85 protein-coding genes and 1 other RNA gene are annotated in these 96459 nt (G+C 66.8%); 39 read left to right on the forward strand and 47 right to left on the reverse strand.

All coding sequences use genetic code 11. From position 1 onward, the window contains the following. Nucleotides 1-263: 263 nt before the first annotated feature. The 5 genes from ACILR9_RS23965 to ACILR9_RS23985 all read left to right on the forward strand — a co-directional run bounded on the left by ACILR9_RS23965 (nucleotide 264) and on the right by ACILR9_RS23985 (nucleotide 6831). Nucleotides 264-1577, forward strand: coding sequence for an ABC transporter substrate-binding protein (locus ACILR9_RS23965; protein WP_395712485.1), 1314 nt, complete (start codon nucleotides 264-266; stop codon nucleotides 1575-1577). Between the two features lie 189 nt (nucleotides 1578-1766). Beyond that, nucleotides 1767-3473 carry an ABC transporter permease gene (locus tag ACILR9_RS23970; protein WP_395712486.1) on the forward strand — a complete coding sequence of 569 codons (1707 nt, stop codon included), beginning with the start codon at nucleotides 1767-1769 and terminating at the stop codon, nucleotides 3471-3473. Further along, on the forward strand, nucleotides 3470-4525 hold the full coding sequence (locus tag ACILR9_RS23975; protein ID WP_395712487.1) for an ABC transporter ATP-binding protein: 1056 nt from the start codon (nucleotides 3470-3472) through the stop codon (nucleotides 4523-4525). The genes ACILR9_RS23970 and ACILR9_RS23975 overlap by 4 nt, the downstream gene beginning before the upstream one ends. A gap of 17 nt (nucleotides 4526-4542) precedes the next feature. Further along, nucleotides 4543-5436, forward strand: coding sequence for a 50S ribosomal protein L11 methyltransferase (locus tag ACILR9_RS23980; protein WP_395712488.1), 894 nt, complete (start codon nucleotides 4543-4545; stop codon nucleotides 5434-5436). Between the two features lie 303 nt (nucleotides 5437-5739). Continuing rightward, the gene (locus tag ACILR9_RS23985; protein ID WP_395712489.1) at nucleotides 5740-6831 is read left to right on the forward strand and encodes a Zn-dependent alcohol dehydrogenase; all 1092 of its coding nucleotides are present in this window, start codon (nucleotides 5740-5742) and stop codon (nucleotides 6829-6831) included. A gap of 100 nt (nucleotides 6832-6931) precedes the next feature. Here ACILR9_RS23985 and ACILR9_RS23990 read toward each other — a convergent pair whose 3' ends face one another. Beyond that, on the reverse strand, nucleotides 6932-7333 hold the full coding sequence (locus tag ACILR9_RS23990; protein ID WP_395712490.1) for a DUF1127 domain-containing protein: 402 nt from the start codon (nucleotides 7331-7333) through the stop codon (nucleotides 6932-6934). 211 nt (nucleotides 7334-7544) lie between these two features. Here ACILR9_RS23990 and ACILR9_RS23995 point away from each other — a divergent pair, with 211 nt between their 5' ends. After that, nucleotides 7545-9554 (forward strand): aminopeptidase P family protein, encoded by a 2010-nt coding sequence (locus ACILR9_RS23995; RefSeq protein ID WP_395712491.1) that lies wholly within the window; start codon nucleotides 7545-7547, stop codon nucleotides 9552-9554. 8 nt (nucleotides 9555-9562) lie between these two features. On the opposite strand, the gene ACILR9_RS24000 is transcribed toward ACILR9_RS23995, so the two are convergent. Next, nucleotides 9563-10597, reverse strand: coding sequence for a D-cysteine desulfhydrase (locus ACILR9_RS24000; protein ID WP_395712492.1), 1035 nt, complete (start codon nucleotides 10595-10597; stop codon nucleotides 9563-9565). A 499-nt stretch (nucleotides 10598-11096) separates the two neighbouring features. On the opposite strand from ACILR9_RS24000, the gene ACILR9_RS24005 reads away from it, so the two are divergent. Beyond that, nucleotides 11097-12047, forward strand: coding sequence for an OmpA family protein (locus tag ACILR9_RS24005; protein ID WP_395712493.1), 951 nt, complete (start codon nucleotides 11097-11099; stop codon nucleotides 12045-12047). Nucleotides 12048-12299: 252 nt separating this feature from the next. On the opposite strand, the gene ligA is transcribed toward ACILR9_RS24005, so the two are convergent. The 23 genes from ligA to ACILR9_RS24120 all read right to left on the reverse strand — a co-directional run bounded on the left by ligA (nucleotide 12300) and on the right by ACILR9_RS24120 (nucleotide 39098). Beyond that, on the reverse strand, nucleotides 12300-14459 hold the full coding sequence (gene ligA, locus ACILR9_RS24010; RefSeq protein WP_395712494.1) for an NAD-dependent DNA ligase LigA: 2160 nt from the start codon (nucleotides 14457-14459) through the stop codon (nucleotides 12300-12302). Between the two features lie 9 nt (nucleotides 14460-14468). Beyond that, on the reverse strand, nucleotides 14469-16148 hold the full coding sequence (gene recN / locus ACILR9_RS24015) for a DNA repair protein RecN (RefSeq protein WP_395712495.1): 1680 nt from the start codon (nucleotides 16146-16148) through the stop codon (nucleotides 14469-14471). Nucleotides 16149-16158: 10 nt separating this feature from the next. After that, a complete protein-coding gene (locus tag ACILR9_RS24020; RefSeq protein WP_395712496.1) occupies nucleotides 16159-16938 on the reverse strand; it encodes an outer membrane protein assembly factor BamD in 780 nt (259 codons plus the stop codon). Between the two features lie 164 nt (nucleotides 16939-17102). Beyond that, the gene (gene ftsZ / locus ACILR9_RS24025) at nucleotides 17103-18842 is read right to left on the reverse strand and encodes a cell division protein FtsZ (RefSeq protein WP_395712497.1); all 1740 of its coding nucleotides are present in this window, start codon (nucleotides 18840-18842) and stop codon (nucleotides 17103-17105) included. A gap of 153 nt (nucleotides 18843-18995) precedes the next feature. Beyond that, nucleotides 18996-20231, reverse strand: coding sequence for a cell division protein FtsA (gene ftsA, locus ACILR9_RS24030; protein ID WP_395712498.1), 1236 nt, complete (start codon nucleotides 20229-20231; stop codon nucleotides 18996-18998). A gap of 44 nt (nucleotides 20232-20275) precedes the next feature. After that, the gene (locus tag ACILR9_RS24035; RefSeq protein ID WP_395712499.1) at nucleotides 20276-21145 is read right to left on the reverse strand and encodes a cell division protein FtsQ/DivIB; all 870 of its coding nucleotides are present in this window, start codon (nucleotides 21143-21145) and stop codon (nucleotides 20276-20278) included. Next, nucleotides 21142-22074: a D-alanine--D-alanine ligase gene (locus ACILR9_RS24040; RefSeq protein WP_395712500.1), complete on the reverse strand. Its 933-nt coding sequence runs from the start codon at nucleotides 22072-22074 to the stop codon at nucleotides 21142-21144. Before ACILR9_RS24040 ends, ACILR9_RS24035 begins: the two co-directional genes overlap by 4 nt. Then, nucleotides 22071-23012, reverse strand: a complete 942-nt coding sequence (murB, locus tag ACILR9_RS24045) for a UDP-N-acetylmuramate dehydrogenase (RefSeq protein WP_395712501.1) — start codon at nucleotides 23010-23012, stop codon at nucleotides 22071-22073. The genes ACILR9_RS24040 and murB overlap by 4 nt, the downstream gene beginning before the upstream one ends. Continuing rightward, complete coding sequence (gene murC, locus ACILR9_RS24050; protein ID WP_395712502.1) at nucleotides 23009-24472, reverse strand: UDP-N-acetylmuramate--L-alanine ligase; 1464 nt, start codon at nucleotides 24470-24472, stop codon at nucleotides 23009-23011. Before murC ends, murB begins: the two co-directional genes overlap by 4 nt. Beyond that, nucleotides 24469-25593 (reverse strand): undecaprenyldiphospho-muramoylpentapeptide beta-N-acetylglucosaminyltransferase, encoded by a 1125-nt coding sequence (gene murG / locus ACILR9_RS24055; RefSeq protein WP_395712503.1) that lies wholly within the window; start codon nucleotides 25591-25593, stop codon nucleotides 24469-24471. Before murG ends, murC begins: the two co-directional genes overlap by 4 nt. Continuing rightward, nucleotides 25593-26720 carry an FtsW/RodA/SpoVE family cell cycle protein gene (locus tag ACILR9_RS24060; protein ID WP_395712504.1) on the reverse strand — a complete coding sequence of 376 codons (1128 nt, stop codon included), beginning with the start codon at nucleotides 26718-26720 and terminating at the stop codon, nucleotides 25593-25595. Before ACILR9_RS24060 ends, murG begins: the two co-directional genes overlap by 1 nt. Beyond that, on the reverse strand, nucleotides 26717-28114 hold the full coding sequence (gene murD, locus ACILR9_RS24065) for a UDP-N-acetylmuramoyl-L-alanine--D-glutamate ligase (protein WP_395712505.1): 1398 nt from the start codon (nucleotides 28112-28114) through the stop codon (nucleotides 26717-26719). Before murD ends, ACILR9_RS24060 begins: the two co-directional genes overlap by 4 nt. Nucleotides 28115-28118: 4 nt before the next feature. Then, nucleotides 28119-29210, reverse strand: a complete 1092-nt coding sequence (gene mraY / locus ACILR9_RS24070; protein WP_395712506.1) for a phospho-N-acetylmuramoyl-pentapeptide-transferase — start codon at nucleotides 29208-29210, stop codon at nucleotides 28119-28121. Further along, nucleotides 29200-30618: a UDP-N-acetylmuramoyl-tripeptide--D-alanyl-D-alanine ligase gene (gene murF, locus ACILR9_RS24075; protein WP_395712507.1), complete on the reverse strand. Its 1419-nt coding sequence runs from the start codon at nucleotides 30616-30618 to the stop codon at nucleotides 29200-29202. The genes mraY and murF overlap by 11 nt, the downstream gene beginning before the upstream one ends. After that, nucleotides 30615-32096 carry a UDP-N-acetylmuramoyl-L-alanyl-D-glutamate--2,6-diaminopimelate ligase gene (locus ACILR9_RS24080; RefSeq protein ID WP_395712508.1) on the reverse strand — a complete coding sequence of 494 codons (1482 nt, stop codon included), beginning with the start codon at nucleotides 32094-32096 and terminating at the stop codon, nucleotides 30615-30617. Before ACILR9_RS24080 ends, murF begins: the two co-directional genes overlap by 4 nt. A 4-nt stretch (nucleotides 32097-32100) precedes the next feature. Further along, nucleotides 32101-33966, reverse strand: a complete 1866-nt coding sequence (locus ACILR9_RS24085; protein WP_395712509.1) for a peptidoglycan D,D-transpeptidase FtsI family protein — start codon at nucleotides 33964-33966, stop codon at nucleotides 32101-32103. Next, nucleotides 33963-34511 (reverse strand): hypothetical protein, encoded by a 549-nt coding sequence (locus ACILR9_RS24090; protein WP_395712510.1) that lies wholly within the window; start codon nucleotides 34509-34511, stop codon nucleotides 33963-33965. The genes ACILR9_RS24085 and ACILR9_RS24090 overlap by 4 nt, the downstream gene beginning before the upstream one ends. Continuing rightward, the gene (gene rsmH / locus ACILR9_RS24095; protein WP_395712511.1) at nucleotides 34508-35479 is read right to left on the reverse strand and encodes a 16S rRNA (cytosine(1402)-N(4))-methyltransferase RsmH; all 972 of its coding nucleotides are present in this window, start codon (nucleotides 35477-35479) and stop codon (nucleotides 34508-34510) included. The genes ACILR9_RS24090 and rsmH overlap by 4 nt, the downstream gene beginning before the upstream one ends. After that, nucleotides 35476-35970: a division/cell wall cluster transcriptional repressor MraZ gene (locus tag ACILR9_RS24100; RefSeq protein WP_395712512.1), complete on the reverse strand. Its 495-nt coding sequence runs from the start codon at nucleotides 35968-35970 to the stop codon at nucleotides 35476-35478. Before ACILR9_RS24100 ends, rsmH begins: the two co-directional genes overlap by 4 nt. A 300-nt stretch (nucleotides 35971-36270) precedes the next feature. Continuing rightward, nucleotides 36271-36656, reverse strand: an RNA gene (gene rnpB, locus ACILR9_RS24105) — RNase P RNA component class A. A gap of 270 nt (nucleotides 36657-36926) precedes the next feature. Then, entirely contained in the window at nucleotides 36927-37622 is a 696-nt protein-coding gene (locus ACILR9_RS24110) for an N-acetylmuramoyl-L-alanine amidase (RefSeq protein ID WP_395712513.1), read from the reverse strand. A gap of 18 nt (nucleotides 37623-37640) precedes the next feature. Next, a complete protein-coding gene (locus tag ACILR9_RS24115; protein ID WP_395712514.1) occupies nucleotides 37641-38351 on the reverse strand; it encodes a TerB family tellurite resistance protein in 711 nt (236 codons plus the stop codon). Nucleotides 38352-38375: 24 nt separating this feature from the next. Beyond that, the gene (locus ACILR9_RS24120) at nucleotides 38376-39098 is read right to left on the reverse strand and encodes a sulfite exporter TauE/SafE family protein (protein ID WP_395712568.1); all 723 of its coding nucleotides are present in this window, start codon (nucleotides 39096-39098) and stop codon (nucleotides 38376-38378) included. Here ACILR9_RS24120 and uvrB point away from each other — a divergent pair. Together uvrB and ACILR9_RS24130 are read left to right on the forward strand one after the other, a co-directional pair. Then, nucleotides 38982-41354, forward strand: a complete 2373-nt coding sequence (uvrB, locus tag ACILR9_RS24125; RefSeq protein WP_395712515.1) for an excinuclease ABC subunit UvrB — start codon at nucleotides 38982-38984, stop codon at nucleotides 41352-41354. The two genes, ACILR9_RS24120 and uvrB, sit on opposite strands and share 117 nt — an antisense overlap. A 60-nt stretch (nucleotides 41355-41414) precedes the next feature. Then, nucleotides 41415-41621: a hypothetical protein gene (locus ACILR9_RS24130; RefSeq protein WP_395712516.1), complete on the forward strand. Its 207-nt coding sequence runs from the start codon at nucleotides 41415-41417 to the stop codon at nucleotides 41619-41621. A 90-nt stretch (nucleotides 41622-41711) separates the two neighbouring features. On the opposite strand, the gene ACILR9_RS24135 is transcribed toward ACILR9_RS24130, so the two are convergent. Both ACILR9_RS24135 and ACILR9_RS24140 read right to left on the reverse strand, forming a co-directional pair. Further along, a complete protein-coding gene (locus ACILR9_RS24135; protein ID WP_395712517.1) occupies nucleotides 41712-42581 on the reverse strand; it encodes a dioxygenase in 870 nt (289 codons plus the stop codon). 17 nt (nucleotides 42582-42598) lie between these two features. Beyond that, nucleotides 42599-43207: a GNAT family N-acetyltransferase gene (locus ACILR9_RS24140; protein ID WP_395712518.1), complete on the reverse strand. Its 609-nt coding sequence runs from the start codon at nucleotides 43205-43207 to the stop codon at nucleotides 42599-42601. A gap of 162 nt (nucleotides 43208-43369) precedes the next feature. Between ACILR9_RS24140 and ACILR9_RS24145 the strand changes: the two genes are divergently transcribed. Together ACILR9_RS24145 and ACILR9_RS24150 are read left to right on the forward strand one after the other, a co-directional pair. Continuing rightward, on the forward strand, nucleotides 43370-44176 hold the full coding sequence (locus ACILR9_RS24145; protein ID WP_395712519.1) for an aspartyl/asparaginyl beta-hydroxylase domain-containing protein: 807 nt from the start codon (nucleotides 43370-43372) through the stop codon (nucleotides 44174-44176). 193 nt (nucleotides 44177-44369) lie between these two features. Continuing rightward, nucleotides 44370-45029 (forward strand): DUF1028 domain-containing protein, encoded by a 660-nt coding sequence (locus ACILR9_RS24150; protein ID WP_395712520.1) that lies wholly within the window; start codon nucleotides 44370-44372, stop codon nucleotides 45027-45029. Nucleotides 45030-45073: 44 nt separating this feature from the next. Here the strand turns inward: ACILR9_RS24150 and ACILR9_RS24155 are convergent, their stop codons facing one another. From ACILR9_RS24155 to coxB, 12 genes are all read right to left on the reverse strand, one after another. After that, on the reverse strand, nucleotides 45074-46342 hold the full coding sequence (locus ACILR9_RS24155; protein ID WP_395712521.1) for a M16 family metallopeptidase: 1269 nt from the start codon (nucleotides 46340-46342) through the stop codon (nucleotides 45074-45076). Continuing rightward, entirely contained in the window at nucleotides 46339-47799 is a 1461-nt protein-coding gene (thrC, locus tag ACILR9_RS24160; RefSeq protein WP_395712522.1) for a threonine synthase, read from the reverse strand. Before thrC ends, ACILR9_RS24155 begins: the two co-directional genes overlap by 4 nt. A 26-nt stretch (nucleotides 47800-47825) precedes the next feature. Further along, a complete protein-coding gene (locus ACILR9_RS24165; protein ID WP_395712523.1) occupies nucleotides 47826-48077 on the reverse strand; it encodes a DUF1272 domain-containing protein in 252 nt (83 codons plus the stop codon). Between the two features lie 10 nt (nucleotides 48078-48087). Then, a complete protein-coding gene (locus tag ACILR9_RS24170; protein ID WP_395712524.1) occupies nucleotides 48088-49590 on the reverse strand; it encodes a carboxypeptidase M32 in 1503 nt (500 codons plus the stop codon). Then, nucleotides 49587-50351 carry an SURF1 family protein gene (locus tag ACILR9_RS24175; RefSeq protein WP_395712525.1) on the reverse strand — a complete coding sequence of 255 codons (765 nt, stop codon included), beginning with the start codon at nucleotides 50349-50351 and terminating at the stop codon, nucleotides 49587-49589. Before ACILR9_RS24175 ends, ACILR9_RS24170 begins: the two co-directional genes overlap by 4 nt. Then, nucleotides 50344-50706 (reverse strand): DUF983 domain-containing protein, encoded by a 363-nt coding sequence (locus ACILR9_RS24180; RefSeq protein WP_395712526.1) that lies wholly within the window; start codon nucleotides 50704-50706, stop codon nucleotides 50344-50346. The genes ACILR9_RS24175 and ACILR9_RS24180 overlap by 8 nt, the downstream gene beginning before the upstream one ends. A 156-nt stretch (nucleotides 50707-50862) precedes the next feature. After that, nucleotides 50863-51735 (reverse strand): cytochrome c oxidase subunit 3, encoded by an 873-nt coding sequence (locus ACILR9_RS24185; protein ID WP_395712569.1) that lies wholly within the window; start codon nucleotides 51733-51735, stop codon nucleotides 50863-50865. 2 nt (nucleotides 51736-51737) lie between these two features. Continuing rightward, a complete protein-coding gene (locus ACILR9_RS24190) occupies nucleotides 51738-52343 on the reverse strand; it encodes a cytochrome c oxidase assembly protein (RefSeq protein ID WP_395712527.1) in 606 nt (201 codons plus the stop codon). Beyond that, entirely contained in the window at nucleotides 52340-52480 is a 141-nt protein-coding gene (locus ACILR9_RS24195; protein WP_395712528.1) for a hypothetical protein, read from the reverse strand. The genes ACILR9_RS24190 and ACILR9_RS24195 overlap by 4 nt, the downstream gene beginning before the upstream one ends. A gap of 8 nt (nucleotides 52481-52488) precedes the next feature. Then, nucleotides 52489-53409, reverse strand: a complete 921-nt coding sequence (locus tag ACILR9_RS24200) for a heme o synthase (RefSeq protein ID WP_395712529.1) — start codon at nucleotides 53407-53409, stop codon at nucleotides 52489-52491. Between the two features lie 47 nt (nucleotides 53410-53456). Further along, on the reverse strand, nucleotides 53457-55094 hold the full coding sequence (gene ctaD, locus ACILR9_RS24205) for a cytochrome c oxidase subunit I (RefSeq protein ID WP_395712530.1): 1638 nt from the start codon (nucleotides 55092-55094) through the stop codon (nucleotides 53457-53459). 24 nt (nucleotides 55095-55118) lie between these two features. Further along, nucleotides 55119-55982, reverse strand: a complete 864-nt coding sequence (coxB, locus tag ACILR9_RS24210) for a cytochrome c oxidase subunit II (RefSeq protein ID WP_395712531.1) — start codon at nucleotides 55980-55982, stop codon at nucleotides 55119-55121. 321 nt (nucleotides 55983-56303) lie between these two features. On the opposite strand from coxB, the gene ACILR9_RS24215 reads away from it, so the two are divergent. Beyond that, nucleotides 56304-56849 carry a peptidylprolyl isomerase gene (locus tag ACILR9_RS24215; protein ID WP_395712532.1) on the forward strand — a complete coding sequence of 182 codons (546 nt, stop codon included), beginning with the start codon at nucleotides 56304-56306 and terminating at the stop codon, nucleotides 56847-56849. A 146-nt stretch (nucleotides 56850-56995) separates the two neighbouring features. Here ACILR9_RS24215 and ACILR9_RS24220 read toward each other — a convergent pair whose 3' ends face one another. Both ACILR9_RS24220 and ACILR9_RS24225 read right to left on the reverse strand, forming a co-directional pair. Further along, nucleotides 56996-57376 carry a nuclear transport factor 2 family protein gene (locus ACILR9_RS24220; protein ID WP_395712533.1) on the reverse strand — a complete coding sequence of 127 codons (381 nt, stop codon included), beginning with the start codon at nucleotides 57374-57376 and terminating at the stop codon, nucleotides 56996-56998. A 16-nt stretch (nucleotides 57377-57392) separates the two neighbouring features. Beyond that, complete coding sequence (locus ACILR9_RS24225) at nucleotides 57393-58382, reverse strand: zinc-dependent alcohol dehydrogenase family protein (RefSeq protein WP_395712534.1); 990 nt, start codon at nucleotides 58380-58382, stop codon at nucleotides 57393-57395. Between the two features lie 85 nt (nucleotides 58383-58467). On the opposite strand from ACILR9_RS24225, the gene ACILR9_RS24230 reads away from it, so the two are divergent. The 21 genes from ACILR9_RS24230 to ACILR9_RS24330 all read left to right on the forward strand — a co-directional run bounded on the left by ACILR9_RS24230 (nucleotide 58468) and on the right by ACILR9_RS24330 (nucleotide 80003). Continuing rightward, a complete protein-coding gene (locus tag ACILR9_RS24230; protein WP_395712535.1) occupies nucleotides 58468-59904 on the forward strand; it encodes a circularly permuted type 2 ATP-grasp protein in 1437 nt (478 codons plus the stop codon). 4 nt (nucleotides 59905-59908) lie between these two features. After that, complete coding sequence (locus ACILR9_RS24235) at nucleotides 59909-60844, forward strand: alpha-E domain-containing protein (protein WP_395712536.1); 936 nt, start codon at nucleotides 59909-59911, stop codon at nucleotides 60842-60844. 10 nt (nucleotides 60845-60854) lie between these two features. Further along, on the forward strand, nucleotides 60855-61673 hold the full coding sequence (locus ACILR9_RS24240; protein ID WP_395712537.1) for a transglutaminase domain-containing protein: 819 nt from the start codon (nucleotides 60855-60857) through the stop codon (nucleotides 61671-61673). Between the two features lie 128 nt (nucleotides 61674-61801). Next, nucleotides 61802-63004, forward strand: coding sequence for a pyridoxal phosphate-dependent aminotransferase (locus tag ACILR9_RS24245; RefSeq protein WP_395712538.1), 1203 nt, complete (start codon nucleotides 61802-61804; stop codon nucleotides 63002-63004). 158 nt (nucleotides 63005-63162) lie between these two features. After that, nucleotides 63163-63966 (forward strand): ABC transporter ATP-binding protein, encoded by an 804-nt coding sequence (locus ACILR9_RS24250; RefSeq protein ID WP_395712539.1) that lies wholly within the window; start codon nucleotides 63163-63165, stop codon nucleotides 63964-63966. Beyond that, a complete protein-coding gene (locus ACILR9_RS24255) occupies nucleotides 63963-64820 on the forward strand; it encodes an ABC transporter permease (protein ID WP_395712540.1) in 858 nt (285 codons plus the stop codon). The genes ACILR9_RS24250 and ACILR9_RS24255 overlap by 4 nt, the downstream gene beginning before the upstream one ends. A gap of 255 nt (nucleotides 64821-65075) precedes the next feature. Beyond that, nucleotides 65076-66056 carry an ABC transporter substrate-binding protein gene (locus tag ACILR9_RS24260; protein WP_395712541.1) on the forward strand — a complete coding sequence of 327 codons (981 nt, stop codon included), beginning with the start codon at nucleotides 65076-65078 and terminating at the stop codon, nucleotides 66054-66056. 11 nt (nucleotides 66057-66067) lie between these two features. Then, complete coding sequence (locus ACILR9_RS24265) at nucleotides 66068-67720, forward strand: phytoene desaturase family protein (protein WP_395712542.1); 1653 nt, start codon at nucleotides 66068-66070, stop codon at nucleotides 67718-67720. Between the two features lie 2 nt (nucleotides 67721-67722). After that, nucleotides 67723-68730, forward strand: coding sequence for a LacI family DNA-binding transcriptional regulator (locus ACILR9_RS24270; RefSeq protein ID WP_395712543.1), 1008 nt, complete (start codon nucleotides 67723-67725; stop codon nucleotides 68728-68730). 22 nt (nucleotides 68731-68752) lie between these two features. Beyond that, on the forward strand, nucleotides 68753-69805 hold the full coding sequence (locus tag ACILR9_RS24275; RefSeq protein WP_395712544.1) for a dipeptidase: 1053 nt from the start codon (nucleotides 68753-68755) through the stop codon (nucleotides 69803-69805). Continuing rightward, entirely contained in the window at nucleotides 69802-70797 is a 996-nt protein-coding gene (locus tag ACILR9_RS24280) for an amidohydrolase family protein (protein WP_395712545.1), read from the forward strand. The genes ACILR9_RS24275 and ACILR9_RS24280 overlap by 4 nt, the downstream gene beginning before the upstream one ends. Before the next feature lie 274 nt (nucleotides 70798-71071). Then, nucleotides 71072-73147, forward strand: a complete 2076-nt coding sequence (locus ACILR9_RS24285) for an elongation factor G (protein WP_395712546.1) — start codon at nucleotides 71072-71074, stop codon at nucleotides 73145-73147. A gap of 98 nt (nucleotides 73148-73245) precedes the next feature. After that, the gene (locus tag ACILR9_RS24290; RefSeq protein WP_395712547.1) at nucleotides 73246-73368 is read left to right on the forward strand and encodes a hypothetical protein; all 123 of its coding nucleotides are present in this window, start codon (nucleotides 73246-73248) and stop codon (nucleotides 73366-73368) included. A gap of 108 nt (nucleotides 73369-73476) precedes the next feature. Continuing rightward, nucleotides 73477-73680: a hypothetical protein gene (locus ACILR9_RS24295; RefSeq protein ID WP_395712548.1), complete on the forward strand. Its 204-nt coding sequence runs from the start codon at nucleotides 73477-73479 to the stop codon at nucleotides 73678-73680. 222 nt (nucleotides 73681-73902) lie between these two features. Then, nucleotides 73903-74418: a DUF962 domain-containing protein gene (locus tag ACILR9_RS24300; protein WP_395712549.1), complete on the forward strand. Its 516-nt coding sequence runs from the start codon at nucleotides 73903-73905 to the stop codon at nucleotides 74416-74418. Nucleotides 74419-74489: 71 nt separating this feature from the next. Beyond that, entirely contained in the window at nucleotides 74490-75446 is a 957-nt protein-coding gene (msrP, locus tag ACILR9_RS24305) for a protein-methionine-sulfoxide reductase catalytic subunit MsrP (RefSeq protein ID WP_395712550.1), read from the forward strand. Between the two features lie 154 nt (nucleotides 75447-75600). Further along, nucleotides 75601-76578, forward strand: a complete 978-nt coding sequence (locus ACILR9_RS24310; RefSeq protein WP_395712551.1) for a Bug family tripartite tricarboxylate transporter substrate binding protein — start codon at nucleotides 75601-75603, stop codon at nucleotides 76576-76578. Between the two features lie 16 nt (nucleotides 76579-76594). Beyond that, nucleotides 76595-77356 (forward strand): enoyl-CoA hydratase/isomerase family protein, encoded by a 762-nt coding sequence (locus ACILR9_RS24315; protein ID WP_395712552.1) that lies wholly within the window; start codon nucleotides 76595-76597, stop codon nucleotides 77354-77356. Nucleotide 77357: 1 nt separating this feature from the next. Further along, complete coding sequence (locus tag ACILR9_RS24320) at nucleotides 77358-77696, forward strand: hypothetical protein (protein ID WP_395712553.1); 339 nt, start codon at nucleotides 77358-77360, stop codon at nucleotides 77694-77696. A gap of 10 nt (nucleotides 77697-77706) precedes the next feature. Then, nucleotides 77707-78873 (forward strand): acyl-CoA dehydrogenase family protein, encoded by a 1167-nt coding sequence (locus tag ACILR9_RS24325; RefSeq protein WP_395712554.1) that lies wholly within the window; start codon nucleotides 77707-77709, stop codon nucleotides 78871-78873. After that, nucleotides 78870-80003 carry a CaiB/BaiF CoA transferase family protein gene (locus tag ACILR9_RS24330; RefSeq protein ID WP_395712555.1) on the forward strand — a complete coding sequence of 378 codons (1134 nt, stop codon included), beginning with the start codon at nucleotides 78870-78872 and terminating at the stop codon, nucleotides 80001-80003. The genes ACILR9_RS24325 and ACILR9_RS24330 overlap by 4 nt, the downstream gene beginning before the upstream one ends. A gap of 198 nt (nucleotides 80004-80201) precedes the next feature. Here ACILR9_RS24330 and ACILR9_RS24335 read toward each other — a convergent pair whose 3' ends face one another. Continuing rightward, nucleotides 80202-81080, reverse strand: coding sequence for a DUF6492 family protein (locus tag ACILR9_RS24335; RefSeq protein ID WP_395712556.1), 879 nt, complete (start codon nucleotides 81078-81080; stop codon nucleotides 80202-80204). A 420-nt stretch (nucleotides 81081-81500) separates the two neighbouring features. On the opposite strand from ACILR9_RS24335, the gene ACILR9_RS24340 reads away from it, so the two are divergent. Continuing rightward, nucleotides 81501-82613 (forward strand): PLP-dependent cysteine synthase family protein, encoded by a 1113-nt coding sequence (locus ACILR9_RS24340; RefSeq protein ID WP_395712557.1) that lies wholly within the window; start codon nucleotides 81501-81503, stop codon nucleotides 82611-82613. 282 nt (nucleotides 82614-82895) lie between these two features. Here ACILR9_RS24340 and ACILR9_RS24345 read toward each other — a convergent pair whose 3' ends face one another. Together ACILR9_RS24345 and trxB are read right to left on the reverse strand one after the other, a co-directional pair. After that, the gene (locus tag ACILR9_RS24345; protein WP_395712558.1) at nucleotides 82896-83786 is read right to left on the reverse strand and encodes a LysR family transcriptional regulator; all 891 of its coding nucleotides are present in this window, start codon (nucleotides 83784-83786) and stop codon (nucleotides 82896-82898) included. 26 nt (nucleotides 83787-83812) lie between these two features. Next, the gene (trxB, locus tag ACILR9_RS24350; protein WP_395712559.1) at nucleotides 83813-84784 is read right to left on the reverse strand and encodes a thioredoxin-disulfide reductase; all 972 of its coding nucleotides are present in this window, start codon (nucleotides 84782-84784) and stop codon (nucleotides 83813-83815) included. A gap of 178 nt (nucleotides 84785-84962) precedes the next feature. On the opposite strand from trxB, the gene ACILR9_RS24355 reads away from it, so the two are divergent. Continuing rightward, nucleotides 84963-85439, forward strand: coding sequence for an Lrp/AsnC family transcriptional regulator (locus ACILR9_RS24355; RefSeq protein WP_395712560.1), 477 nt, complete (start codon nucleotides 84963-84965; stop codon nucleotides 85437-85439). Between the two features lie 204 nt (nucleotides 85440-85643). Further along, nucleotides 85644-86231: an inner membrane-spanning protein YciB gene (locus ACILR9_RS24360; protein ID WP_395712561.1), complete on the forward strand. Its 588-nt coding sequence runs from the start codon at nucleotides 85644-85646 to the stop codon at nucleotides 86229-86231. Nucleotides 86232-86296: 65 nt separating this feature from the next. On the opposite strand, the gene greA is transcribed toward ACILR9_RS24360, so the two are convergent. The 3 genes from greA to carA form a co-directional block, all read right to left on the reverse strand. After that, nucleotides 86297-86770, reverse strand: a complete 474-nt coding sequence (greA, locus tag ACILR9_RS24365) for a transcription elongation factor GreA (RefSeq protein ID WP_395712562.1) — start codon at nucleotides 86768-86770, stop codon at nucleotides 86297-86299. An 81-nt stretch (nucleotides 86771-86851) separates the two neighbouring features. Further along, nucleotides 86852-90097 carry a carbamoyl-phosphate synthase large subunit gene (gene carB / locus ACILR9_RS24370; protein WP_395712563.1) on the reverse strand — a complete coding sequence of 1082 codons (3246 nt, stop codon included), beginning with the start codon at nucleotides 90095-90097 and terminating at the stop codon, nucleotides 86852-86854. A 9-nt stretch (nucleotides 90098-90106) separates the two neighbouring features. Beyond that, nucleotides 90107-91291: a glutamine-hydrolyzing carbamoyl-phosphate synthase small subunit gene (carA, locus tag ACILR9_RS24375; protein WP_395712564.1), complete on the reverse strand. Its 1185-nt coding sequence runs from the start codon at nucleotides 91289-91291 to the stop codon at nucleotides 90107-90109. 203 nt (nucleotides 91292-91494) lie between these two features. On the opposite strand from carA, the gene ACILR9_RS24380 reads away from it, so the two are divergent. The 3 genes from ACILR9_RS24380 (at nucleotide 91495) to rpoD (ending at nucleotide 96241) form a co-directional block, all read left to right on the forward strand. Continuing rightward, nucleotides 91495-91953 (forward strand): GatB/YqeY domain-containing protein, encoded by a 459-nt coding sequence (locus tag ACILR9_RS24380; RefSeq protein WP_395712565.1) that lies wholly within the window; start codon nucleotides 91495-91497, stop codon nucleotides 91951-91953. 209 nt (nucleotides 91954-92162) lie between these two features. After that, entirely contained in the window at nucleotides 92163-94052 is a 1890-nt protein-coding gene (gene dnaG, locus ACILR9_RS24385; protein WP_395712566.1) for a DNA primase, read from the forward strand. A 167-nt stretch (nucleotides 94053-94219) separates the two neighbouring features. Further along, entirely contained in the window at nucleotides 94220-96241 is a 2022-nt protein-coding gene (gene rpoD, locus ACILR9_RS24390) for an RNA polymerase sigma factor RpoD (RefSeq protein WP_395712567.1), read from the forward strand. The last annotated feature ends 218 nt before the right edge of the window (nucleotides 96242-96459 follow it).

The raw sequence follows: 96459 nt of genomic DNA on the forward strand, positions 1-96459 counted from the left end.
AAGACATCGGCCCTGTCCCTCGCTCCGTCACAGGATATGCCTTTGGGGTCTACGGGCTCAGGGTCGACGACGGGCGGCTGCGTCAACAGCCGCCCGTTCGCACATCATGGCAAATTTCCCGCACACAAGGGGTCATGAGCAGCGGGACTGAAGCTCATGACCCCTCCGCCCCGTATGACGGGGCACCTCCCCAGCGAAGCTGGGGAGGAGAGTGGAAAGGCTCGCTCCTTTCCTTGCTTCACCGACTACCGGTAGTACCCACCATGCTTCGTATCATCGTCTTCACGCTCGCTCTCACCTTCGCGGCCACGGCCGCCATCGCCCAGACCGGCAAGATCACGGTCGTCACGTCGTTCTCGAAGGACGTGACCGATCCGATCAAGAAGGCGTTCGAGAAGGCGACCCCCGGCGCGACCCTGGAAGTGCAGAACCGCAACACGGTCGCCGGCGTGAAATACCTCGAGGAGACCAAGGGCAATAACCAGGTCGATCTATTCTGGGCATCGGCACCCGATGCGTTCGAAGTGCTGAAGGCCAGGAAGCTGCTTGCGCCCTACAAGCCCAAGGCGACGGGCATCGCCGAGAAGGTCGGCTCCTATCCAGTGAACGACAAGGACGGCTTCTATGTCGGCTTTGCCGCGTCGGGCTACGGCATCATGTGGAACGAACGCTACGTGAAGGCCAAGAAGCTGCCGACGCCCAAGGACTGGCAGGACCTCGCCCGGGCGCCCTATTACGACCACGTCTCGATCTCGGCGCCGTCGCGCTCCGGCACCACCCATCTCACGGTGGAGACCATCCTGCAGGGCGAAGGCTGGGACAAAGGCTGGCGCACCCTGAAGGAGATCGGCGGCAACCTGCACCAGGTCACCGACCGCTCGTTCGGCGTGCCCGAGGCGGTGAACTCCGGCCAGGTCGGCTACGGCATCGTCATCGACTTCTTCGCGTTCTCGTCGCAGGGCAGCGGCTTCCCGGTGAAGTTCGTCTATCCCACGGTGACCACGCTGGTGCCGGCCAATATCGGCATTGTCGCCAATGCACCCAACAAGGCCGGTGCCGAGGCCTTCGTCGAGTTCCTGCTGTCGCCCGCCGGGCAGGAGACCCTGCTGGAACCCGCCATCCGCCGCCTGCCGGTGCGGCCCGCGACCTACGACAAGGCGCCGCCTGACTATCCCAATCCCTTCAAGGACAAAGCCCTGCAGGGCCTGCTCACCTTCGATGCCGAGCTGTCGGAGAAGCGCACCGAAACCGTGGATGTGCTGTTCGACCAGTTGATCACGTTCCAGCTCGAGCCGCTCAAGGCCGCAACCAAGACGCTGCACGAGGTCGAGGCCGGGCTCGCCCGCAAGGACAATGCGCAGGCGCGCGCCCTGGCCAAGGAAGCGCGCGACCTGATCGCCGCCATGCCGATCACGGCCGAGCAGGCGGCCTCGCCCGAGACGCGCGCCGCGTTCAGCGGCGGCAAGCAGAAAACGGCCCGCCAAGCCGAGCTCGAGCAGCAATGGTCGGCCTTCGCCAAGGAGAAATACGCACAGGCCAAGGCCAAGGCGGACGCGGCGTTGAAGCTTGTCCGCTGATGGCGCTGGACCACGTACCGTCCGCCGGCTCCTACCTCGCCATTTGCAGATGCCATTTTGCTCCGTCATCCCGAGCGAAGTCGCCCGAAGGGCGACACAGTCGAGGGACCTCCCTTGTCGACGCCGCAACAAGGAAGGTCCCTCCACTACGCCTCGCTCCGCCCGGCTCCGGTCGGGATGACGGTGTTCTTGCAGAGTGCCAATGCGGTGCGCCTCGCCGGGGTGCGCTCACCAGGCCAGATCGCGCTGGCGCTGGCGATCGCCCTTTTCCTCCTGGCCTTCCTGGTCGTGCCGGTGGCGACGGTGGTCTACGTCGCCTTCACCGAGAAGGGCTCCAGTGCGCTCACCCTGGTCAACTTCCTGGACTTTGTCCGCACCGACCTGTTCGTGCGCTCGTTCTGGAACTCGGTCTACGTCTCGGCGATGTCCGTCGTGGGTGCGTCGCTGCTCGCCCTGCCGCTCGCCTATCTGACGACGCGCTTCGAGTTCCGCGGCGCTGCACTTGTGCAGACGCTGGGCTTCCTGCCGCTGATCATGCCGCCGTTCGTCGGCGCCGTCGCCATGCAGCTCCTGTTTGGCCGCAACGGCTCGGTGAACCTGCTGCTCGACGAATGGTTCGATATCAGGATCGGCCTCATGGAGGGCCTGAACGGCGTCGTCTTCCTGCAGGCCATTCACTACTTCCCATTCATCCTGGTCAATCTCTCGGCAGCGCTGCGCAACATCGACCGCGCCATGGAGGAGGCGGCGCAGAATCTCGGCTCGCACGGCTTTCGCCTGTTCCGCCGCATCGCCTTCCCGCTCGCGTTGCCCGGCTACGTCGCCGGCGCCAGCCTGGTATTCGTCAAGGTATTCGACGACGTGGCCAGCCCGCTGCTGCTCAACGTCAAGGAGATGCTGGCGCCGCAGGCCTATCTGCGCATCACCTCGATCGGCATCGACGATCCGATGGGCTACGTCATCTCGGTGGTCCTGATCGCCATCGCAGTGCTCACCATGTGGGCGTCGGCGCAGGCGCTGAAGGGCAAGGACTACGCCACGACCCAGCGCGGCGGCGGCGGCCTGGCGCGGCGCCGGCTGACCGGCGGCCGATTGCTGCTGGCCTATGCCATGGTGCTCGGCGTGCTGGCCCTGGTGCTGGCGCCGCATGTCGGCCTGGTGCTGCTGTCGTTCGCCACGGTGTGGTCGTTCAGCCCATTGCCCGACGGCTACACGCTGGCCCACTACGCGCGCGTCCTGGGCGACAGCTCGGCCTACATCGAGAACACGCTGCTCTACGCGGGACTCGCCGCGGCGCTCGACGTGGCGATCGGCGGTGCCATCGCCTACCTCGTGCTGCGCAGCCGCCTGCCCGGCCGTCAGCTGCTCGACTGGACGGCAGGTGCCGCCCTGGCGGTTCCTGGCGTCGTGCTGGGCATCGGCTATCTGCGCGCCTTCTATGGCGTCACCCTGCCGGGCGGCGTGCCGCTCGCCACCTTGTGGATCGTGATCGTGCTGGCCATCGCCATCCGCCGCCTGCCCTACGCGCTGCGCGCCGCCTACGCCGCCCTGCAGCAGATCTCGGTGTCGCTCGAGGAGGCAGCGGAGAATCTCGGCGCCACCAAGGCGCGCACCGCCCGACGGATCATCGTGCCGCTGATGACGGGCGGCCTGCTCGCCGGTTTCGTCACCAGCTTTGCCACTGCAGCGGTCGAGCTGTCCGCGGTGCTGATGCTGGTGCAGAGCAATTCCGATGCACCGCTCGCCTACGGCATTTACGTGCTGATGCAGACTCCTGCCGGCCGCGGCGCCGGCGCGGCGCTGGGCGTCATCGCCGTGCTCATCGTCGCGCTCTGCATGGGCTTGTCGCAGCTCGCCGTCGGGCGCTCGCAACGGGCGCGCGGGCTTGACCTGTGAACGTCGCAACCTCCCGGGCAGTCGCGATCGACATCAGCGGCGTCAACCTGTCCTACGGCGCGACGCGAGTCCTGAAGAACATCGATCTGTCGATCCGCCCCGGCGAGCTGTTCGCTTTCCTTGGTCCCTCCGGTTGCGGCAAGACCACGCTCCTGCGGCTGATCGCGGGCTTCGCCCAGGCCGAGACCGGACAGGTCCGGCTCGACGGCCAGGACGTCGCCGCCTTGCCGCCGTGGAAGCGCGATGTCGGCATGGTGTTCCAGAGCTACGCCCTGTGGCCGCACATGACGGTCGCCAGGAATGTCGCCTTCGGACTGGAGGAACGCCGCCTGCCGCGCCGCGAGATCGACCGCAAGGTTGCCGAGGCGCTGGCGCTGGTCGGCCTCGCGGACTATGCCGATCGCCGTCCGGCGCAATTGTCGGGCGGCCAGCAGCAGCGCGTCGCCGTGGCCCGCACCATCGCCATCGAGCCCAAGGTCCTGCTGCTCGACGAGCCGCTGTCCAACCTCGATGCCAGGATGCGGGTCGGCGTGCGGCGCGAGCTGCGCGCCCTGCAGCAGCGGCTGGGGCTCACCACGATCTTCGTCACCCACGATCAGGAAGAGGCCAACACGATCTGCGACCGCATCGCCGTCATGGAAGCCGGCACGATCCGCCAGGTCGGCACGCCGATGGAGCTCTACGAGCGACCCGACAACCTGTTCGTCGCGGGCTTTCTCGGCTCGGCCAACGTGCTGGACGGCGCGAGATCGGGCGATGTCTTCGAGGTCGTCGGCGGCCCGCGGCTGCGCTTGCCGCCTGGCCTGCACCTGCCGGCCGGGGCCAAGCTGGTGTTCCGGCCGCAGCATGCCGTCCTGGCGGATGCCGGCATCTTCCGCGGCCCGGTCACGCAGCGCGAATTCCTCGGCGCCACCGTGCGCTACGGCGTGCGTGTCGGCGACACCGAGATCCTGGTCGACGTGCCGTTCCAGTCGGGTCAGGACCTGCACGATATCGGTAAGCTCGTCGGTGTCGACCTGCCCATCGAACGGGCGCTTTTTCTCGCCACCTGAGTCAGGAACGCCAATCCATGAGCATCGGCCAGGCAAGCTTCGTGTCCCCGGCGCATCTGCGCGCCGCCTGGGAGGATGCGCTCGAGGAACGGCTGGTCGAGGCAGGCTTCGTCGTCTGCAGCCGTGAGATGTCGCGCGACGGACCATGGATGATCGAGATCGTCGGCGAGGAGCCCTATGCCAAGATCGCCGCCGCGATCGAGGACGCGGCGCAGGCCCTCGGACTTGAGGAACCGACCTGGCAATGGCAGGCCCTGCCCGACCGGGACTGGGTGGCGGAGAACCAGCGATCGTTCCAGCCCTTCGCGGTCGGGCCTTTCTGGGTCCATCCCTCGCATGCGAGCGAACCGCCGCCGCCCGGCTCGCTTCCGCTGCGCATCGATGCCGGGCTGGCTTTCGGCACCGGCACGCACGCCACGACGCGCGGATGCCTGGAACTGCTGGCCACGCTCGACCCGGCAACCACGGCGAACGTGGTCGACGTCGGCTGCGGCAGCGGCATTCTCGCGATCGCCATGGCCAAGCTGTGGCAGCGCCCGGTGCTGGGCGGCGACAACGATGCGCAGGCGGTCGAGGTGGCGAAGGAGAACGCGACGCTGAACGGCGTCGGCGGGCTCTGCCATTTCGTTCATTCCGTCGGGCTCGGCGCCGCCGGCCTCGCGGGCCGCGCCCGCTACGATCTGATCGTGGCCAACATCCTGGCCGGCCCCCTCACCGAGCTCTCGGAATCGTTTGCCTCAGCCGTCCGGCCGGGCGGCCGGGTGCTGCTGAGCGGCCTGCTGGTCGAGCAGGCCGGCCATCTGCTCGCCGTCTACGGCCGCCGCGGGTTCGCCTTCGAACGTCGCATCGACCTGGAATCGCACGGCGCCTGGTGGCGCACCTTGCTCTTGCAGCGGGGCGAGGCCCGATAGCGCTCTCTCATTTTCCTCCCCAACTCTGTTGGGGAGGTGTCGGCGTAATCGCCGACGGAGGGGTCATGAGCAGCGGGACTGAGACTCATGACCCCTCCGCCCCGTATGACGGGGCACCTCCCCAGCGAAGCTGGGGAGGAGAGTGAAAGACGCGCCCATATGCGCTCGCCGTCGTTCGTCCTTCTGCCCGGCGAGACGTGGCGCAGCCGTTTCCGCCGCGCATCTTGCCGCCCCGCTATCGCCTCCCCTACCCTTCGCCTTCGACGGCCTCGCGCCGTCCATCGCCGGGAGAGGAACGCATCCATGAAAGCCGCCGTCCTGCACGAAGCCAACAAGCCGCTGGTGATTGAAGACGTGGGCGTGCGCAAGCCGGGCTCGCGCGAGGTGCTGATCCGCACGGCGTGCGCCGGCCTCTGCCACTCCGACCTGCACTTCATGGAGGGGCTGTTCCCGCATCCCCTGCCGGCGGTGCTGGGCCACGAATCGGCCGGCATCGTCGAGGAGGTCGGCTCCGACGTCACCTACGTGAAGAAGGGCGACCACGTCGTCACCTGCCTGTCGGTGTTCTGCGGCACCTGCGAGCAATGCACGTCGGGGCGGCCGGCGATCTGCACCAACACCGACGTCAAGCTGCTGCCCGGCGTGTCCACCCGCATGACCTGGAACAAGACCGGGCCGATCCACCAGTTCCTCAACATGTCGTCGTTCGCCGAGCAGATGCTGGTGCACGAGAATGCGATCGTGAAGATTCGCGAGGACATGCCGCTCGACCGTGCGGCGCTGATCGGCTGCGGCGTCGTCACCGGCACCGGTGCCATCTTCAACACCGCCAAGGTGGCGCCCGGCGAGACCGTCGTCGTGCTGGGCTGCGGCGGCATCGGCATGGCCGCGATCAACGGCGCGGCGATCGCCGGCGCCGGCCGCGTCATCGCCGTCGATACCAACCCGACCAAGCTGCAGCTCGCCACCAAGCTCGGCGCCACCGACATCGTCGACGTGCGCAACGGCGACCCGGTGGCCCAGGTCAAGGAACTGACCAAGGGCCAGGTGCATCACGCGATCGAGGCGGTCGGCGCCAAGATCACCGCCGAGCAGGCGTTCCAGATGCTCGGTCCGGGCGGCGTGGCAACGATCATCGGCATGATCCCGTTTGGCACCAAGATCGAGCTGCACGGTATCGAGTTCCTGCGCGGCGAGAAGAAGATCCAGGGCTCGTCGATGGGCTCCAACCGGTTTCGCGTCGACATGCCCCGGCTGATCGAGCACTACATGAAGGGCCGCCTGCAGCTCGACGACTGGATCTCCGCCCGCATCAAGCTGTCGGAGATCAATGAGGGCTTCGCCAACATGAAGTCGGGCAAGGTCCTGCGCTCGGTCATCATGTTCGACGCGTAGATCGATCTTCCTGCCCAGCGAAGCTGGGGAGGAGCATGAACCGGCAAAGAAAAAGGGCCGGCTTTCGCCGGCCCCTACGCTTACGCTACGCTACGCGGAATTATGCTGCGCGACGCCAATTCTCGTTTACCGACGTCACCGGGTCGGCGACGTCGAACTGCGGCCTGAAGCCCTGGGTCTCGCGGACCGCAAAGGCGATGTCGGCCCGGCAAAGGCCAAGGTCCGAGAGTTCGCGATCAGTCATGCGAAAAAGTTGGGTCTCGGCGGCTCGAAGCTTGTGGTTCTCCTTGATCCCGGCAGTGAGCCGGCCAAACACCCGGCGAAGCCACAGGATCATATCTCCGAATGCATTCGCCAGAACCTCGGCGCGCGCATACCGGGCACGCAGATCGAGCAGGCGACGCTCTTCGTAGGTCAGGCTGAACTTGGCAATGTCGTTTCCCCTCGCCGGCGAAGTTTCGCTGCTCAGATTGTTCACGGTCCGAATCGGCTGGGTCATCATGGTGCTACTCCTTTGATTGTGCATCGCGGCAAGATGATGCTGCGCTGCACGAAGCAAATATAGGCCCTTGAGTTACATGAATAAGTGAGCGGTTTCGAATGCCGATATGCATGGAACGCATGACGACTAATATTTTGGCATTTCGCAATCGCGAAAGAACAATCGTTGCCCAGTTTGCCTCCCTTCGAGGCCGCGCGTAGGGTTTCGCGACATGAGTTCCGCCCCCGACGACGCCCTTCGCCTGCTCAGCCAACGCGGCCGGCCGACCGATCCCGAGGCTCTTTCTTCTCTGATGCAAGGAATTGCCGCCGCCCCGGAGAGCCTGTCCGGTCCCGAATGGGTCGAGTTGGTCGATCCGGCGGCAGACGCTGCCCTCACCCGGGCGCTTACGACGTGGCGGGCCGAGCTCGGCAAGGCCGCCTCCGGCCTCGACGAATCGCCCGCCCCGATCACCCGGCTGGCGGCCTTGCGCGCCGAGTTGCAGTGCCGCGGCCTCGACGGCTTCGTCATCCCGCGCGCCGATGAGCATCAGGGCGAATACGTGCCGCGCCGGGCGCAGCGCCTGGCTTGGCTCACCGGCTTTCGCGGCTCGGCCGGCCTCGCCATCGTGCTGGCCGATCGCGCGGCCATCTTCGTCGACGGCCGCTACACCCTGGCGGTGCGCAGCCAGGTCGATACGGCAGCCTTCGTGCCCCACCAGATCCCCGAGCAGTCGCCCGAGACCTGGATCGCCGAGAACCTGCCCAAGGGCAGCAAGCTCGGCTTCGATCCATGGTTGCAGACCCTCGATGGCCACGAACGCTTCGCCCGCGCCTGCCGGCGCGCCGGCGGTAAGTTCGTGCCCGTCGATTCCAATCCGCTCGACGCTGTCTGGACCGATCGGCCGGCGGCGCCCCTCGCCCCGGTGCTGCCCCATCCCGACGAGTTCGCTGGCGAAAGCAGCGCCGCCAAGCGCAACCGCATCGCCGCCATCGTCAAGGGCAAGGGTGCCGACGTCGCCCTGCTCACCGCGCCCGATTCGATCGCCTGGCTGCTGAACGTGCGCGGCGGCGACGTGCCGCGCACGCCGTTCGCGCTGGGCTTCGCCCTGCTGCATGGCGACGGCCATGTCGACCTCTACATGGATCGCCGCAAGGTACCGGCCCGAACCATCGCGTGGCTCGGCAACGGCGTTACCCTGGCCCCGCCGGACGACCTCGCCGCCGCGCTCGGCATGCTGGGCAAGGCCGGCAAGCGCGTGCTGCTCGAGAGCGCGACCGCGCCGATGTGGGCGGCGACCCGGCTGCAGGCGGCCGGCGTCGAGATTGTGCGCGACGCCGATCCGGTGGCGTTGCCCAAGGCCTGCAAGAACGAAATCGAGCTGGCTGGCATCCGCGCCGCCCATCGCCGCGACGGCGCCGCCGTCAGCCGTTTCCTGGGCTGGCTGACGCACGAATCGCTCGGCGGCACGCTCAGCGAGATCGAGGTCTCGGACCGCCTGCAGGCGCTGCGCCAGGAGACTGGCGCCTTGCGCGACCTGAGCTTCGACACGATCTCGGGCGCCGGCCCCAACGGCGCCGTCGTGCATTATCACGCCACGCCGGCGAGCGAGCGCCGGCTCGAGACGGGCAGTCTCTACCTGGTCGATTCGGGTGGCCAGTATCGCGACGGCACGACCGACATCACGCGCACGCTGGCCATCGGCACGCCGACCGCGGAGATGCGTGATCGCTTCACGCGCGTCCTCAAGGGCCACATCGCGCTCGCGATGGCGCGCTTTCCGGCCGGCACGACCGGTTCTCAGCTCGATGCGCTGGCGCGCTATGCGCTGTGGCAGGTCGGGCTCGACTATGATCACGGCACCGGCCACGGCGTCGGCGCCTATCTGTCGGTGCATGAGGGGCCGCATCGCATCTCGAAGGTCGCGAACAATGTCGCCCTGCAGCCCGGCATGATCGTCAGCAACGAACCCGGCTACTACAAGGCCGGCGCCTACGGCATACGCATCGAGAACCTGGTCGCGGTGCGCGAGGCGGAGATCGACGGCGCCGACCGCCGCTATCTCGAGTTCGAAACCCTGACCCTGGCGCCGATCGACTTGGCCTGCATCGAGCCTGGCCTGTTGACCGACGTCGAACGGCGATGGCTTAACGACTATCACCGACGCGTGCGCGAAACCGTGGCGCTGCAGGTCGACGACGCCACACGCACCTGGCTCGCCGAGGCAACGCGGGCGATTTAGCGCGGGATCTAGTCCGCCAAGACCGTTCGGCCGAGCACGACGTCCTCGTAGACATGCAGCGACGGCAGGCCGCCGGTGTGCATGAAGAGCACCTTGGCGTTGGGCTTGAAATGGCCCTGGCGTGCGAGGCCGATCAGTCCCGCCATGATCTTTCCAGTATAGACCGGATCGAGCAGGATGCCTTCGGTGCGCGCCAGCATCTGGACGGCTTCCACCATTCCTACGTTGGGCACGGAGTATTTCGGTTGCCAGTAGCCGCCGACGCTTTTCACCGCATCGCGCGGCACCTTGCCGATGCCGAGCAGGTCGGCCACCGCCTGCGCCTCCTTGTAGACCAGAGGCTCCTGGTCGGCGGGATCACGGCTGACGCCAATGCCGATCAGCGGAATCTTGATGCTGTTGCCGAAGAAGCCCGCCACCATGCCGCCGTGAGTGCCCGAGCTGCCCGAGCCGACCACGACCGCATCGAGCGCCAACCCCATGTCCAGCCATTGCTGCTGCATTTCCTGCACGCACGCGACATAGCCCAAGCCTCCAATCGCGTTCGAGCCGCCCCCCGGGATGACGTAGCCTTTGCGACCGAGCGAGGCGATTTCCTGCGCGACCTTCGACATGGCCGCGCCCATGTCCGAGCCTCCAGGCACGACGGTGATGGCTTCCACGCCCATCAACTCGAACATGAAATTGTTGCCGCCAGCCTCCTTGCGATAGCTGCCGGCAACGCGCTCCTCGATCACGAAACGGCATTTCAGCCCTTCCTTGATCGCGGCGGAGAGCGTGATGCGGCAATGATTGGACTGCGGGGCACCGCAGGTGATCAGCGTATCGGCACCCTGTGCCAGGGCGTCGGCAGCCAGGAACTCGAGCTTGCGGGTCTTGTTGCCACCAGGAAACAGGCCGAGGAGGTCATCGCGCTTGATCCAGATCTCGGGACCGGCGCCACCCGGGCAGAGCGCCGCCAGGGCCTTGGTGAAGTGTGGGAGAAGCTCGATCGGCGTGGGGGCATGCGTGTAGCGGCGACGCGGAAAACGGGCCAAATCCATTCGATCGAACTCCAGCGAGAGACTGCACCTGTGCGCCGCCGCAAGTGCATGCGACCGCAAGCAGAAACGGCGCATGCTCTACCATCCTGCCCGCGCGGAAGCCATCAGCGGCCGACAGACGAGCAAGGCAGCCAGCGAAGTGCTGACGGCAGACGTTCTGCCTGGTTCCCAGGGAGTCGGCGTAAGCATCAACCGAGGGCACCGCAGGGTTCGGGCCGCCCATTCTTGGCGCCATACTGCTGCTCCCCGCTCGCAATGTGGTACTGGAAGGCCTTGAATCTTGCTGATTTTGGCAATGAATCTGCACTATTAATGTAAATATAGACGCGCTCTTGAGGTACCTGTTACCTCAAAATCACACTAGGGCGGCAATGCGTCTGCGGAAGCTCCAAATTGTGGCGACTCCCGGCGTGGCCGCGTACTATTCCACCGCTAACCCAATCATACCGGTCGACAGTTATACGACCCGCGAAAATATCTGCGACGAGGGAGATCAAGAATGAGGAAGTTGCTAGTGACGGCGGTGTTGGCAGCAGCAGGCATGCCGGCCGTCGCTCAAGCCCAAGGTGCCCCGGCACAGCCCGGAATCTACCTCGGCATCGAGGGTGGCTTGAACTGGATGTTCGGGACCCAGATCCGCGAACGGTACGTGTCGCCGTATACCGGCTGGGGTGCGGGCGGCACCATCGGCTACGATTTCGTCGGCCCCCGTGTCGAGGTCGAAGGCCTCTTCCGCCAGAACACCAGCTCGACCTATTTCCGCCCCGGGGCGGCGATCAACAATCAGATCAGCCAAGTCTCGGTGATGGCCAACGTGCTGTATGATTTCCGCAGCTTCGGGTCGTTCATCCCCTATGTCGGCGCCGGCGCCGGCGTCGCCTTCGTCGACGCCTACTATCAGCTTCACAGCACGGTCTTCGCCTTCCAGGGCATCCTCGGCGTCGGCTACGAGTTCGCGCCCGGCTTCCGGCTCAACATTGACGGCCGCTACTACGGCACGACCAATCCGTATTACCTCGGCAGCGCCTGGAGCAACAACAACATCAGCTTGATGGCGACCGTCCAGGTCAAGTTCGGTGCATCGGCTCCGCCGCCGCCGCCGCCGCCGCCTGCAGTCGCCCCGCCGTCGTTCATGGTGTTCTTCGATTGGGACCGCTCGAACCTGTCGCAGCAGGCCCTGGCCACGATCGGCCAGGCGGCTGCCGCTTTCAAGGCCAAGGGCAATGCCCGGATCACGGCAACCGGCCACACCGACACGTCGGGCCCGGCAGCCTACAACATGGCGCTGTCACTGCGTCGCGCGAACGCGGTCAAGGACGCCTTGGTGCGTAACGGCGTGCCGGCCAACGTGATCACGGTCATCGGCCGTGGCGAGGAGGGCCTGCTCGTCCAGACCGGCGACGGCGTGCGCGAGCCGCAGAACCGCCGCGTCGAGATCGTCATCCAGTAAGACGATCCGCAGCACTGATCTTCGGGAACGGCCGGGCTTAGCCCGGCCGTTTCTTTTTGCGGCGGCCAGGGAGTGGACGCATCTCTTTTTCATCCCTCGCGTAATCGGCAGGCAGGTGCCCCCGCAGGGGGCGTAGGGGAAAGCCACGCCCCCCGACGCGGCCTCCTCAGGATGAAGACTTTGTTGGGCCTCGACCAAATTTAACCCCCATCGGGCACCTCCCCCGATTACGCGGGGACACGAATAGAGGCTTCACCCCGCCGAGAACGCCAGCCACTCGGCCTCGGTCATGGTCTGAATGCCGAGCTCGGCCGCCTTGCGGGCCTTGGAGCCGGCATTCCCGCCCACAACCACCAGGCTGGTTTTCTTCGACACCGAATCGGTAACCTTGGCACCGAGCTCCTCGGCACGCGCCTTGGCGGCATCCCGGGTCATTGACGACAGCTCGCCGGTGAACACCACGATCTTGTCGCGGAGCTTGGCGTCGGCGGCGACGGAGCGCCGCTCGACTGGCTGCACCGTGAGCTGCCGCAGCAGATCGCGGATGATCTCGACCGTGTGGCCTTCGCTGAAGAAGGCGCACATCGCGTCAGCCGTGGTGACGCCGATCTGCTCGACATTGCACAGCCGGCCGTAGCTCGGCCCGACCTCGGCGACCGCCTTCTCCTTTTTCACAGCGTCCGGCGCCTTGGTGCGCTCGGCTGCCGCCTGCAGCATCTCGGACAGCCAGCTCTCGGCGGCGCCGTATTCCTGCGCCAGGATCTTGGCCGTTGCCTCGCCGATCAACGGAATGCCGATGGCATTGATGAACCGGTCGAGAGTGATGGTGCGCCGAGCCTCGATGGCGGCGACCAGGTTTCGCACCGACAGATCGCCCCAGCCCTCGCGCTTGCGGATGTCGGCCATACGCTCGGGCAGGCGAAAGATGTCGCCGGGAATCTTCAGCAGGCCGTCGCGCCAGAAATTCTCGATATGCGTGCCGCCCAGCCCCTCGATGTCGAAGCAGTTGCGCGACACGAAGTGGCGCAGCCGCTCGACCTGCTGGAACGGGCACTCGAGCCCTCCCGTGCAACGGCGCACGACGCCGCCCTCCTCGCTGCGCACCTCGGTGCGCAGCGGACACGGGCAATGGGTCGGGAAATGGAACTTGTGCGTCCTCTTGGGGCGCTCCTCCGGCACGAAGCCCAGCACCTGCGGGATGACGTCGCCGGCGCGCTGCACGATCACCATGTCGCCGGCTCGGACGTCGAGCCGCTCGATCTCGTCGGCATTGTGCAGGGTGGCACGCGCCACCATGACTCCGCCGACATTGACTGGTTCGAGGTCGGCAACCGGCGTCAACGCCCCAGTCCGCCCGACCTGGATCAGGATGCCGTTCAGCCGGGTGCGCGCCTGCTCGGCCGGGAATTTGTGGGCGATCGCCCAGCGCGGCGCACGGCTGACGAAGCCCAGCCGCTCCTGCCAGTCGATGCGATCGACCTTGTAGACGACGCCGTCGATGTCGTAGGGCAGCGACGGCCGCTCGACGGCAATCGTGCGATAGAAATCGCGCACCTCGTCGGCGGTATAGCAGAGCCGCGACAGCGGATTGACCTTGAAGCCCCATGCCCTCAGCAAGGCGAGATACTCGCTGTGCGTCTTCCACGACCGCGGCTCGGCCTCGCCCCAGGCATAGGCGAAGAAACGCAACGGCCGGCTCGCTGTGATCCCGGCGTCGAGCTGGCGCAGCGACCCTGCCGCGGCGTTGCGCGGGTTGGCGAAGGTCTTCTCGCCGGCCGCCTCCTGGCGCTCGTTCATCTGCTGGAACGCCTTGCGCTCCATGTAGATCTCACCCCGCACGTCGAACGCACGCGGCGCCTTGCCATGCAGGCGGTGCGGGATGTCCCTGACGGTGCGCAGGTTGGCCGTGACGTCCTCGCCGGTCGTGCCGTCGCCGCGCGTCGCGCCGACGACGAATTCGCCATCCTCGTAGCGCAGGCTGATCGACAGGCCGTCGATCTTGGGCTCGCAGGCGAAGGCGATCTCGGCATCGGGCGCCAGATCGGTCTCCTGCTCAAGTCCACGCCGCACACGATCAAGAAATGCCTGCAGCTCATCGTCCGTAAAGACGTTCTGCAACGACAGCATAGGACGAAGGTGCCGGACTTCGGTGAACGCCGCACTGGGAGGCGGTGCTACTCGCTGACTTGGGCTGAAGCTGTCTACGAGCTGAGGGAACCTCGCTTCGATGGCATTCAACCGCTGCCGCAATCGATCATAGTCCGCGTCCGAGATCTCCGGCGCGTCCTGCACGTGATAGAGCTTGTCGTGATGCTCGATCTCCGCTGCCAGACGCTTATGCTCGGCGCGCGCCTGACGTTCGGTGAGATCGCCGACCGCGACCGACGCGACGACCTTGGCGGCTCGCGACATCCGTTCCTCCTAACCTGCCGCGGCCAGCAACCGGTCGGCCGCGGCGCGCGCCTCGGCCGTAACCTCGGCGCCCGACAGCATGCGCGCGATCTCCTCGCGCCGGCCCACAGCATCGAGCGCCAGAACATCGGTGCTGGCGGCATTTCGGGTGGTCGTCTTGCGGATCAGCCATTGGCGATCGGCCAAGGCGGCGACTTGCGGCGAATGGGTGACCACCAGGACCTGCACGTCCTTCGCCAGCCGCCGCAGCCGCTCGCCGACCGCTGCGGCGGTAGCACCACCTATTCCCGAATCGACCTCGTCGAACACGATCGTCGCCGCATCGCCGACGCGCGCCAGACAAACCTTGAGCGCCAGCAGGAAACGCGACAGCTCGCCGCCCGAGGCGACGCGCGCGATCGGCGCCGGTGGCGTGCCGGGATTGGTTGCCACCATGAACTGGATGCGCTCCGTGCCGTGCTCGGACCATTCGGCCTCGGGCAGGGTCGAGACAGCGGTCACGAACTTCGCCTTCTCGAGCCTGAGCGGCGCGAGTTCGGCAGCCACCGCCTTGTCGAGCCTGGCGGCACCCTTGCGGCGGGCCGCCGCAAGGGTCGCCGCTGCGTCGACATAGGCGGCGCGCGCAGCGCCGGCTTCGGCGGCAAGTCGTTTCAGGAGGGCCTCGCCGTCGTCGAGCGCGGCGAGCTGGCTGGCGAACCTTCCGGCCAATGCCGCGAGGTCAGACACCGGCACGCCGTGCTTGCGTGCGGCGGCGCGCAGCGCGAACAGGCGCTCCTCGATCTTTTCCAGGTGCGCCGGATCGACATCGAGGGCCTCGCGTGCAGCCTCGAGCTGAGCCTGTGCTTCCGTTGCCTCGCTGAGCGCCCGATCGAGCGCCGACAGCGCCGCGTCGAGGCGGCCTGCCGCCTTGTCGGCCTGGCGCTCGATCAGCCGATGGGCGGCGCGCAATGCGGCGACGGCGCCGCGGCCGTGCTCGAGTTCCGACAACGCCTGGGCGAGCGTCTCGCCAAGCGCGCTGCCGGCGCGCAGCACCTGCCGTTCCTGGGTGAGCTTCTCTTCGTCGTCGCCGCGCGGCGACAGCTCGGCGAGCTCCTTCACGGCGTGGCGAAGAAATTCCTCGTCACGCCGGGCCGTTTCTGCCGCCGCTGCGGCATCGGTCGACGCCTGCTCGGCGGCCCGCCACGCCTGCCACGCAGCACGCGCGACCTCGGCCGGGCCTTCGAGGCCGGCGAAGGCATCGAGCGAGGCACGATGGGTTGCCACGTCGAGCAGACCGTGCTGTTCCATCTGGCCCTGAATCTCGACCAGCGTGTCGCCCAGCCGGCGCAGCAGCGCCACCGAGGCCGGCTGGTCGTTGACGAATGCGCGCCCGCGCCCATCGGCCCCGACCAGCCGGCGCAAGGTGAGCATGTCATCGACATCGAGGGCCTGGTCGATCAGCACTTGGCGGGCAGGATGGCCGGCGGGCAGGTCGAACGACGCCGCGACCGATGCTTGCGCCGCACCGCGCCGCACCGCCCCCGACTCGGCGCGGGCGCCGAGCGCCAGGCCGAGCGCATCGATCAGGATGGACTTGCCGGCGCCTGTCTCCCCGGTCAGGGCCCCGAGGCCGCCACCACCCGCGCGAGCGAGGTCGAGGTCGAGCTTCTCGATCAGCACGAAGTCGCGGATCGAAAGCGAGACCAGCATGCCGGCCCGGTCAGAACAGGCCGAAGAACCAGCCGGACTTCTCGTCGCTCGGCGCCGGAGTGCCCTCGCCGGTCATCAGGTAATAGCTGTCCTGATACCATTCGCTGCCGGGGAAATTGTAGCCCAGCACGGCAGCCGCCTCCTGGGCCTCGCTCTTGACGCCGAGCGACAGGTAGCTCTCGACCAGGCGATGCAGCGCCTCCGGCACGTGCGTCGTCGTCTGGTAGCGCTCGATCACCACGCGATATCGGTTGATGGCGCCGACATACTGCTTGTTCTGCTGATAGAAGCGGCCGACCGCCATCTCCTTGCCGGCGAGATGGTCGATCGCCAGCTCGACCTTGAGTCGCGAGTCGCGGGCGTAGGGCGATTCAGGGAAGCGCTTCACGACCTCGGCCAGTGCGTCGAGCGCCTGCTGTGTCATGCGCTGATCGCGGCCGACGTCGGAGATCTGTTCATAATAGCACAACGCTTTCAGGTAATAGGCGTAGGGAATGTCGCGATGACCGGGATGCAGCTGAATGAACCGGTCGAGCGCAATGATCGCCTCGTCATACTTGTTCGACTGGTAGTAGGCGAAGGCCGCCATGATCTGCGCCTTGGTCGCCCACACCGAATAGGGATGCTGGCGGTCGACTTCCTCGAACCCCTTGGCCGCCGCCTTGTATTCCTGGGCTCCCAGCTCGTCGAGGGCGTTGTTGTAGAGCACCTCGACCGGCCGCTCGACATAGTTGACGTCATCGTCCGACGAGCCGCATCCGGCGAGCCCGTACAACAAACACAGCGCCATTCCGGCGAGTGCGTTCCGAGCCGTTCGTGAGACCGCTTTCGACATGTCCTGACCGCAAATTTCGTGGCGTGGCGTTATATCATGTCGAGGTGAAAAAAAGAGGGGCCGCGAGGCCCCTCGAACAATGCGTGAAGTGTGCACGAGTCCAGATCGTCAGGCCTGCGTCAATTGGCCTGACGGCGCAGGAACGCCGGAATCTGCAGGTCGTCGTCGTCACGCGCCGGCTTGGCCCGCTCGGTGACATCGAGGCTGATCGAGGTCTGCACCGGCGCCGGACGGCCGGCAGGCTTCTGGGCGACCGGAACGACATTCTCGGGCGCGCTGCGTACCGCAGGCGGTTCGGCGGCGACCGGTGCGCTGACGCCGGCCGGCGGGGGCGCCACGGGCTTGGCCGAGGCGAAGGCTCCCGTGATGCGCTGGAACAGGTTGGGCGAACGGCTTTCGACCGCCGGCCGAGCGGCGACTGGACGGGCCGGTGCTTCGGCACGCACCGGTGCCTTGGCGGCGGGCCGATTGACCCGCCAATCGTTTTCATCGACCAACGGCCGTTGTGCGACGGCGACGGCGGCGGCCGCCGGCGGAGCGACCGCGGCCGGCGGCGGCGCGACGGCGACCGGCGGCGCCACGGGAACCTCCAATTCCGGCGTGGCGGCCGACGCCAGCTCGGGGAACTCGACGGGCGGAGCGGGGGCCGCCACCGGCCTCGGCGGACTCTCGGCGGCGATCGGCGGTGCGACCGTCGGCGGCGGCGGCGATGCGGGCGGCAGCGGCGCGGGAGCGACGGCAATCGGCGGCGCGACCGGTGCGGCTGCCGCAGCCGGCATCGCAACCCGGCCAACGGGTGCTGCCGCGCGGCTCATCAGCGCCGGCTGACCGGTCTGCAGCGGTCGGTTCATGTCGAGCGACAGATAGTTCGGTGCCGGCTGCTGGGCCGCCATGGCGGCGATGCCGGTGGCGACGACGGAGACGCGCATGCGGCCCTGCATGCTGGCGTCGAAGGTCGAGCCGAAAATGATGTTGGCGTCGGCGTCGACTTCCTCGCGGATACGGTTGGCCGCCTCGTCGACCTCGTGCAGGGTCATGTCGAGACCGCCGGTGATGTTGATCAGCACGCCCTGCGCGCCCTTCATCGAATGGTCTTCCAGCAGCGGGTTGGAGATCGCGCTCTCGGCCGCGACGCGGCTGCGGTCCGGACCCTCGGCCTCGCCGGTGCCCATCATCGCCTTGCCCATCTCGCCCATCACCGTGCGGATGTCGGCGAAGTCGAGGTTGATGAGCCCGGGCATGACCATCAGGTCGGTGACGCCGCGCACGCCCATGTGCAGCACGTCGTCGGCCATCTTGAAGGCGTCGGCGAAGGTCGTCTTCTCGTTGGCGATCTTGAACAGGTTCTGGTTGGGGATGACGATCAACGTGTCGACCACCTTCTCGAGCTCGGTGATGCCCTGCTCGGCGGCCTGCATGCGGCGGCGGCCTTCGAAGTGGAACGGCTTGGTGACGACGCCGATGGTGAGGATGCCCTGCTCGCGCGCTGCCGCGGCGATGACCGGCGCGGCCCCGGTACCGGTGCCGCCGCCCATGCCGGCGGTGACGAACACCATGTTCGCGCCATCGAGCAGATGGAGAATCTCCGGCAGCGCCTCCTCGGCGGCCTGCCGACCGACTTCCGGACGGGCGCCCGCGCCAAGGCCCTGGGTGATCGTGATGCCGAGCTGAACCCGGCGGTCGGCCAGCGACTGGCCGAGCGCCTGCGCATCGGTGTTGGCGACGATGAACTCGACGCCTTCGAGCGCGGCGCTGATCATGTTGTTGACGGCGTTTCCACCCGCGCCACCGACTCCGATGACGGTGATACGCGGCTTAATCTCCGACTCCTTCTGGGGGAGGCTGAGGTTGATCGTCATTTGGCTCTCTCCACGCAAACGAGGGGGTAATCTGCTCGGAGCGATGGTGTGGACTGTTTTTGGATAAGCCCTTCACCATTGACCGGGTTAATTCATTCTTATCAACAGCATGTGGGGACTGCCCATCTCCACACCACATATTGCCATATTGCCCTAAAAGTTTTCCCTAATCCAACTTCCAATGCGACCGATTCGACTCGACGGCACTTCCGCCACCGCGGGCTGCGACTGCGTGATCGCGTGATGGTTCAAGGCGAAGGCGAGCAGGCCTGCAGCCGCGGAAAATGCTGGCCCGCCAGTGGAATCCGCCAGCCCGGCGAGGCGCAGCGGCGCGCCGATGCGGATCTTCTTGTTGAGGATGGCGGCCGCCACATCGGGCACGCCATCGAGCTGGCACGCGCCGCCGACGATCACGGTGCGGCCGCCGGCCAGCTTATCCACACCACTTGCCTCGAGTCGGCTGCGCACGAGCTCGAACGTCTCCTCGATGCGCGGCCGGATGATGCCGACCAGGATCGAGCGCGGAATGTGGTTCGGCCGTGTGCGATCCTCCTCGCCGATCAGCGGCACGTCGATGATGTCGTACTCGTCGTTGGGCTTGGCGACGGAACGGCCGATCTGCGTCTTCATGCGCTCGGCATGGGCGAGCGGTGTGGATAACCCGCGCGCGATATCGCGCGTGACGTGATCGCCGCCGACCGGGATGCTGTCGACGTGCACGAGATGGCCTTCGTAGAACACCGCGATCGATGTCGTGCCGCCGCCCATGTCGATCAGCGTCACGCCGAGGTCGCGCTCGTCCGACACCAGCGAGCTCAGGCCCGAGGCATGGGCGGCGACGACGCGCTCGGCGATCTCGAGATGGGCGCGCCGCACGCAGACCTGCAGGTTGCGCATCGACCCGCTCGCCGCCGTGACGAGATGGACGTCGACGCCCAGCCGCTCGCCGAACATGCCGCGGGCGTCGCGCACCGGCGTGCCGTCGACCGAGTAGCCGATCGCCTCCGAATGGATGATGTCGCGGTCGGCGGTCTCGGCCGGCAGATGGATGTGCTGCTGCACGCGGCGTACGTCGCGCTCGCCGATCTCGTGATGGCCGATCGCCACCTCGAGGCTCTGATTGTGCGACGCCGCCGATCCGCCGCTGACGCCCACGATGACCTCGCGCACATGCTCCCCGCACATCTCCTCGGCCGTCGACACGGCCGAGGAGATGGCGCGCGTGGCCGCTTCCATGTCGACGATGTTGCCGGAGCGCATACCCTGCGCAGGCTGGTGGCCGATGCCGACCACGCGCAATCCCTGGCCGTCGACACGCGCCACGAAGCACACGACCTTGCTGGTTCCGATATCGAGTGCGGCAACCACGCCGTTTCTGGTCTTCGCCACGTTTCATCCCCCTCGCTACACGTACACGCCGGACGCCACCGCCGTTACACCGGCCCCTGCAAAGGCTGGCCGCCAACGACACCCTTCCGGAGATAGAGCTTGTCGGGAAGCCTGAGATCGACCACGCCGAACTCGCGCGACAGCAATCTGTGCTGGCCGTCGAGCTTGGCGAGCTGCTTCAGCGCCGCGACCGCGTCCTCCTCGGGCAGCCAGATCTCGACGCCATTGTTGAGAATGAGGTTCCAGCGGCGCTGGCCGACCCACACCGCCGCGCGCAGCTGGCGCGCCACCACCGGTTCGTAGGCAAGCAACAGCAGCAGCTCGCCGACATGCTCGGGCGCGCCGGCGCCCGACAGCAGCAGCAGGGCCTCGGCGCCGGGCGGCATACGGCTCGCCCGCACTGTGCGTCCGTCGCGGTCGATCAACGTGTATTCCGTGCCGCTCTGCCAGATCGCCACGGCGCGGCGCTCTTTCAGGGTGACATAGAGCGTGTCGGGCAGCCGCCGCTCGACCGTGGCGCTCGCCACCCAGTCGATCGCCTCGAGCCGCTGGCGCGACGCCTGCAGGTCGACACCCAGCAGCGAATCGCCCGGCTTGACGTCGAGGGCGGCCAGGATGGCGCTGCGTTCGACGTAGTCCCTGCCCTCGACCGTGACGTCGGTCAGCCGGAACGGCGTGATGGCGCCAATGACGCCGCGCGTCACGGAGTCCAGGCGATTGCGCGCCTCGATCAGCCAGCCTTCATGCCACGCCCACCAGCCGGCGCCGCCGCCGCAGCCGAGCAACAGCACGACGACGCCCAGCATCATCGGCTGACGCCACAGCGGCCGGCCCGACTTGCGCAGCACGCTGCGCTTCTTGCGACGATCGTAATCGCGCCGCCGGGTCGGTGTGTCCTTGGCCGGCGCATTCACTGCGGATGCCTCGCATTGTCGACCATCCAGGTCATCAGCTCGGGCCACGAGATGCCGGCCCATTTCGCCTGCTCGGGCGCCAGCGACAGCGGCGTCATGCCAGGCTGTGTGTTGATCTCGAGCACGACCAGACCCGACGTGTCGGGCAGCGAATCGTCCCAGCGCAGGTCGGTACGGCTGAGCCCGCTGCAGCCCAGCGCCTGGTGGGCGGTCAACGCCCATTCGCGCGCCAGCTCGTAAACCTCGCTGGGAATTGGCGCCGGCACGAGATGCTCGGTGACGCCGTCGGTGTACTTGGCCTCGTAGTCGTAGAAGCGCGTGCGCGGACGCAGCTCGGTCACGGCAACCGCCCGGTCACCCATCACGGCTACGGTGAGCTCGCGGCCGGGCACGAATTTTTCGACCAGCACCTTCTCGCCGAAGGCAGCTTCTGCCATTTCCACGGCGGCAAGGTTGTCGCCCTCGCGCATGATGAAGACGCCCACACTCGAGCCCTGGTCGATCGGCTTCACGACGTAGGGCCGCGGCATCGGATCGCCGAAGGCGAGCGAGCGCCGCTCGACCACGATCCCCTCGGCGATGCGCAGGCCGAGCGAGCGAAAGACATGGCGCGCCATCGGCTTGTCCATGGCGATCGCCGAGGCGAGCACGCCGGAATGGGTGTAGGGCACGGCCAGCACCTCGAGGACTCCCTGGATGCAGCCATCCTCGCCGTAGCGACCGTGCAGGGCATTGAACACGACCTCCGGCCCGCCGCCGCTGGCTGGCCTCAGGAAATCGATCAGCGCCCGCAGATCGCGTTTCACGTCATACTCGAGCACGGCGTAGCCGCCCTCGCGCAGGCCCTCGGCGCAGGCCTTGCCGCTCACCAAAGAGACCTCGCGCTCAGGCGACCAGCCGCCCATCAGGACCGCGACCGTTGGTTTCATGCTTGGGCTCCTGTCGCGACGGAGAGCGGCACGCCGATGCGCCGGATCTCCCATTCGAGCTGGACTCCGCTGTGGTCGAGGACGCGCCGGCGCACTTCCTCGCCGAGGGCCTCGAGATCGGCGGCGCCGGCAGCGCCGAGATTGATCAGGAAGTTGCAGTGCTTCTCCGAGACCTGCGCCTGGCCGATCCGCAGCCCGCGGCAACCCGCCTGGTCGATCAGCTCCCAGGCCTTTCGACCGGGCGGATTGACGAAGGTCGAGCCGCCGGTGCGGCTGCGCGGCTGCGAGTCGAGGCGCGCGCTGTCGATCTCGGCGATGCGCCGCGCGATCGCCAGCTGATCGCCTGGCGTGGCGCCGAGGCGCGCCGAGGTGAAGATCCAGTCGGCCGGCGCGCTGCTGTGGCGATAGCTCATGCCCAACTCGGCGGCAGTCGTGCGATGGATGTCGCCGCTGCGATCGACGGCCTCGGCCGAGCGCAGCACCGACGCGAACTCTCCGCCATAGGCGCCCGCGTTCATCGCTACGGCACCCCCGATCGTTCCCGGAATGCCGCTCAGGAACTCGAGGCCGGTCAGCGCATGGTCCCGCGCCGTCAGCGCGACATTGAGATCGAGCGCGCCAGCGCCCGCCACCACCTCGCTGCCCTCGACGGAAATGCGTGTGAATTCCCGCAGCAGCCGAATCACGATCCCCTTCACGCCACCGTCGCGCACCAGGAGATTCGAGCCGACGCCGAGCACGGTCACCGGGATATCCCGGTCCAGCGCCCTCAGGAAAGCCGCGAGATCGTCGCGATCAACCGGCCGGAACAGGACCTCGGCCGGCCCGCCGGCCTGGAACCAGGTCTGCGGCCCCAGCGGCGCATCAGCCGTCAGCCGGCCGCGCGGCCTGGGCACCCGGTCGATGAGGTGAGGACGGTTCGCGGTGAGCGCCATCATGCCGCCGACCCGTGGTCGTTGGCGACACTGCGCAGTCCGGCGTGATCGGCGGCGATCTGCTGGATCTGTCCGGGGAGCGCATGCGCCCACGCCGTGATGTTGCCGGCGCCCAGGCAAACCACGACGTCGCCCGGCCGGGCCATCTGCCAGACCAGGCCCGGCAGGTCGCCCGGCGCGCCGAGCGGCGCCACCTCGCGATGACCGGCCTGGCGCACCAGGTTCACCAGCATGTCGCGGGTCACGCCTTCGATTGGCGCCTCGCCCGCCGCATAGACGTCGGCGATCAGCACCGCGTCGGCATCGGCGAAGCAGGTCGCGAACTCGTTCTTCAGCGACGCAAGCCTGGTGTAGCGGTGCGGCTGCATGACGGCGATCACGCGACCCGACCCGCCATAGGCCTGGCGGGCCGCGCGCAGCACGGCGGCAATCTCGACCGGATGATGGCCGTAATCGTCGATCACCGTGATGCCGTGCGCCTCTCCCGTCTTGGTGAAGCGCCGCTTGACCCCGGCGAACGAGCCAAGGGCGCGGCGGATGGTCTCGTCGGGCAGCCCCATCTCGTGTGCCACCGCGATCGCGGCCAGGGCATTCTGCACGTTGTGCTGGCCGAACATCGGCAAACGCATGCCGGGGATGACGCGCGATTCGTTGGTGGCGCGGGTCTCGACCATGACGTCGAAATCAGCCCCGCCGCGGTCGAGCCGCAGGTTGATGGCGCGAATGTCGGCGTTGGCGCCAATGCCATAGCTGATGATGCGCCGATCGGCGACGCGCGGGATCAGCGCCTGAACCTCGGGATGGTCCGAGCACAGCACGGCAAAGCCGTAGAAGGGGATGTTCTCGACAAAGCGCACGAAGGCTTCGCGCAATGCATCGAACGTGCCGTAGTGATCGAGATGCTCGGGATCGACGTTGGTCACGACGGCGATGGTTGCCGGCAAGCGCAGGAACGAGCCGTCCGATTCGTCCGATTCGACCACCATCCAGTCGCCGTCGCCCAGCCGTGCATTGGTGCCGTAGGCATTGATGATGCCGCCATTGATCACCGTCGGATCGAGCCCTCCGGCATCGAGCATCGCCGCCACCATCGACGTCGTGGTGGTCTTGCCGTGCGTGCCGCCGACGGCGATCGACCATTTGAGCCGCATCAGCTCGCCCAGCATTTCGGCGCGACGCACCACCGGCACCAGGCGGGCACGCGCGGCCAGCACCTCGGGATTGTCCTTCTTGACCGCGCTCGACACGACCACGACCTGGGCGTTGCCGATATTGTCGGCGCGATGGCCGATCGCCACCTTGATGCCGAGCCCGTTCAGGCGGCGCGTGTTGGCGCCCTCGGCGATGTCGCTGCCTTGCACCTTGTAGCCGAGATTGTGCAGCACCTCGGCGATACCGGACATGCCGATGCCACCGATGCCGACGAGATGGATCAGTCCGATGTCGAGCGGCATCGCCCTCATGCGGCGACTCCTGTCGGTGAGAGAGCGGGAGAGGAGATCAGATCGCCGACGACGTCGGCCAGGCGCGCCGCGGCGTCCGGCCGGCCGGCGGCGTGAGCGGCGGCCGCCATGTCGGCGAGGCGCTGCGGATGGTCGAACAACGCCGAGAGGTGATCGGCCAGGGCTTCTGCTGTGAAGTCGGCGTGGGCGATCACGATGCAGGCGCCGCTCGCTGCGAAGGCCCGGGCATTCGCCGTCTGGTGGTCGTCGGCGGCATAGGGATAGGGCACGAGGATCGCCGGACGGCCGATCGTCGCCAGCTCCGCCACGGTCGAGGCGCCGGCGCGGCCGATCACCAGGTGCGCCGCGGCGATGCGCTGCGGCAGGTCGGCGAAGAACGGCGCCAGATCGACCACCATGCCGGCCGTGGCGTAGCGCTCGCGCACAGTGGCGAGATCCTCGGGCCGGCATTGCTGGACCACGCGCAGCCGCGGGCGAAGGGCTGCCGGCAAGGCCAGCAGCGCCTCGGGCACGACCTTGGCGAACGAGGCCGCGCCCTGACTGCCGCCGAACACCACCAGGTCGACGACGCGGCCGTCGCCGGGCGGACGATAGGGCGATCCGCGCAGCGCGCGCACCGGCTCGCGCACCGGATTGCCGACCAGGCGCGCTCGCCGATCGCCTTCGCCGATATGGCGCGTCGGGCTGAACGACGTGGCGACCCGCGCCGCACCGCCCTGCACCAGGCGGTTGGCCTTGCCCAGCACGGCGTTCTGCTCGTGCAGCACGGCGGGCAGCCGCCGCAGGCGGGCGGCGATCATGGTCGGCACCGAGGCATAGCCGCCGAAGCCGACGACAGCCGAAGGATGGATGCGCCCGAGCGCCCGCCAGGCGTCGACCAGCCCGCGCGCCAGCGACAACAGCGCCAGCGCGCGACGGACCGGAGAGCCGGTCGGGCTCGCCGAATGGACGTAGTGGATCGGCCGGCGCGCCAGCGCACCTTGCCACTGTCGGCCGCGCGAATCGGTCACCAGCGCGAACGGCACGCCGCGCGCCTCGAGCTCGCCCGCCAGCGCCTCGGCGGGGAACACGTGGCCGCCGGTGCCGCCGGTCGCCAGGACGACAGGGCGCGGTTCCGCCATCACACCGCCTCTCTCAGGCCGGCATGCTCGCGCGTCAGCGACAGCATCATGCCGATGCAGATCGCCATCGCCAGCGCGGACGAGCCGCCATAGGAGATGAAGGGCAGCGTCATGCCCTTGGCGGGAATGAGCTGGATGGTCGAGGCCATGTTGATGGCGGCCTGCAGGCCGAACTGCACGGCAAGGCCGGTCGCCGCCAGGGTGATGAACAGGCTGGTCTCCTTCGACGCCCGAGACAGCGACCGCAGGGTCACGAAGGCGAACAGGGCGAGGATCATCAGGCAGACGATCAGGCCGAACTCCTCGCCGGCCACTGCCATGATGAAGTCGGTGTGCGCGTCGGGAAGCTGCGCCTTCACCGTGCCCTCGCCCGGGCCACGGCCGAACAGGGAGCCGTTCATGAAGGCTTCGAGGGAGGTGTTGACCTGGTAGTTGTCACCCGACGTGGGATCGAGGAAGCGGTCGAAACGACTGCGCACATGGCTGAAGACGAAGTAGGCACCGACCAGCGACGAGGCCCCGCCGATCGCGCCGACCGCCGCGATCCACACCGGCAGGCCGACGACGAACAGCTGGACCGCCCACACCATGGCGACGACGACGCTCATGCCGAGATCGGGCTGCATGACCAGCAGGGCCAGCACGCCGCCGACCAGCAGGGTCGACAGGATATAGCCGGGCGCCCGGCGCTCGGCGCGGCTCTGCGCCAGCAGCCAGGCCGAGATGACCGCCAGGCTGGGCTTGACAAACTCGGAGGGCTGGACGCTGGACAGGCCGGGCACGGCGATCCAGCGCCGGGCGCCCTTGATCTCGACACCGATCACGAAGGTCGCGGCGAGCAGCACGATGCTGCCGCAGAACACCATCAGCGCCAGGCGACGAATGTGCCGCGGCGACGCGAGCGAGATCGCCAGCATCAGCACCAGGGCCAGCGGCAGGAACAGGAACTGGCGCCGGGCGAAAACGAAAGTGTCGGCGCCGATGCGCTCGGCGGCCGGCGGCGAGGCGGCAAGCGTCAGCAGCACGCCGAACGCCATGATCGCCAAGATGCCGCCGAGCGACCACCGATCGACCGTCCACCACCATTGCCCGATGACGCTGCGATCGTCGCGGGGTACCTGAATCACGCCGCCCTCCCCAACTGCCGCGCCCCCGGCAAAGCCCGAGCCATGGCGCGGAACGCGTCACCGCGATGCTCATAGCTCTTCCATTGATCCCACGACGCGCAGGCCGGCGAGAGCAGCACGACGCCGCGCCTGCCGCCGCGCGCCGCCAGGTCGCGTTGCGCCTGCGCATGAGCCGCCTCGAGCGCCGACTGCAGATCGCCGCAGCGGCTGTAGGCGAGCCGGCCCTCGAGCTGGCCGGCGAACAGCTCGGTCGCCTCGCCGATCAAAAAGGCATGCCGGATGCGATCGAAGTAGCCGGCGAGCGGCGCCACGCCGCCTTCCTTCGCCTGGCCGCCCAGGATCCAGTAGATGTCGCGATAGGACGACAGGGCCCGCGCGGTGGCGTCGGCATTGGTGGCCTTGCTGTCGTTGACGTAGATGACGGCGCCGACCTCGGCGACCTGCTCCTGCCGATGCGGCAAACCCGGATAGCTCCTGAGCCCCGCGACGATCTTTTCGCTCGGCACCTTCAGCCAACGGCAGACCGCCCAGGCACAGGCCGCGTTCTGCGCGTTGTGATCGCCCGGCAGGGTCGGAACGTCGGAGAAGTCGACGGTCTCGCCGGCGGCATCGACCAAGCGGCCGGCGCTGAACGACACGCCGTCGGCCGCACTAGCCAGACTGACGGCAATCGTCGCAATGCCCGGACGCGCCGCCAACCGGCGGTAGACCGCGCGCGAAGGCTCATCGTCGATACCGATCACGGTGCAGTCGCCGGGCTGCTGGCGATCGAAGATGTGCTCCTTGGCGACGACGTAGCCGGCGAGGTCGCCGTGGCGGTCGATATGGTCCGGCGTGATGTTGAGCCACACGGCGGCATTGGCGCGGAAGGTCTGCAGCAGCTCGAGCTGGTAGGACGACATCTCCAGCACGTAGATGCCGCCCGGCCCGAGCGGCGCGAGATCGAGCGCGCCGCGGCCGATATTGCCGCCGACCTCGCAGCGAAGGCCGGCCTGGTCGAGGATGTGGCCGATCAGCGCCGTCGTGGTCGACTTGCCGTTGGTGCCGGTGATGGCGACGAAGCGCGCCTGCGGCTGGGCACGGGCGAGGAGCTCGATGTCGCAGAGGATAGGCCTGCCGGCGGCGCGCGCGGCATTCGCCACCGGATGCGGCTTGGGAAGACGGTTGGGAATGCCCGGGCTCATGATCAGCGCCGTCCGATCCGACCAGTCGATCGTTGCAGGATCGGCCACCGGCATGCCGGCCTTCTCCGCCGCGGCACGCGATGCGGGATTGTCGTCCCAGGCGATGCAGTCGATGCCGGCCGCCTGCAGGGCGCGCACGGTCGCCAGGCCGGAGCGCGCCAGCCCCAGCACGACGAACGACGACCCTGTGAGCGCGGCGAGATCGATCATGCGATCACCGAAGCTTCAAGGTGGCGAGGCCGGCCATCGCCAGGATGGCGGCGATGATCCAGAAGCGGAAGACGATGGTCGGCTCGGCCCAGCCTTTCTGCTCGAAATGATGGTGCAGCGGTGCCATGCGAAAGACGCGCTTGCCGGTCAGCTTGTACGACATGACCTGGACGATCACGGATACCGTCTCGAGCACGAACAGGCCGCCGACGATGGCGAGCACGATCTCGTGCTTGGTGACAACAGCGACCGCCCCCAGCGCGCCGCCCAATGCCAGCGAGCCGGTATCGCCCATGAAGACCATGGCAGGCGGTGCGTTGAACCAGAGGAAGCCGAGGCCAGCGCCGATCAGCCCCGCCAGCAACACCGCAAGCTCGCCGGTGCGCGGAACGTGATGGAGATAGAGATAGTTGGTGAGGATGGTGTTGCCCACCACGTAGGCGATCAGGCCGAACACCGCCGACGCCATGATCACCGGGCCGATCGCCAGGCCGTCGAGCCCGTCGGTCAGATTGACGGCATTGGAAGCGCCCACCATCACAATCACGGCGAAGGCCACAAAGCCGACGATGGTCAGCGGCACCAACACGTCCTTGAAGAACGGCACAGCCAACATGTAGCGCAACGAGGCCGGCGACGACTGCGCGATCAGCCAGGCCGCCCAGGCGGCGGCGGCGATCGAGAACGCGAGCTTGATCTTGCCCGGAACGCCCTTGGGATTGCGCTTGGTGACCTTGAGGAAGTCGTCCCAGAAGCCGACGGCGCCGAACGACAGGGTGACGCCGAGGACGATCCAGACATAGCGATTGGTGAGATCCGCCCACAGCAGCGTCGCCGTGGTGAGCGTGATCAGAATCAACAACCCGCCCATGGTCGGCGTGCCCTTCTTGGTCACCAGATGGCTCGCCGGTCCGTCGTCGCGGATTGGCTGACCTTTTCCCTGCCTGTTGCGCAACCAGCGGATCAGTCCGCCGCCGATCACGAAGCTCAGCACCAGCGCGGTCAGGAACGCCGCGATCGAGCGAAAGGTCAGGTAGCGGAAGAGGTTCAGCGGCCCGAATACGTCGGCCAGCGGATAGAGGAGATTATAGAACATTCTGGCGTCCCGCCTCTCCGCCACTGGCTGCCACGATGGCATCCACGACGACCTTCATCTTCGATCCCAGCGACCCCTTCACCGCGATGACATCCCCTTCCCGCAACGACGCCGCGACGTCGCCGGCGAGCGCCTGCGAATCCGGCCGATGCACGCCACGCTGCTCGGGCGCCAGCCGTCGCCACAGCGCCGCCATGTGCGGGCCGCAGAGGAACACCTTCGCGGCCCCGCTCGCGGCCACCGCGTCGGCCAGGCCGCCGTGGTACGCGTCCGCCGCTTCGCCGAGCTCGCGCATGTCGCCCATTGCCAGCAGGCGCCGCCCCTTCCCGACAGGCTCGGTCCGCGCCAGCACCGCCAGCATCGCCCGCACCGACATCGGGTTGGCGTTGTAGCTCTCGTCGAGCAGCTCGATCGTGCCGCCGCCCAACTTGAGCCTGCGCCGCGCGCCACGGCCCGGTGACGCACCGACCGAGCCAAGCGTTGCCGCCGCCGCATCGACGTCGGCGCCGAGCGCCTCGACGACCGCCAGCGCAGCCAGGCTGTTCAGCACCCAGTGTTCGCCCGCGGCACCGAGGCGATACTCGATACGGCGGCCGTGAATCAACGCGACAACATCGCTTCCCGAATCTTGCAGCGTGCACGAAACAAGCCGCGCTTCGGCCACCTCGCTGCGCCCGAAGCGAACGATGCGCGAAACGCCGAAGCGGCGCGCATGGTCGGCCAACCGTTCATAGTGGCGAATGTCGCGATTGAGCACCGCCACGGCACCCGGCGCCATGCCGGCGAACAGGCAGGCCTTCTCGTCGACCACCGCCTCTTCCGACCCGAGATGGCCAACGTGGACCGGACCCACTGTGGTGATCACCCCGACATGGGCCTCCACCTGGCGGGCGAGAGGCTCGATCTCGCCGGCGTGATTCATGCCGATCTCGAACACGCCATAGCGCGCCTCGCGCGGCAGACGGGCGAGGCTGATCGGCACGCCGACATGATTGTTGAAGCTCGCCGCGCTGGCCGAGGTCGGCGCCTGCGCCGACAGGAGCGCGCGCAGCGCATCCTTGGTGCTGGTCTTGCCGACCGAGCCGGTGACGCTGGCGATGCGCGCGCTGCTGCGCCGCCGACCGGCGCGCGCGAGATCGACCAGCGCCTTCATGGTGTCCGGCACGCGAACGAGATTGCCCGCGACGCCGGCGACATCGCGCGACACCACGGCGGCGGCCGCCCCGCGCTTCAGGGCTTCGCCCACGAAGGCGTGGCCGTCGGCGGCCTCGCCGGGGAGAGCGAAGAAGAGATCGCCCGGCGCCACGGCGCGGCTGTCGAACGTAACGCCGTTCGCCTCGAACGGCGCCGTCATCGCCAGCGGCGATAGTGCGCGAACGACCTCGTCGGAGGTCCACAGCGCGCTCACGCGACCGCCTCCGCGAACTCGCGGGCGACTTCGGCATCGTCGAACGGATGAGTGATGCCGGCGATGGTCTGCCCGGTCTCATGACCCTTGCCGGCGATCAGCAGCAGATCGTCGGGTGAGCCCAGCGCCGCCATGGCCTGCTCGATGGCGACATGGCGGCCGTCGTGCACCTCGATCCAGTTGCGCCGGGCGGCAGGAATGCCGCGCACGATCTCGGCCCGGATCGCTGCCGGCATCTCGCTGCGCGGATTGTCGTCGGTGACGAAGGTAAGGTCGGCCAAACGCGTCGCGATCTCGCCCATGACGGGCCGCTTGGCCCGGTCCCGGTCTCCGCCGCAGCCGAACACGACGACGAGCCTCCCCTTGGCAAAGGGCCGCATCGTGGCGAGCACGGTGGCGAGCGCTTCGGGCTTGTGGGCATAGTCGACATACACCGCCGCGCCCGAGCGATGACGCGCGACCAGCTGAAGGCGGCCCGGCGCTCCGCTCAGCTGCGCCAGTGCGGCCACGGCGCGCTGCGCATCACCGCCGGTTGCGATCACCAACCCGAGGGCCGCGAGCGCATTCGACGCCTGGAAGCTGCCGACAAGGGGCAGCTCGATCTCGTGCTGCCGGCCCAATACCTCGACGGTCAGATGCTGGCCCGTAGCCACCGGCACGTCGCCGAGCAGGCGCAACTCGCGGCCCTGCGCGCCATAGCTCCAGCAGCGCACGCCGCGACGGCGGCAGATCTCGCCGATCGCTCCGGCACGATCGCTGTCGGCATTGACGATTGCTGTCCCTCCGCCCGGCAGCAGCTCGTCGAACAGCCGCGCCTTGGCCGCGAAGTAGGCGTCCATCGACGCATGGTAGTCGAGATGCTCGTGCGTCAGGTTGGTGAAAGCAGCCGCCGACAGACGGAGGCCATCGAGACGATGCTGATCGAGACCGTGGCTCGACGCCTCGATGGCCAAATGATCGACGCCTTCGCGCGCCAGGGTGGCGAGATCCTCGTGCAGCTGCACCGGATCGGGCGTCGTCAGTCCTGCCTCGCGGGCAAATCCCGGCGACACGATGCCGAGCGTGCCGACGCTCGCCGCGGCGAAGCCCAGCGCCGTCCAGATCTGGCGCACGAAATGTGCAGTCGAGGATTTGCCGTTGGTGCCGGTGACGGCCGCGATGGTGGCCGGCTGCAGCCCCGCGAAAGCAGCCGCCATCAAGGCGATCCGACGCCGCGGATTGGCGTCGCGCACGACGGCGATGGCGGGATCGATTGGCGGCAGCGCCGCATCGGTCGAGGCGAGAATCGCCGCCGCCCCACGGCGCACGGCATCGGCGATGAAGACAATTCCGTCCTGCCGCGAGCCGGCCAGGGCGGCAAACAGGAACCCTGGCTTCACCTTGCGCGAATCGAGCGTCAGACCAGCAAGATCGACAGTCTCAGGATGGTGCAACATGCTCGGCGCGCGGGCGTCGTCGACCGCGGAAGTGCCGCGCATGAGCTCACTCAGCAGCAACGCGACCCGCTCCCGCTGCGGGGGCGGCCGCCGTCTGGTTCGGGCCGGGCCGCACGGGCAGGGCTTTGCGCTGTTCCTGTGAGCCGCGATGGCGGAGACCGACCGGCGTGGGCGGCTGCGGCAGCGAAGCCGACGGTATCGGCATCGAGGCGATCTCGATCGGCGACAGTCCCTCCTTCTGGTCGCTCGGCAGGATGCCGTAGAGCGACACGATGTTCTCGACGATGACCTTGACGCTCGGCGCCGCCACCATGCCGGCGGTGGCATAGCCGCCGGTCTCGGCGATGCCCTTGGGCTCGTCGAGCGACACCAGCACGACAAACTTGGGATCGTTCATCGGGAACATGCCGACGAACGAGCTGATCAGGGCCTTCTGGCGATAGCCGCCGCGCGACGGCTTCTCCGCGGTGCCGGTCTTGCCGCCGACCTCGTAGCCCGGCACGTCGGCTTTCTTGCCCGTGCCGTCGACGACGTTGAGGCGCAGCAGCTGGCGCATCTGCGTCGAGGTCTTCGTCTGGATGATGCGGCGTCCCGGCTCGCTGCCGGCGTTGCGCTTCACCAGGCTCGGCGAGTAGAGCATGCCGCCGTTGACCACCGCCGCCGAACCGGTCGCCAGATGCAGCGGCGTCACCGAGATGCCGTGCCCGAAGGCGATCGTCATGGCGTTGATGGTCTTCCATTGCCGCGGATAGAGCGGCGCGGCGAGCTCGGTCAGCTGGCTGCGCAGCGGCTTCAGGAAGCCGATCTTGTCGAAGAAGGCCCGCTGCGTCTCGATTCCCATGTCGACCGCCATCTTTGCCGAGGCGATGTTGGACGAGAACTTGAAAAGCTCGGAGACGTTGAGCGGCCGCCGCTGCGGATGGTCGTCGTTGATGGTGAAGCGGTCGATCCGGATCGGCGAGGTCGCGTCGTAGACGGTGGCGAGGTTCACCCGGCCGGTGTCGAGCGCCATCGCGGTATTGAAGATCTTGAAGGTCGAGCCCTGCTCGTAGACGCCGAGCGTTGCCCGGTTGAACAGCGCCTCGTTGGTGATGGTCTTGGCGCTGTTGGGATCGTAGGTCGGCAAGGACGCCATGGCGAGGATCTCGCCGTTGGTGGCGTCCATGACGATCGCCGTGGCGCCTATCGCCGAAAACTTCTGCACCGCGCGCACCATCTCGCGCTCGATCATGCGCTGCAGGCGCAGGTCGAGGGCGAGCTGAATGGTCTCGCCGCTCTGCAACTGCTGGTCGAAGAAGCGCTCGACGCCGGCCAATCCAACGTTATCGACGCTGGTATAGCCCAGGATGTGCGCCGCCGCGGTGCCTTGCGGATAGATGCGCCGTTCCTCGGCCTGGAACTCCAGCCCCGGAATGCCGAGCCGATTGACCAGATTGTGCTCGCGCGGGCTCAGGCCTCGCTTGATCCACACGAACGTCTTCTCGGGATCGAGCTTCTCGAGCACATCCTGATACTTGAGGTCGGGCAACGCACCCACGATCTTGCGCGCCGCATCCTGCTGGTCGATCAGCAGCCGCGGATTGACGAAGGCCGACACCACCGGCACCGACGTCGCCAGCACGGCACCGTTGCGGTCGACGATGTCGGCGCGCTCCGACTGGATCGAGCCGCCGCGCGCGGCAACCCGCTGCGTCGGCTCGGCGCCGTCGCGCAGCAACGACACGTAGCCCATGCGCAGACCGACCGCCGCAAAGACGACGGCAAAGATCGCCGACGCCACGACGAGGCGCTGGCGGGCGGTCTCCTGCACGTCGCCCTTCAGGCGATCCTGCGGCGACCCGTAACGCGCGCCGGCCGCCGCGTTTGCCGCGGCGGCCGGTTCGGACGAGGCCTTCTTGCGCCAAAACTTCACCGACGGCCCCCTTCGTTTCTCGAGAGGATTTCATCGATGGAAGTCACGGTGCTTTGGCCTTCGCCAACCGGACCCGCTGTAGCCGGCTCTTGGATCGGGGCCGGTCGAGGGGGCGTCGTGGGTCCGGATGAACGCCCAGGAGGGGGTGCGGAGGCCGGCGAGGGGCTGCCGGCCTCCGCTGCGGAGCGACCACCACCGGGCAAAGGCGACGAGGGGACGTCGTTGCCCGTACGTGGGGGGGAAGATGGTGGATCGCGCCGCGGGGGGACAGATTCTGGTTTCGTCGCTTCGAGCCGCATGACCTGCTTGATCGAGGCCTGCTCGAGCTGGAGATACTTGCCGGCCAGGCGCTCGATGCGCTCGGCCTCGTTCAGGTGAGCCCATTCGACACGTAGGATGTGCGTCGCCTGCTGGCTCTCGATGATCTTGTAGTTGGTGCGGTCGATTCGCTCCTCGAGGTCCTGCACCTTGTACTTGACCGCGAACAGGCCCACCGCCGTGGCGACGGCGGCGACCGACCAGAACAGGAGGCCGCGATGGATCATGCGGCACCCGCCCCGACCGGACCGGTTCCGACCGGACTGGTCACGATCTTCTCGGCAACCCTAAGGCGTGCCGAGCGGGCGCGCGGATTGGCGGCGATCTCGGTCGCCGACGGCAGCATCGGCTTGCGCGTAAGGTCGCGCAGCTCGGGCGGCCGGCTCTCGACCGGCGGCAGATGGCGCGACGGGCCGGGCACGCGGCCGGCGCGGCTGCGCACGAAATCCTTGACCGCGCGGTCCTCCAGGGAATGGAACGACACCACGGCCAAGCGCCCGCCCGGCGCCAGCACGCGCTCGGCTGCGAGCAGGCCGCGCTCGAGCTCGCCCAGCTCGTTGTTCACGGCGATGCGCAGCGCCTGGAAGGTGCGCGTCGCCGGATCGCTCTCGTCCCTGCCCTGCGGTCCGACCGCGCGGCGCACGATCTCGGCCAGCTCGCCCGTCGTCTCGATGCGCTTGTGCCGGCGCGCCTCGACGATGGCACGCGCGACCCGTCGGTTGCGCCGTTCCTCGCCATAGCGCCAGATGATGTCGGCAAGCTCGGCTTCGTCCGCCTCGTTCACCAGATCGGCGGCCGACAGCCCGCTGCGCTCCATGCGCATATCGAGCGGACCGGAGGAACGGAAAGAAAAACCGCGATCAACTTCGTCGAGCTGCATCGACGACACCCCGAGGTCGAGCGTCACGCCGTCGACATCGTCGACGCCCTCGGCGGCGAGCAGGTCGCCCATGTCACCGAAGCGGCCCTCGATCAGGCGCAGCCGTTCGCCATAATGCTCGGCCAGCGCTCGGCCGGCGGCAATGGCATCGGGATCACGATCGAGCGCGATGACTTGGCAGGCAGCGCTGTCGAGCATCGCCGTGCTGTAGCCGCCGGCTCCGAACGTACCGTCGAGATAGCGGCCGCCGGCGCGCGGTTGCAGGGCCTCGATGACCTCGCGCACCATGACCGGAATGTGCCGGGACTCGCTCATGCGTCGCCTCGCGCCGGGTCGCTCGCCGCCAAGCTGCGCACGAACGCCGCCATGCGCGCGCGGTCGGCGTCGCGCCGGGCCTGCCAGTGCCCGGGATTCCACAGCTGGAACTTGTCGCCCTTGCCGACCAGCATCACGCCGTCGGCCGCCTCCAGCGCCTCGGCGAACTCGCCGGGCATGGTGAAGCGACCGTCGGGCTCCATGGCGACCGTGCGCGAGCTTGCCGAGAGGTAGCCCGCCGGGTCGAATTCCTCGTCGTCGAGCGCCACCTTGAGGGCGCCCTTGGGGCCGAGAGCCTCCAGGCGCAGCCGATCAAGCATCGCATCGAACCCCTTGCGCGAGTTGCCGTTCACGACCCCCGTCAGATTCGGCGAGTGATACAGCACGAAGGCGCTCCGATCGTCGGCCGGCAACTCGTCGCGAAAGGCGGCAGGCAGCAGCGCCCGGCCCTTCTTGTCGAGTTTGATCAGGATTTCCGACCGAAATGCCACGGCCGAGTCCCTCTGAATCCCGCCGCCGGGGCCCCACGCTCCTGCGTCGTCTGCTACACGGGATGTAGTGGGATATCACGGGAATTTCAGGGAAGCAACGCCATTCGACGATTTGCATGGAATTTGAAGACCTTAACCACCACATCTATTGTGCTCTCACCAGTTCCCAACGCAAGGGCTAGTGTTGTGGATTCGCCACACCTGAGGCGAAATTTTCACCACAGTGTGTCGATGGTTCACGAAAGGGCGTCGAAAGTTCGTCCCAAATGAGGAAATGGTTGTCACCCGGTCCGGAAATTGAAGGTCAGACGGCCTGTAAGCCGGGTTCTGTCCCCGCCCGGAGGCGGGAGATGGCCATTCCTCTGGGACGCCCGTTACCGGACGCCTCGCGCGACCGACCCGGGCGACGACGCGGAAACCCCGCTGCCGGTTGCCCGGCGTGCCGCCCCTATTTGGTCTTGCTCCCGGTGGGGTTTGCCGTGCCGCTCCCGTTGCCGGTCGCGCGGTGGGCTCTTGCCCCACCGTTTCACCCTTGCCGATCCGGCGAGCCGGACAGGCGGTCTGTTTTCTGTGGCACTTTCCCTGGGGTCGCCCCCGCCGGACGTTATCCGGCACCGTGTCTCCGTGGAGCCCGGACTTTCCTCACCAGCCGGTTGCCCGCCCAGTGCAGCCATCCAGCCGTCTGACGGGCCATTAGGTAAAGTCCGGTGCATGAATGGGCAAGCAGTAAGTCGAGGGCGCGGGCCCGAACTGGACGGAAAACCGCATGGAAAGTCGCGCCAGTGTCGATTCCAATGGCGGCGATGCGGCTCTATTTCCCGCCGGCAGACACGAAGTCGCTCGCGATGTTCGCTCGGACGCGCTCCTTGACCTCGGCCGGCATCGGTGTCTGACCCACAGCCCGGCCCTCTTTGCAGACGAACGGCCGACGTCGATCCGGTCGGTTGGTGGAAAAGTCAGGCCAGCCGAGGCACCTTGACCTGATCAAGCAGATCAGCCAGCAGCGCGCGGGTCTCATCGTCGGCGACGCCGTCGACCAAGTTTGGCCGGAAGCGCCGCTGGAAGGCGGCGACGATGTCTGCCGTCGCCACCTCGACGGCCGGCGGGTAGCCGAAGCGCTGCAAAGCGGCCTGCACGTCACCTTCGAGCTTCGCTTGAGCGCCGCGCGGCCACAGGCCAATGCCGGCCTGCGCCAGCGTCGCCCACGGGAAACGCCGGCCGGGATCGACCTTGCGCCGGGGCGCGATGTCGGAGTGACCGACGACGTTGTGCGGCACGATGGCGGGGTGGCGCGCGATGACGTCCCGGCACAGCTCGATCAAGGCAGCGATCTGGCGCGACGGGTAGTCGTGCAGATCGCCATGCAGGTTGACGATCTCGATGCCGATCGACGTTGCGTTCAGCGCGTCGCGACCGCGCCAGTACGAGCGACCGGCGTGCCAGGCGACACGGTCCTCCGGCACCAGGCGATAGAGCGTGCCGTCGAGGTCGAGGACATAGTGGGCGCTGACTCGCTGGGCCCTCGCATCGTCGCGCAGGATGGCGAGTGACTCGTCGAGCGGCAGCTCTGTGTAGTGCAGCACGAGAATGTCGATGTCAGCGTCCGCCGGCCGGGCAGCGTGGTTGGGCGACGGCAAGTCGATGACGTGCATGATGCCGGGCCAGAAAGCTCAGGCCGGCACCAGGCCGCGCTGGCGCCTCAAGCGATCATAGGCATCGTTGATCAGCGCGACCTTGCGGTTGGCGATCGCGATCGCTTCTTCGGGCAGGCCCTGCGCGATCAGCCGGTCGGGATGATGCGCACGCACCTGCCGCAGCCACGCCTCGCGAATCTGCTCGTCGGTCGCCAGCGGATCGATGCCCAGCACAATGCAGGGCTCGCATTCGACCACGCCAAGCGCCGCCGCCTTGGCGCGCTCGAAGCGGTTGCTGTCCAATCCGAACAGACGGGCCACCTTGGCGAGGTAGTCGGCCTCGGCCGCATCGACCGGGCCATCGGCCTTGGCGATTGTGAACAGCCCCTCCAGCACGTTCTCGAGGATCTCCGGCGCATCGGGGAACAACGCAGCGACCTGCCGGGCGTAGGTCTCGAAGCCGGCGACGTCGCGCTTGGCCAGATTGAAGAAGCGCTCGACGTTCTTCTCCTCGTCGGACGGCACATGGAAGAACTCGCGGAAGGCCTCCATCTCGGCCTCCGAGACCGTACCGTCGGCGCGCGCCATCTTCGCGCCGAGCGCGATCACGCCGATGGTGAAGCCCACTTGGCGCAGGCCGGGATGCACTCCGTCTCCGGACGGCGTGCTGAGGCCGAGCAGCGAGCCGATCGACTCGCCGTTGGCAAGACGTGTCGCGCCGTCGACAATTCTTTGCCAGATCGTCATGTCCGCTCCGCTACGACGTCCGCCTCACAGGATCAAGGCGCCGATCGCCACGCCGACCAGCAGCCCCAGGGCAAGCCGACGATAGAAGGCCTCGCTGGCCAGCGGGAACAGCCGGCCACCCAGCACGCCGCCCACGATGACGGCCGGCGCGAGACACGCCGCCAGGATGCCTGTGCCGAAGTCTACCAGATCGCGGGAAAGAAAGGTCGCCAGTGCAATCAAATCGACAAAAATGAAGTAGGTCGTGAGATTGGCACGAACCCGTGTCACGGTTTCGTCACCTGCGAGGTAATAGAAGGCGATCGGCGGGCCGGCCATGCCGGCCAGTCCATTGAGGAAGCCGCTACTGACGCCCGCGGCCAGGGTCGTGGCGTTGCTGGGCTTGCCGGAGAACCGCCAGCCGCTCCCCAGCAGGACGACTGCGCCGAGCACGATCGCCGAGATCGCCCAGCGCATTGGCGCCGGCTCGGACCAGGTCAGCACCAGGTTGCCGACCGGCACGCCCACCGCGGCGGCCAACAGCAGCAGCCCGATGCGGCGCCAGTCGACCAGATGAAGCACGCCCGGCACCAGAGGCAGGGCGACCACGACCTCCAGCAGCAGGCACAGGGCGACGCCGACCGCCGGCCCGTGCAGGGCGGAGAACACGGGAGTCATCAGCATTGCCGCGCCGAAGCCGGCAAAGCCCCGTACCATGCCGGCGATGCAGGCAGTGGCAGCACTGACGAGGAAGGAAACGGCCAACAGGTCGGGCATTGCGGGCCGGACGCTAGCATTGCCGCGACTGCGGCCGAGCATCATATAATGCAGGCCATGCCCCGAAAGAATCTCGCGGTTTCAACCGTCCCCCTGCTGATGCCCTATGTCCAGCGACGGCCTGCCGGCGTCGGCGGAAAGCCGTTCAAGCTGGTTTCCGACTACACGCCGGCCGGCGATCAGCCCGAGGCGATCCGCCAGCTGCGCGACGGCGTGAATAGCGGCGAGCGCGACCAGGTCCTGCTCGGCGTCACCGGCTCGGGCAAGACCTTCACCATGGCCAACGTGATTGCCTCGCAGAACCGGCCGAGCCTGGTGCTGGCCCCGAACAAGACGCTAGCGGCGCAGCTCTACGGCGAGATGAAGGGATTCTTCCCCGAGAACGCCGTCGAGTACTTCGTGTCGTACTACGACTATTACCAGCCCGAAGCCTACGTGCCGCGCACCGACACCTACATCGAGAAGGATTCGTCGATCAACGAGCAGATCGACCGCATGCGCCATTCGGCAACGCGCGCCCTGATGGAGCGCGACGACGTGGTGATCGTTGCCTCGGTGTCGTGCATCTACGGCATCGGGCCGCTCGAGAACTACCAGACGATGACTTTCCGCCTGAGCAAGGGCGAACGGGTCGACCGCTCCACCCTGCTGCGCCGCTTCGTCGAGCAGCAGTACAAGCGCAACGACAACGCCTTCCAGCGCGGCACCTTCCGGGTGCGCGGCGACACGGTCGACCTGTTTCCGGCACACTACGAGGACAAGGCCTGGCGCATCGAGCTGTTCGGCGACGAAGTTGAATCGATCGTCGAGTTCGATCCGCTGACCGGCGAGAGGACGGCGACGCTGTCGGACATCGTGGTCTACGCCAACAGCCACTACGTGACGCCGCGCCCGACCATGCAGAAGGCCATCGAGCAGATAAAGACCGACCTCAAGCAGCGGCTCGACGAGTTCAACCGCGCCGGCCGCCTGCTCGAGGCGCAGCGGCTCGAGCAGCGCACGCTGTTCGACATCGAGATGCTGGAGACGACCGGCGCCTGCGCCGGCATCGAGAACTACTCGCGCTATCTCACGGGCCGCAAGGCTGGCGAGCCGCCGCCCACCCTGTTCGAGTACTTCCCCGAGAACTCGATTCTGATCGTCGACGAGAGTCATGTCACGGTGCCGCAGATCGGCGGCATGTTCCGCGGCGACTTCAATCGCAAGAGCGTGCTCGCCGAGTTCGGCTTCCGCCTGCCCTCGGCAATCGACAACCGGCCGCTCAAGTTCGAGGAATGGGAAGCCTTGCGGCCGCAAACCATGTTCGTCAGCGCCACGCCCGGCCCGTGGGAGATGGAGCGCACCCAGGGCATCTTCATCGAGCAGGTGATCCGCCCGACCGGCCTGATCGACCCGACGGTGATCGTCCGTCCGGTCGAGAAGCAGGTCGACGACCTGATCGCCGAATGCCGCGACTGCGCCAAGAGGAGCCAGCGCGTCCTGGTGACCGTGCTGACCAAGCGCATGGCGGAGGATCTCGTCGAGTACATGCACGAAGCCGGCATCCGCTGCCGCTATCTGCATTCCGACATCGATACGCTGGAGCGCATCGAGATCATCCGCGACCTGAGGCTGGGCGCCTTCGACGTGCTGGTCGGCATCAACCTGCTGCGCGAGGGCCTCGACATTCCCGAATGCGCCCTGGTCGCCATCCTCGATGCCGACAAGGAAGGCTTCCTGCGCTCGCCGACCTCGCTGGTTCAGACGATCGGCCGCGCCGCCCGCAACATCGATGGGCGGGTCATCCTCTACGCCGATCACATGACCGATTCGATCAAGTACGCCATGGCCGAGACCGACCGCCGCCGTGCCAAGCAGGAGGCGTACAACAAGGAGCATGGCATCACGCCCGCGTCGGTACGCAAGAACATCGCCGAGATCCTGCAGTCGACCGCCGAGCGGGACCACTACACGATCGATACCGGCGTGTCGGGCGACGTGCATCTCGTCGGGCACAATCTGCGCACGCACATTGCCGAGCTGGAGAAGCGCATGCGCGATGCGGCGGCCAACCTCGAGTTCGAGGAGGCGGCGCGCATCCGCGACGAGATCAGGCGCCTCGAAGCCAACGAGCTCGAGCTGCCCGGCCAGGCGGCGTCGGCGACGGCCAATGTCAATCTCGGGCGCATGCAGAACAGCCGCGTGTTCCGCGGCGTGCGCACCGGCTCGGGCTCGCGCGGCCGACCGGCCCGTCGCAGCGGACGCTGATGCGATGGCGGCAAAGGCGGCAGCGGCGCGCTCGTCAAACCACGGCTGGCGCGCGTGCCCATGCTGTGGCTCTACACCGAGAACGACAGCCTCTTCGCGCCCGTCCTCGCCCCGCCGCATGGTCGTGCCCACGACCGCGCCGTCGGGCGCGCCGTGCTCAAGGCGCTGGGCCTGTTTGCCAAGGCCGACCACATCCTGGCCAGCAATGGCGACGGGCAGGCAATCTGGTCGCCACTGCTTGCGGAGTTCCTCGGTGGTCTGAAGTGATTCTCGCTGCTTGGGAGCGCGCGTCGCGCGTCTTCGCCTACTCAAAGGGAGATCGCGCCACTGGAGTGGCGCGCCCCCAGCCACGAGCTTTCACACCGCTGGCAGCTTGAGATCGAGGCTGGCCGACCAGACCGGCATCGGCAGGGTATCGCGGGCTGCCAGGTTGGCCGGCAGCGTGGCGCGGTCGGACACGCGGCGAAACGGCACGACGAGGCCGGCGCGCACGCCGAACACCGCGTCGCTGTCGAGGTGCTTGTCGTCCTCGGGGAAGAACTCGGTGATCAGCGGCTTGCGGCCCGGCGCGTGGATGATCATGTGCAGATGGGCCGGCCGCCACGCGTCGCGGCCGAGCGCGCGCAGCATGTCGCCGGCCGGGCCATCGTCGGGCACGGTGTAGGATACCGGGCGTACCGTCGAGAACGCGAAGCTGCCGTCGGTCGCAACGGTCAGGCGGGCGTGGTAGTTGGTCGGCGACTGCGTTGCATCCTGCTGGGCATAAAGGCCATTGCCGCTGTTCTGCCACAGCGCCAGCACGGTGCCGGCGGCAGGCGCTCCGGTCGCGTCGGCGATCTTGCCGCTCACGACCAGCGGCTCGCCAACCTGGCCGCGCCACAGATCGCCGCCATTTGCCAGCTCGGGCGCTCCTTCGATATGGAACGGGCCGAGCACCGAGGACGGCGTGCCCGTCGTCTCCGAGTTGATCATGTCGACCAGCGAGGAGATGCCGAGCAGGTCGGAGAACAGGATGTATTCGTTGCGCTTGTCGTCGGTGAACTGCGTGGCGCGAGTCAGCGCCTCGATCGCCGCGTTCCACTCGGCCTGGGTCACCCTGTTGTCGCGCACGAAGGTGTGGAGATGGCGGGCGAGATCGACCAGCAGCATACGCGTGCGCTCGGACGGCGCATTCCGGCTGTAGTCGGCAAAGGCCTGGGTGATCGACGCCGGCGTGAGATTACGCATCCCGTTCTCCCGACCGCCTAGCGGGCGGTTCTCTGCATGGCATCGTAGTCGGCTCGCAGGAGGGCGAACAACAGGTGATCCGCCCATTGACCGTTGATGCGCAGGTATTGCCGCGCCAACCCCTCCTCGTGGAAGCCGGCCTTGGCCAGCACCGCCTTAGAGGGCTCGTTATGCGGCAGGCAGGCAGCCTCGAGGCGGTGAAGCCGCAGATCGTCGAACACGAACGGCAGGGTCGACCGCAGGGCATCCGTCATCAGGCCCTGGCCGGCGAACGGCTGGCCCATCCAGTAGCCCACCGACACTGCCTGGGCGACGCCGCGCCGGACGTTGCTGAGATTGATGCCGCCGGCCAGCCGCCTCCCCTCGTTGGTGAACACGAAAAGGCTGAAGGCCTCGCCGGACCGCCATTCGCGCGCCTGCTGGCGCAGCCGCCGGCGGAAATGGTCCCGGCCCAGGGAATCCTCCGGCCATGTGGGCTCCCAGGGCGTCAGGAAGGCGCGGCTGCGGGCTCTGAGCTCGGCCCATTCGGCCCAATCGTCCATGGTCGGCGCCCGCAGGAACACCCGCCGACCGGTGATCCGGGTCATTCCCGACAGGGACAACGGAACGTCAGCGAAGCGAAACATCTAGCTATAGTAGCCCAGGTTGAGAATTCTTACATGCTTTCCGAGGGTTGACGTAGGAAATTGAGACGGTCCGCCGCGCCGGTTACCGCCCCGCCAGCCTTGAATTGCCGACTTGTTAATATGAAATTGCCAGCCGAAGAAAGCGGTGTGCCAGGATTGGACATGGAAACAGATACGAACAGTGGTGTCGGACACAAAGGGCGCTTCTACCTCACCAAGAACATCTGGGTGCCCCAGGAGCCGATCGAGAAGCTGAACCTCAAGATGTCGGACATGATCTTGCGCAACATGCCCAAGTTGCCGCTCGGTGGCGATGAAGCGCTGAAGGCCTTCCCCGTGCTGGGCGAGCTGAGGAAAAGTCACGACAAGATCAAGGCCGACCTCCAGTACCTACTGAGCCATCACGAAGAGATCCCAGCCCTGCACGAGGTGCATCCGCGCGACCTCTACGTGCCCGGCCGTGCCTGGCGAACCTTTCTGCTCAAGATTTGGGGGCACGAGATCAAGGAGAACACCGCCGCGGTGCCGGACACGTATGCAGCAATCTCGCGCATTCCGGAGGTACACACGGCGTTGTTCAGCATCCTGCACGGCTTCGCCGAGATCGAGCCGCACCGCGGGTCGGCTGCCGGCGTGATCCGCTTTCACTACCCGCTGATCGTCCCGACCGAGCCCGAGAAGTGCTGGATCGAGATCGGCGGTCATCATTTCTTCTGGCGGGAAGGCGAGCCCCTGGTGTTCGACGATACACGCGAGCACTGGGTCAAGAACCAGACCGACCAGACGCGGGTCGTGCTGATCATCGACTTCGATGCCCGCATGCCCTTCCCGGTCAATCTCTACACCTCGGCACGCTACAACCTCATCCGCCGCAGCGCCGAGGTGAAGGCGGTCATCGAACGCGCCGCCATCGGTGTGCCGCCGCGCAACCAGAACGCCCCGGCAGCGGAACTCCCCAAGGCCGCCTGAGGCGGCGTCGAGAGAACCAAGGCGCCTCTCTAACGGCGCTCGCTTCGAAGGCGCCGTTGGAGAAGGACCTTTCTTCTCAACGCGTCACGCCTCGGATATTGCTGTCGCTGACAACCTTCGGCGGAGTGTTGCGCGCCAACCTGGAATTGGCTGTCCCTGCCGATCCCTTTCAGCGTGACGCCGCGGAGTAGACATGACCTTCTCGATCGCCGGACGCTGCGCCCGAACCGGCATGCTGGGCGCCATCGTCACCACCTCGTCGATGGCGGTCGGCAGCCGCTGCGCCTGGGCCGAGCCAGGGGTTGGCGCCGTTCTGACGCAACACCGGACCGATCCGCGGCTCGGCCCCATGATCCTGGGCGAGATCAAGCGCGGCACGGCACCCCAGGCGATCATCGACGGGCTGGAGAAGCGTGACCCGAACCTGAGATGGCGACAGCTCGCCATCCTCGCGGCCGACGGAACGGGTGCCTTCTTCAACGGCACCAAGATCGTCTCGGTCGCCAAGGGCCGGGTCGGGCGCAATTGCGTTGCAGCCGGCAACATCCTGCGCGATGTCGCGGTGGTCGACGCCATGGTCGAGGCTTTCGAGGCGAACGAGGATCAGGACTTGGCGGAACGGCTGGTGCGCGCCATCGAGGCCGGCGCCGCGGCGGGCGGCGAGCTGAGGCAATTGAAGTCCGCCGGACTTCTCGTCGTGCACCGCGAGAGCTTCCCCTACGTCGACCTTCGCGTCGACCTCAATTCCCAACCGCTGGTCGAGCTGCGTTTCCTGTGGGAACTCTACCAGCCCCAGGCAGCCGCTTACGTCGTGCGTGCCGTCGATCCGGATCAGGCTCCCGGCCCGGCGTAAGGGCTGCCCGCCTCCCCAGGGTCGGGCCGGGGCAGGCGTGCGGGCTACGCGGCCAGCCGCGCTGCAATCCGGTCGAGCGATTCGAGACCGTCGATCGGGCCCAGGGCAGCGAGCGTCAGCTTGCCCTGGAGCAGCCGCTGGGCAACGCGGCGGACCGCCTCTTCATCGACCGCTTCGATGCGCGCCACGATCTCGGCGTACGGAATGGGTCGGCCATGGATGATGAGATGGCGTGCCGCCTGCTCGCACCGGGCGCCGCTCGATTCCAGGGCCATCAGGGTGCCGGCCTTGATCTGGTTGCGCGCGCGCACCAGCTCGGCGGTCGTGAGCGTGCCGGCGACGCCGGCGAATTCCTCGCAGACCGCCGGCACGAGCTCGGCCAGGTCGTCTTCGCCGGTGCCGGCATAGATGCCGAACAGGCCGCCATCGGCGTAGGCCGTGTTGAAGCAGTGGATGCCGTAGACCAGACCGCGCTCCTCGCGGATGCGCTGGAACAGACGGGACGACATGCCGCCGCCGAACAGCGTCGAGTAGATCGCCAGGGCGAAATAGTCGGGATCGCGATAGCCGATTCCCTGACACCCCAGCACCAGATGCGCCTGCTCCAGGACGCGCGCCTCGCGGCCGTCGCCGCCGACATAGCTCAGCGGCACCGGCTGCCCGGCATTGGCCGGCGTGCGCGGCACGGAGCCGAAATGCTTCTCTGCCAGGTCGACGATCTGGGCGTGCTCGACCCGTCCAGCCGCCGCCAGGACCATGTTGGAGGCGGTGTAGTGACGGGCAAGATAGGCGAACAGATCATCGCGCCCGATCGCCTCGACCGACTCGGCGGTACCGAGCACCGGCCGCCCCAGAGGCTGGCCGGGCAGCGCCGTTTCCTGGAATTGGTCGTAGATCACATCGTCAGGCGTGTCGAGCGCCTGGCCGATCTCCTGCAGGATCACGCCGCGCTCGCGCTGCAGCTCGTCGGGATCGAACACCGAGTTGCGCAGGATGTCGGAGATCATCTCGACCCCGAGTGCGACATCTTCTTTCAGAACCGAGGCGTGATAGGCCGTGATCTCGCGGCCGGTATAGGCGTTGAGGCTGCCGCCGACATTCTCGATCTCCTCGGCGATGGCGCGGGCCGAGCGCGTGCGCGTACCCTTGAACGCCATGTGCTCCAGCATGTGGGCCATGCCATTCAGCTCGGCCGACTCATGGCGCGTGCCGCAGGCGACCCAGATGCCGAGCGAAGCCGATTCGACCTCGGGCATCGCATCGACCGCAACGCGCAGCCCGTTGCCCAGCGTGGTGACCTTGACGTCGCTCATGACAGCACCTTGGCGCGAGCCGGGCTGGCAGGCACGAGGCCTCGCCGAACGTCGATCAGCGCCTTCAGCGCCGCCGCGTCGTTCGGCAGGTTGTCCGTGCGCTCCGGCCGATCCAGGAGGTCGCCGAGGCGAGGCGGCAGCGCCGGCCGTTCGCCGGTCGCCTTCTCGACCGCGTCGGGGAACTTCGCCGGATGGGCGGTCGCCAGCACGACCATGGGCACCGCGCGATCGCGGCGGTGCTGCTGGGCGACGGCGTATCCTACGGCGGTATGCGGATCGATCGTCTCGCCATAACGGCGGCGGCAGTCGGCGATTGCCGCCAGGGTGCCGGCATCGTCGAGCCGGCCGGCATCGAAGAGCTGGCGGACGCCAGCCAGCGCATTGGCGCCGACCGTGAGCCTGCCGGTGCTGCGGAACGCCACCATGGCGTCGGCCAACGCCACGCCGTTGCGATCGTAGAGATCGAACAGCAGGCGCTCGAAGTTGCTCGATATCTGGATGTCCATGCTGGGGCTCAGCGTCGGAACGACGGTCGACGTCTCCATGACGCCGCTCTCGAAGAAGCGCGCCAGGATGTCGTTGCTGTTGGCGCCAACGACGAAATGCGATACTGGCAGGCCCATCTGGCGTGCCGCATAGCCGGCATAGACGTTGCCGAAATTGCCGCTGGGCACCGTGAAGGCAACCGGTCGCTGCGGCGCGCCGAGCTTCAGAGCCGCCCAGAAGTAATAGACGATCTGCGCCATCACGCGCGCGAAGTTGATCGAGTTGACGGCGGTGAGCGCATGGCGATCGCGGAAGGCGAGATCGTTGAAGCAGGCCTTGGCGAGATCCTGGCAATCGTCGAACGTTCCCTCGACGGCGATGTTGTGCACGTTGGAAGCGAGCACCGTCGTCATCTGGCGACGCTGCACCTCGCTCACCCGGCCGCGCGGATGCAGCATGAAGATGTCGATGGTCTTGCGATCGCGGACCGCCTCGATGGCGGCCGAGCCGGTGTCGCCCGACGTGGCGCCGACGATGGTGGCGTGCCGGCCGCGCACCGTCAGGGTCTCGTCGAGCATGCGGCCGAGCAGCTGCAGCGCCACGTCCTTGAAGGCGAGCGTCGGACCATGGAACAGCTCGAGCAGGTGCAGGCCCGCATCGGACGACGTTGCCTCGCCGAGCGCCTTCAGCGGGGCGACTTCGGCGGTCTCGAAGGAGGCATAGGCCTCGCCGATCAGGCGGCGGAAGGTCGGCTCGTCGAAGCTCTCGCCGACGAACGGCCGCATGATCTCGAAGGCCAGGTCGCCATAGGACAGGCCGGCCAGCCGGGCGATCTGCGCGGTCGAGAAACGCGGCCACTCGGTCGGCAGGTAGAGACCGCCGTCGCGGGCGAGGCCCGCGAGCATGATATCCTCGAAGCCGAGCGGCTCAGGCTTGCCCTGCGAGCCGTGGCGCGTGCTGATGTAGCGCACTGTGAACTCCTGGTAGGCGGCTCGGGCTACGCGACCTGGCGACAGGCTTCGTGATCCTTGCGGACGCGCCTGGTCGAGGCAGGAAATTTCTGCAGGGCCCGCTCCGGCCGGGTCGGCCGCTTGACGAGATCGCCGCCGCAGTTGGGGCAATGGCCGCCCAGGCGGGTTTGCGCGCAGGCCGCGCAGAAGGTGCATTCGAAGGTGCAGATCAGCGCGTCCGGCGCACCGTTCGGCAGGTCCTTGTCGCAGCATTCGCAGTTCGGTCGGAGTTCGAGCATGGGCTCCCTCTTACGCCGCCAGGTAGCGGCTTTCCAGATGCGCCTTGAAGGCGGCGGTTCCGAGGGGGGCGCCGGTCGCCTCGGTCAGGATCTGATCGGTGCTGGCAAGCGAACCCTTGCCATGCACGTTGGTGCGCAGCCAGCCGAGCAGCGGCGCGAAGTCGCCCTGGCCGATGCAGTGCAGCAGGTCGCGGTCGGCGCGCCGGGCGGCGGCGAAGAGTTGAGCAGCCGCCAGGGCGCCCAGCGTATAGGTCGGGAAATAGCCCCACCCGCCATCCGGCCAATGGATGTCCTGCAGGCAGCCCAGGGCGTCGTCCGGCGGCACGATGCCCAGCAGCTCGCGCATCCCCTCGTTCCAGGCCCCCGGCAGGTCGGCCAGGGGCAGGTCGCCGGCGAGCAGCGCCCGTTCGAGGCGGTAGCGCAGCATGATGTGCAGCGGGTAGGTCACCTCGTCGGCATCGACCCGGATGAAGCCCGGCGCCACCCGCGTGTAGAGGCGATGGACGTTGTCGACCGTCCAGGCCGGCCCGTCCTTGCCGAAGGCGGCGCGCATGCGCGGCGCCGCAAAGGCGATGAAGGCATCGCTGCGGCAAGCCTGCATCTCCATCAACAGCGACTGGCTCTCGTGCAGCGCCATGCCGCGGGCATTGCCGACTGGCTGACGCCGCCAGTCGCGCGGCAGGCCGGCCTCGTAGAGGCCGTGCCCGGTCTCGTGCAGCACGCCCATCAGGGCACGTGCGAAATCCGCCTCGTCGTAACGCGTGGTGATACGGACATCGTCGGCCGTGCCGCCGGTGAAAGGATGCGCCGAGGCGTCGAGCCGCCCATGCGAAAAGTCGAAGCCGATGAGGCGGATCAGCTCCTCGCCGAGCTTGCGCTGCTGCTCGACCGGAAACGGTCCATCCAGCGTCAAGGGTGCCGGCTGTCGCTTCTGATGCTCGATCACGCGGCCCAGCAGCCCGGGCAGGAAGGATTTCAGCTCGGCGAACAGAACGTCGATGCGCGCGGCCCGCCCGCCGGGCTCGAACTCGTCGAGCAGGGCGTCATAGAGTGTCGTGCCCAGCGCGGCGGCCTTGGCCTCGCCGGCCCGCCGGACCAGCGTCAGCACCTCGCCCATGGTCGGCAGCAGTGCCTTGAAGTCAGCATTCTTCTTGGCGTCGCGCCAGGCCATCTCGCACGCCGATGTGGCGCGCGTGCGTGCCTCGACCAGGTCGGCCGGCAACGCGCTCTCATGCACCCACAGCCGCCGCATCTCGCGCAGGTTGGCCGCTCGCCAGGGATCGAGGCCGGCAGCGCCCTCCTCCGCCCGGGCCAGCAGGTCCGGCATCTCGGGAGCGGAAATCATGCCGTGGGCGATGACGCCCAGGGTCGCCAGCTGATCGGCTCGATCTTCGCTCGCACCGTCCGGCATCATGGTCGAGCGATCCCAGTTCAAGATGGCGCTGGCGCGCTGCACGGCGCTCAGCCGGGCGAAGCGGCGCTCGAGCTCGGCATAGGGATCGTTGGCGATCATGTCTCGACCTTGCTGCGGCCAAACAACGTGAGACGCCCGTTCTCCCAGTGATAGGCGAGATAGACGCCGGCCATGGCCAGCGCGATCCCGAACCAGGTTATGGCGTACTGCAGATGGTCGTTGGGGATATCGAGCCTAGTCTGGCCGCCGACCGGCAGACCACCCGGGTTGGCTGCGGCGTCGGCCTCCATGAAGAACGCATCGAGCTTGGGATCGGGTTTGCCGCCAGCCATGCTGCGCATCAGCGGTACATCGACGTGGAACCATACGTTGCGGTCGGGCACGTTCTCGGGCGCAAACTGGCGGCGCTCCTGGTTGCGCCGTACGATGCCGGTGAGCTCGACCTCGCCTTGCACCTGGCCGACGGCGCGGCGCGCCGGCTCCTTGGCTTCCTGCGGGATCCAACCGCGATCGAACAGCACGATGCGGCCCTCGTCGGTGCACAGCGGCGTCACCACTTGAAGGCCAACCTTGTTCTTGAGGCTGCGGGCTGCAAGGTAGAATTCCTTGTCGTGCACGAACGTGCCGGCAAGCTTCACGCGCCCGTATTCGTGCCTCAGCGGATCGCCCTTCAGCAGCTCGTCGAGGCTGATCGGCGCGGCGGCCTGGTTGACGGCGATGCGATCCAGGATGTCGCGCTTCCACGCGCGCCGCTCCATCTGCCAGATGCCGAGCCCCATCGCGACGGCGAAGATCACCAGCGAGACCAGCGAGGGCCAGAAGGCCGGCCGCAGCTGGAACACCGGACTGCTTCTACTCATCGAGAGCCGTCGAGCGATGGGTGTATTGCTGGGCGATCAGCAGAGCCTTCAGGAGGCGCAGTAGCCACACCGCCAACCCTACGGTGATCGGCACCCAGAGCAGGACGTGCAGCCACCACGGCGGCTCGAAGCGGAACTCGACCCAGAACACCAGCATCATCATGATGGCGCCGAGCCCCAGGATCACGAACACTGCCGGTCCGTCGCCGGCATCGTTGCCGCGCAGATCGAGATCGCAGACGGAGCAGCGCTCGACGATGCCGAGCACACCCTGGAACAGACGCCCGCGACCACAGCGCGGACAGACCGCGCGCAGCGCGACGTCGAGAGGCGATTGGCGCGGCCATTGCGACATCATCGGCTCCCAAACCCATATTCCTCCCCACGCCATGCGTGGGGAGCTGTCGCGTCTTACGCGACGGAGGGGTCATGACTCCTGAATCATGACCCCTCCGTCGGCGAAGACGCCGACACCTCCCCAGCGAAGCCGGGGAGGAAATTCGTGACGCCCTCAGTGCAGCGCGATCGGCGCGTTGCCGGAGCCCCACCAGTAGATGCAGAAGAACAGGAACAGCCAGACCACGTCGACGAAGTGCCAGTACCAGGCGGCCGCCTCGAAGCCGAAATGCTGCTTGGGCTTGAAGTGACCGGCCATGGCGCGAAACAGGCAGACGATCAGGAAGGTCGTGCCGACCAGCACGTGGAAACCATGAAAGCCGGTCGCCATGAAGAAGGTCGATGAATAGATGTTCTCGCGGAAGCTGAACGGCGCGTTGATGTACTCGTACGCCTGGATGCCGGTGAAGCAGATGCCCAGGATCACGGTGAGAGTGAGCCCACGCACGGCATCGCGCTTGTTGCCCTCCAGGATGGCGTGGTGCGCCCACGTGACCGTCGTGCCCGAGAGCAGCAGGATCAGCGTGTTCATGAAGGGCAGATCGAACGGCGCGATGATGCTGATGCCCTTGGGCGGCCAGATACCGCCGGTCGCCTCGGTTCGCACCGGCTGCTCCGGCGCGCCCGGATAGAGCGCCGCGTCGAAGAAGGCCCAGAAGAACGCGGCGAAGAACAGGACCTCCGAGGCGATGAACAGGATCATGCCGTAGCGCAGCCCGAGCTGGACCACCGCGGTGTGGTACTTGCGCGACTCGGCGATGACATCGCTCCACCACCAGAACATCACCGCCAGGATGAGGCCGAGGCCGGGCGCGATGACCCACCACTGGACCGACTTGACGATCCCCTCGACGCCTTTGCCCATCATGTCGGGATGCATGCCGAGGCCGGCGCCAAGCGCCAGCAGCAAAGCCCCCACCGCTCCCAGCGCCGGCCATGGGCTGGGATCGACAAGGTGATAGGGATGCTTCGGTGTGCCGTCGGCCATATTCATCCACCCTTTCCGGTCGCACTGGCGGGCACGCCGCCCAGCAAGGTCTTCGCCCGCTCCGTCTTCGCCTCGAAGAAGGTGTAGGAAAGCGTGATGGTGCGGACGTTGTCGTAGCGCCGATCCTTAGCCATCTCGGGATCGACGAAAAAGATCACCGGCAAGTCGACCGACTGGCCGGGCAGGAGCAGCTGCTCGGTGAAGCAGAAGCATTGCACCTTGTTGAACCACGGACCGGCCGGCTCAGGCGTCACGTTGTAGGCCGAGGTGCCGACGATCGGACGCTGCGAGAGGTTGGTCACTCGATAGTGCGTCAGGTGCTCTTCGCCAAGCTTCACCCTGACCTCGCGCTCCAGCGGCTGGAAGCGCCAGGGCAGGTTGGGATCGACGTTTGAGTCGAAGCGGACGGCCACGGTGCGCTCGAGGATCGGCCGGTCGCCGGCCTGGGCGACCTGTGGCGTGCCACCGAAGCCTGTCGTTCGGCAGAACAGGTCGTAGAGCGGCGAGGACGCGTAGGCGAGCGCCAGCATGCCGCCAACCACGCCGGCCAGCCACCACGCCAGACGGGCGTTCCTGTCACCCGTCTTCCTGTCGTGCGGCGCGCTCACCCCTGCCCTCCCATGCGCACGATGGTGAGGAAGAAGAACATAAGCGCCATCACCACGAGGAAGCCCGCCACGAACAGGTTCTTGCCGCGTTGGCGGCGATGCACGTCGGTGTCGCTGGGACGACGGGGATCGGCCATGGCGTCGCTCATCCGATCAGAATCCGGTCGACCGGAAGAGCGGCGAAGAGGCCCGCGAGATAGAGCAGCGAGAACCGGAACATGCGCCGCGCCGACGAATGACCGCGCTCGTCGTCAGGGGAGCGCCACACCTGCGCGGCGTGACCGATGAAGGCCAGGCTGAGCCCCAGCGCGACCACGCCATAGAGCCAGCCCACCGTGCCGAGCAGTGTCGGCACCAGCGCCACCGGCACCAGCAGCACGGTGTAGATCAGCATCTGGCGCTTGGTCTCGCGCGCGCCGGCCACGACCGGCAGCATCGGCACGCCGGCACGGCGGTAGTCGTCGCAGCGATAGAGCGCGAGCGCCCAGAAATGCGGCGGCGTCCACAGGAAGATCAGCAGGAACAGCGCGATGCTGACGGGGGAGACGTCGCCGGTCGCCGCCGCCCAGCCAATCATCGGCGGAAAGGCGCCGGCAGCGCCGCCGATCACGATATTCTGCGCCGTGCGCCGTTTCAGCCAGATCGTATAAACGAAGACATAGAACAGGATGGCTGCCGCGAGCAGCGCCGCGGCCATGAAGTTGGCCGACACCGCCATCAGCAGCACGGAGAACAGCGACAGCAGGACGCCGAGCCCCAGCGCATCGTCCGGCGCCACCCGGCCGGTCGGCAGCGGCCGAAGGCGGGTGCGTGCCATCAGGACGTCAAGGTCGCGCTCGTACCACATGTTGATGGCGCCAGCGGCGCCCGAGCCGAGCGCGATCGCCAGCACCGCGAGCGCCGCAGTGAAAGGATGCAGATGGCCAGGTGCGATCACGACGCCGATCAGGCCGGTGAAAACCACCAGCGACATGACCCGGGGCTTCAGCAGGTCGACATAGTCCCGCACGCGCGCCGGCGACGCTGCGTCAAAGGACCGGGTCAGGATCTGGGCGGTATCGCTCATTGCACGTCAAGGCGGAGGCGCCGCTCGGGCGCCTCCGCTCCTCGAGATCAGGGGTGCGCCGCGGGCGAGATGTGCGGCAGCTCTTCGAAGGTATGGAAAGGCGGCGGAGACGGCACCGTCCATTCCAGCGTCGTCGCGCCCTCGCCCCAGTAATTGGCGCCGACCCGACGGCCGGCCAGCAGGGTGCCGAACACCACGAAGATCAGCCAGAAGATGGTCGAGCCGAACGAGATGAAGGCGCCGAGCGACGACAGGTAGTTCCAGTGCCACATGGCGTCGGGGTAGTCGACGTAATGGCGCGGCATGCCGGCCAAGCCGCTGAAATGCATCGGGAAGAACGTCAGGTTCACGCCGAAGAAGGTGGTCCAGAAATGGATCTGGGCGGCCCACTCGGGATACTGCCGGCCGCTCATCTTGCCGATCCAGTAGTAGAACCCGGCGAACATGCCGAACACCGCGCCGAGCGACAGCACGTAATGGAAATGCGCGATCACGTAGTAGGTGTTGTGCAGGGCGTAGTCGACGCCGGCATTGGCCAGCACAACCCCGGTGACGCCGCCCACCGTGAACAGGAAGATGAAGCCGATCGCCCACAGCATCGGCACCTCGAGCCGGATCGAGCCGCCCCACATGGTGGCGACCCAGCTGAAGATCTTCACGCCGGTCGGCACCGCGATCACCATGGTCGCCGCGACGAAATAGGCGCGGGTGTCGATATCCATGCCGACGGTGAACATGTGGTGCGCCCACACGACGAATCCGACGATGCCGATCGCCACCATCGCGTAGGCCATGCCGAGGTAGCCGAAGATCGGCTTCTTCGAGAAGGTCGAGATGATGTGGCTGATGATGCCGAAGGCCGGCAGGATCATGATGTACACCTCGGGGTGGCCGAAGAACCAGAAGAGGTGCAGGAACAGGGTGGGATCGCCGCCGCCGGCCGCGTCGAAGAAGTGCGTGCCGAAGTTGCGGTCGGTCAGCAGCATGGTGATGGCACCGGCCAGCACCGGCAGTGCGAGCAGCAGCAGGAACGCCGTCACCAGGATCGACCAGGCGAACAGCGGCATGCGGTGCAAGGTCATGCCCGGCGCCCGCATGTTGAAAATGGTGGTGATGAAGTTGATGGCGCCCAGGATCGACGACGCGCCGGCGATGTGCAGGGAGAAGATGGCGAGGTCCATGCCCGCCCCCTGCTGGATCGTGAGCGGCGGATAGATCGTCCAACCGGTGCCGACGCCGCCGCCGATCACCGCCGAGGCGAGCAGCAGGATGAAGGCCGGCGGCAGCAGCCAGAAGCTGATGTTGTTCATGCGCGGGAACGCCATGTCGGGCGCGCCGATCATCAGCGGCACGAACCAGTTGCCGAACCCGCCGATCAGCGCCGGCATGACGACGAAGAACACCATAATGAGGCCGTGTGCGGTGACCACGGTGTTCCACAGGTGGCCGTTCGGTGTGCCGTCCGGCGCATTGAAGTATTGCACTCCGGGCTGCAGCAGCTCGAGCCGCATGACCACGGAGAAGGTGGCGCCGATCAGGGCAGCGCCGATCGCGAACACCAAGTACATCGTGCCGATGTCCTTGTGGTTCGTGCTGTAAAGCCAGCGGGTGATGCCGGTTGGCGTATGATGCTCATCGTGCCCGTGAGCGTGGTGGTCGTGAGCGGCGCCGTGCGCGGTGGCCATTTGATCTCTCCTGCGGCGAAGCGCTTAGCGGTTGGCGGGAGCGGTGGCGGCAGCGACGTCGGTCGCGGGCAGCAGGCCCGCCGACTTCTTCTTCTGCTCAACCCACTTGTCGAATTCGGGCTTGGAAACGGCTCGGACGGCGATCGGCATGAAGCTGTGGTTGTTGCCGCAGATCTGCGAGCACTGGCCGAAATAAAAGCCTTCCTTGAAGATGTTGATCCAGCCCTCGTTGAGGCGGCCTGGAATGACGGTCTTCTTGATGCCGAAGCCCGGGACGGTCCAGCCGTGCATCGAATCGGCCGCGGTGCCGATAATGCGGATGTTGGTGCCGATGGGGACGACCATCTCCTCATCGACCGCCAGCAAGCGCGGCACGTCGGGCTTCTGCTTGACGCGGTCGGCCTCGCTCAGGATGCGGCTGTCGATCGAGAAGTTGCCCTGGTCGGGATATTCGTAGCTCCAGTACCACTGGTGACCGACAACCTTGATGGTCATCGCCGCCTCGGCGAGCTTGTCTCCGTAGTACAGCAGGCGGAAGGACGGGATGGCGATGACCACCAGGATCAGGATCGGAATGACGGTCCAGGCGATCTCCAGCACGGTGTTGTGCGTGGTCGTGGTCGCCGTCGGATTGCGCGTCGCATGGAAGCGGTAAACCGCGTAGATCAAGAGCGCCAGGACGAACAGGCAGATCAGCGTGATGATGACCAACAGCAAGTCGTTCAGCGACGCCAGGCGCTCCATCAGCGGCGTGTAGGACGGCGGGAAGTTGACCTGCCAATCATGCGGCACGCCGACGATCGGCTGCGCCTGGACGCCACCGGCAATGCCCAACCCGGCGATTGCCGCCAGCAGTCCCAAGATGCCCCGTGTGCACTTGCCGATCATTCAATCATCCCCTCGGCGGAGCCGTCCCGTTTCAAAGGGTTCCGACCCGCAAAATCCCCGCCATTTAAAGCGGTTAGTACCAGATATAGACCTGACACGTAACGGGTTTTCGCCCCCGCTCGGTATGTGGCGGCCAGTCGCAGTGAGGGCGACCTGTGCTCACCAAGCGTAACGCCGTGCTCGGACAACCGGAAGTCCCGAACACCAGCTCTTGTTGCCTGTCGAACCGGGACCACCGCTTCAGGCGTGCTTGTAATTCCGGGGTCGGCCGGTATGGTCGCCCGCCGGCCGCATCCGGCCAATTCAGCAAGGGACCCACAGATGCGTCTTACCCTGACGCCGTTGATCGTCGCCATCTCATTCATGTTCGCAGGAGCGACCGCCGCCATGGACAAGGAAAACACCCTCTACATCGACCTCAAGGACGGCCGCGTCGTGATCGAGATGCGCCCCGACCTGGCCCCCAATCACGTGGCGCAGATCAAGAAGCTGGCGCGCGAGGGCAAGTACGACGGCGTCGTGTTCCATCGCGTGATCGACGGCTTCATGGCGCAGACCGGCGACCCGACCGGCACCGGCTCGGGCGGCATGGGCGAGACGCTGAAGGCCGAGTTCTCCAAGGAGCCGCATGCCCGCGGCGCGGTCTCGATGGCGCGGACCAACGATCCCAACAGCGCGCGCAGCCAGTTCTTCATCGTCTTCAAGGATTCGAACTTCCTCGACGGCCAGTACACAGTATGGGGCAAGGTCACGTCGGGCATGGAGTTCGTCGACAAGATCAAGCGCGGTCAGGGCCAGTCGGGCTCGGTGCCGGCGCCGCAGGACAAGATGATCAAGGTCCAGGTCGCGGCAGACGCGAAGAGTTAATCATTCTCCTCCCCAGCGAAGCTGGGGAGGTGTCCGCGTAATCGCGGACGGAGGGGTCAAGGGCCACAGTCCCGCTGCTCATGACCCCTCCGTCGCCGTAAGACGGTGACACCTCCCCAGCGAAGACGCTGGAAAGGAGAATTGAGTCACCCTTCCTTCGTCACCGTATGGAAGGTCTTCGAAATGATCTGCCAGCGGCCGTCGACCTTCAGCAGGGTCAGGTAGTCGGTGAAATAGCGCGGCGGCAGCTGGCATTCGACCTTGGCGATTGCCGTGCTGGGGCCGGAAAAGTCGATCGACACGATGCGGTCGGCACGGGCGCTGCCCTTGGCCTTCCCCGACGGACGGCTCTCGACCATCTTGAACCATTCGCCGCGCGGCCAGTCGCTGGCCTTGCCGTCGCCGCCGGCGGCATAGAGATGCGACGCCGCATGAAAAGCCTCGCCAAGCTTCTTGGTGTCACCTTCGTAAAGGCCGTCGAAATAGACCTGCAGGACCTTCTCGACCGCCGCGACATCGGAACTCATCGCCACTCCTCCTCGCTCAAATCGCCCCGTTCGGGCTGACCAGAATCTTGCCGTTGCGCCCGCCCTTGTCGGCATGCGCCAGCGCATCCTTGATCTTGTCGATCGGATAGACCGTGTCGACCGGGGCCGACAGCGTGCCGGCCATGACCTGCCGGCCGAGATCGGCATAGATCGTGCGGATCTGCTCGGCACTGCGCCGTGCCAGGAAGCGGCCCAACATGAAGCCGGTGACCTTGACGCCGCGATAGATGAAGTTGTTGCGGGTGATCCTGGGATCCTCGCCGCTCATCGAGCCGTAGTGGACTGCCGTGCCGTCCGTGGCGACGCAGTCTACCAACCGCCCGGTGGCGGCGCCGCCGATTGCCTCGACGCCCAGCATGATGCGGGCATCGCCGGTCGCCTGGGCGACCCGTTGGGCGAGATCGTCGCCGTCGACCACCACGACATCGGCGCCCAGCGCCTTCAGCTCACCGGCGAGCTCGGCCCGCCGCACGACATTCACGGTACGCAGCCCGCGCTGCCTGGCGAGCACGATCAACAGCCGGCCGACCGCCGAGTTGGCGACGTTCTGGATTACCCAGTCGCCAGGCGCCAGGTCGACGAAGTCCGACAGCATCAGCAGCGCCGTCGGCGGGTTGATGCGCACCATGGCCGCCTGCCTGAGATCGATGCCGGCCGGCAAGGGGATCGCATCGTCGCCTTTCACCCTGCGCCGCTGGGCCCAGTTCTCGCGTTGCAGGTTGATGACCAGGTCGCCCGGCTTGACGTGGCTTACCGCCGAGCCGACGGCGGCGACCCGGCCGACGCATTCGGCGCCCGGCGTCGCCGGCAGCGGCGGCTTCAGCCGGTAGCTGCCGCGGCAGAACCACATGTCCGCCGGATTGATGGGAAAGGCCAGCACGTCGAACACCACCTCGTCGGCGGCGGGCGCGCCGACATCGGCGACCTCCGCACAGCGCGCGACTTCCCACGGCGTGCCGTAACGCTCGATCAACACCTGCTTCACCGGTCCCCTCCCGCAACAGTCTCGAGGACCCTTTGTTGGCCCATCGATTGCTTATATTGTGATTCGACGGGGGGTGAAATGCCGGATGGCAGTCAAGGCTTTTGACGAGATGAATTCGGGCGCGAGCGGGTCGGTGCGGGCACCCTATCGCGCGGTGGCCGACTGGCTGGTGCGCACGTCGCCCGAGAAGGTGGCGGCAACGCGTGTCGAGGTCGACCAGTTCTACCGCCGGCACGGCATCACCTTCGGCGCTTACGGGTCGGTGGACGGCAGCGAGACGACGATCCCGTTCGATATCATCCCGCGGGTCATCGCGTGGGACGAATGGCAACACCTGCACAAGGGGCTGGTGCAGCGCGTACGCACCTTGAATGCCTTCCTCGACGACGCCTACCGCAAGCGCGAGATCTGCCGCGCCGGCATCATCCCCGAGCAGCAGGTGCTGATGAATGCCGAGTTCGTCGCCATGGCCCAGGGGCTGGAGCTGCCGGGCGGCGTGCATGCCCACATCGCCGGCATCGACCTCGTGCGCGTCGGCGAGAAGGAATTCTATGTCCTCGAGGACAACGTGCGCACGCCGTCGGGCGTCTCCTACGTGCTCGAGAATCGCGAAGTCATGATGCGGCTCGCGCCCGAGCTGTTCTCCGCCATGGGGGTCCTGCCGGTCGCCGACTATTCGGAGGAGCTGCTGGCGACGCTGCGCTCGGTATCGTTCAGCGATGACGCCGAGCCCAACGTCGTGCTGCTGACACCGGGCCATTACAACAGCGCCTATTTCGAGCACGCCTTCCTGGCCGACGAGATGGGCATCGAGCTGGTCGAAGGCTCCGATCTGTTCGTCGACGAGGGCCGCGTCTACATGCGCACGCCGCGCGGGCCCCAGCGGGTGGACGTGATCTACCGCCGGGTCGACGATGCCTTCCTCGATCCGCTGGCGATGCGGCCTGATTCCTTCCTTGGGGTCGCCGGCCTGCTCGGCGCCCTGCGCGCCGGCCGCGTCAACATCGTCAACGCGCTCGGCAACGGCGTCGCCGACGACAAGTCGACCTACACCTACGTGCCCGAGATGGTGCGCTTCTATCTCGGCGAGGAGCCGATCCTCTCCAACGTGCCGACGTGGCGCTGCGATCGCGCCGACGACTACAAGTACGTCATCGAGCGGCTGTCCGAGCTGGTGGTAAAGGAGATCCATGGCTCCGGCGGCAAGGGCATGCTGGTCGGCCCGACCTCGAGCAAGGCCGAGATCGAGGAGTTCGCCGCGATCCTCAAGGCTCGACCCGACAACTACATCGCCCAGCCGACACTCGCCCTGTCGACCTGCCCGACCTTCGTCAGCCAGGGCGTGGCGCCCCGCCATGTCGACCTGCGTCCGTTCGTCCTGTCGGGCCGCAAGATCACGATCATCCCCGGCGGCCTGACGCGCGTGGCCCTGAAGGAGGGTTCGCTGGTGGTCAATTCGAGCCAGGGCGGCGGCACCAAGGATACCTGGGTACTGGCGCCGCGGCCGGAAGCGAGCCCGTAAGCCCATGCTGAGCAGTACCGCCAAGAATCTGTACTGGATGGGCCGCTACCTGCAGCGCGCCAAGTCGACCGCCCGCCTGATCGAGGCGACCCAGCGCATGGCGCTGCAGTCGCGCGGCGAGGAAGCGGTCGGGGTGGCGGCGATCTTCGGCATGGAGGACGAGTTCCGGCAGAGCCAGCAGCAATCGGGCGGCCGGCTGGCCGACCTGATCGATTTCCTGGTGCTCGACCAGAACAACCCGTCGTCGATCGCGAGCTCGATCGGCGCGGCGCGGCGCAACGCCCGCGAGGAGCGCAACAACATCACGGTCGACGTGTGGGAAAGTCTCAACGGGCTGTGGCTCGAGCTCAACGCTCGCCTGCGCCGCAACCGCGCCCAGCTCGACCGCGGCGCCCTGATCGAGATGGTGCGTACCCAGGCGGTGATGATCTTCGGCGCCGCCCAGGTCACCCTGCTGCGCGACGAGGCCTACAACTTCCTGCAGCTCGGCGCCTTCCTGGAGCGCGCCGACAACACCGCCCGCATCCTGGACGTGAAGTTCCACGTGCTGCGGCCCGACGGCAATCCCGACGCCGGCGGTCTCGACTACTTCGCCTGGTCGGAAGTGCTGGCCTGCATCGGCGCCGTGCGGACCTACCGCCGCATCTATCGCAGCGCGCTGCATCCCATGAAGGTCGCCGAGCTTATGATGCTGCGCCGCGACGTTCCGCGCTCGGTCCACCACTGCCTGGGGATGGTCGACAGCAGCATGGGCGAACTGGCCGACGTCTACGGCACGCGCGGCGAGGCCGACCGGCTGGCCGGGGAGCTGCACGCCCGGCTGCGCTATGCCCGTATCGACAAGGTCTTCGAGCAGGGCTTGAAATCGTTCTTGGGCAACGTGCGCGCCGACATCGCCACCCTGTCCGACGAGATCGGCCGCCAGTTCCTGCTGGATTGAGCGAGCAACCATGCGTCTCTCCGTCCACCATGCCACCCGCTTCAAGTTCGATCAGCCGTCGGGTCATTCCATCCACGATGTCCGGCTGACGCCCAAGCCGGCGACAGGCCAGCGCATCGTGTCGTGGCGAATCGAGGGGCCGGGCAAGCGCTCCGAATGGCTCGACGGCCACAACAACCAGGTGACGACCTTCTCGGTGGCCCATCAGCACGACTCGGTCGAGATCGTGGTGCATGGCGTCTACGAATTCAGTGGCGCCGACCATTGGCTACGCTATGCCGAGGTGCCGACACTGCCGGCACCGTTCTGGCTGCGCAACTCGGCCCTGGCGACGCCGGATGCGAGCTTCGATCCCCTGATCGAGGGGCTGCACGAGAGAGCCGCCGATCCGGCCGGGCGCGTCGCCGTGCTGCATGAGGTGATGGGCCGGATCGGCGAGCGCATGACCTACGGCACCGGCGCCTCGACCGTCGATACGACGGCGGCCGAGGCGCTGGCGCGCGGCGTCGGCGTGGCGCAGGACGAGGCGCACATCTTCATCGCCTGCTGCCGCCGTCTTGGCGTGCCAGCGCGCTACGTCAGCGGCTATCTGCGCAACGACGACCCCGAGCTGCATGTCGGCCGCACCAGCCACTCGTGGGCGGAGGCCTGGGTGCCCGGCCTCGACTGGGTGGGTTTCGACCCCGCCAACGGCATCAGCCCGCGCGGCGACAGCCTGCGCGTGGCGGTCGGCCTCGACTACCGCGACGCCGCCCCCGTCAGCGGCCGCCGCATCGGCTTCGGCGAGGCGACGATGACGGTGGACGCGACGATCAAGGTGATCGATTGAGGATTAGGGCCGGTACGGCACGAACGTACGAGAAATAGCGGCTCGGCCAGCCGCCTCGCCTTGCGGAGCCGGCACGCCGTCAGTATTTTCGCGCGCTTTTTCACACGCTTGAAAGGAAGCGCCGCGTTATGGCTTTCATTGCCGATCGTCTCAGCCGCATCAAGCCCTCTCCGACCAATGCCGCGCAAGGCAAGTTCCTGGAGATGAAAGCGGCGGGCAAGGACGTGATCGGCCTGGCGGCCGGCGAGCCCGACTTCCCAACGCCCGACCACATCAAGGAAGCGGCGATCAAGGCGATCCGCGAGAACGACACGAGATACACCGCGGTGCCCGGCACGCCGGCGCTGCGCCAGGCGATCTGCGCCAAGATGAAGCGTGACCACGGCCTCGACTACAAGCCGTCGCAGACCGTCGTCACCTCGGGCGGCAAGCAGATCATCTTCAACGCCATGCTGGCGACGCTCAATCCGGGAGACGAGGTGATCGTGCCGGCGCCCTACTGGGTCTCCTATCCGGAGATGGTGCTGTTCGGCGATGGCACGCCGGTGATCGTCGACTGCCCCGAATCGAAGGGCTTCAAGCTGCAGCCCGAGGATCTCGAGCGGGCGATCACGCCAAAGACGAAGTGGCTGATCCTGAACTCGCCCAGCAATCCGACCGGCGCCGCCTATACGCGCGCCGACCTGCGGGCTCTGTGCGACGTGCTGCTGCGCCATCCCCACGTCTGGGTGCTGACCGACGACATGTACGAGAAGCTGGTCTACGACGACTTCGTCTTCTCGACGCCGGCCGAGGTCGAGCCCAAGCTGTACGACCGCACGCTCACCATGAACGGCGTGTCCAAGGCCTACAACATGACGGGCTGGCGCATCGGTTACGCCGCCGGCCCGCAGAAACTGATCGAGGCCATGACCACGGTGCAGTCGCAGAGCACGTCCAACGCAAGCTCGATCAGCCAGGCAGCGTCGGTCGCGGCGCTCAACGGGCCGACGGATTTCATCCCGAAGAACGTCGCAGTGTTCAAGCAGCGCCGCGACCTCATCGTGTCGATGCTGAACCAGGCCCGTGGCCTGCGCTGCGCCCGGCCGGAAGGCGCCTTTTACGTCTATCCGTCGTGCGCCGGCGTGATCGGCAAGACGACGCCCGACGGCAAGAAGATCGAGAACGACACAGACTTCGTGAATTACCTGCTGGAGGCCGAAGGCCTGTCGGTCGTCCAGGGCTCGGCCTTCGGCATGGGCCCGGCCTTCCGCATCTCCTACGCCACCGCCACCGACCTCCTCGAAGAGGCCGGCCGCCGCATCCAACGCGCCTGCGGGGCGCTGACCTAAGCGGGCCTTCGCTCGTAGCCAATCAAAGGTCCCTCGCTGCGCTCGGGATGACAGAATCGCTGTCATCCCGAGCGCAGCGAGGGACCTTTTTCTTGACAGCACTTGCGCTGCATGACAACGATTTCATCGGGGAATTGTTGGGAAGGGGCGCGGATCGCATGACCGTGGGCGGCCAATTGGCGGGCGAAAGCGGTAGCCGCGGCCCAACTGGCGCGCCGATCCTTCTGCGCAAGGTCGAGAAGGTTTACGGCGCCATCCAAGCGCTGGCGCCGCTCAGCGCCGAGCTGCGCCCCGGCGAGGCAGTCAGCATCGTCGGCCCGAGCGGCTGCGGCAAGAGCACCCTGATGCGGCTCATTGCCGGGCTCGAGCCGCCGACACGCGGCGATATCCGCGTCGGCACCACCACGGTCAACGGCCCTCTGACCAACGTCGGCATCGTCTTCCAGCGCGACCTGCTGCTCGAATGGCGCGACGTGCTGGGCAACGTGCTGCTGCCGGCCGAGATCAAGGGGCTGGCCGGCCTCGAGCCGCGCGCCCGGGCGCTGCTGCAGGAGTTCGACGTCGCCGGTTTCACCGGCGCCTATCCCTGGCAACTGTCGGGCGGCATGCGCCAGCGCGTGGCGATCGCCCGCGCCCTGCTGACGCGGCCGGCACAGCTTTTCCTCGACGAGCCGTTCAGCGCCCTCGATGCGCTGACCCGCGACCAGATGAACGTGCTGCTGCAGCGGGTGCAGACCAGCGAAGGCGTCACCACCCTGCTGATCACCCACAGCATCTCGGAGGCGATCTTCTGCGCCGACCGCGTGCTGGTGATGTCGGGGCGGCCCGGCTCGATCATGGACGATATCGTCGTGCCGTTCGCCCGGCCGCGCCGGCTTGCCCTGCGCGAGACGCCCGAATTCACCGCCATCGGCCGACGCATTCGCGAGCATTTCGAGAAGGCGGGAGTGCTCGTCGGATGACGACCGGAACGACCGAGGCGCCCGGCATCGCCGCGCCGGCTCCAGCCACGGGACAGGGCTCGGGTCTCGTAGATGCCTTCGCCGGCGTGATGTGGCCGCTGCTGAGCGGCCTCCTCGGGCTCGCCCTGTGGGAAGGCCTCGTACGCCTGCTCAAGATCCCGATCTACATCCTGCCCGCGCCGACGCAGATCGTGGCGACGATCGGCCAGCACTGGTGGTACCTGGTCAGCCAGCTCGCAATCACGACCCTGGCGGCGGCGCTCGGCCTCGTCATCGCCGTGGTGTTCGGCCTTGCCGCGGGAGCGGCGATCACCGCCTCGCGTCTGATCGACCGCATGCTGACGCCGTGGCTGGTGATCGCCCACGCGGTTCCCAAGGTCGTGATCGCTCCCCTCTTCCTCGTATGGTTTGGCTTCGGCCTGCAAAGCGAGATGTTCTTCGTCGTCGCTTTCACCTTCTTCCCGGTGATCGTGAACACCGTGACCGGTCTCAAGTCGGCCGACCCCGAGCAGATCCTGATGGTGCGGGCGATGGGCGCCACGCCGAGCCAGATCCTGCGCAAGATCCAGTTTCCGAGCGCCCTCGCCAGCATCTGTGCCGGCATCAAGCTCGCCGTCACCCTGGCGCCGGTCGGCGCCGTGATCGGTGAGTTCGTCGCCTCCAACAAGGGATTGGGCCATCTCCTGATCCGCGCCGTCGGCGACATGGACACCTCGCTCGCCTTCGCCGCCGTCACCGTGTTCTCGATTTTCGGCGTCCTGCTGTGGCGCCTCGCCGAATGGGTCGAGCGTCGCGTCCTGCCCTGGCATCCCAGCCAGCGCGAGGCATTCCTGCTGCGCGGCGGCGTCAACTGATGACGGCGTTTGCGCGCATGAAGCTCATGTCGGGGAGCGCGCCACTCATAGGCGCCAACTTTCACTTCTCCTCCCCAGCTTCGCTGGGGAGGTGTCGCCGTCGTACGGCGACGGAGGGGTCATGAGCCCCAGACTCGTTGCCCATGACCCCTCCGTCCGCGAAGACGCGGACACCTCCCCAGCGAAGCTGGGGAGGATAATGAAAGGCGCTCCCGGAACACCTCGACTTCGGCGCACTCAGGTAGGGAGGAATCTTTGATCGCACGTTGGATGATCGGTCCGCTCGCGGGCCTTGCCGCACTCGCCGGCGCAAGCTCGGCTGAGGCACAGACGCCCGTGAAAGTGCTGCTCGACTGGGCGTGGCTGCCCTATCACGCGCCGTTCCTGATCGCCCAGGAGAAGGGCTACTACAAGGAGGCCGGTCTCGACGTCACGCTCGAGCAGGGCCGCGGCTCGGCCACCACCGCGCTGATCCTGTCACAGGGCGGCTTCGACATCGCGCACGTCAACACCACCAACACAGCGCAGATGATCGGCAAGGGCGGCCCGATCAAGGCAGTAGGCCTCTACCAGCACAAGACCGCCGCCGCCATCATCGGCATCAAGGGCAAGGTCAAGCTCGACGGTCCGCAGTCGCTGAAGGGCATCAAGATCGGCAGCACGCCCGGCGGCTCCGACGCGCTCAGCCTGCGCATCCTGGCCAACGCCAACGGCATGAAGGTAACCGATCTCAACGTCGTCGCCCTCGACGCCAACGCCAAGACGACGGCGCTGTTCGGGGGCACGATCGATGCCGTGAGCGGCGACAGCCCGGCCTTCAACGCTTATGTCCGCGCGACCGGCCAGGAGCCGGTGACCCTGCAGCTTGCCGACGCCGGCGTGCCCCTGCTCGGCTTCGGCTTCGCCGTCAACAACGCCTGGCTCGCCAAGAACCCCGAAGCCGTTCGAAAATTCCTCGCCGCCACCAAGCGCGGCTTCGCTGACGCGGCGCGCGACTACAAGGCAGCCTGCGAGGTGATCCAGGCCAAAGTGCACCTTGCCGGCACCCTAGAGCGCTGCGTCGACTACAACCAGGGCCTGCTGGCGCTGTCGACGCCGCCCACCAGCCCCGAATGGGGCCAGCAGTCGAAGGAGGAGTGGACGAAGCTGGTGGCGACCCTGCGCGCGGCCGGCGAGCTGCCGAACGACGACAAGCCGGTCGAGAGCTTCTACACCAACGACTTTGTGCCGAAATGAGCCTGGCGGCGATGCCTGCAGTCAGCCGCCGGTCGGCCGGACGCCACGACGCCATCGTCATCGGCGGCGGCCACAACGGCCTTGTCGCCGCGTCGTATCTCGGTCGCGCCGGGCTGAAGACCCTCGTGGTCGAGGGCAGCCCGCGCCTCGGCGGGCCGGCCGCGACGCTCGAGTTCATGCCCGGCTACTTCACCACCATCGCCAACTCGCCGGGCTCGCTCGAGCCCAAGATCGTGAGCGACCTCGAGCTCGAGCGTCACGGGCTCAAGTTCGTTCGCCCTGATCCGACCCTGGTGCAGCCGCTGACCGACCGGCGCCTCTATGTCGGCTGGCGCGATCCGGCACGCAACAACGCCCAGCTCGAGTCCTTCGCGCCCGGTGAGGCGGCCCGCTACGAGGCATTCTTCGCCTACCTGCAGCGCTTCGCCGACCGGCTCGGCATCTCGATCTTCGAGCCGCCGCCGACCTTGCAGCATCTCGTCCGCAACCTGACGCGCCTGGAGGACCAGGAAGCGTTCAGCCGCATCTTGTTCGGCAACGTGCGCGACCTCATGGACGAGTTCGAGCTTGCCCCCGAGACACGGGCGCTGATCGCACCGCTCGCCGTGGTCGGCGGACAGGCCGCGCCCTCGACGCCGGGCACGCCGTTCAACCTGATGATGCGGCCGCTCTCGCTCGCCTCGCTGCGCGGGCGCGGCAGCCACGACCCGCGCCTGATCCCGTTGCGCGGCTCGACCGGGCTCGCGGTCGGCGGCATGGGCGCCATCATCGAGGCGCTGCGCGTTGGCATCGTGGCGCAAGGCGGCGAGGTGCGCACGGCAACGCGCGTCGCCTCGATCCGCAGCGACGGCGAGCGCGTGCTGGGCATCGTCACGTCGAGCGGAGACGAATTCGATGCGCCGATCGTCGTTTCGGCGATCAACCCCAAGACGACCGTGACGTCGCTGGTCGACGACACCTCGCGCTGGGGCGACCTCAAGCCCAAGGTGCAGCGCAAATCGTTGCGCGGCCGCGCCTTCAAGGTCGTGCTGGCGCTCGACGGCATGCCGCGCTACGGCGGCGTCGCCTCCGACGACGACGCCGCGCGCTTCGCCTCGGCGCAGTTCCGCATCGCACCGACGGTGGACTACATCGAGGAAGCGCATACTGACATGCTGGTCGGCCGTTTGTCGCTGAAGCCGGTGATCTGGGGGCTCTGCCCGTCTATGACCTCGCCGATGCTGGCGCCACCTGGCAAGCACGTGCTCAGCCTCAACATCGGCAATGCGCCCTACCATCTGCGCGAGGGCACCTGGGCGGAGCAACGCGACGTCTTCGCCAAGCGCGCGATCGCCAAGCTCGCCGAATACATGCCGACGCTGCCCGACCTGATCAGCGACTACCGGGTGATCGATCCGACCCAGTTCGAGCGCGAGTTCGGCCTTATCGAGGCCAACATCACTCATGGCGACACGCTGCCGTCGAACATGTTCTGGATGCGGCCGATGGCGGGCCTGCACGCCTATCGCACGCCGACGCGCGGCCTCTATCTCAGCGGCAACGGCACGTGGCCGGGCAACTACATCTCGGGCATCTCGGGGCACAATGCCAGCCAGGCGGTGCTGCGCGATCTCGCCCAGGCGAACGACGCGGCGACACCAGTGCCGGCCGAGCAGGCGGGTTAGCCATGGTGAGCGTGGTCGCCGTCGCTCAGAGGGCTGGCGTGTCGCCGGCCACGGTGTCGCGCGTGCTGGGCGGGCGCGTGCCGGTCACGCCGGAGACGCGAGCCCGCGTCCTCGAGGCCATCGATCAGCTCGGCTATCGCCCAAACGAGGTCGCGCGCACCCTGCGCGCCGGCCGCGGCCGCTCGGTCGCCCTGGTCATCGGCGACGTCGAACAGGGCATCAACGCCGCCCTTGCCAAGAATGTGCAACGGGAGCTCGAGAGGCAGGGCCTCGACCTGCTGCTGTTCGATCTCGGCCATCGCGAGGACAGGCTGCGCCACATCCTCGAACGGGCCCCCTCGCTCGGCCTGCGCGGCCTGCTCCTGTCGTCGCCTCATGTGATGGACATGCAGGCGCTGGCGCCCGCGATCCAGGCGGCGACCGAGCGCGGCATCGATATCCTGTCGGTCAGCCAGGACCTCAGCGAGCATGGCATCCCGTCGATCGTCCATGACGACGCCGGGGGTGGCACTGCCGCCGTAACCCATCTGGTGAACCAGCTGCGCACCCCGGTCGCCTTCGTCGGACGCATCGCGACGTCGGCAGTCGGACGGGCGCGCTTCGAGGGTTATCGCGACGCCTTGCTGGCGCACGGCCAGCCGGTCGATCCGTCGCTGGTATGGGACATCTCGGAGGGATTTCGCGCCGATGCCGGATACCGTGCCGCCTCGGACGCCCTCGACCGCGGCCTGCGCTTCCGGTCGATCCTGGCGGCAAGCGACGAGCTGGCGCTGGGTTGCATGGCGGCGGCAACCGACCGCGGCCTGTCGATCCCGGGTGACATCGCCTTCGTCGGCTTCGGCGGCCTGGGGATAGGCGCCTTCGCCCGGCCCGCCATGTCCACGGTAGTCCTCGATGTCGAAGCGGTGGCGCGTACCGTCCGCGCTTTCTTCGAGGCCGGCCCGGGACGTGCCGGTCCCGTGCGTCGGCATCTCATCCCGACCAAGCTTGTCCAGCGCCAATCGGCCTAGTGCCAAGAAGGAACCCGAACCAATGTTGATCGACGGCCTGCAGTGCGGTCACTTCACCCGCGAGACATTCGAGGAGCTGCGCCGCGCCGACGTCGGCGCCGTGACCGTGACCTGCGGCTTCTGGGAAGGCACCGTCGAATCGCTCGATTCAATCGCGCGCTGGCGTGACCTGGTGGCGGCGAACAGCGACCTTGTGGCGATCGCCACCACCGCGGCCGAGATCGAGACCATCGCCGCCGGAGGTCGGACGGCGATTCTCCTGGGCTTCCAGAACTCCAACCTGCTCGAGGGGCGGGTCCGCTTCGTCGAGCTGTTCGCCGAGCTCGGCGTGCGGGCGATCCAGCTCACCTACAACAACCAGAACGAACTGGGCGGGAGCTGCTACGAGGCGGAGGATTCGGGTCTGTCGCGGACCGGCCGCGAGGTCGTGCGCGAGATGAACCGCACCGGCATCCTGGTCGATCTCAGTCACGTCGGCAATCGCACCACCAAGGACGCGATCCTGTGCTCGGACAAGCCGGTGGCCGTCACCCACGCCAACCCCGACAGCCTGTTCGCGCACAAGCGCAACAAGACCGACGACGTGCTCAAGGTGCTGGCGGAGAAAGGCGGCGTGCTGGGCTGCGCGACCTACCGCAACATCACCGGCGACCATTATTGCAGCTCGCTCGCGAGCTGGTGCGAGATGGTTGCCAAGGCCGTCGATATCATGGGCATCGACCATGTCGGCATCGGCACCGACCGCAGCCACAACTTCACCAAGCCGGATTACGACTGGATGCGCATGGGTCGCTGGACCCGCGGCATCGACTACGGCGCAGCCTCGGCTGCCCGGCCGGGAAAGGCGCCGCCTCCCGCCTGGTTCACCGAGGTGCATCATCTCGGCCTGCTGCCCGGCGGCTTGCGCAATGTCGGCTTTACGCCGGCCGAGGTCGAGAAGATCACCAGCGGCAACTGGCTGCGCCTCTACCGCGATGTGTTCGGCGCCGCCGAGCAGCGTGCGGCGGCAAAGCTCGCCTTCGTGCAGACCGATCCGGTCCTGGCGACGACGCCACGCCTGTCGGCGGCGTCATGAGCGGGAGCGAGGTGGAGCGTATTGCCCTCGACGTCCACGCCCATTTGGCACCGGTCCTGCCCGACCGCCTGGCGGCGATCGACGGCGTGACCTGGAGCGCCGAGGAAGGCGCCCTCACCATCGACGGCTACACGCTTGCGGCGAAGTCGGTCTACCGGCCCGAGGCACTGGTAGCGTGGATGGACACGCAGCGGGTCGAGCGGGCGTGGATCTCGATCCCCCCACCGCTCTATCGGCTAGGGCTCGCCGTCGCGGCGATGCGCTCGTGGGTCGACTATGCGAACGACGGGCTCGACGTGCTGGCCGGACGGTTTCCCGACCGCCTGGCGCCGCTCTATCACCTGCCGGTGACGCAACCGGACCTCGCGGCCAGCGTCGTCACGGCGCGCGCCCGCTCCTCCGCCGCCCGCTTCGCCATGCCGGCGGGTTCGCAGACGCATGACGTGATCCTGTCGGATCCGGCCTACGGGCCGCTATGGTCGGCCCTGAATGCCGCCAAGGCTTTCCTGTTCCTGCATCCCTGCAAGGGCTGCGATCCGCGCTACGAGCCCTTCTACCTGCACAATCTGCTGGGCAGCCCGATGGAAACCGCGCTGGCCGCGGCGCATCTCGCCATGTCCGGCGTGCTCGAGCGTCATCCCGACATGACGGTTTGCCTGGCCCATGGCGGTGGCGCCGCCGCAGCCGTCGCCGGCCGGCTCGAGCGCGGCCAAGTGACCGGTCGACCGGGCGCCGATACCGGCGGGATACGCCCGCGATCGGCCCTCAAACGGTTCTGCGTCGACTGCATCTCCCACGATGCCGATGCGCTCACCCTGGCGGCGGCGATGCATGGCCGCGACCACGTGCTGTTCGGTTCGGACTGGCCGTTCTCGATGGGCCTCCCCGACCCGCATGAGCAGCTCGCCGACCTCGAGCCGGGTTTCCGCCGGCAGATTTTCCAGGCCAACGCGCAGGCGCTGCTGAAGCGCTATGCAGCAAAGCCTTCCTGACATCTCCAACCACTCCCCCGACGACGGGGGAGGGACGAAAGTGACTTCACGCGAAGGGCGATGACGGCTGCGGCAATCAGGCACTTACTTGCAAATGCCTCCGTGCGGACGTTGCTGTCGCCGCAGCGCAGCAATCGAGCGTCGCCGCATTGACTCGCCGTAACGGGAATGAAACGATTTCGAAGACAAGGCTTCGCTCCGGCCGACAGTTCCGTAGCGACCACCGTCCGGAGCTTTCAGGCGCGGGCATACGCGCGCGAAGGAGGACGTTGTCATGAACGATATCAAGTCCGAGCCGATCACCGGAGGCAGACCAGGCAGCGGCGCGCATCGCGTGGTGGCGCTGTGCGGGCCGTATCTCTCGGGCAAGACCAGTCTCCTCGAAAGCATTCTCTACGCCACGGGCGCCATCGGCCGGCGTGGCTCGACGCGAGCCGGCACCTCGATCGGCGATGGCGCCGCCGAGTCGCGCAAGCGCGGCATGGGCACGGAGATCAATGTCGCCTCGGTCGAGTACCTCGGCGATCAATGGACCTTTCTCGACGTTCCCGGGTCGATCGAATTCCAGCACGACGCTTTTGCGGCGCTCGCAGTGTGCGACGTGGCGGTGCTGGTCTGCGAGCCCGCTCCCGATCGTCTCGTGGCGCTGACGCCGCTGTTGAAATACATCGAGGACCGCCGCATCCCCCATGTGATCTTCGTCAACAAGATCGACTCGGCGGAAGTCCGGGTACGCGACATGCTGGCGGCGCTGCAGGCGGTGTCGGCGCGCAAGCTGGTGCTGCGGCAGGTGCCGATCCGGCGTCCGATGAACGACGGCGGCGAGGAGACGGTCGGCTACGTCGATCTCGTGAGCGAGCGCGCCTACCGCTACAAGACGAGCGGCGCCTCGGACTTGATCGAGATGCCGGCCGAGATCCTGCCGCGCGAGTCCGAAGCGCGGCGCGAGATGCTCGAGGCGCTCTCTGAATTCGACGACACGCTGCTGGAACAGCTGATCGAGGATATCGCACCGGAGAAGTCGCTGATCTACCGCGACCTGCACGACGAGTTCGGCGCCGATCAGATCGCGCCCGTGTTGCTGGGCGCCGGTGATCGCGAGAACGGCGTGCGCCGGCTGCTGAAGGCCTTGCGCCACGACACACCCTTTGTCGACGTCACGGCACAACGCCGGCTGCTGCCCTCGGATGGCGCCGCGACGGTGGAATGCTTCAAGGTCCTGCATCAGGCGCATGCCGGCAAACTGTCGCTCTGCCGCGTCTGGTCGGGCAGCTTGAACGAGGGTCAGACGCTGGGCGGGCAACGTGTCGGCACGTTGTTGCGCCCATTCGGCCAGCGCCTCGACAAGATTCCAACGGCCCGTGCCGGCGAGATCGTGGCGCTCGCCAAGGTCGATGCCCTGGCCGCCGGCCAGACCCTGTCAGGCGCCGGAATCGCCGCGACGGACGATTTTCCGGTCGCCGACGCCCCGGTGTTCGCGCTGTCCATGGTCGCCAAGAATCGCAATGATGAAGTCAAGATGTCGGGCGCCCTGCACAAGATCGTCGAGGAGGACCCGTCGCTTTCCTTCGAACCGCGCGCCGAGACGCACGAGCTGCTGATCAAGGGCCAGGGCGAGATGCATCTCAAGGTGGCGATCGACAAGCTGGCGGGCCGCTACAACGTCGCGGTCGATACGACGACGCCGAGGGTCGCCTATCGCGAGACCATCCTGGGCGGCACCCAGCAGCATGCCCGCTACAAGCGGCAGACCGGCGGGCACGGCCAGTTCGCCGACATCAAGGTCGAGGTCAAGCCGCTGCCGCGCGGCTCCGGCTTCCGCTTCGTCGACAAGATCGTGGGCGGCGTCGTGCCGCGCAACTTCATCCCGGCGGTCGAGGAAGGCATTGTCGATTACCTCAAGGAGGGGCCGCTGGGCCAGCCGGTCGTCGACCTCGAGGTGACGCTGTTCGACGGCCAGTTCCACGCCGTCGACAGCTCGGAAATGTCGTTCAAGATGGCGGCGCGCATCGCCATGACCGAGGCGATGCCGAAGTGCCGGCCCGTCCTGCTCGAACCGATCCTCAAGGTCACCGTGTCGGCGCCCAGCGAGGCGACGCCGCGCATCCAGCGCCTGATCTCCGGTCGGCGCGGGCAGCTCCTGGGCTTCGACTCCCGGGCGGGCTGGACCGGCTGGGACGAGGTCACCGCCCTGATGCCGGAAGCGGAAATCGCCGACATGATCGTCGAGATCCGCTCGGTGACCCAGGGCGTCGGCACCTACCGCACCGAGTTCGACCATCTGCAGGAGCTGGTCGGGCGGACGGCCGAACGCATCGTCGAGGAGACCAAGAAGCGCGCGGCGGCGTAAGCGGTCACAAGGCGGTGAGGCTGGTCCCTCCAGCTTCACCTCCCTGGCCCCGGCGCACATACTCGGCCCGTGGAATGAATCCACGGGAGCATATGGAGATGTTCAACAGACGGTCCGTGATGATGGGCGGCTTGGCGACGGTTGCCGCATCGTCATTGACAGGCGTCGCGCTGGCCCAGGCGGGCAAGCCCACGCTGGTGTTCGTCGGTCACGAACTCTGAGGCGGCTGCAAGATCTGGCGTGCCCAGTCAGAGCCTGACTTCCTGAGATCCGACGCGTTCAAGAAACTCGACTACAGGGTTGTCCATCCGGCCAATCAAACGCTGGTCATGAAGGAAGACTCGTGGCCAGCCGACGCGAAATGGGTGATGGCGGCGTTCCTCGCGAGCGACGAAGGGAAGTCGCGTCCCGATGCCACGCCGCGCTTCATCCTGGCGCAGAACGGCAAGATCATCCTGGCCGTCACCGGCAATTCCGGCTGGAAGGAAAAGATGTGGCCGAGGATCCAGGAGGTCACCGGCACCAGCGCGTGACAGTGGGCCTTTTGATTCTCCTCCCCCGTAATCGGGGGAGATGCCCTGTCATACGGGGCGGAGGGGTCATGAGCGACAGACGTGTAGATGAATTTGTATCATAGTCATCCCGACCGTCCGCGATTAGCCAACGCTTCGACTGAGGCTCTTGACCCCTCCGCCCCCTGCGGGCGCACCTCGCCGCGCTTCGCGCAGGGAGGGTAGCAAGACCAGGAGGCTGGAATGCCCAACGAACTCTTTCGCCGCCAGCTCGCGAGCTACGCGGCGGTGCACCGCGACTGGCGCAACAAGGCGACCCACTTCGTGGGCATCCCGATCATCGTCTTCTCCCTCATGCTGGTGCTTTCATTGTGGCGTTTCGAGGTCCTTGCCCGCGAATGGACGGGCTCGCTGCTGGTCTCCCTGCTCGCGGTGCTGGGTTGGCTGGCGCTCGATCTCGGTGTCGGCATCGTGATGGCCGCGATCATGGTGGTCGCCTGGTTCGCGGCCGAGGCGCTGGCCTCGGCGCTCGGACCGCCACCGGCCGTGTGGACGGCCTTCCTGGTGCTGTTCGTCGGCGGCTGGGTGCTGCAGTTCGTCGGCCATTTCTACGAGGGCAAGCGGCCGGCGCTCCTCGACAACATCTTCCAGGCCTTCATCGGTCCGATGTTCCTGGTCGCAGAGGCCATGGTGATGATGGGTCAGCGCGGCGACCTGGCCGAGGCGATGGGCGAAGGCCCGTCGATGAACCGGACGTAACGGCCGAGTGAGCAGGGTTGATTTGCCGCGCCCGCCCCTTCGACACTATGTCGGGGCAAAGGAGCTATTCGATGCTGATCAAGCGTAGACGCGGCTGGGAACTGGGCGAAAATCGGGCAACGCCGGAAAGCCGGTACCTGAATCGCCGCGAGCTCGTGAGCGCCATGGGCCTCGGTGCCGCGGCGCTCGCTCTGCCAGCCGTCGCGGCGGCCCAGGACAAGGATCCGTCGGCCAAGCTCTATCCTGCCACGCGCAACGACAAGTACGGCGTGCCGACGCCGATGACCGACGAGAAGCGTGCCACCACCTACAACAATTTCTACGAGTTCGGCACGGACAAGAGCATCTGGCGCGACGCCCAGAAGCTTGAGGTTCGGCCGTGGACCATCAAGGTCGGCGGCATGGTCGAGAGGCCGTTCGAGATCGGTATCGACGACCTGCTGGCAAAGATGCCGATCGAGGAGCGCGTCTATCGCCATCGCTGCGTCGAGACTTGGTCGATGATCGTGCCATGGAGCGGCTTTGCGATGCGCTCCCTGGTCGAGCTGTGCAAGCCGACCGGCAGCGCAAAGTTCGTCGTCATGAAGACGCTGTCCAAGCCGTCGGTCATGCGCGAGCAGCGCGACCTGCTCTATCCCTGGCCCTATACCGAGGGCCTGGCGATGGACGAGGCGATGCACGACCTGACCTTCATCGCCACCGGTCTCTACGGCAAGCCGATCCACAAGCAGAACGGCGCGCCGCTGCGCCTCGTCGCGCCGTGGAAGTACGGCTTCAAGAACGTGAAGTCGATCGTCAGTATCGAGTTCAGCGACAAGCGGCCGGTCTCGTTCTGGGAGAAGCTGCAGTCGAGCGAGTACGGCTTCTGGGCCAACGTCAATCCGCAGGTGCCGCATCCGCGCTGGAGCCAGGCAACCGAGAAGCCGCTGGGCAGCGACGAGCGCATCCCGACCCTGCTCTACAACGGCTACGCCGAGTTCGTGGCCGGGCTGTACACCGACCGCAAGGCGGAAAAGCTCTTCATGTAGAGCACATTCCGGCCGGAATGTGCCTGCTGCAACAACCAACCCCAATGCACGCATTTTCGATGGGGCTCGCCCCATCGAAAATCGCTCTGGCCTCTTTGCCTCCCTGAGCCGGGCCGCGCTACAACGGGCGCCGATCACGCTCAGGGAGGATTTGGTGAGGATCAATCGCCGCACGACGCTGGCGGGCATGGCCGGGCTCTCGGCCGCGCCGTTCATTCGGCCGTCGTCGGCCGCGGCCCAGGCTTATCCCAACAAGCCGATCAAGATCGTCGTGCCCTTCGCCGCCGGCAGCGCCACCGACCTGACGGCACGCGGGCTCGGCGCCAAGCTGCAGGACATCCTGAAGCAACCCGTCGTCATCGACGACAAGCCGGGCGCCAGCGGCCAGCTCGGCGCCTCGGCGGTCGCGACGGCGCCGGCCGACGGCTATACGCTGCTGATGGGCACCAATTCGACCAACGCCGCCAACGTGGCGCTGTTCAAGAAGCTGCCTTACGACCCCGAAAAGGATTTCGCGCCGATCGCGCGCTGCGTCACCGGCGTCAACGCCCTGGTGGTCAACAACGACGTGCCGGCCAAGACCGTCGCCGAGCTGATCGACTACGCCAAGAAGAACCCGGGCAAGCTCAATTACTCGGAGGCGAGCGCCTCGCAGCGCCTGTCGGCCGAGATGTTCAACCAGATGGCCGGCGTCAAGATCGAGCGCGTGCCCTACAAGGCGAGCCCGCAGGCGCTGGGCGATGTCGTCGCGGGGCAGGTCCAGGTGATGTTTCCCGACCTGCCGCAGGCGCTGACCCAGATCGAGGCCGGCAAGGTGCGCGGCCTGGGCACGACCGGCCCCAAGCGCACGACGGTGGCGCCCGACCTGCCGGCGATCGCCGAGACGGTGCCGGGTTATTCGCTGGTCTATTGGCTCGCGGTGTTCGCGCCGGCAGCCACGCCCAAGCCGATCCAGCAGGCGCTCTACGACGCCATCGCCGAGGCGCTCAAGGATCCGGCGACCGGCAAGGCGATGACCCAGGGGCGCATGGAAATCTCTCCGCTCGGCCTCGACGCCTTTGCCGCCTACGTCAAGGCCGAGACCGAATGGTGGACCAAGGCGATCAAGGCAGCCGGCATCGAGCCTGAATAGAGTACGGGGGAAGCGAATGAGCAAAGTCATCATCGAGAAGGACGGCCCGATCAAGACCGTCTGGATGAACCGGCCGGAAAAGCGCAATGCGCTCGACAGCGAATTGCTGAAGGAGATGATCGCCGCCTTGCAGGCGCCGGTCGCGGCCGACGACCGCGTCGTGGTGATCCGCGGCAAGGGCAACGTGTTCTGCGCCGGCCTCGACATGGCCGAGCGCAGCAAGTCGGCCGGCGCCGGCGAGGCGAGCGGAATCGAGGTGATGCTGCGCGCCATAGAACTCTGTCCGTTGCCCGTGGTTGCAGTGGTGCAGGGCGATGCGATCGCCGGCGGCAACGAGCTGGCGCTGCATTGCGACCTGGTCGTGGCCAGCGACAAGGCGCGCTTCGGCATGTCGCTGGCCCAGGTCGGCCTCGCGCCCAACTGGTTCCTGGCGAAGAAGCTGATGGAGGTGCTGGGCCCGGTGACGACGCGCGAAATGCTGCTGCTCGGCGATCCCCTGCCCTCGACCAAACTGCATGCGCTCGGCCTGATCGCGCGCTGCGTGCCGGCCGACACGCTCGAAGCCGAGGCGAAGAAGATCATCGACCGATTGGCAGCCAACGCACCGCTGTCGCTCAAGGCCATGAAGGCGCTCACCGTGCGCCAGCTCGAGTTCCGCGATTCGATCAAGCACGACGACGTCGATGCGCTGGTACGGGCGGCAATGCAGAGCCAGGACGCCCAGGAAGGCATGAAGGCCCGCCTGGAGAAGCGCACGGCCAGGTTCCAGGGGAAGTAACGTGGCGATCCGGCTCCGCCTCGACAAGCCGTGGCGCCCCCTGACGGCCGAGGAGGCGACGCGCCTGCCCGGTCAGCTCGGCGTCTACCAGGTGGCCGACGCCACCGGCACCATCGTCTACATCGGCCAGGCCGGCGCGCGCACGGCGTTCGGCCTGCGCAGCGAACTGCAGCGCGAGTTCACGGAACGCGGCGCCGGCTACCAGTTCCGCGTCGAAGTGAACATGCAGTACCGCACGCGCTGGTTCGAGCTCCTGATGGTCCACAAGGCCGATCACGGCAGCCTGCCCGTCGACAACGCCAAGAACCCGCCGCCCCTGGGGCGGCTCAGCCCGGCCTGAGGAAGCGTCCATGGATTTCGAACCCAGCTCAGAACAGCAGATGCTGATCGATCAGGTCCGTCGCTACGTCCGCGAGGAGATCATCCCGCTCGAGGCCAAGCTCGACCCCGATGCCGCCGAGCTGCCGCCTGAGGATCACGCACGGCTGGTCAAGAAGACCAAGGCGATGGGCTTGTTCGGCATCGACATTCCCAAGGAGTTCGGCGGCCCCGACATCGACATCGTGACCCGCGTGCTGCTCGCCATCGAGATGGCCCAGCACCGCGCCGGCCTCTACGTGCCGTGCTACGGCACATTCGGCGGCGCGGGCCTGGCGCAGATCTTCGAGGCCAACGAGGACCAGAAGGAGCGCTATCTCTATCCGACCCTGCGCGGCGAGAAGAAGCCGTTCTTCGGCCTGACCGAGCCGTCGGGCGGCAGCGATCCGGCACGGGCGATCCAGACCAGGGCCGAGCGCAAGGACAATGGCTGGGTGTTGAACGGCGCCAAGATATTCATCTCCGGCGCCGACCGCGCGCAGTACGGCATCGTGTTCGCGCGCACGGATGCCGCCAAAGGCCGCGCAGGCATCACCTGCTTCATCGTCGACGCCGACACGCCGGGCTTCCACGTGCGCCGCGTCGTCCACACCCTGCGCTCGTCGAGCTACGCCACCGAGCTCGAGTTCAAGGATTGCTGGGTGTCGGACCACCAGATCCTGGGCGAGGTCAACAAGGGCTTCGCCGTCGCCAACGACCGCCTGACGCGCCAGCGCATCCCCTATGCGGCGGGCTGTATCGGCATCGCCATCGCCGCCCACGAGATGGCGGTCGAATGGGCCAAGATGCGCTCGACCTTCGGCGAGAAGCTCGCCAACCGCCAGGCCATCCAGTGGATGCTGGTCGACAACGAGATCGACATACGCACGGCGCGCCACTTCACCCTGGAAGCCGCCGAGAAGGCGCGGCGCGGCCTGCCGTTCCGCACCGAGGCGGCGATCGCCAAGCTCACCGCCTCGGAAGGCGGCGGCCGCGTGGTCGATCGTGCCATGCAGATCCATGGCGGCATGGGCATGACCAAGGACCTGCCGCTCGAGCGCTGGTACCGCGAGATGCGCATCCGCCGGGTCGGCGAAGGACCGAGCGAGGTCCAGCGCATGGTCATCGCGCGCGAGATCCTGGGCAGCAACCTCAGATGACCAGGCCACCCTCTTCTCGTCCATTAGAGGGCATCAAGGTCATCGAGTTCGGCCAGAACCTGGCCGGCCCCTATTGCGGACAGATCCTCGCGTTCCTCGGCGCCGAGGTGATCAAGGTCGAACGGCCGGAAGGCGACGACGCGCGCAAATGGGGTCCTCCCTTTCTCGAAGGGGACGCGCTGGGCTTCATCGCGTTGAACCGCGGCAAGAAGTCGATCACCTGCGATCTCGCCGACAAGGCCGAGCGCGACGCCCTGATCGAGCGCATCGGCAGCGCCGACGTATTCGTGCACAACCTGCGGGCCGACGTGCCGGCCAAGTTCGGCATCGATGGCCCGACCCTCACCAGGCGCTTCCCGCGGCTGATCTACGCCGATCTCGGCGCATTCGGTCATGCCGGCCCGTGGAAGGAACGGCCGGGCTACGAGCCGATCATCCAGGCGGTCGCCGGACTCATCTCCCTGAACGGCGATCCCTCGGGACCGGAAGCGCGCATCGGCGTCTCCATCATCGACCTGTCGACCGGCATGTGGACGGCGATCGGCGTGCTGGCCGCCATCGCCCGCCGCGCTGCCACGGGACAGGGTAGCCTGGTCAACACCTCGCTGTTCGAGAGCGGCCTGATGTGGGCGTCAAACCACGCCGCCTCCTATTCTGTCACTGGCAAGATGGCATCGCGCCAGGGCACCGGCCATCCCTCGCTGACGCCCTATCAGGCCTTCGAGTGCAGCGACGGCCCGCTGATGATCTGTCCTGGCAACGACCGGCTGTGGCGCAAGTTCGCCGAGGCGCTGGGCCATCCCGAATGGCCCGACGAGGCGCGCTTCAAGACCAACGTCGAGCGCATGCAGCACCGCGAGCTGCTGCTCGGCATGATCGCCGACATCATGAAGCGCGAGACGCGCACGTACTGGTCGGCGCGACTCGATGCGCTGGGTGTGCCCAACGGCCCGCTCAACACCGTGCCGCAGGTGCTCGACCTCGCCCAGGTGGCGGCCCTCGGCATGTTCGCCCAGCCCTATGCCGGCAGCCCGGCGCTGTTCCATGGCCTGCCCATCAGCTTCGACGGCGAACGCGCCGGCGGCGCCGAGATCGCGCCGAAGATCGGTCAGGACAACGGCAAGATCTGAAGCGCATTGCCTTCATTCTCCTCCCCAGCTTCGCTGGGGAGGTGTCGCGTCATACGCGACGGGTGGGTCATGAGTCGTGGGAGAGGGTTGAGCCTGAGGCTCATGACCCCGTCGCCCAGGCATTTTGGCCGCAGAGCGGCCAAAAGCCCTTAGACGGCGACACCTCCCCAAGCTCTGCTTGGGGAGGAGGATGACCGCTCAGCCGGCGAAGCTCAGGCAGTACTCGCGCACGCGTTCGAGGGGGATGCGGGCGTGGCTCTGGACGATGATGAACTTGCCGCCGGGGTCGCTGCCATTGGGCAGTTTGACCAGGCGCTCGAAATCGTCGGCGCCCCACACGCAGGACTGCTCGGAGAACAAGTGCACGTCCGCCGCGTAGCAGGTGTTCCATTCGACGTGATAGTCGAACAGGTTGCCCTTCAGCTCGGCGACGCTGGTGTAGAGCGAGTACTCGGTCCACGGCACACCAGCCGGGCGCCGCACCTTCCACGACATGAGGGGCAACAGGCTCCCCCACATCCCATGACGCAAGTGTTGAAGCGCCTGCCCGGCGAGATCGGCATGCAGCAGGTTCGGCGTCACCGAGAGGCCATGACCGTTGGCGTCGTAGGTGGTGCCGACCACGTCGGTAACGTTGCGCCACCATTCGTGATGACGCTTGGGCTCCCAGCGCGACAGGCCCCTGCCGTCCTGAACGAAGGTCCGAGCATCGAAATCGCCGACGCAGCAGACATCGGAATCGAGCGTCAGGTAGCCCTTGAAGCCCAACTTCACGGGCACATGCAACTTGACGATCTGCTGCCGGTACCAACCAGTCATGAAGTAGAAGCCGCTGAGCGGCGAGAAGAAGTCGCTTTCGGGACGCACCGACACGCTGATTTTTGGAAAGCTCGGCAAGCTGGTCCGCAGCAGGTCGGCGTCCCTCGCAGGCGACACGATCAAGAGCTCGAACGGCTTGCTGTCACGCCAATGTTTGGCCAGCGACTCGATCAGGAGGCCCGCACGTTCCAAGTCGCCCCGGCGCTTAATCGTGCGCAGAGCCAAGGGGAGAATGGCTTGGCGAACCTCGGAAAACATCGAACCTTGTCTTAACGTAGACGATACATATGGCAACGGGGGCCTGCCACATCAATTGCTGGCGGCAATCCACTGGTCGACATACCAGCGGCAGAACGTCCCAAGTGCGCCACGCTTGGTTTCCGCAGACAGCCTGCCGAGATCAGCCAACCCGCTGCGACAGCTGCACTTTCATTGAATCCCGAAACACGGGCATCGGGAGACCTGCGGCGGCGCATCCTGTGCATGGCGCTATTCGGGGCAAGGACGATCCTCCGCGGCATCGCCTGGGCGAGCGGCAGTGGTCGTGATTAAGTGGTGTTATCCGACGCTTGCCGAGCATTGCCGAGAGTGGCGTACGCCAGGCGTGGTGGGACTCGCGCTCTTGCAGGGCACGGCAAACACGGGTGAACTCACGGCGAGGAAGCGGGTGTGACCGGCATGCACAAGCAAGACACGGCGGGTTTTGAAAGGGTCTCGGCGCCGACATCGCGCGATCGAAGCTGGACCATTCGGGCGATCGAGCTGCTTCAGGGTGATCGCCGTCGGTCGGCCGATACTCACCTGCTCAAGCCTGTTTTCAAGGGGTTGGCAGGCCTGTCGATCTATCTCAAGGACGAGTCGACCCATCCGACCGGCAGCCTGAAGCATCGGCTGGCGCATTCGCTGTTTCTTTACGGCATCTGTAACGGCTACATCGGCGCCGGGACGACCGTGGTCGAGGCGTCGTCCGGCTCGACCGCGGTGAGCGAGGCCTACTTCGCCCAGCTCCTCGGCTTGCCCTTCATCGCCGTCATGACGCGCTCGACCAGCCGCAGCAAGGTCGAGGCGATCGAACGGTTCGGCGGCCGCTGCCATTTCGTCGACGCTCCCGGAGAGGTCTACGAGGCCGCGGCGCAGGTCGCCCGCGAAACCGGCGGTCACTACCTCGACCAGTTCACCAATGCGGAGCGGGCAACTGACTGGCGGGGCAACAACAACATCGCCGAAAGCATCTTCAATCAGATGTCGGCCGAGCCTCATCCGGTGCCGGACTGGATCGTCATGAGCGCCGGGACCGGCGGCACGTCGGCAACGATCGGGCGCTACATCCGCTATCGCAACCTGGCGACACGCCTTTGCGTCGCCGACGTCGAGCATTCCGCCTTCTATGACGCCTATGTCAGCGGAGACCGGTCGGTCACCTGCCCGATCCCGTCCCGGATCGAGGGTGTCGGCCGGCCGCGCGTCGAGCCATCCTTCATCCCGGGCGCGATCGATCAGATGATACGCATTCCCGACGCCGCCTCGATCGCCGCCGCGCATGTGCTTTCCGAGCACCTGTTCCGCCGCGTCGGCGGCTCGACGGGGACGAACTTCTACGGCTTGTGCCAAGTCGCGGCCGGCATGATGCGCGAGGGCCGCAGGGGAGCGCTGGTAACGCTGATCTGCGACAGCGGCGAGCGCTACACCTCGACCTATTTCGATCCCTGCTGGCTGCGCGACAGCGGCATCGACATTGTCCCTTACCGGGCAAGGCTGGAACGGTTCCTGGAAACCGGCGCCTGCGACTAACCCCCGACACGTCCCGCAATATTCATCCAAGCCCCTGAAACCATTGACAAAAAAATGCCGGGCCCGAAGGCCCGGCGAAGTCAAACAGGGAGGCTTCACGTCTGGGAGACGTGGGATCATGAGGATCCCGAGTTTCGAACGCATCAGGCCAAAGCCATCCGCTCCGAAAACCTGTCTTAAACCTAGTCCTCTGCAGCGCTATTGGTAGGGGCCGATTTCCGATCACTGGCATGCGACTGCTGCATGTCTTTCATCAACTATGCAATCCCGCACATCTAGCCGTCAAAAGCGCGTCTCCGCCACTTTGCGCAGCAGGAAATCGCGGAAGACGGCAATGCGCTTGGAGTGGCGCAGCTCTTCCGGGTACGTGAAATAGACGTCGGTCGTACGCACATTCAGATTGGGCAGCAGCATCTCGATCTTGGTCGATTCCCGCGCCAGGTAGTCGGGCAGCGAGGCGATTCCCAAACCCGATTCCACAGCGCGGAAAATACCGTACACATTGTTGACGCGCAGCACGACCACCCGGTTCGACTGGTCCATCTGCCCTTCCTTCAGCAGCCAGTTGACGTCCTGCACGGGCGCGCGAGCATCCTCGCCGAAGATGATCAGGCGATGCCGGTCGAGCTCCTCGATGGTCGTCGGCTTGCCGTACTTCTGTATGTAGCCGTGCGACGCATAGACGTGGCTGCGCACGGTCAGCAGATGGCGCTGCACGAGGCCCGGCTGGCGCGGCATCACCATGCGAATGGCGACGTCGGCTTCGCGCATCCCGAGATCGAGCTCGTTGTCCGACAGCACCAGGCTGACGTCGATCTCGGGGTACATGGTGATGAAATCGTGCATCTGCGCCGTCAACCAGGTCGAGCCGAAGCCGACGGTGGTCGTGACCTTGAGGCGCCCGGCCGGCTTGTCCTGGTTGGCGCGCAGCAGCGCCTCGGCGGTGTTGACCTTGGAGGCCATGTCGCGGGCCGTGCGGTACAAGAGCTCACCCTGCTCGGTCAGGATCAGGCCGCGCGCATGGCGATGGAACAGCATGACGCCGAGCTGCTCCTCGAGAGCGCCGATCTGGCGCGAGATCGCCGATTGGCTGAGCTTCAGCGTCTCTCCGGCGTGGGTGAAACTTCCGGCATCGGCCACGGCCTGGAAGATCCGCAGCTTGTCCCAATCCATGGCGTTCGCCTCCCGTGCGCGGCCGGTTACTCCGCGGCTTGCGCAAGACGCGCTTCCTGGCGCGCCAACCATTTTTCCGCTTCGAGGGCGGCCATGCAGCCGGTCCCCGCCGCTGTTACGGCTTGGCGGAATATCTTGTCCTGCACGTCGCCCGCAGCGTAGACGCCATCGACATCCGTCGCCGTCGAATCGGGCTTGGTGATCAGGTAGCCCTCGCTGTCCATGGCAAGCTTGCCCTTGAACAGCTCGGTGTTGGGCGAATGGCCGATGGCAACGAAGACGCCATCGACCTTCAGCTCCGTGTCGACACCGGTCTTGACGTTGCGCACGCGCACGCCCTGCACCAAGGGTGCCGGCTTGGCTTCGCCCACGATCTCCTGCAGCGTGTGATCCCACAGCACGGTGACCTTCGGATTGCGGAACAGCCGTTCCTGGAGAATCTTTTCCGCGCGAAAGGAATCGCGGCGATGGATGATCGTCACCTTCGATGCATGATGGGTGAGGTAGAGCGCCTCCTCGACCGCGGTGTTGCCGCCGCCCACGACAACGACCTCCCTGCCGCGAAAGAAGAAGCCGTCGCAGGTCGCGCACGCGGAGACGCCGCCGCCGCGAAACGCTTCCTCGCTGGGCAGGCCGAGCCACTTGGCCGTAGCCCCCGTCGAGATGATCAGGGCGTCGGCTTCGTAGCGATCGCCTGAATCGCCCAGGCAAACGAATGGCCGGCGGCCCAGATCGACGTCGACGATGGTGTCGAAGAACAGTTCGGTGCCGACATGCTCGGCCTGCTTCTGCATCTGCTCCATCAGCCACGGACCCTGGATCACGTCGGCGAAGCCCGGGTAGTTTTCGACGTCGGTCGTGATGGTGAGCTGGCCGCCCGGTTGAATGCCCTGGACCAGCATGGGCTTCAGGCTTGCCCGCGCCGCATAGATGGCCGCGGTATATCCCGCCGGCCCGGACCCCAGAATGAGCACCTTACTCCGATGAGTTGCCGCCATGTCCTAACCGCATCCCGTAAACCGCATATCTTTCACATATATGCAAACCTCTGCCGGCGTGCACGGCCCTTCTGAGGCTGCTGACGCAATTGTTCACAGATGTCGGTGTTCGGGCCGCAACTTTATTGCGCAAATGGCATGGTTCTGGCATAGGACCGCGGCTCAGGGAGGATACTGGATGGCTCGCGCAAAGCTCGATCGTGTCGACCGGCGCATACTCAACGATCTGCAATCGAACGGCCGCATGACCAATGTCGAGCTGGCAGAACGCGCCGGCATATCGGCCCCGCCGTGTCTGCGCCGCGTGCGGGCGCTCGAGCGCGCCTCCGTGATCAAGGGCTATCACGCCGAGCTGAGCGCGGAAGCGCTGGGCTACAGCGTGGCGGTATTCGCCCTGGTCGGGCTCAACAGCCAGGCGGAGACCGATCTCAAGGCGTTCGAGGAGCTGATGGCGACCTGGGAAGAGGTGCGCGAATGCCACATGCTGGCGGGCGAGGCCGACTTCCTGCTGAAGATCGTCGCCGAGACCTGGGACGAGTATCAGAAGTTCCTGACCACCCGTCTGACCTCGGCGCCCAATGTGAGCCATGTGAAGTCGATGATGGTATTCCGCACTGCCAAGCAGCTGCCTGGCGTTCCCATTTCGACCGACTAGGAGCCTTCACATTGACGGAAGCCTTGCCCCGGACGTTACCCTGGAACGCCTGCGCGAGATTGCCGAGAGCGTCTGGCTCACTCATGTAACTCACGCGAGCGAGACGCTCGCAGTCCGGAAGACTGTGAATTCACTTGTGGGAAACGCTGTGTATCTATAGATTTACGGTAGATACACGGCGTTGCCGCAATCGCGAAGGCCTCCATGTCAAACCTCCTTCGATCTGCCCGGCTGCTGGTGTTGGACCTCGCGTCGACCCTGCTGTTCCTGGTCGTCCTGCTGATCACCAAGGATCTCGTCCTGGCTGTCGCCCTCGGCGTCGGCCTGGGCGTGATCCAGATCGGCTGGCTGATGGCGCGCCGTCAGAAGATCGACGCCATGCAGTGGCTGAGCATCGGCCTCGTCGTCGTCTCAGGCGTGGCGACACTGCTCACCAGCGACGCCCGCTTCGTCATGCTGAAGCCCAGCATCATCTACTGCATCGTCGGCGCCTACATGCTGCGCCCCGGCTGGCTGAATCGCTACCTGCCACCGATCGCCGTCCAGACCGTCTCGGACATCGCCTACATCTACGGCTTCGTCTGGGCCGGCCTGATGTTCGGCTCGGCGGCGCTCAACATCGTGCTGGCAATGACCCTCGACCCGATCACGTGGTCGGCCGCGATGTCGATCTGGGGGATCGCCAGCAAGGCCGTCCTGTTCCTTATCCAGTACGCCACGATGACCATGATCGGCCGCCGGCGCGCCGCTGCACGGGGCGCGAAACCCATACCAATCAGCATGCCAACTTGACTTGGTAATCGAAGGACGGCGAAAATCGAAGACGCCAAGCACCGACTCCGCGTCAGTCGCCGCGCCTACTTGAACTGGACGCCGACCACTTCATAAGAGCGTGCGCCGCGCGGCGTCTGAACCTCGACAGTGTCGCCTACCGACTTGCCGATCAGCGCGCGACCGATCGGCGAGGTCACGGAAATCCGTCCCTTCGCGAGATCGGCCTCGTACGGCCCGACGATCTGGTATTTGACCTTCTCGTCGGTGTCCTCGTCGGCCAGCTTCACCGTGGCGCCGAACTTGACGGTCTTGCCCGACAGCTTGCTGAAGTCGATCACGTCGGCGCGCGAAATGATGTCCTCCACCTCGGCGATGCGACCTTCGATAAAGCCCTGGCGTTCGCGCGCCGAGGTATATTCGGCGTTCTCGGAGAGGTCGCCGTGCTCGCGCGCTGCCGCGATCGCCTTGATGATCGCCGGGCGCTCCACGCTCTTCAGCTGCTTCAGTTCGTCCTCGAGACCCTTCAGCCCCTCGGCCGTCATCGGAACCCGTTCCATCAGATAATCGTCCTCAATCAAGCGCGTGCCGTCAACGGCGAACGCGGCCGTCGTTCAAGCCACTGTCTGGGGAATTGGGAGCTAGAAAGCCGTCTTGAAGTAGGCTTGCAGGGGCGCCACGTCCAATGCCCCCGCCTTGAGGGCGGCAATGCCCTCGACCGAGGCCTTGGCCCCCGCGACAGTCGTGTAATAGGCGATCTTGTGCATCAGGGCGGTCCGTCGCAGCAGGAAGCTGTCGGTCAGGGCGCCGGCCCCGTCGACGGTGTTGAAGACCAGCTGGATCCGGCCGTCCTTCATCTGGTCGACGATGTGGGGCCGACCTTCGAGCACCTTGTTGACCCGCTGCGCCTCGATGCCGTGGCGCCGCAGGTAATCGGCGGTGCCGCCGGTGGCCACCACGCGGAAGCCGAGCTCGACCAGGCGCTTCACCGGCCGCACCATGGCGGCCTTGTCGGCGTCCTTGACCGACACGAAGACCACGCCGTCGACCGGCACCTTGCTGCCGGCGCCGAGCTGCGACTTGGCGAAGGCGCGACCGAAATTCGAATCGAGGCCCATCACCTCGCCGGTCGAACGCATCTCGGGGCCGAGGATGATATCCACCCCCGGGAAGCGGGCGAACGGGAATACCGCTTCCTTGACCGCGATGTGCTTGCCGCGAGCCCTGCGGATGGCGAGCGCCTTCAACGGCTCGCCGACCATCAGACGGGCGGCGAATTTGGCGATCGGCTGGCCGGTCGCCTTGGCGACGAACGGAACCGTCCGGCTGGCTCGCGGATTGACCTCGAGGATGTAGACGTGCCCGTCCTTCACCGCATACTGCACGTTCATCAGGCCGACGACCCTGAGCGCCTTGGCAAGCGCCTCGGTCTGCCGCTCGATCTCGCCAAGCACCTTGGCCGGCAACGAATAAGGCGGCAGCGAGCACGCCGAATCACCGGAATGGATGCCGGCCTCCTCGATATGCTCCATGATGCCGGCGACGAACACGTTCTGCTCGCCATCGGCCAGCGCATCGACGTCGACCTCGATGGCGTCGCGCAGGTAGGAATCGATCAGCACCGGGTTGGCGCCGGACACCTTCACCGCATCGCGCGTATAGCGTTCCAGTCCCTCGCGATCGTAGACGATCTGCATCGCCCGGCCGCCCAGCACGTAGGACGGGCGGATGACCACCGGGTAGCCGATCTTCTCCGCGACGGCGACCGCCTCGTCCTGCGAGGTCGCCGTGCCGTTGTCGGGCTGGCTGAGCTTCAGCTGGTGGATCAGCTTCTGGAAGCGCTCGCGATCCTCGGCGAGATCGATGGCGTCAGGCGACGTGCCGAGAATGGGAATGCCGGCCGCCTCGAGCGGCTTGGCGAGCTTGAGCGGCGTCTGGCCGCCGAACTGCACGATCAGCCCCAGCAGCTCGCCGCGCCGGCGCTCGACCTCGACCAGCTCGATCACGTCCTCGGCGGTCAGCGGCTCGAAATAGAGCCGGTCGGCCGTATCGTAATCGGTCGACACGGTCTCCGGGTTGCAGTTCACCATGATTGTCTCATAGCCCGCCTCGCGCAGTGCGTAGACGGCATGGACGCAGCAATAGTCGAACTCGATGCCCTGGCCGATGCGGTTCGGGCCGCCGCCCAGGATGATCACCTTGCGCCGGTCGGTCGGCTCGGCCTCGCACTCGGCCGGATGCAGGCCATCCCCCTCGTAAGCCGAATAGAGATAGGGCGTGCGAGACGCGAACTCGGCGGCGCAGGTGTCGATGCGCTTGAACACCGGCCGGACGCCCAGCGCGCGCCGCCGCTTGGCGACTTCGGCCGCCGACAGGCCCGACAGCTCGGCCAGCCGTTCGTCGGAGAAGCCCTTCTTCTTGAGGTCGATCAGGCTCTTGGCGTCGTCGGGCAGGCCACCCTCCCGGATGACGGCCTCGGCCTTCACCAGCTCCTCGATCTGGCGCAGGAACCACGGCTCGTACTTCGAGGCGTGCGCGATCTCCTCGACCGACAGGCCGAAGCGGAATGCCTGGGCGATCACCAGCACGCGGTCCGGCGTCGGCCGCGCCAGGGCGCCGACGATCGCCGATTTGTCCGGGGCGCCCTTGATCTCGATCTCGTTGAGGCCGGTCAGGCCGGTCTCCATCGAGCGCAGCGCCTTCTGGAGGGACTCCTGGAAGGTCCGGCCAATCGACATCGCCTCGCCCACGCTCTTCATGGAGGTGGTGAGCAGGGCCTCGGCGCCGGGGAACTTCTCGAAGGCGAAGCGCGGCATCTTGGTGACGACGTAGTCGATCGTCGGCTCGAACGAGGCCGGGGTGGTGCCCGTGATGTCGTTCAACAGCTCGTCGAGCGTGTAGCCGACGGCGAGCCGCGCGGCGACCTTGGCGATCGGAAAGCCGGTCGCCTTCGAGGCCAGCGCCGAGGAGCGCGACACGCGCGGGTTCATCTCGATCACCACCATGCGGCCGCTCGCCGGATCGACGGCGAACTGCACGTTCGATCCGCCGGTGTCGACGCCGATCTCGCGCAGGCACGCGATCGAGGCGTCGCGCATGATCTGGTATTCCTTGTCCGTGAGCGTCAGCGCCGGCGCGACGGTGATCGAATCGCCGGTATGGATGCCCATCGGATCGACGTTCTCGATCGAGCAGATGATGATGCAGTTGTCGCGCCGGTCGCGCACGACCTCCATCTCGTACTCTTTCCAGCCGAGCACGGACTCCTCGACCAGCACCTCGCCGACCGGCGAGGCGTCGATGCCGCCCTGGACGATCTCGAAGTACTCGTCGCGATTGTAGGCGATGCCGCCGCCGGTGCCGCCCAGCGTGAACGACGGCCGGATGATCGCCGGCAGGCCGACCCGGTCGAGCGCGTTCACGGCCTCCTCGCGATTGTGCACGACCTCGCTCTTCGGGCACTCCAGGCCGATCTTGACCATGGCCTCGCGGAACAACAGGCGGTCCTCGGCCTTGTCGATGGCCGCGGCATTGGCGCCGATCAACTCGGCTCCGAGCTTCTCCAGGCGGCCGTCGCGATGCAGCGCCATCGCCGTGTTGAGCGCCGTCTGGCCGCCCATGGTCGGCAGGATGGCGTCCGGCTTCTCCTTCTCGATGATGCGCGCCACCATGTCGGGCGTGATCGGCTCGACATAGGTCGCGTCGGCCAGCCCGGGATCGGTCATGATCGTCGCCGGATTGGAATTCACCAGGATGACCCGATAGCCCTCGTCCTTCAGCGCCTTGCAGGCCTGGACGCCGGAATAGTCGAACTCGCAGGCCTGGCCGATCACGATCGGACCGGCGCCGATGACCAGGATGCTCTTGATGTCTGTGCGCTTGGGCATGCCCCGGTCCTACTTGCCCTTGCTCTTGTCGATCATCTCGACAAAGCGGTCGAAGAGATAGTGGCTGTCGGTCGGGCCGGGCGACGCCTCTGGATGATACTGGACGGAGAAGGCCGGCTTATCGGTGCAGCGCAGGCCCTCGTTGGTGCCGTCGAACAGTGAGACGTGTGTCACCTCGACGCTCTCGGGCAACGATTCCGGCACGACACAGAAGCCGTGATTCTGCGACGTGATCTCGACCTTGCCGGTGGTCAGGTCCTTGACCGGCTGGTTGGCGCCACGATGGCCGCGCTCCATCTTGCGTGTCTTGCCGCCCAGCGTCAGCGCCAGGATCTGGTGCCCCAGACAGATGCCGAACAACGGCACGCCCTTGTCGAGCACCCCCTGAATGGCGGGCACGCTGTAAGCCGTCGTCGCCGCCGGGTCGCCCGGCCCGTTCGACAGGAAGACGCCGTCGGGCCGGTGGCGCAGGATGTCCTCGGCCGTGGCGGTCGCCGGCACCACTGTGACCCGGCAGCCCGTGTTGGCGAGGCAGCGCAGGATGTTGCGCTTGGCGCCGTAGTCGACGGCGACGACGTGATAGCGCGCCCTGTCGAGCTTGCCGTAGCCCTTGCCCAGCGCCCACTTGGTCTCGTCCCAGCTGTAGGTCTGCTTGGTCGTCACCTCGACCGCCAAGTCCATGCCGTCGAGTCCCGGCCATTCCTCGGCGAGGCGGCGCATCTCCGGGATGTCGAACCTGCCGTCCGGGGCATGCACGACCACGCCGTTCGGCGGTCCGCCGTCGCGGATACGGCGCGTGATGGCGCGGGTATCGACACCGCAGACGCCGGGCAGGTCATGGCTCTTCAGCCAATCGTCGAGTGGCTTGACGGCCCGCCAGTTGGCCGGGCTGGTGATGTCGCCGCGCAGCACGACGCCGCGCGCTGCCGGGGTTATGCTCTCGATGTCCTCGAGGTTGGTGCCGACATTGCCGACATGCGGGAAGGTGAAGGTGATGATCTGGCCGGCGTAGGAGGGATCGGTGATGATCTCCTGGTAGCCGGTCATTGAGGTGTTGAAGCACACCTCGCCGACGGCGTGGCGGCCCGCCCCGACACCCTTGCCCCAGAACACCGCGCCATCGGCCAGCACAAGGGCGGCCGTCGCCCAGCGCGGCGCGGCGTCAGTCGCGCCGGCGGTAGAAGGGGAAGTCATGATGAGCTTGTCCGTTCGTGTGGCCCGGCCCGGCTGCGCCCGGGCGGGCGACCGGCAGGCCGCGCGGGTTGTAACCAAGCGGTCGCACAGGGTCAAGGCATTGTCGGCAGCCAATTGACAAGCGTTTTCAATAGCTTATTTGCATTACCAACACCATGGCGCGGGATTGGTTTCCGCACCGTATTTCACCGAGGCTCAAGACCATGTTGCGCGAGAAACTGAACGATGCGCTGAAAGAGGCGATGCGCGCCCGCGATATGGCGTCCGTCGGCGCCATCCGGCTGATCCTGGCCAAGCTCAAGGAGGTCGATATCGCCGCCCGCACGGAGACCAGCCGCGAGGGCGTGCCCGACGACCGGATCCTGTCGATGCTGCAGGGCATGATCAAGCAGCGCAACGAATCCGTCGTCCTCTACGAGAAGGGCAACCGCCCGGAGCTGGCGGAGAAGGAAAAAGCCGAGATCGCCGTGATCGAGCGCTTCCTGCCCCAGCAGATGGACGAAGCCGCCATGGCAGCGGCAGTGCGCGAGGCTGTAGCCTCTGCCGGGGCCAAGACGATCAAGGACATGGGCGGTGTCATGGCTGCCCTGAAGGCCAGGTACGCCGGCCAGATGGATTTCGCCAAGGCGTCGGCGACTGTGAAGAAGGTGCTGGCGGGTTGAAGACCCAACGCACGTCCAGTTGGACTCCTTGTATGAAGTCAGAGTGCAACGTCGGCTTGACGCTGTGTCAGGCCGGCTTGACTCAGGCGCTGTTGATCCAGCAGCTGTCAACCCAATCAGAGTCGGGGGATAGTTTTATCTGTCACGTGGGGTTGGGCCTTTGTGTAAAGTCGACTTGACACGTTGTCAGGTCGACTTGACGCCATAAAATGGCCTTCCCCCCGGGCTTCCTCGACGAGCTGCGATCGCGCCTCACCCTGTCCGAGATCATCGGCCGCAAGGTGGTGCTGAGGCGCAAGTCGGGCGCCGAATACGCCGGCCTCTGCCCGTTCCACAACGAGAAGACCCCCTCCTTCACGGTCAATGACCGGAAAGCCTTCTTCCACTGCTTCGGTTGCGGCGAGCACGGCGACGCCGTGGGCTTCGTCATGAAGACGGAGAACCTGTCCTTCCCCGAGGCGGTCGAAAAGCTGGCCCGCGAGGTCGGCTTGCAGGTGCCCCGCGCGACGCCCGCGGAGCGTGAACGGGCCGAACGGGCCGCGACCTTGCACGAGGTCGTCGAGCAGGCGGCGCGCCTCTTCCAGAGGCAGCTTCGGCTACCGGTCGGCCGGCAGGGGCTGGACTATCTGCGCGGCCGCGGGCTCGACGAGGCGACCATCGATGATTTTCGCCTGGGCTTCGCTCCCGATATGCGGGATGGCCTGGCCGGCGTCCTGCAGCGCGATGGCGTCCCTCTGGACAAGCTGGTCGAGGCCGGGCTCGCCATCCAGCCGGACGACGGCCGGCCGCCCTATGACCGCTTCCGCGGTCGCGTGATGTTTCCGATTGCCGACCGCCGAGGACGGGTCATCGCTTTCGGCGGCCGGGTCATGGGGTCGGGGGAACCCAAGTACCTCAACTCCCCCGAAACGCCTCTGTTCCACAAGGGCGCCAATCTCTATTGCCTCGACCGCGCCCGCCTCGCCGCAGCCAAGGACGGGCCGGTGATCGTGGCCGAGGGCTACATGGACGTGATTGCGCTCCATGGCGCAGGCTTTACCGGGGCGGTCGCCCCGCTCGGAACAGCCCTGACAGAGGGCCAGCTGGGCGAATTGTGGAAGCTCGCCGACGAACCGTATCTCTGCTTCGATGGCGATAATGCCGGCCGGCGCGCTGCCGGTCGGGCCGCCGAACGCGCGCTCCCCCTGCTGCGGGCCGGCAAGAGCCTCCGCTTCCTTGCCCTTCCGGCCGGCGAGGATCCCGACAGCCTGATCCGGGTCCGCGGGGTCGAGGCGATGCGGCGTGCGCTTACTCTGGCGCGCCCCCTGGCCGACGTCATCTGGGACCTCGAGACCGAAGGCAAGGCCACCGACACCCCGGAGCGGCGAGCCGCCGTCCAGCGGGCCGTCGAGCGGCGGGTTGCGGAAATCGCCGATCCCGTGGTGCGCGACTACTACAAGTCTGACATGAAGGAGCGCTTCGCCCGCCTGTGGCGGCCGGCCGTCCATCAAAGCGGACGACGGGGCGAGCGCAGTCCGGACCGTCGATCAGACCGCGACTCCGCACCCTTTGCTGCCGGCGCCGCAGCCCGGCGGGCCGCCGTCGATCTCGACGAATCACGCCAACAGCGTGTCCTGCTGGGCGCGCTGCTCGAGCGGCCTGCCCTGCTGCACATCCTGGCCGAGGAGCTGGCCGACCTGCCGATCGGCAACGCCGAGCTGGCCCGCCTTCGGCAGGGCCTGCTCGATGCCCTTGCCCTGGCGCCAGCTGGCATCGACCCGGCCGCGGCCGAAGCTTTGGCCGGCGAGGTCAATGTCGATCCACTCCTTGAAGTTGGCTCCCTCGAAGCGCATCTGGAGCACCTTGGGCTGGGGCGCATTGCAACCATCGCCCGGGCCAAGGCACGCGGCGTTTTTCGCGAGGCCTCGACCGGACCGGACGACTGGGTCACCCAGTGGCGGCGAGCGGCTCGCCACCTCGGCCGTCTTGTGGCGGAGCCGGTCGAGCTCAAGCAGGCCGAACAGGCCTTGGCCGAGGATCTGAGTGAGGAGAATTTGCATCGCCTTCGGGAGATCCTGGACCGAATGCGGCAGACGCCCGGTGACCCCGAGACCGCCTAGCCACACTGGATGCGATTTGATCAGGGAACCCCTACCGCCGCTTGAACTTTGCTCCCATATAGTAGAAGGGTAGATTTGCGGGGCCGCCCTCTCCGCCTCCTCTTCTTGCAGCTCATTCCGCGGCCAGAACCGGCCGCTTTATCTGTTTGCGCACCCAAGGATCACGAATGGCGACCAAGACAGCGACCGTCGTCCAGCCAGAAGCCACCGACACCCGCGAAGAAGGGCCAGACGCCCCCCTGCTCGACACCCTGGGAGCGGAGCTGAAGAAGCTCGTCCAGAAGGGCAAGGAGCGTGGCTATATCACCTATGACGAGCTGAACGCCGCCCTGCCACCCGACGAAGTGTCCTCCGAGCAGATCGAGGACACGATGGCGATGCTGTCGGAGGCCGGCGTCAATGTCGTCGAGGCGGAAGAGCAGGAGGACACGCTCGCCGCCAATCCGGCCGAGCCGGCCAAGACCGCCGTGGTGGCTGCCGAGGCAACCGGCGAGGACGAGGAGCTCGGCCGCACCGACGACCCGGTGCGCATGTATCTGCGCGAGATGGGCAGCGTCGAGCTGCTGAGCCGCGAGGGCGAGATCGAGATCGCCAAGCGCATCGAGGCCGGCCAGGACAAGATGATCGGCGGCATCTGCGAGAGCCCGATGACGATCACGGCGCTGCTGACCTGGCGCGACGCGATCAACGAAGGCCGCATGCTGCTGCGCGACGTGATCGACCTCGAGGCGACCCAGGGCGGCATGCCCGGCGAAGGCAAGGGCGCCATCCCCGCGGCCGGTCCCGCGGCGCCGCCGATACCGCGGCCGGCGCCGGCGTTGCCGAAGCTCGTGCGCCCGGCGGCGCCTGCCGTGAACGGCGAGGCTGTCGAGGGCGTCGTCGTCGTGGCGGAAGGCGGCGAGGAGGACGACGAGAACGCCCTGTCGCTGTCGGCGCTCGAGGAGAAGCTCAAGCCCGAGGTGCTGCGGACGCTGACCCGCATCGCCAAGGTCTATGCCGAGATGTCGAAGGTGCAGAACCGGCGGCTGTCGACCTTGAGCCGCGGCCAGAAGCCCAGCGCGGAATTCGAGAAGAGCTACGAGCGGCACCGCAAGAAGATCGTCGAGCTGGTGCGCACGGTGCATATCAACGCCAACCGCATCGAGCAGCTCAAGCTCGCGCTCTACGACCTGAATCGCAAGCTGATGATTCTGGAAAGCAAGCTGCTGCGGCAGGCCGAGAGCTATCGCATTCCGCGCCAGGAGTTCCTCGACAACTACCTGACGCACGAGATCGACCCCAACTGGGTCGAGAAGGTCGGCAAGCTGTCGGGTCGCGGCTGGAAGGATTTTGCCAAGAAGCGTCCGGCCGACATCGAGAAGATCCGTGCCGAGATCAAGGTGATCTCCGACGCCGCCGGTGCGCCGATCTTCGAGTTCCGCCGCATGTGCAAGACGGTGCAGGACGGCGAGCGCGAGATGATGCGCGCCAAGAAGGAGATGATCGAGGCCAACCTGCGCCTCGTGATCTCGATCGCCAAGAAATATACCAACCGCGGCCTGCAGTTCCTCGACCTGATCCAGGAAGGCAACATCGGCCTGATGAAGGCGGTCGACAAGTTCGAGTACCGGCGCGGCTACAAGTTCTCGACCTACGCGACATGGTGGATCCGGCAGGCGATCACCCGCTCGATCGCCGACCAGGCACGCACCATCCGCATCCCGGTGCACATGATCGAGACGATCAACAAGCTGGTCCGCACCAGCCGCCAGATGCTGCACGAGATCGGCCGCGAGCCGCAGCCCGAGGAGCTCGCCGAGAAGCTCGGCATGCCGCTCGAGAAGGTCCGCAAGGTATTGAAGATCGCCAAGGAGCCGATCAGCCTCGAGACGCCGATCGGCGACGAGGAGGACAGCCATCTCGGCGATTTCATCGAGGACAAGAACGCGGTCATCCCGCTCGAGGCGGCGATCCAGGGCAATCTGCGCGAAAGCACGACCCGGGTGCTGGCGACCTTGACGCCTCGCGAGGAGCGCGTGCTGCGCATGCGCTTCGGCATCGGCATGAACACCGACCACACGCTTGAGGAGGTCGGCCAGCAATTCTCGGTGACGCGCGAGCGTATTCGCCAGATCGAGGCCAAGGCGCTGCGCAAGCTGAAGCATCCGAGCCGCTCGCGCATGCTGCGCAGCTTCCTCGACCAGGGCTGAGGCAGGCCCGCTTCGCGTCACTTGAAAGGTCCCTCTTCGGAGGGACTTTTTTTGTGCCTCGTTCGCCTCCCCTTGATCGCAGCGTATTTGCATATGGGCGTGCCTTTCACTCTTCTCCCCAGCTTCGCTGGGGAGGTGCCCCGTCATACGGGGCGGAGGGGTCCTGAGCCTCAGTCCCGCTGCTCATGACCCCTCCGTCGGCGAAGACGCCGACACCT

It is taken from the genome of Reyranella sp. (assembly GCF_044224635.1).
Classification (GTDB): domain Bacteria; phylum Pseudomonadota; class Alphaproteobacteria; order Reyranellales; family Reyranellaceae; genus Reyranella.

Excerpts from the sequence above, each read along its gene's own strand:
- ACILR9_RS23965 (WP_395712485.1), top strand. The coding sequence starts at position 264 with ATGCTTCGTATCATCGTCTTCACGCTCGCTCTCACCTTCGCGGCCACG.
- ACILR9_RS23980 (WP_395712488.1), top strand. The coding sequence starts at position 4,543 with ATGAGCATCGGCCAGGCAAGCTTCGTGTCCCCGGCGCATCTGCGCGCC.
- ACILR9_RS23985 (WP_395712489.1), top strand. The coding sequence starts at position 5,740 with ATGAAAGCCGCCGTCCTGCACGAAGCCAACAAGCCGCTGGTGATTGAA.
- ACILR9_RS23990 (WP_395712490.1), bottom strand. The coding sequence starts at position 7,333 with ATGATGACCCAGCCGATTCGGACCGTGAACAATCTGAGCAGCGAAACT.
- ACILR9_RS23995 (WP_395712491.1), top strand. The coding sequence starts at position 7,545 with ATGAGTTCCGCCCCCGACGACGCCCTTCGCCTGCTCAGCCAACGCGGC.
- ACILR9_RS24000 (WP_395712492.1), bottom strand. The coding sequence starts at position 10,597 with ATGGATTTGGCCCGTTTTCCGCGTCGCCGCTACACGCATGCCCCCACG.
- ACILR9_RS24005 (WP_395712493.1), top strand. The coding sequence starts at position 11,097 with ATGAGGAAGTTGCTAGTGACGGCGGTGTTGGCAGCAGCAGGCATGCCG.
- ligA (WP_395712494.1), bottom strand. The coding sequence starts at position 14,459 with ATGTCGCGAGCCGCCAAGGTCGTCGCGTCGGTCGCGGTCGGCGATCTC.
- recN (WP_395712495.1), bottom strand. The coding sequence starts at position 16,148 with ATGCTGGTCTCGCTTTCGATCCGCGACTTCGTGCTGATCGAGAAGCTC.
- ACILR9_RS24020 (WP_395712496.1), bottom strand. The coding sequence starts at position 16,938 with ATGGCGCTGTGTTTGTTGTACGGGCTCGCCGGATGCGGCTCGTCGGAC.
- ftsZ (WP_395712497.1), bottom strand. The coding sequence starts at position 18,842 with ATGACGATCAACCTCAGCCTCCCCCAGAAGGAGTCGGAGATTAAGCCG.
- ACILR9_RS24040 (WP_395712500.1), bottom strand. The coding sequence starts at position 22,074 with ATGAAACCAACGGTCGCGGTCCTGATGGGCGGCTGGTCGCCTGAGCGC.
- murB (WP_395712501.1), bottom strand. The coding sequence starts at position 23,012 with ATGATGGCGCTCACCGCGAACCGTCCTCACCTCATCGACCGGGTGCCC.
- murC (WP_395712502.1), bottom strand. The coding sequence starts at position 24,472 with ATGAGGGCGATGCCGCTCGACATCGGACTGATCCATCTCGTCGGCATC.
- murG (WP_395712503.1), bottom strand. The coding sequence starts at position 25,593 with ATGGCGGAACCGCGCCCTGTCGTCCTGGCGACCGGCGGCACCGGCGGC.
- murD (WP_395712505.1), bottom strand. The coding sequence starts at position 28,114 with ATGATCGATCTCGCCGCGCTCACAGGGTCGTCGTTCGTCGTGCTGGGG.
- mraY (WP_395712506.1), bottom strand. The coding sequence starts at position 29,210 with ATGTTCTATAATCTCCTCTATCCGCTGGCCGACGTATTCGGGCCGCTG.
- ACILR9_RS24080 (WP_395712508.1), bottom strand. The coding sequence starts at position 32,096 with ATGCGCGGCACTTCCGCGGTCGACGACGCCCGCGCGCCGAGCATGTTG.
- ACILR9_RS24090 (WP_395712510.1), bottom strand. The coding sequence starts at position 34,511 with ATGATCCATCGCGGCCTCCTGTTCTGGTCGGTCGCCGCCGTCGCCACG.
- rsmH (WP_395712511.1), bottom strand. The coding sequence starts at position 35,479 with ATGAGCGAGTCCCGGCACATTCCGGTCATGGTGCGCGAGGTCATCGAG.
- ACILR9_RS24110 (WP_395712513.1), bottom strand. The coding sequence starts at position 37,622 with ATGCACGTCATCGACTTGCCGTCGCCCAACCACGCTGCCCGGCCGGCG.
- ACILR9_RS24115 (WP_395712514.1), bottom strand. The coding sequence starts at position 38,351 with ATGACGATCTGGCAAAGAATTGTCGACGGCGCGACACGTCTTGCCAAC.
- ACILR9_RS24130 (WP_395712516.1), top strand. The coding sequence starts at position 41,415 with ATGCTGTGGCTCTACACCGAGAACGACAGCCTCTTCGCGCCCGTCCTC.
- ACILR9_RS24135 (WP_395712517.1), bottom strand. The coding sequence starts at position 42,581 with ATGCGTAATCTCACGCCGGCGTCGATCACCCAGGCCTTTGCCGACTAC.
- ACILR9_RS24140 (WP_395712518.1), bottom strand. The coding sequence starts at position 43,207 with ATGTTTCGCTTCGCTGACGTTCCGTTGTCCCTGTCGGGAATGACCCGG.
- ACILR9_RS24145 (WP_395712519.1), top strand. The coding sequence starts at position 43,370 with ATGGAAACAGATACGAACAGTGGTGTCGGACACAAAGGGCGCTTCTAC.
- ACILR9_RS24150 (WP_395712520.1), top strand. The coding sequence starts at position 44,370 with ATGACCTTCTCGATCGCCGGACGCTGCGCCCGAACCGGCATGCTGGGC.
- ACILR9_RS24155 (WP_395712521.1), bottom strand. The coding sequence starts at position 46,342 with ATGAGCGACGTCAAGGTCACCACGCTGGGCAACGGGCTGCGCGTTGCG.
- ACILR9_RS24165 (WP_395712523.1), bottom strand. The coding sequence starts at position 48,077 with ATGCTCGAACTCCGACCGAACTGCGAATGCTGCGACAAGGACCTGCCG.
- ACILR9_RS24170 (WP_395712524.1), bottom strand. The coding sequence starts at position 49,590 with ATGATCGCCAACGATCCCTATGCCGAGCTCGAGCGCCGCTTCGCCCGG.
- ACILR9_RS24175 (WP_395712525.1), bottom strand. The coding sequence starts at position 50,351 with ATGAGTAGAAGCAGTCCGGTGTTCCAGCTGCGGCCGGCCTTCTGGCCC.
- ACILR9_RS24180 (WP_395712526.1), bottom strand. The coding sequence starts at position 50,706 with ATGTCGCAATGGCCGCGCCAATCGCCTCTCGACGTCGCGCTGCGCGCG.
- ACILR9_RS24185 (WP_395712569.1), bottom strand. The coding sequence starts at position 51,735 with ATGGCCGACGGCACACCGAAGCATCCCTATCACCTTGTCGATCCCAGC.
- ACILR9_RS24195 (WP_395712528.1), bottom strand. The coding sequence starts at position 52,480 with ATGGCCGATCCCCGTCGTCCCAGCGACACCGACGTGCATCGCCGCCAA.
- ACILR9_RS24200 (WP_395712529.1), bottom strand. The coding sequence starts at position 53,409 with ATGAGCGATACCGCCCAGATCCTGACCCGGTCCTTTGACGCAGCGTCG.
- ctaD (WP_395712530.1), bottom strand. The coding sequence starts at position 55,094 with ATGGCCACCGCGCACGGCGCCGCTCACGACCACCACGCTCACGGGCAC.
- coxB (WP_395712531.1), bottom strand. The coding sequence starts at position 55,982 with ATGATCGGCAAGTGCACACGGGGCATCTTGGGACTGCTGGCGGCAATC.
- ACILR9_RS24215 (WP_395712532.1), top strand. The coding sequence starts at position 56,304 with ATGCGTCTTACCCTGACGCCGTTGATCGTCGCCATCTCATTCATGTTC.
- ACILR9_RS24220 (WP_395712533.1), bottom strand. The coding sequence starts at position 57,376 with ATGAGTTCCGATGTCGCGGCGGTCGAGAAGGTCCTGCAGGTCTATTTC.
- ACILR9_RS24230 (WP_395712535.1), top strand. The coding sequence starts at position 58,468 with ATGGCAGTCAAGGCTTTTGACGAGATGAATTCGGGCGCGAGCGGGTCG.
- ACILR9_RS24235 (WP_395712536.1), top strand. The coding sequence starts at position 59,909 with ATGCTGAGCAGTACCGCCAAGAATCTGTACTGGATGGGCCGCTACCTG.
- ACILR9_RS24240 (WP_395712537.1), top strand. The coding sequence starts at position 60,855 with ATGCGTCTCTCCGTCCACCATGCCACCCGCTTCAAGTTCGATCAGCCG.
- ACILR9_RS24245 (WP_395712538.1), top strand. The coding sequence starts at position 61,802 with ATGGCTTTCATTGCCGATCGTCTCAGCCGCATCAAGCCCTCTCCGACC.
- ACILR9_RS24250 (WP_395712539.1), top strand. The coding sequence starts at position 63,163 with ATGACCGTGGGCGGCCAATTGGCGGGCGAAAGCGGTAGCCGCGGCCCA.
- ACILR9_RS24255 (WP_395712540.1), top strand. The coding sequence starts at position 63,963 with ATGACGACCGGAACGACCGAGGCGCCCGGCATCGCCGCGCCGGCTCCA.
- ACILR9_RS24265 (WP_395712542.1), top strand. The coding sequence starts at position 66,068 with ATGCCTGCAGTCAGCCGCCGGTCGGCCGGACGCCACGACGCCATCGTC.
- ACILR9_RS24270 (WP_395712543.1), top strand. The coding sequence starts at position 67,723 with ATGGTGAGCGTGGTCGCCGTCGCTCAGAGGGCTGGCGTGTCGCCGGCC.
- ACILR9_RS24275 (WP_395712544.1), top strand. The coding sequence starts at position 68,753 with ATGTTGATCGACGGCCTGCAGTGCGGTCACTTCACCCGCGAGACATTC.
- ACILR9_RS24280 (WP_395712545.1), top strand. The coding sequence starts at position 69,802 with ATGAGCGGGAGCGAGGTGGAGCGTATTGCCCTCGACGTCCACGCCCAT.
- ACILR9_RS24285 (WP_395712546.1), top strand. The coding sequence starts at position 71,072 with ATGAACGATATCAAGTCCGAGCCGATCACCGGAGGCAGACCAGGCAGC.
- ACILR9_RS24290 (WP_395712547.1), top strand. The coding sequence starts at position 73,246 with ATGTTCAACAGACGGTCCGTGATGATGGGCGGCTTGGCGACGGTTGCC.
- ACILR9_RS24295 (WP_395712548.1), top strand. The coding sequence starts at position 73,477 with ATGAAGGAAGACTCGTGGCCAGCCGACGCGAAATGGGTGATGGCGGCG.
- ACILR9_RS24300 (WP_395712549.1), top strand. The coding sequence starts at position 73,903 with ATGCCCAACGAACTCTTTCGCCGCCAGCTCGCGAGCTACGCGGCGGTG.
- msrP (WP_395712550.1), top strand. The coding sequence starts at position 74,490 with ATGCTGATCAAGCGTAGACGCGGCTGGGAACTGGGCGAAAATCGGGCA.
- ACILR9_RS24315 (WP_395712552.1), top strand. The coding sequence starts at position 76,595 with ATGAGCAAAGTCATCATCGAGAAGGACGGCCCGATCAAGACCGTCTGG.
- ACILR9_RS24325 (WP_395712554.1), top strand. The coding sequence starts at position 77,707 with ATGGATTTCGAACCCAGCTCAGAACAGCAGATGCTGATCGATCAGGTC.
- ACILR9_RS24330 (WP_395712555.1), top strand. The coding sequence starts at position 78,870 with ATGACCAGGCCACCCTCTTCTCGTCCATTAGAGGGCATCAAGGTCATC.
- ACILR9_RS24335 (WP_395712556.1), bottom strand. The coding sequence starts at position 81,080 with ATGTTTTCCGAGGTTCGCCAAGCCATTCTCCCCTTGGCTCTGCGCACG.
- ACILR9_RS24340 (WP_395712557.1), top strand. The coding sequence starts at position 81,501 with ATGCACAAGCAAGACACGGCGGGTTTTGAAAGGGTCTCGGCGCCGACA.
- ACILR9_RS24345 (WP_395712558.1), bottom strand. The coding sequence starts at position 83,786 with ATGGATTGGGACAAGCTGCGGATCTTCCAGGCCGTGGCCGATGCCGGA.
- trxB (WP_395712559.1), bottom strand. The coding sequence starts at position 84,784 with ATGGCGGCAACTCATCGGAGTAAGGTGCTCATTCTGGGGTCCGGGCCG.
- ACILR9_RS24355 (WP_395712560.1), top strand. The coding sequence starts at position 84,963 with ATGGCTCGCGCAAAGCTCGATCGTGTCGACCGGCGCATACTCAACGAT.
- ACILR9_RS24360 (WP_395712561.1), top strand. The coding sequence starts at position 85,644 with ATGTCAAACCTCCTTCGATCTGCCCGGCTGCTGGTGTTGGACCTCGCG.
- greA (WP_395712562.1), bottom strand. The coding sequence starts at position 86,770 with ATGGAACGGGTTCCGATGACGGCCGAGGGGCTGAAGGGTCTCGAGGAC.
- carB (WP_395712563.1), bottom strand. The coding sequence starts at position 90,097 with ATGCCCAAGCGCACAGACATCAAGAGCATCCTGGTCATCGGCGCCGGT.
- carA (WP_395712564.1), bottom strand. The coding sequence starts at position 91,291 with ATGACTTCCCCTTCTACCGCCGGCGCGACTGACGCCGCGCCGCGCTGG.
- ACILR9_RS24380 (WP_395712565.1), top strand. The coding sequence starts at position 91,495 with ATGTTGCGCGAGAAACTGAACGATGCGCTGAAAGAGGCGATGCGCGCC.
- dnaG (WP_395712566.1), top strand. The coding sequence starts at position 92,163 with ATGGCCTTCCCCCCGGGCTTCCTCGACGAGCTGCGATCGCGCCTCACC.
- rpoD (WP_395712567.1), top strand. The coding sequence starts at position 94,220 with ATGGCGACCAAGACAGCGACCGTCGTCCAGCCAGAAGCCACCGACACC.